The sequence below is a fragment of the Delftia sp. Lp-1 genome, from assembly GCF_020523835.1.
In the GTDB taxonomy this organism is placed as follows: Bacteria; Pseudomonadota; Gammaproteobacteria; order Burkholderiales; family Burkholderiaceae_C; genus Comamonas; species Comamonas acidovorans.
In genome coordinates this window covers 3,460,770-3,572,392 of sequence record NZ_JAJALJ010000001.1, presented here as the reverse complement: position 1 = coordinate 3,572,392, position 111,623 = coordinate 3,460,770, and the positions used below count along the sequence as shown (strand labels likewise).

106 protein-coding genes (2 of these 106 cut by a window edge) are annotated in these 111,623 nt (G+C 68.2%); 64 read left to right on the top strand and 42 right to left on the bottom strand.

Going from position 1 to position 111,623, the window contains the following annotated elements; translation table 11 throughout:
• The 3 genes in view from ptsP to LGR64_RS16075 are tightly spaced (at most 23 nt apart) and all read left to right on the top strand, a layout consistent with a single transcriptional unit that may run on beyond the window.
• A protein-coding gene (gene ptsP, locus LGR64_RS16085; RefSeq protein WP_230356080.1) for a phosphoenolpyruvate--protein phosphotransferase crosses the window boundary here: on the top strand, positions 1-1,287 show its 3' portion. The gene continues 1,257 nt to the left of window position 1, outside the view; the window shows 1,287 of its 2,544 coding nt (coding positions 1,258-2,544); its start codon lies off the left edge, out of view; the stop codon is at positions 1,285-1,287.
• Positions 1,284-2,249, top strand: a complete 966-nt coding sequence (locus LGR64_RS16080; protein ID WP_141833926.1) for a 1-phosphofructokinase family hexose kinase — start codon at positions 1,284-1,286, stop codon at positions 2,247-2,249. Before ptsP ends, LGR64_RS16080 begins: the two co-directional genes overlap by 4 nt.
• A 23-nt stretch (positions 2,250-2,272) precedes the next feature.
• On the top strand, positions 2,273-4,012 hold the full coding sequence (locus LGR64_RS16075; protein ID WP_230356078.1) for a PTS fructose transporter subunit IIC: 1,740 nt from the start codon (positions 2,273-2,275) through the stop codon (positions 4,010-4,012).
• Positions 4,013-4,070: 58 nt separating this feature from the next.
• Here the strand turns inward: LGR64_RS16075 and proX are convergent, their stop codons facing one another.
• From proX to LGR64_RS16055, 4 genes are all read right to left on the bottom strand, one after another.
• Entirely contained in the window at positions 4,071-5,117 is a 1,047-nt protein-coding gene (gene proX, locus LGR64_RS16070) for a glycine betaine/L-proline ABC transporter substrate-binding protein ProX (RefSeq protein WP_088165310.1), read from the bottom strand.
• Between the two features lie 110 nt (positions 5,118-5,227).
• Positions 5,228-6,427 (bottom strand): glycine betaine/L-proline ABC transporter permease ProW, encoded by a 1,200-nt coding sequence (gene proW, locus LGR64_RS16065; protein ID WP_230356076.1) that lies wholly within the window; start codon positions 6,425-6,427, stop codon positions 5,228-5,230.
• Complete coding sequence (gene proV / locus LGR64_RS16060) at positions 6,424-7,746, bottom strand: glycine betaine/L-proline ABC transporter ATP-binding protein ProV (protein ID WP_141834109.1); 1,323 nt, start codon at positions 7,744-7,746, stop codon at positions 6,424-6,426. The genes proW and proV overlap by 4 nt, the downstream gene beginning before the upstream one ends.
• A gap of 743 nt (positions 7,747-8,489) precedes the next feature.
• Positions 8,490-9,098, bottom strand: coding sequence for a TIGR00645 family protein (locus tag LGR64_RS16055; protein ID WP_012204594.1), 609 nt, complete (start codon positions 9,096-9,098; stop codon positions 8,490-8,492).
• A gap of 231 nt (positions 9,099-9,329) precedes the next feature.
• Between LGR64_RS16055 and acs the strand changes: the two genes are divergently transcribed.
• Both acs and LGR64_RS16045 read left to right on the top strand, forming a co-directional pair.
• Positions 9,330-11,330, top strand: a complete 2,001-nt coding sequence (acs, locus tag LGR64_RS16050; protein ID WP_013803247.1) for an acetate--CoA ligase — start codon at positions 9,330-9,332, stop codon at positions 11,328-11,330.
• A 175-nt stretch (positions 11,331-11,505) separates the two neighbouring features.
• Positions 11,506-11,988, top strand: coding sequence for a hypothetical protein (locus tag LGR64_RS16045; RefSeq protein WP_034391779.1), 483 nt, complete (start codon positions 11,506-11,508; stop codon positions 11,986-11,988).
• Positions 11,989-12,091: 103 nt separating this feature from the next.
• Here the strand turns inward: LGR64_RS16045 and LGR64_RS16040 are convergent, their stop codons facing one another.
• Complete coding sequence (locus tag LGR64_RS16040; protein ID WP_034398318.1) at positions 12,092-12,397, bottom strand: c-type cytochrome; 306 nt, start codon at positions 12,395-12,397, stop codon at positions 12,092-12,094.
• Positions 12,398-12,503: 106 nt separating this feature from the next.
• Here LGR64_RS16040 and LGR64_RS16035 point away from each other — a divergent pair, with 106 nt between their 5' ends.
• Complete coding sequence (locus tag LGR64_RS16035) at positions 12,504-12,752, top strand: TIGR04438 family Trp-rich protein (protein WP_013803244.1); 249 nt, start codon at positions 12,504-12,506, stop codon at positions 12,750-12,752.
• A gap of 189 nt (positions 12,753-12,941) precedes the next feature.
• Positions 12,942-14,801 (top strand): dihydroxy-acid dehydratase, encoded by a 1,860-nt coding sequence (ilvD, locus tag LGR64_RS16030; RefSeq protein ID WP_043819478.1) that lies wholly within the window; start codon positions 12,942-12,944, stop codon positions 14,799-14,801.
• 357 nt (positions 14,802-15,158) lie between these two features.
• On the opposite strand, the gene bfr is transcribed toward ilvD, so the two are convergent.
• Entirely contained in the window at positions 15,159-15,635 is a 477-nt protein-coding gene (gene bfr, locus LGR64_RS16025; protein WP_013803242.1) for a bacterioferritin, read from the bottom strand.
• A 263-nt stretch (positions 15,636-15,898) separates the two neighbouring features.
• On the opposite strand from bfr, the gene LGR64_RS16020 reads away from it, so the two are divergent.
• From LGR64_RS16020 to LGR64_RS15980, 9 genes are all read left to right on the top strand, one after another.
• Entirely contained in the window at positions 15,899-16,738 is an 840-nt protein-coding gene (locus LGR64_RS16020; RefSeq protein WP_063326635.1) for a p-hydroxycinnamoyl CoA hydratase/lyase, read from the top strand.
• Between the two features lie 70 nt (positions 16,739-16,808).
• Positions 16,809-18,989 (top strand): acetate--CoA ligase family protein, encoded by a 2,181-nt coding sequence (locus tag LGR64_RS16015; protein ID WP_230356074.1) that lies wholly within the window; start codon positions 16,809-16,811, stop codon positions 18,987-18,989.
• Between the two features lie 106 nt (positions 18,990-19,095).
• On the top strand, positions 19,096-20,466 hold the full coding sequence (locus tag LGR64_RS16010; RefSeq protein ID WP_230356072.1) for a spinster family MFS transporter: 1,371 nt from the start codon (positions 19,096-19,098) through the stop codon (positions 20,464-20,466).
• Positions 20,463-22,253, top strand: coding sequence for an acyl-CoA dehydrogenase (locus LGR64_RS16005; protein WP_230356070.1), 1,791 nt, complete (start codon positions 20,463-20,465; stop codon positions 22,251-22,253). The genes LGR64_RS16010 and LGR64_RS16005 overlap by 4 nt, the downstream gene beginning before the upstream one ends.
• Before the next feature lie 109 nt (positions 22,254-22,362).
• Complete coding sequence (locus LGR64_RS16000; RefSeq protein WP_034391791.1) at positions 22,363-22,827, top strand: MarR family winged helix-turn-helix transcriptional regulator; 465 nt, start codon at positions 22,363-22,365, stop codon at positions 22,825-22,827.
• 61 nt (positions 22,828-22,888) lie between these two features.
• Positions 22,889-23,734 (top strand): prolipoprotein diacylglyceryl transferase, encoded by an 846-nt coding sequence (gene lgt / locus LGR64_RS15995; protein WP_225614206.1) that lies wholly within the window; start codon positions 22,889-22,891, stop codon positions 23,732-23,734.
• A 230-nt stretch (positions 23,735-23,964) separates the two neighbouring features.
• Positions 23,965-25,410, top strand: a complete 1,446-nt coding sequence (locus LGR64_RS15990; protein ID WP_230356068.1) for a malonyl-CoA decarboxylase — start codon at positions 23,965-23,967, stop codon at positions 25,408-25,410.
• A 96-nt stretch (positions 25,411-25,506) separates the two neighbouring features.
• Positions 25,507-26,505, top strand: a complete 999-nt coding sequence (locus LGR64_RS15985; protein WP_016445190.1) for a Bug family tripartite tricarboxylate transporter substrate binding protein — start codon at positions 25,507-25,509, stop codon at positions 26,503-26,505.
• Between the two features lie 116 nt (positions 26,506-26,621).
• Entirely contained in the window at positions 26,622-27,776 is a 1,155-nt protein-coding gene (locus LGR64_RS15980) for an esterase-like activity of phytase family protein (protein ID WP_230356066.1), read from the top strand.
• A gap of 12 nt (positions 27,777-27,788) precedes the next feature.
• Here the strand turns inward: LGR64_RS15980 and LGR64_RS15975 are convergent, their stop codons facing one another.
• Positions 27,789-28,505: a GntR family transcriptional regulator gene (locus LGR64_RS15975; protein WP_013803234.1), complete on the bottom strand. Its 717-nt coding sequence runs from the start codon at positions 28,503-28,505 to the stop codon at positions 27,789-27,791.
• 39 nt (positions 28,506-28,544) lie between these two features.
• Between LGR64_RS15975 and LGR64_RS15970 the strand changes: the two genes are divergently transcribed.
• The 4 genes from LGR64_RS15970 (at position 28,545) to LGR64_RS15955 (ending at position 33,247) form a co-directional block, all read left to right on the top strand.
• Positions 28,545-29,294 carry an enoyl-CoA hydratase/isomerase family protein gene (locus LGR64_RS15970; protein WP_012204616.1) on the top strand — a complete coding sequence of 250 codons (750 nt, stop codon included), beginning with the start codon at positions 28,545-28,547 and terminating at the stop codon, positions 29,292-29,294.
• 182 nt (positions 29,295-29,476) lie between these two features.
• Positions 29,477-30,445, top strand: a complete 969-nt coding sequence (locus LGR64_RS15965) for a Bug family tripartite tricarboxylate transporter substrate binding protein (RefSeq protein WP_230356064.1) — start codon at positions 29,477-29,479, stop codon at positions 30,443-30,445.
• A 17-nt stretch (positions 30,446-30,462) separates the two neighbouring features.
• Positions 30,463-31,650 carry a CaiB/BaiF CoA transferase family protein gene (locus tag LGR64_RS15960; RefSeq protein ID WP_230356062.1) on the top strand — a complete coding sequence of 396 codons (1,188 nt, stop codon included), beginning with the start codon at positions 30,463-30,465 and terminating at the stop codon, positions 31,648-31,650.
• 43 nt (positions 31,651-31,693) lie between these two features.
• Entirely contained in the window at positions 31,694-33,247 is a 1,554-nt protein-coding gene (locus tag LGR64_RS15955) for a malonate--CoA ligase (RefSeq protein ID WP_043819527.1), read from the top strand.
• 108 nt (positions 33,248-33,355) lie between these two features.
• On the opposite strand, the gene LGR64_RS15950 is transcribed toward LGR64_RS15955, so the two are convergent.
• Entirely contained in the window at positions 33,356-33,799 is a 444-nt protein-coding gene (locus LGR64_RS15950) for a universal stress protein (RefSeq protein ID WP_012204620.1), read from the bottom strand.
• Between the two features lie 116 nt (positions 33,800-33,915).
• Between LGR64_RS15950 and LGR64_RS15945 the strand changes: the two genes are divergently transcribed.
• From LGR64_RS15945 to LGR64_RS15905, 9 genes are all read left to right on the top strand, one after another.
• Complete coding sequence (locus LGR64_RS15945; protein WP_230356060.1) at positions 33,916-36,351, top strand: heavy metal translocating P-type ATPase; 2,436 nt, start codon at positions 33,916-33,918, stop codon at positions 36,349-36,351.
• A gap of 163 nt (positions 36,352-36,514) precedes the next feature.
• A complete protein-coding gene (gene ccoS, locus LGR64_RS15940; RefSeq protein WP_013803228.1) occupies positions 36,515-36,652 on the top strand; it encodes a cbb3-type cytochrome oxidase assembly protein CcoS in 138 nt (45 codons plus the stop codon).
• Positions 36,653-36,715: 63 nt separating this feature from the next.
• Positions 36,716-38,152, top strand: coding sequence for a cytochrome-c oxidase, cbb3-type subunit I (ccoN, locus tag LGR64_RS15935; RefSeq protein WP_063326627.1), 1,437 nt, complete (start codon positions 36,716-36,718; stop codon positions 38,150-38,152).
• Between the two features lie 19 nt (positions 38,153-38,171).
• Positions 38,172-38,804, top strand: a complete 633-nt coding sequence (ccoO, locus tag LGR64_RS15930) for a cytochrome-c oxidase, cbb3-type subunit II (protein ID WP_012204624.1) — start codon at positions 38,172-38,174, stop codon at positions 38,802-38,804.
• An 11-nt stretch (positions 38,805-38,815) separates the two neighbouring features.
• Positions 38,816-38,953, top strand: coding sequence for a cbb3-type cytochrome oxidase subunit 3 (locus LGR64_RS15925; RefSeq protein WP_012204625.1), 138 nt, complete (start codon positions 38,816-38,818; stop codon positions 38,951-38,953).
• A 27-nt stretch (positions 38,954-38,980) separates the two neighbouring features.
• A complete protein-coding gene (gene ccoP, locus LGR64_RS15920) occupies positions 38,981-39,898 on the top strand; it encodes a cytochrome-c oxidase, cbb3-type subunit III (protein ID WP_012204626.1) in 918 nt (305 codons plus the stop codon).
• A gap of 77 nt (positions 39,899-39,975) precedes the next feature.
• Positions 39,976-41,430 (top strand): cytochrome c oxidase accessory protein CcoG, encoded by a 1,455-nt coding sequence (gene ccoG, locus LGR64_RS15915; protein ID WP_230356059.1) that lies wholly within the window; start codon positions 39,976-39,978, stop codon positions 41,428-41,430.
• Between the two features lie 57 nt (positions 41,431-41,487).
• Entirely contained in the window at positions 41,488-41,802 is a 315-nt protein-coding gene (locus LGR64_RS15910; RefSeq protein WP_012204628.1) for a FixH family protein, read from the top strand.
• A 179-nt stretch (positions 41,803-41,981) separates the two neighbouring features.
• Positions 41,982-42,269, top strand: a complete 288-nt coding sequence (locus LGR64_RS15905; protein WP_013803226.1) for a hypothetical protein — start codon at positions 41,982-41,984, stop codon at positions 42,267-42,269.
• A gap of 81 nt (positions 42,270-42,350) precedes the next feature.
• Here the strand turns inward: LGR64_RS15905 and fnr are convergent, their stop codons facing one another.
• On the bottom strand, positions 42,351-43,070 hold the full coding sequence (fnr, locus tag LGR64_RS15900; RefSeq protein WP_034391808.1) for a fumarate/nitrate reduction transcriptional regulator Fnr: 720 nt from the start codon (positions 43,068-43,070) through the stop codon (positions 42,351-42,353).
• Between the two features lie 162 nt (positions 43,071-43,232).
• On the opposite strand from fnr, the gene hemN reads away from it, so the two are divergent.
• From hemN to LGR64_RS15880, 4 genes are all read left to right on the top strand, one after another.
• Positions 43,233-44,615 carry an oxygen-independent coproporphyrinogen III oxidase gene (hemN, locus tag LGR64_RS15895; protein ID WP_034391810.1) on the top strand — a complete coding sequence of 461 codons (1,383 nt, stop codon included), beginning with the start codon at positions 43,233-43,235 and terminating at the stop codon, positions 44,613-44,615.
• Between the two features lie 5 nt (positions 44,616-44,620).
• Positions 44,621-45,337 carry a sulfite exporter TauE/SafE family protein gene (locus LGR64_RS15890; protein ID WP_012204632.1) on the top strand — a complete coding sequence of 239 codons (717 nt, stop codon included), beginning with the start codon at positions 44,621-44,623 and terminating at the stop codon, positions 45,335-45,337.
• 69 nt (positions 45,338-45,406) lie between these two features.
• Entirely contained in the window at positions 45,407-46,753 is a 1,347-nt protein-coding gene (locus LGR64_RS15885; protein WP_268868957.1) for an HD-GYP domain-containing protein, read from the top strand.
• A complete protein-coding gene (locus LGR64_RS15880) occupies positions 46,750-49,236 on the top strand; it encodes a bifunctional diguanylate cyclase/phosphodiesterase (protein WP_230356054.1) in 2,487 nt (828 codons plus the stop codon). The genes LGR64_RS15885 and LGR64_RS15880 overlap by 4 nt, the downstream gene beginning before the upstream one ends.
• On the opposite strand, the gene LGR64_RS15875 is transcribed toward LGR64_RS15880, so the two are convergent.
• The 3 genes from LGR64_RS15875 to LGR64_RS15865 form a co-directional block, all read right to left on the bottom strand.
• Positions 49,200-50,018 carry a sulfite exporter TauE/SafE family protein gene (locus LGR64_RS15875; protein ID WP_230356051.1) on the bottom strand — a complete coding sequence of 273 codons (819 nt, stop codon included), beginning with the start codon at positions 50,016-50,018 and terminating at the stop codon, positions 49,200-49,202. The two genes, LGR64_RS15880 and LGR64_RS15875, sit on opposite strands and share 37 nt — an antisense overlap.
• A gap of 391 nt (positions 50,019-50,409) precedes the next feature.
• The gene (locus LGR64_RS15870) at positions 50,410-50,811 is read right to left on the bottom strand and encodes a cell division protein ZapA (protein WP_141833885.1); all 402 of its coding nucleotides are present in this window, start codon (positions 50,809-50,811) and stop codon (positions 50,410-50,412) included.
• 33 nt (positions 50,812-50,844) lie between these two features.
• The gene (locus tag LGR64_RS15865; RefSeq protein WP_012204637.1) at positions 50,845-51,054 is read right to left on the bottom strand and encodes a hypothetical protein; all 210 of its coding nucleotides are present in this window, start codon (positions 51,052-51,054) and stop codon (positions 50,845-50,847) included.
• Positions 51,055-51,370: 316 nt separating this feature from the next.
• Here LGR64_RS15865 and LGR64_RS15860 point away from each other — a divergent pair, with 316 nt between their 5' ends.
• Genes LGR64_RS15860 through LGR64_RS15835 form a run of 6 tightly spaced genes read left to right on the top strand, consistent with a single transcriptional unit; the run spans position 51,371 to position 56,875 of the window.
• Complete coding sequence (locus LGR64_RS15860) at positions 51,371-52,771, top strand: cobyrinate a,c-diamide synthase (protein ID WP_230356049.1); 1,401 nt, start codon at positions 51,371-51,373, stop codon at positions 52,769-52,771.
• The gene (locus tag LGR64_RS15855) at positions 52,768-53,361 is read left to right on the top strand and encodes a bifunctional adenosylcobinamide kinase/adenosylcobinamide-phosphate guanylyltransferase (protein ID WP_141833879.1); all 594 of its coding nucleotides are present in this window, start codon (positions 52,768-52,770) and stop codon (positions 53,359-53,361) included. Before LGR64_RS15860 ends, LGR64_RS15855 begins: the two co-directional genes overlap by 4 nt.
• Complete coding sequence (locus LGR64_RS15850; protein ID WP_230356048.1) at positions 53,358-54,236, top strand: ABC transporter substrate-binding protein; 879 nt, start codon at positions 53,358-53,360, stop codon at positions 54,234-54,236. Before LGR64_RS15855 ends, LGR64_RS15850 begins: the two co-directional genes overlap by 4 nt.
• 41 nt (positions 54,237-54,277) lie before the next feature.
• Positions 54,278-55,261: a FecCD family ABC transporter permease gene (locus tag LGR64_RS15845; RefSeq protein ID WP_230356204.1), complete on the top strand. Its 984-nt coding sequence runs from the start codon at positions 54,278-54,280 to the stop codon at positions 55,259-55,261.
• Positions 55,258-56,061, top strand: a complete 804-nt coding sequence (locus LGR64_RS15840) for an ABC transporter ATP-binding protein (RefSeq protein ID WP_230356046.1) — start codon at positions 55,258-55,260, stop codon at positions 56,059-56,061. The genes LGR64_RS15845 and LGR64_RS15840 overlap by 4 nt, the downstream gene beginning before the upstream one ends.
• Positions 56,062-56,077: 16 nt before the next feature.
• A complete protein-coding gene (locus tag LGR64_RS15835) occupies positions 56,078-56,875 on the top strand; it encodes an aminoglycoside phosphotransferase family protein (protein ID WP_230356045.1) in 798 nt (265 codons plus the stop codon).
• Here the strand turns inward: LGR64_RS15835 and LGR64_RS15830 are convergent.
• Complete coding sequence (locus LGR64_RS15830; protein ID WP_230356043.1) at positions 56,872-57,750, bottom strand: MurR/RpiR family transcriptional regulator; 879 nt, start codon at positions 57,748-57,750, stop codon at positions 56,872-56,874. The two genes, LGR64_RS15835 and LGR64_RS15830, sit on opposite strands and share 4 nt — an antisense overlap.
• Positions 57,751-57,909: 159 nt before the next feature.
• Here LGR64_RS15830 and LGR64_RS15825 point away from each other — a divergent pair, with 159 nt between their 5' ends.
• The 10 genes from LGR64_RS15825 (at position 57,910) to LGR64_RS15780 (ending at position 67,215) form a co-directional block, all read left to right on the top strand.
• On the top strand, positions 57,910-59,253 hold the full coding sequence (locus LGR64_RS15825) for an aspartate aminotransferase family protein (RefSeq protein ID WP_230356041.1): 1,344 nt from the start codon (positions 57,910-57,912) through the stop codon (positions 59,251-59,253).
• Positions 59,254-59,324: 71 nt separating this feature from the next.
• Positions 59,325-60,242 (top strand): amino acid ABC transporter substrate-binding protein, encoded by a 918-nt coding sequence (locus tag LGR64_RS15820; protein WP_230356040.1) that lies wholly within the window; start codon positions 59,325-59,327, stop codon positions 60,240-60,242.
• 17 nt (positions 60,243-60,259) lie between these two features.
• Complete coding sequence (locus tag LGR64_RS15815) at positions 60,260-60,916, top strand: aspartate/glutamate racemase family protein (RefSeq protein ID WP_013803211.1); 657 nt, start codon at positions 60,260-60,262, stop codon at positions 60,914-60,916.
• Between the two features lie 63 nt (positions 60,917-60,979).
• Positions 60,980-61,549 carry a cob(I)yrinic acid a,c-diamide adenosyltransferase gene (cobO, locus tag LGR64_RS15810; RefSeq protein ID WP_013803210.1) on the top strand — a complete coding sequence of 190 codons (570 nt, stop codon included), beginning with the start codon at positions 60,980-60,982 and terminating at the stop codon, positions 61,547-61,549.
• Positions 61,550-61,588: 39 nt separating this feature from the next.
• Complete coding sequence (bluB, locus tag LGR64_RS15805; RefSeq protein ID WP_192368090.1) at positions 61,589-62,296, top strand: 5,6-dimethylbenzimidazole synthase; 708 nt, start codon at positions 61,589-61,591, stop codon at positions 62,294-62,296.
• Complete coding sequence (gene cbiB, locus LGR64_RS15800; protein WP_230356038.1) at positions 62,293-63,387, top strand: adenosylcobinamide-phosphate synthase CbiB; 1,095 nt, start codon at positions 62,293-62,295, stop codon at positions 63,385-63,387. The genes bluB and cbiB overlap by 4 nt, the downstream gene beginning before the upstream one ends.
• Positions 63,384-64,427, top strand: coding sequence for an aminotransferase class I/II-fold pyridoxal phosphate-dependent enzyme (locus tag LGR64_RS15795; RefSeq protein WP_230356036.1), 1,044 nt, complete (start codon positions 63,384-63,386; stop codon positions 64,425-64,427). Before cbiB ends, LGR64_RS15795 begins: the two co-directional genes overlap by 4 nt.
• Complete coding sequence (locus LGR64_RS15790; protein ID WP_230356035.1) at positions 64,414-65,919, top strand: cobyric acid synthase; 1,506 nt, start codon at positions 64,414-64,416, stop codon at positions 65,917-65,919. Before LGR64_RS15795 ends, LGR64_RS15790 begins: the two co-directional genes overlap by 14 nt.
• 143 nt (positions 65,920-66,062) lie before the next feature.
• Positions 66,063-66,491, top strand: coding sequence for a hypothetical protein (locus tag LGR64_RS15785; protein WP_099753015.1), 429 nt, complete (start codon positions 66,063-66,065; stop codon positions 66,489-66,491).
• A 352-nt stretch (positions 66,492-66,843) separates the two neighbouring features.
• Positions 66,844-67,215: an oxidoreductase gene (locus tag LGR64_RS15780; protein WP_012204656.1), complete on the top strand. Its 372-nt coding sequence runs from the start codon at positions 66,844-66,846 to the stop codon at positions 67,213-67,215.
• Between the two features lie 85 nt (positions 67,216-67,300).
• Here the strand turns inward: LGR64_RS15780 and otnI are convergent, their stop codons facing one another.
• The 7 genes from otnI to LGR64_RS15745 form a co-directional block, all read right to left on the bottom strand.
• On the bottom strand, positions 67,301-68,098 hold the full coding sequence (gene otnI / locus LGR64_RS15775; RefSeq protein WP_230356033.1) for a 2-oxo-tetronate isomerase: 798 nt from the start codon (positions 68,096-68,098) through the stop codon (positions 67,301-67,303).
• Between the two features lie 35 nt (positions 68,099-68,133).
• Complete coding sequence (gene otnK / locus LGR64_RS15770) at positions 68,134-69,417, bottom strand: 3-oxo-tetronate kinase (RefSeq protein WP_230356031.1); 1,284 nt, start codon at positions 69,415-69,417, stop codon at positions 68,134-68,136.
• Positions 69,414-70,334, bottom strand: coding sequence for an L-threonate dehydrogenase (gene ltnD / locus LGR64_RS15765; protein ID WP_230356028.1), 921 nt, complete (start codon positions 70,332-70,334; stop codon positions 69,414-69,416). Before ltnD ends, otnK begins: the two co-directional genes overlap by 4 nt.
• Positions 70,331-71,314: a D-erythronate dehydrogenase gene (denD, locus tag LGR64_RS15760; RefSeq protein WP_230356026.1), complete on the bottom strand. Its 984-nt coding sequence runs from the start codon at positions 71,312-71,314 to the stop codon at positions 70,331-70,333. Before denD ends, ltnD begins: the two co-directional genes overlap by 4 nt.
• Before the next feature lie 43 nt (positions 71,315-71,357).
• Positions 71,358-72,689 carry an MFS transporter gene (locus LGR64_RS15755; protein WP_088165280.1) on the bottom strand — a complete coding sequence of 444 codons (1,332 nt, stop codon included), beginning with the start codon at positions 72,687-72,689 and terminating at the stop codon, positions 71,358-71,360.
• Between the two features lie 102 nt (positions 72,690-72,791).
• Positions 72,792-73,430 carry a 3-oxo-tetronate 4-phosphate decarboxylase gene (otnC, locus tag LGR64_RS15750; protein ID WP_230356025.1) on the bottom strand — a complete coding sequence of 213 codons (639 nt, stop codon included), beginning with the start codon at positions 73,428-73,430 and terminating at the stop codon, positions 72,792-72,794.
• Positions 73,431-73,576: 146 nt separating this feature from the next.
• Positions 73,577-74,344: a FadR/GntR family transcriptional regulator gene (locus LGR64_RS15745; protein ID WP_013803197.1), complete on the bottom strand. Its 768-nt coding sequence runs from the start codon at positions 74,342-74,344 to the stop codon at positions 73,577-73,579.
• Positions 74,345-74,463: 119 nt separating this feature from the next.
• On the opposite strand from LGR64_RS15745, the gene cobT reads away from it, so the two are divergent.
• Complete coding sequence (cobT, locus tag LGR64_RS15740) at positions 74,464-75,708, top strand: nicotinate-nucleotide--dimethylbenzimidazole phosphoribosyltransferase (RefSeq protein ID WP_230356024.1); 1,245 nt, start codon at positions 74,464-74,466, stop codon at positions 75,706-75,708.
• A 20-nt stretch (positions 75,709-75,728) separates the two neighbouring features.
• Here cobT and pdxR read toward each other — a convergent pair whose 3' ends face one another.
• The gene (gene pdxR, locus LGR64_RS15735; protein ID WP_230356023.1) at positions 75,729-77,192 is read right to left on the bottom strand and encodes a MocR-like pyridoxine biosynthesis transcription factor PdxR; all 1,464 of its coding nucleotides are present in this window, start codon (positions 77,190-77,192) and stop codon (positions 75,729-75,731) included.
• Between the two features lie 105 nt (positions 77,193-77,297).
• Here pdxR and LGR64_RS15730 point away from each other — a divergent pair, with 105 nt between their 5' ends.
• Complete coding sequence (locus LGR64_RS15730) at positions 77,298-78,044, top strand: GNAT family N-acetyltransferase (RefSeq protein ID WP_199961436.1); 747 nt, start codon at positions 77,298-77,300, stop codon at positions 78,042-78,044.
• Here the strand turns inward: LGR64_RS15730 and LGR64_RS15725 are convergent.
• Positions 78,020-78,925 carry a LysR family transcriptional regulator gene (locus LGR64_RS15725; protein WP_026062687.1) on the bottom strand — a complete coding sequence of 302 codons (906 nt, stop codon included), beginning with the start codon at positions 78,923-78,925 and terminating at the stop codon, positions 78,020-78,022. The genes LGR64_RS15730 and LGR64_RS15725 overlap by 25 nt on opposite strands.
• 143 nt (positions 78,926-79,068) lie before the next feature.
• Between LGR64_RS15725 and LGR64_RS15720 the strand changes: the two genes are divergently transcribed.
• Positions 79,069-80,076, top strand: coding sequence for a tripartite tricarboxylate transporter substrate binding protein (locus LGR64_RS15720; RefSeq protein WP_230356021.1), 1,008 nt, complete (start codon positions 79,069-79,071; stop codon positions 80,074-80,076).
• Positions 80,077-80,085: 9 nt separating this feature from the next.
• Here LGR64_RS15720 and LGR64_RS15715 read toward each other — a convergent pair whose 3' ends face one another.
• The gene (locus LGR64_RS15715; protein ID WP_442873819.1) at positions 80,086-80,973 is read right to left on the bottom strand and encodes a helix-turn-helix transcriptional regulator; all 888 of its coding nucleotides are present in this window, start codon (positions 80,971-80,973) and stop codon (positions 80,086-80,088) included.
• A 105-nt stretch (positions 80,974-81,078) separates the two neighbouring features.
• On the opposite strand from LGR64_RS15715, the gene LGR64_RS15710 reads away from it, so the two are divergent.
• Both LGR64_RS15710 and LGR64_RS15705 read left to right on the top strand, forming a co-directional pair.
• A complete protein-coding gene (locus LGR64_RS15710) occupies positions 81,079-81,567 on the top strand; it encodes a DUF3237 domain-containing protein (RefSeq protein ID WP_016453040.1) in 489 nt (162 codons plus the stop codon).
• Positions 81,568-81,614: 47 nt separating this feature from the next.
• Positions 81,615-82,622: a Bug family tripartite tricarboxylate transporter substrate binding protein gene (locus tag LGR64_RS15705; protein WP_013803189.1), complete on the top strand. Its 1,008-nt coding sequence runs from the start codon at positions 81,615-81,617 to the stop codon at positions 82,620-82,622.
• A gap of 3 nt (positions 82,623-82,625) precedes the next feature.
• Here the strand turns inward: LGR64_RS15705 and nth are convergent, their stop codons facing one another.
• The gene (gene nth, locus LGR64_RS15700) at positions 82,626-83,279 is read right to left on the bottom strand and encodes an endonuclease III (RefSeq protein ID WP_013803188.1); all 654 of its coding nucleotides are present in this window, start codon (positions 83,277-83,279) and stop codon (positions 82,626-82,628) included.
• Between the two features lie 231 nt (positions 83,280-83,510).
• On the opposite strand from nth, the gene LGR64_RS15695 reads away from it, so the two are divergent.
• Positions 83,511-84,584, top strand: a complete 1,074-nt coding sequence (locus LGR64_RS15695) for a PDDEXK nuclease domain-containing protein (protein ID WP_230356019.1) — start codon at positions 83,511-83,513, stop codon at positions 84,582-84,584.
• 65 nt (positions 84,585-84,649) lie between these two features.
• Here the strand turns inward: LGR64_RS15695 and LGR64_RS15690 are convergent, their stop codons facing one another.
• Positions 84,650-85,558 (bottom strand): LysR family transcriptional regulator, encoded by a 909-nt coding sequence (locus LGR64_RS15690; RefSeq protein WP_230356018.1) that lies wholly within the window; start codon positions 85,556-85,558, stop codon positions 84,650-84,652.
• A gap of 115 nt (positions 85,559-85,673) precedes the next feature.
• Between LGR64_RS15690 and LGR64_RS15685 the strand changes: the two genes are divergently transcribed.
• The 4 genes from LGR64_RS15685 (at position 85,674) to LGR64_RS15670 (ending at position 89,797) form a co-directional block, all read left to right on the top strand.
• Complete coding sequence (locus LGR64_RS15685) at positions 85,674-87,161, top strand: amidase (RefSeq protein ID WP_230356016.1); 1,488 nt, start codon at positions 85,674-85,676, stop codon at positions 87,159-87,161.
• 59 nt (positions 87,162-87,220) lie between these two features.
• The gene (locus tag LGR64_RS15680; RefSeq protein WP_065346291.1) at positions 87,221-88,207 is read left to right on the top strand and encodes a Bug family tripartite tricarboxylate transporter substrate binding protein; all 987 of its coding nucleotides are present in this window, start codon (positions 87,221-87,223) and stop codon (positions 88,205-88,207) included.
• Between the two features lie 139 nt (positions 88,208-88,346).
• A complete protein-coding gene (locus LGR64_RS15675) occupies positions 88,347-89,543 on the top strand; it encodes an aminotransferase-like domain-containing protein (protein ID WP_230356014.1) in 1,197 nt (398 codons plus the stop codon).
• Complete coding sequence (locus tag LGR64_RS15670; RefSeq protein WP_013803183.1) at positions 89,540-89,797, top strand: SlyX family protein; 258 nt, start codon at positions 89,540-89,542, stop codon at positions 89,795-89,797. Before LGR64_RS15675 ends, LGR64_RS15670 begins: the two co-directional genes overlap by 4 nt.
• 55 nt (positions 89,798-89,852) lie before the next feature.
• On the opposite strand, the gene LGR64_RS15665 is transcribed toward LGR64_RS15670, so the two are convergent.
• The 3 genes from LGR64_RS15665 to LGR64_RS15655 form a co-directional block, all read right to left on the bottom strand.
• On the bottom strand, positions 89,853-89,987 hold the full coding sequence (locus LGR64_RS15665) for a DUF3149 domain-containing protein (protein ID WP_012204679.1): 135 nt from the start codon (positions 89,985-89,987) through the stop codon (positions 89,853-89,855).
• Between the two features lie 198 nt (positions 89,988-90,185).
• Complete coding sequence (locus LGR64_RS15660; RefSeq protein WP_230356012.1) at positions 90,186-91,613, bottom strand: M20 family metallopeptidase; 1,428 nt, start codon at positions 91,611-91,613, stop codon at positions 90,186-90,188.
• Complete coding sequence (locus tag LGR64_RS15655) at positions 91,610-92,638, bottom strand: tripartite tricarboxylate transporter substrate binding protein BugE (protein ID WP_230356010.1); 1,029 nt, start codon at positions 92,636-92,638, stop codon at positions 91,610-91,612. The genes LGR64_RS15660 and LGR64_RS15655 overlap by 4 nt, the downstream gene beginning before the upstream one ends.
• A 191-nt stretch (positions 92,639-92,829) precedes the next feature.
• On the opposite strand from LGR64_RS15655, the gene LGR64_RS15650 reads away from it, so the two are divergent.
• Together LGR64_RS15650 and LGR64_RS15645 are read left to right on the top strand one after the other, a co-directional pair.
• Positions 92,830-93,819, top strand: a complete 990-nt coding sequence (locus LGR64_RS15650; RefSeq protein WP_012204682.1) for a LysR family transcriptional regulator — start codon at positions 92,830-92,832, stop codon at positions 93,817-93,819.
• A 116-nt stretch (positions 93,820-93,935) separates the two neighbouring features.
• The gene (locus LGR64_RS15645; protein ID WP_051941074.1) at positions 93,936-94,475 is read left to right on the top strand and encodes a DUF2721 domain-containing protein; all 540 of its coding nucleotides are present in this window, start codon (positions 93,936-93,938) and stop codon (positions 94,473-94,475) included.
• A gap of 30 nt (positions 94,476-94,505) precedes the next feature.
• On the opposite strand, the gene LGR64_RS15640 is transcribed toward LGR64_RS15645, so the two are convergent.
• The 7 genes from LGR64_RS15640 to LGR64_RS15605 form a co-directional block, all read right to left on the bottom strand.
• Positions 94,506-94,952, bottom strand: a complete 447-nt coding sequence (locus tag LGR64_RS15640; RefSeq protein WP_328511975.1) for a type IV pilin protein — start codon at positions 94,950-94,952, stop codon at positions 94,506-94,508.
• 2 nt (positions 94,953-94,954) lie between these two features.
• Positions 94,955-98,305: a PilC/PilY family type IV pilus protein gene (locus LGR64_RS28565; RefSeq protein WP_268868956.1), complete on the bottom strand. Its 3,351-nt coding sequence runs from the start codon at positions 98,303-98,305 to the stop codon at positions 94,955-94,957.
• 10 nt (positions 98,306-98,315) lie between these two features.
• Positions 98,316-98,873 (bottom strand): pilus assembly PilX family protein, encoded by a 558-nt coding sequence (locus tag LGR64_RS15625; protein ID WP_062794134.1) that lies wholly within the window; start codon positions 98,871-98,873, stop codon positions 98,316-98,318.
• Positions 98,874-98,875: 2 nt separating this feature from the next.
• Entirely contained in the window at positions 98,876-99,976 is a 1,101-nt protein-coding gene (locus LGR64_RS15620; protein ID WP_230356008.1) for a PilW family protein, read from the bottom strand.
• A complete protein-coding gene (pilV, locus tag LGR64_RS15615) occupies positions 99,973-100,461 on the bottom strand; it encodes a type IV pilus modification protein PilV (protein WP_051940613.1) in 489 nt (162 codons plus the stop codon). Before pilV ends, LGR64_RS15620 begins: the two co-directional genes overlap by 4 nt.
• Positions 100,462-100,480: 19 nt before the next feature.
• Positions 100,481-101,314, bottom strand: coding sequence for a GspH/FimT family pseudopilin (locus LGR64_RS15610; protein ID WP_230356006.1), 834 nt, complete (start codon positions 101,312-101,314; stop codon positions 100,481-100,483).
• 453 nt (positions 101,315-101,767) lie between these two features.
• Positions 101,768-102,673 (bottom strand): HTH-type transcriptional regulator ArgP, encoded by a 906-nt coding sequence (locus LGR64_RS15605; RefSeq protein ID WP_012204684.1) that lies wholly within the window; start codon positions 102,671-102,673, stop codon positions 101,768-101,770.
• Between the two features lie 70 nt (positions 102,674-102,743).
• Here LGR64_RS15605 and LGR64_RS15600 point away from each other — a divergent pair, with 70 nt between their 5' ends.
• The gene (locus tag LGR64_RS15600) at positions 102,744-103,394 is read left to right on the top strand and encodes a LysE/ArgO family amino acid transporter (protein ID WP_230356005.1); all 651 of its coding nucleotides are present in this window, start codon (positions 102,744-102,746) and stop codon (positions 103,392-103,394) included.
• A gap of 9 nt (positions 103,395-103,403) precedes the next feature.
• Here LGR64_RS15600 and LGR64_RS15595 read toward each other — a convergent pair whose 3' ends face one another.
• Positions 103,404-103,715, bottom strand: a complete 312-nt coding sequence (locus LGR64_RS15595) for a hypothetical protein (RefSeq protein WP_034391877.1) — start codon at positions 103,713-103,715, stop codon at positions 103,404-103,406.
• Positions 103,716-103,745: 30 nt separating this feature from the next.
• Positions 103,746-104,243 (bottom strand): Lrp/AsnC family transcriptional regulator, encoded by a 498-nt coding sequence (locus LGR64_RS15590; RefSeq protein WP_013803176.1) that lies wholly within the window; start codon positions 104,241-104,243, stop codon positions 103,746-103,748.
• 108 nt (positions 104,244-104,351) lie between these two features.
• On the opposite strand from LGR64_RS15590, the gene LGR64_RS15585 reads away from it, so the two are divergent.
• Positions 104,352-105,254: an EamA family transporter gene (locus LGR64_RS15585; RefSeq protein WP_230356003.1), complete on the top strand. Its 903-nt coding sequence runs from the start codon at positions 104,352-104,354 to the stop codon at positions 105,252-105,254.
• Between the two features lie 97 nt (positions 105,255-105,351).
• On the opposite strand, the gene LGR64_RS15580 is transcribed toward LGR64_RS15585, so the two are convergent.
• Positions 105,352-106,137, bottom strand: a complete 786-nt coding sequence (locus tag LGR64_RS15580; RefSeq protein WP_034391882.1) for a MetQ/NlpA family ABC transporter substrate-binding protein — start codon at positions 106,135-106,137, stop codon at positions 105,352-105,354.
• A gap of 196 nt (positions 106,138-106,333) precedes the next feature.
• Between LGR64_RS15580 and LGR64_RS15575 the strand changes: the two genes are divergently transcribed.
• On the top strand, positions 106,334-106,552 hold the full coding sequence (locus tag LGR64_RS15575) for a DUF3820 family protein (protein WP_071957097.1): 219 nt from the start codon (positions 106,334-106,336) through the stop codon (positions 106,550-106,552).
• Positions 106,553-106,618: 66 nt separating this feature from the next.
• Here the strand turns inward: LGR64_RS15575 and LGR64_RS15570 are convergent, their stop codons facing one another.
• From LGR64_RS15570 to mfd, 4 genes are all read right to left on the bottom strand, one after another.
• Positions 106,619-107,182 (bottom strand): hypothetical protein, encoded by a 564-nt coding sequence (locus tag LGR64_RS15570; RefSeq protein WP_043819363.1) that lies wholly within the window; start codon positions 107,180-107,182, stop codon positions 106,619-106,621.
• A 306-nt stretch (positions 107,183-107,488) separates the two neighbouring features.
• Entirely contained in the window at positions 107,489-108,202 is a 714-nt protein-coding gene (serB, locus tag LGR64_RS15565; RefSeq protein WP_012204694.1) for a phosphoserine phosphatase SerB, read from the bottom strand.
• 79 nt (positions 108,203-108,281) lie between these two features.
• Entirely contained in the window at positions 108,282-108,947 is a 666-nt protein-coding gene (locus LGR64_RS15560; protein ID WP_230356001.1) for a hypothetical protein, read from the bottom strand.
• Positions 108,948-108,964: 17 nt separating this feature from the next.
• A protein-coding gene (gene mfd / locus LGR64_RS15555; RefSeq protein WP_034391890.1) for a transcription-repair coupling factor crosses the window boundary here: on the bottom strand, positions 108,965-111,623 show its 3' portion. It continues 836 nt past the right edge of the window; only the last 2,659 of its 3,495 coding nucleotides appear in the window; the start codon falls outside the window, past its right edge — the gene reads right to left on this strand; its stop codon occupies positions 108,965-108,967.

Below are 111,623 nucleotides of genomic sequence, written 5' to 3'. Positions count from 1 at the left end.
CAACTGCAGCCCTCGCTGGCAGCGGCGGGACCGGATGGCCTGCCGGAAGGCGGCTGCATCCTGGTCGCGGCCGATCTTTCGCCCTCGGAGACCGCCCAGCTGGACACGGCGCGCGTGGCCGCGTTGGTCACGGCGCAGGGCAGTCCCACCTCGCACACGGCCATACTCGCGCGCACGCTGGGGCTGCCGGCCGCCGTGGCGGCGGGCGGCGGCGTGCTGGGCATGGCCGATGGGGCCCTGGCCATCGTCGATGGCGCCAATGGCCGCATCTACCTTGATCCCTCGGAGCAGGACCTGGCTTCGGCGCGTGCCCACATGGCCGAGCAGCGGGCGCTGCAGGAACGCGTGGCAGCGCAGCGCAGCCTGCCTGCCATCACCACCGATGGCGTGCGCATCGAAGTCTGCGCCAACGTCAACCTGCCCGAGCAGGTGCCGCTGGCCCTGTCCCAGGGCGCCGAGGGCGTGGGTCTGATGCGCACGGAATTCCTGTTCCTGGAGCGCGGCAGCACGCCCGGCGAGGACGAGCAGTACGAAACCTACCGCGCCATGGCGCAGGCGCTGGAGGGTCGGCCGCTGATCGTCCGCGCGCTGGACATCGGCGGCGACAAGCAGGTCGCCCACCTGGAGCTGCCGCGCGAGGACAACCCCTTCCTGGGCGTGCGCGGCGCGCGGCTGCTGCTGCGCCGCCCCGACCTGCTTGAGCCCCAGATGCGCGCCCTGTACCGGGCGGCCCGCGATGGCGCAAGGCTGTCCGTGATGTTTCCCATGGTCACCAGCGTGCAGGAGCTGCTGGCGCTGCGCGCGGCCTGCGAACGGCTGCGTGCCGAACTGGACGCCCCGGTCCTGCCGCTGGGCATCATGATCGAGGTGCCCGCCGCCGCCGTGCAGGCCGACGCACTGGCCCGCCATGCCGATTTCTTCTCCATCGGCACGAACGACCTGACCCAGTACGTGCTGGCCATGGACCGCCAGAACCCGCAACTGGCGGCCGAGGCGGACAGCCTGCATCCGGCCGTGCTGCGGATGGTGCGCGCCACCGTGCAGGGTGCAGCCACCCGCGCGCGCCCCGTGGGCGTCTGTGGCGGACTGGCCGGCGACCCGTTCGGTGCGCTGCTGCTGGCCGGGCTGGGGGTGGGCGAGCTGTCCATGACACCCAACGACATCGCCGGTGTCAAGGCCGGGCTGCGCGCGGCCAGCCTGCGGCAGTTGCAGGCGCTGGCAGACAGGGCACTCGGCTGCGAGGATGCCGCGCAGGTGCGGGCACTGGCCAAGGAGGTGACGGCATGAACGCCCCGCAAGCCATCACCGTGACCCTGAACCCGGCCATAGACCAGCTTGTGACCCTGGAGGCGCTGCTGCCCGGCCAGGTGCAGCGCGCATTGGGCAGCGTGCAGGCGCCGGGCGGCAAGGGCATCAATGTTGCCGCCGCCTTGGCGGGCCTGGGCGTCTCCACGGCCGCGCTGGGCGTGCTGGGCAGCGACAACGCCGGCATGTTCGAGGCCTTGTTCGCCCAGCGCGGCATTGCCGACGCCTGCCTGCGCGTGCCGGGCCAGACGCGCACCAACATCAAGCTGGTGGCCGACGGCGGACGCCAGACCACGGACATCAACCTGCCAGGCCTGGCCTTGGCCGAAGCGCATCTGCACGCCGTCATGTCCGCGCTGGCCCGGTATCTGCGGCCCGGCCTGGCCGTGGTGCTGTCGGGCAGCCTGCCCGCCGGCCTGCCTGCGGACAGCTGGGCCCGGCTCCAGGCCCAGGCCGTGGCCGCCGGTGCCGACGTGCTGCTGGACACCAGCGAGGCCCCCCTGGCCGCCGCCCTGGCGACGGCCCCCCATGCGGCCATGCCCTGGGCCATCAAGCCCAACCGGGAGGAGTTGCAGGCCGCCACAGGCCAGCGCCTGGACGGCCGCGACACGCTGCTGGCCGCCGCGCGCAGCCTGCTGGACAGGGGGCTGGGGCTGGCCGTGGTGTCCATGGGCGAGGAGGGCGCGCTGTTCGCCAGCGCGCAAGGTGCGGTGATTGCGCGGCCGCCGCAGCGCGCGCGCGGCAGCTCCGTGGGCGCGGGCGATGCCATGGTCGCGGGCATGGTGGCCGCGCGGCTGCGCGGACTGGATCTGGCGGACACCGCACGCCTGTCCACGGCCAGCGCGCTGGCCTGGCTGCAGGCAGCGCCCGCGCGCGAAGTCGATGCCAACCGCGTCCAGGCACTGGCTGCCAGCGTGCTGCTGGAGCCATGCCAGTGGCCGTGATCCCCCATTCTTCAGGAGCTTTCATGAACCCTCTTTTTGTGGTGATCGCAGCGGCCGGGCACGACGCCGAAGCGCTGCTGGCCGCCGAAGCCCTGCGCCATGCGGCCGGACAGCGTCCCTTGGCCGTGGAAGTGCGCGCCAGCGGCGGTGTGATCGGGCTGCATGCGCCCGATGCCGCCGCGCAGGCCGGGCAATTGCTGATCGTGGGGGATGCCGGCACCGATGACGATGCAGATACCGACGCCGATGCCTCCCGCTTCGTGCAGGCCGCCGTCGAGCGCTGCAGCCTGCGCGAGGCGCTTGATGATCCGGCCGGCGTGCTTGCACGCTGCGCTGCCGCCAGTCCCGCAGCACAGCGCATGGGCGAGAGCCTGGGCAAGCGGATCGTGGCTGTCACCTCCTGCCCCACTGGCATCGCCCACACCTTCATGGCGGCCGAGGGACTGCAGCGCGGCGCGGCGGCGCTGGGCCACGCCATGCGCGTGGAGACACAAGGCTCGGTGGGTGCGCTCGATGCGCTGACGCCGCAGGAGATTGCCGAGGCTGACCTGGTCATCATCGCCGCCGACCGCGAGGTCGATCTTTCCCGCTTCGCGGGCAAGCCGCTGCTGCGCAGCGGCACCAAGCCGGCCATACGCGACGGCTCGGGGCTGATCGCCAAGGCGCTGGCCGAAGCCACCGTGCATGGTGCCGCCGTAGGCGCTGCTGCAGGCGGCGCCGCGCCCACGCCGGCCCGGACCCAGGGCGGTGCCTATCGCCACCTGATGACCGGCGTGTCCTTCATGCTGCCCTTCGTCACGGCGGGCGGCATTCTGATCGCCATGGCCTTTGCGCTGGGCGGCATCTATGTCCATGACGATGCGCACCAGGGCACGCTGGGATGGACGCTGTTCCAGATCGGCGCCAAGGGCGGCTTTGCGCTGATGGTGCCGGCACTGGCCGGCTATATCGCCTATTCCATTGCCGACCGGCCCGGCATTGCGCCGGGCATGATCGGCGGGATGATCGCGTCCAGCATGGGGGCGGGGTTCATCGGCGGCATCGCGGCCGGCTTCATCGCCGGCTACGGCGTGGCCTTCATGGCGGCGCACATCCGGCTGCCGCAGGCGCTCAAGGGCTTGCTGCCCATGCTGATCCTGCCTGTGCTGGGCAGCCTGTTCACGGGGCTGCTGATGTTCTATCTGGTCGGTGCACCCGTGGCCGAGCTGCTGCAGTGGCTGAGCGCCTGGCTGCGCGGCATGCAGGGTGCCAGTGCCTTGCTGCTGGGCCTGTTGTTGGGCGCGATGATGGCCTTTGACATGGGCGGGCCGGTGAACAAGGCCGCCTATGCGTTTTCCACGGGAATGATCGCGAGCCAGGTCTACACGCCCATGGCTGCAGCCATGATCGCCGGCATGACGCCGCCGCTGGGGCTGGCCCTGGCCACCCGCCTGTTTGCCGACCGCTTCACGCGCGAGGAGCGCGGCAGCGCCGCCTCGGCCGGCGTGCTGGGCCTGGCCTTTGTCACCGAGGGGGCCATTCCCTATGCGGCGCGCGATCCGCTGCGCACGATTCCGGCCCTGGTGCTGGGCTCGGCCGTGGCCGGCGCCGTGTCCATGCTGGCGGGGGTGGAGCTGAAGGTGCCGCATGGCGGCATCTTCGTCGCGCCCATTCCCAACGCCGTGACCCACGTGGCCATGTATGCGGTGGCGCTGGTGGCGGGCGTGGTGGTCACGGCCATCGCCCTGCGCATGTTCAAAAGGCCCGCCGAAGCGGGCCTTTGAAGCGGGCCTTTGAAGCAGGAAGCCGGGGGCACGTCTATAGCGGCTCCCCCCGCAGCGTTCAGCGGGCTGCGGCGCGGGCCTGTTCCAGCCAGCCGTCGAAGGTCTTCTGGTGGGCCTTGATCCAGCCGTCCACATGGCGGTTGATGTCCGAGGGCTTGTTCTGGCCCTGGCTCATCATGTGGTTCTGCGCGCTGATGTCGCCCACGGGCAGCTGCATCAGCTCGAACAGCTTGCCGGCGTCGGGGTGCTTGTCGGTGAAGGCCTTGTTGGCCACGATCTGCTGCTTGTTCACCACGAAGCCGTAGTTCTTGCCGTTGGGCAGCTTGGTATCGAACTTGGCCTGCTCGCCGGGCAGCGAGGAGAACGGCACCTCCAGCCACACCACGTCCTTGCCGGGCTTGAGCACGTTGCTCACCCAGTAGGGCGTCCAGGTGTAGTAGAGGATGGGCTTGCCGGCCTTGTAGCGCGAGATGGTGTCGGCGATCAGCGCCGAGTACGTGCCCTGCTTGTGGGTCACGGTGTCGCGCAGCTTGTAGGCCGTCAGGTGGTGCTCGATCACGGCCTCGCAGCCCCAGCCCGGCGTGCAGCCGGTGAGGTCGGCCTTGCCGTCGCCGTCCGAGTCGAACAGCTTGGCGATCTTGGGGTCCTTCAACTGGCCGATATTGGTGATCTTGTATTCGTCGGCCGTCTTCTTGTCGATCAGATAGCCCTGGGCCGCGTTGTCCGAGTAAACGCCCTTGCGGAACAGCTTGGCATCGCCGCCCGCGTTCTTGTAGTAGTCGGCGTGCAGCGGGTTCCAGTGCGTGGCCAGGAAAGTGGCATCGCCATTGGCAATCGCCACGTGGGCCGTGGGGTACTCGACTTCCTGGAAGGGCTGCACGTCGTAGCCCAGTTTCTCCAGGGCCTTCATGACGATCAGGGTCTGGAAGCTTTCTTCGGCGATGGAGCTCTTGAGCGGCGACACCTTCACGCCCTTGCCGGGCTGGTCGCTGGCGGCCGATGCGCCTGCGCAGGCCAGTGCGATGCCGGCAGCCATCGTGGCGGTGCGCAGCCAGTGGCTGGCAGTGGCAGTTGGCAGTCGATTGTGGTTCAGGGCTTGGTTCATCCTCGGGTTCCTCCGTTGTGTGATGAAAGGGGAGTGGGCGGCCAGCCTGGCTGGCCGCTTTTCGGGAAGGCGGCGCGGCAGTGGGCCCATCCGCGCCGCAGTGAAGGCATTCAGCTGGTGCTGCCGCGATGGACCGGCTTGTTGCCGGCGCCCAGCAGGCGGGCAATGCAGCCGGCGGGGCCGCTGTGCCACCAGCGCGCACCGCCACGGGTCGTCTGCCCCATGGCCTGGGTGATGCGGTCCAGCACGATGGCCAGCAGCACGATGCCCAGTCCGCCCACGGTGGCCAGGCCCATGTCCAGGCGGCCGATGCCGCGCAGCACCATCTGGCCCAGGCCGCCCACGGCGATCATGGAGGCGATCACCACCATGGACAGCGACAGCATCAGCGCCTGGTTCACGCCGGCCATGATGGACGGCATGGCCAGCGGCAGCTGCACCTTCCACAGCAACTGCCAGGGCGATGCGCCATAGGCGCGGCTGGCTTCGATCAGGTCGGGGCGCACCTGGCGTATGCCCAGGTTGGTCAGGCGGATCAGCGGCGGCAGCGCGAAGATGATGGTCACGATCACGCCGGGCACGTTGCCGATGCCGAACAGCATCACCACGGGCACCAGGTAGACGAAGGCCGGCGTGGTCTGCATGGCGTCGAGCAGCGGGCGTGTCCAGCGCTGGGCACGGTCGCTGGAGGCCAGCAAAATCCCCGCGGGCAGGCCGATGACCATGCAGAACACCAGCGAGGTCAGCACCAGGGACAGCGTCACCATGGCCTCGGGCCAGATGCCCAGCATGGCGACCACCACCAGCGAGATGGCGGCGCCAATGGCCATGGCGCGGCCCGCGAACTGCCAGGCCACCAAGGTCAGGATCAGGATCAGCAGCGGCCAGGGCAGGGCCAGCATGGCATCGGTGATGCCCGACAGCGTGCCGTCGATGGGCGTGCGCACGGCCTGGAAGAAGGGGCGGAAATGGTGGACCACCCATTCCAGGCCGCTGTTGATCCAGCCCTGCACGGGCAGGCCGTCGGTGGTCAATTGGTGCCAGAGGCTGGCATGGGCGTCGTCGGGAACGCCCGAGCCGGCCGAGGCGCCCAGCCAGTCACCGCCTGCAGCATCACCGCCGCTGGCGGCGCCCCAGGGATCGGCCGAGGCAGCGGGTGCCGGCGTGGCAGCGGTTGCCCAGGGATCGGCGCTTGCAGAGGCTGCAGACGCTGCGGAATCGGTGGAAGCAGGGGCTGCGCTCGCATCGGCCCAGGGATCGGTGGCGGCAGCGGTGGTGTTCGGGTTCAGGCTGTTGGTTGCATCGCTCATGCGGCATCTCCTTGTCGTTGTTCAATCGGCTCCACGGTCGGCGCGACGGTGGGGGCGTTGGAGGCCGGGAAATGCGGGTTGAGCGTGACCGGCGGCACGATCTCCTGCGGCGGCGGCACGGGCGGCGTGTCGCGGTCCAGGAAGCGCAGCATGGTGGTGCGGCTGACCACGCCCATGAACTGGCCGTCGTCGCTGGTCACCGGCAGCGCGCACGGCGCAGCGGCCACGGGGCCGAACAGCTCGGCCACCGGCGTGCCTGCAGACAGCGGCTCGACGTTGGGCAGGAAGGCGTGGCTCAGGCCCAGCATGCCCGGGCGGCCATGCAGTGCGTCGCGCAGCGATTGCGAGGACACCACGCCCAGGAAGCGCCGGCGCGCGTTGACCACATAGGCGTAGTCGCGGTCGGAGTCTTCCAGCAGGCGCTGTGCCGCGCGGCAGCCGCGGTCGCTGTGCTCGGACACCACGGTCAGCGCCTGGCGCGCGATGTCGCCGGCCTTGAAGACCGAGGCCGCGTCCACGCCGCGCACGAAGCTGCGCACATAGTCGTCGGCCGGGCTGCGCAGGATCTCGTCTGGCGTGCCGACCTGGATCACCTGGCCGTCCTTCATGATGGCGATGCGGTCGCCGATGCGCATGGCCTCGTCCAGGTCATGCGAGATGAAGACGATGGTGCGGCGCTGGATCTGCTGCAGGCGCAGCAGCTCGGACTGCATCTCCGTGCGGATGATGGGGTCCAGAGCCGAGAAGGCCTCGTCCATCAGCAGGATGGACGGATCGGACGCCAGCGCCCGGGCCAGGCCCACGCGCTGCTGCATGCCGCCCGACAGCTCGTCGGGGTAGCTGGCGCCCCAGGCGCCCAGGCCCACCTGCTCCAGCGCGGCCTGGGCCTGTGTCTGGCGCTCGGCCTTGTCGGCACCAGCCAGCTCCAGGCCGAAGGCCGTGTTGTCCAGCACCGTCATGTGCGGCATCAGCGCAAAGGACTGGAACACCATGGAGATGTCCTTGCGGCGCAGGGCGCGCAGGTCGCGCTCGCTCAGGGCGTTGATATCCTGGCCATCGACGACGATGCGCCCGGCCGTGGGCTCGATGAGGCGGTTGAGCATGCGCACCAGGGTGGACTTGCCCGAGCCCGACAGGCCCATGACGACGAAGATCTCGCCGGCCTCGATGGTGAAATTGGCGTCGAACACGCCGATGGACTGGCCCGTGCGCTCCAGGATCTCCTGTTTGCTCAGGCCCTGTTGGACGAGGTCGAGTGCGGTCTTGGGGTCGTCCCCGAACACCTTGAACACATGATCGATGATGATCTGCTTGGCCACTGTGGCGTTCTCCTTTTGGGTGAGATGGAACACAGTCCAGCGTCCTCGACGGGCGAAGACGCTGGCGCGCAAGCCAAAAATGAAGCCCTGATGCCGTTCGCTGCAGAGGACTGCCGTCCCCCGTTGCTGGGATTCAAACAGGTGCGAAAGCACCCGAGGCGGCTCGAATGGCACGCGAAGCGGTGCGCAAGAGCCAGAAGTCGAGAGCAGCCGGCGGCGAGGCGCGCGGTGTCTCAGTCGGGCATCGTGGCTGAAGATCAGCCAGCGCGATGCCCCACAACATCAGGACCGAGTTTCGGCCCGGTTGACGGGGCTGTGCCGGGAGCACAACGATCCGCCGGGGTGTATCGGCAGGCCGTGAAGACGGTGCCGATGACCTGCTTGGCAGGTTGTAAAGAAGCCGAAATTATATAAAACAGGTTTTACTGCGTCAAAACGCATGAGCCGAAGAAGGCCTGTTTTGGCCTGTTTCACGCCCTTGAGGACTGCAATCCAGCCGGGATTTGCTCACTTAATGAGAGCGGGTGAGACAATATTCACAAGGCATATGCTGTCATCGATGAATAAAATCGGTCAAGCGTCAGCTTGAGGAAAGCTTCAGGCCCGATCTGCGGCAAAAAGCGTGCCTGGCGCGCTGGCCGGCCGGGCGCCAGCAGGTGTCCGACCCGTTGCCTGCGCCCGCCCATGAAAAAAGCCCCGCAGCGGCTGGCGCTGCGGGGCTTTGGTGCGGGATGCCGACGGGCTCAGTGGTTGCTGGCCGTGCTGTTGATCAGCTTGTCGGTATAGGCGATGGCCAGGGCGCTGGCCAGGAAGGTGACGTGGATGATGGTCTGCCACATCAGCACCTTGACGTCGTAGCTGCCCGCGTTGATGAAGGTCTTGAGCAGGTGGATGGAGCTGATGCCGATGATGGACAGGGCCAGCTTGACCTTGAGGATGGAGGCGTTCACGTGGCCCAGCCACTCGGGCTGGTCGGGGTGGCTGTCCAGGCCCAGGCGGCTGACGAAGGTCTCGTAGCCGCCCACGATGACCATGATCAGCAGGTTGGAGATCATCACCACGTCGATCAGTGCCAGGACCACCAGCATGATGATGGTTTCGTTGAGCGCGCCGATGGGCGCATCGTGCTTGTAGCCGATGCTGGTGATCAGGGCCTGCAGCGCCTCCTGGTTGCCGAAGGCGGCCTCGATCAGGTGCCACAACTCGAGCAGGAAGTGCCAGACGTAGACGCCCTGGGCGGCGATCAGGCCCAGGTACAGCGGCAGCTGCAGCCAGCGGCTGGCGAAGATCAGGGAAGGCAGGGGACGCAGGGGGGAGCCGGGGGCTCGATTGGAGTTTTGCTGGCGGGCCATGGTGGTCGGTCGCGCTTGTCTGGTGTGGGAGCGTGGATGGGAGGGGACAATGGCCGTGGAAAACGGGCGCGCGATTTTAGCGGCGAAACAGGCCATTGCCAGTGACAGCCGGGAACTGCGGGGAATCCCCAGGTAGACGCGCCCAAGGGGGTTTCAGTCAGTGGCATGTAAGACCGGCCCCCGACAGTCACACCACAATTTTTATTTGGCCAGCCCAGGAGACAAGCAAGCATGAGCACCGCAACAGCATCCCCCATTGAATCGGTCCTGGTGGAGAACCGGGTCTTCCCGCCGCCGGCAGACTTCGCCGCCAAGGCCCGCATCTCCGGCATGGAGCAGTACAAGGCGCTGTGCGCCGAGGCAGAGAACGACTACCAGGGCTTCTGGGCCCGCCTGGCGCGCGAGAACGTGGTCTGGTCCAAGCCCTTCACCCAGGTGCTGGACGACAGCAATCCCCCGTTCTTCCGCTGGTTCGCGGACGGCGAACTCAACGCCAGCGCCAATTGCCTGGACAAGCACATGGGCACGGACGTCGAGCACAAGACGGCCATCATCTTCGAGGCCGATGGCGGCGAGGTCACCAAGGTCAGCTACCGCGAACTGCTGGAGCGCGTCTCGCAGTTCGCCAACGCGCTCAAGGCGCAGGGTGTGCAAAAGGGCGACCGTGTCCTGATCTACATGCCCATGACCATCGAGGGCGTGATCGCCATGCAGGCCTGCGCGCGCATCGGCGCCACGCACAGCGTGGTGTTCGGCGGCTTCTCGGCCAAGGCGGTGCAGGAGCGCATCGTGGACGTGGGCGCCGTGGCCGTGATCACCGCCAACTACCAGATGCGCGGCGGCAAGGAACTGCCGCTCAAGGCCATCGTGGACGATGCGCTGGCGCTGGGCGGCTGCGAGGCCGTGCGCCATGTCTTCGTCTACGAGCGCACGGCCACGGCCTGTGCCATGACGGCAGGCCGCGACAAGACCTTCGGCGAGATCCTGGCGGGCCAGAGCACCGAGTGCGCGCCCGTGGCCGTGGATTCCGAACACCCGCTGTTCATCCTCTACACCAGCGGCTCCACGGGCAAGCCCAAGGGCGTGCAGCACTGCACGGGCGGCTATGTGCTGTGGGCCAAGCAGACCATGGAGTGGACATTCGACCTCAAGCCCAGCGACGTGTTCTGGTGCACGGCCGACATCGGCTGGATCACCGGCCACACCTACGTGGCCTATGGGCCGCTGGCCGCTGGCGCCACGCAGATCGTGTTTGAGGGCGTGCCCACCTTCCCCAACGCGGGCCGCTTCTGGCAGATGATCGAGCGCCACGGCTGCACCATCTTCTACACGGCGCCTACGGCCATTCGCTCGCTGATCAAGGCCGCCGACGGCGATGCCGCCGTGCATCCGAAGAACTCGGACCTGTCCAGCCTGCGCCTGCTGGGCAGCGTGGGCGAGCCCATCAATCCCGAGGCCTGGATGTGGTACCACCGCAATGTGGGCGGCGAGCGCTGCCCCATCGTGGACACCTTCTGGCAGACCGAGAACGGCGGCCACGTGATCGCCCCCATGCCTGGCGCCACGCCGCTGGTGCCGGGTTCGTGCACGCTGCCGCTGCCGGGCATCATGGCCGCCATCGTCGACGAGACCGGCCATGAACTGCCCAACGGCGCAGGCGGCCTGCTGGTGGTCACCAAGCCCTGGCCCAGCATGATCCGCACCATCTGGGGTGACCCCGAGCGCTTCAAGAAGAGCTACTTCCCGGCCGAGCTGGGCGGGCAGACCTACCTGGCCGGCGACGGCGCCGTGCGCAGCGAGGACCGGGGCTACTTCCGCATCACGGGCCGCATCGACGACGTGCTCAATGTCTCGGGCCACCGCATGGGTACGATGGAGATCGAGTCGGCCCTGGTGTCCAAGACCGACCTGGTGGCCGAAGCCGCCGTGGTGGGCCGCCCCGATGACCTGACAGGCGAGGCCATCTGCGCCTTCGTGGTGCTCAAGCGCTCGCGTCCCACGGGCGAGGAGGCCAAGCAGATCGCCAAGGAGCTGCGTGACTGGGTGGCCAAGGAAATCGGCCCCATCGCCAAGCCCAAGGACATCCGCTTTGGCGACAACCTGCCCAAGACGCGCAGCGGCAAGATCATGCGCCGCCTGCTGCGCTCGATTGCCAAGGGCGAGGCCATCACCCAGGACACGAGCACGCTGGAGAACCCGGCCATCCTCGACCAGTTGGCCGAGACGAACTGAGGTCCGACACGACCGCCATGAAGAACCGGAGCCCTGGCTCCGGTTTTTTCTTGGCTGGACTGCGGGCGGCGCCCTGTCTTGCAGTCCTATTTTGTGTGGACCGACAGCTCAGGCATGATGGTTGCAGTACAACCGAAGCTGTTGATTTCACCACTGCCGAGGGAGGCCTTTCACCATGAATCTGAGAACCCTGTCGCTGCTGATCACCGTGGCCCTGATTGCGCTGCTGGCGGCATTCAACTGGAACACGCTGGCCGCGCCGTCCGTCGTGTCGCTGGGCGTAACCGACGTCCAGGCGCCGCTGGGCGTGCTGATGCTGGCCCTGACCTGCCTGCTGGGCGTGTTCTTCGTCGCCTATGTGCTGTGGCTGCAGGGCTCGGTACTGATGGAGGCGCGCCGCCACGCCAAGGAAATGCAGGCCCAGCGGGACCTGGCCGACAAGGCCGAGGCTTCGCGTTTTACCGAGCTGCGCACCGTGCTGGAGGACCTGCATGCGCGTGACAAGGAAGTGCTGATGGCGCGGCTGGACGGGCTGGAGGCCCATCTGGTGCAGCGTGCCCAGGAGTCGGACAACAGCACGGCCGCCTATGTGGGGCAGCTGGAGCAGCAGGTTCGCCTGTACCAGCAGCCCGGCGCAGGCGCTCCGGACTACAGGTAGGCGGCCCGCGCCCGGATTCACGGGAGGACCATGAAAAAAACCGCGCGACTTGCGTTGCGCGGTTTTTTTCGTTGCGGGCCCCGAGGCAGGAGGCCGGCGGAACTTACTTCAGCGACAGCACCCAGGCGGCCAGCTTCTTGGCGTCGGCATCGTTGACCTGGGGGTTGGCGGGCATGGGAACCGGACCCCAGACGCCGCTGCCGCCCTTCATGATCTTGGCAGCCAGCTTGTCCACCGCGTCCTTCTGGCCTGCGTACTTGGAGGCCACATCCTTATAGGACGGGCCCACCAGCTTCTTGTCCACGGCGTGGCAGGCCATGCAGTTCTTGGAGGCGGCAAGAGCCTGGTCGGCCATGGCGGGAGCCACGGTGACGACGGTCAAGGCCAATGCGATCAATGTCTGCTTCATCATGAGTTCCTGGGGGTTGTCGGGAATAATTATGCGAAACATTGTAGTGGGCGCGCATGCCTGATGCGTTACCTCGTGTGAAGCACCGTCTGGTGAAGGAGAAGTTATGTATCTGTTGGGAATCGCGGTCTTGCTCACTCTGCTGAAGTTGGCCGATATCGAGCCTGTGGCCTCCTGGTCCTGGTACGTCATCCTGGGCGCCTATGGCGTGACGGCAGCCTGGTGGGCCTGGGCCGACACCTCTGGCTACACCAAGCGGCGCGCGGCCGACAAGATCGAGCAGCGGCGCTTGAAGCGCATCGAAAAGAATAAGGAAGCCATGGGCACGGGCACGCGCTCGCGTTCGCGCCGCTGAGGGGCCTTGAACGACGGCGCAGGCTTCGCGGCAGGCGATGCCTGGGGTCTGCAAAGGGGCGGCCCATGCCGGCCGAGGCATTCCTGTGCCCCAGCGGTGCGGCGGGCGCTGCGCCATAATCTTCGCCCAGACCCTGGCCTTCCCCACAGGACCAGGGATGGACCGAGACGACAGACAACTGGATTCCCCATGCCCGCATACCGTTCCAAGACTTCCACCGGCGGCCGCAACATGGCCGGTGCGCGCGCCCTGTGGCGTGCCACCGGCATGAAGGATGGCGACTTCGACAAGCCCATCATCGCCATCGCCAACTCCTTCACGCAGTTCGTTCCGGGCCACGTCCACCTCAAGGACCTGGGCCAGCTGGTGGCGCGCGAGATCGAGGCCGCAGGCGGCGTGGCCAAGGAATTCAACACCATCGCCGTGGACGACGGCATCGCCATGGGCCACGACGGCATGCTTTACTCGCTGCCCAGCCGCGACATCATCGCGGACTCGGTGGAGTACATGGTCAACGCCCACTGCGCCGACGCGCTGGTGTGCATCTCCAACTGCGACAAGATCACCCCCGGCATGCTGATGGCCGCCATGCGGCTGAACATTCCGGTGATCTTCGTCTCCGGCGGCCCCATGGAAGCGGGCAAGACCAAGCTGGCCAATCCCAACACGCACAAGCTGGAGTTCAAGAAGCTGGACCTGGTCGATGCCATGGTGATCGCGGCCGACTCCAACTACACCGACGAGCAGGTCGCCCAGGTCGAGCGCTCGGCCTGCCCGACCTGCGGTTCCTGCTCGGGCATGTTCACCGCCAACTCCATGAACTGCCTGACCGAGGCGCTGGGCCTGTCCCTGCCCGGCAACGGCACGGTGCTGGCCACGCATGCCGACCGCGAGGAACTGTTCAAGCGTGCCGGCCGCCGCATCGTCGAGCTGGCCCGTGAGTACTACGAGCAGGAAGACGCCTCCGTGCTGCCGCGCTCCGTGGGCTTCAAGGCCTTCGAGAACGCGATGACGCTGGACATCGCCATGGGCGGCTCCACCAACACCATCCTGCACCTGCTGGCCATTGCCCGTGAAGCCGAGATCGACTTCACCATGGCCGACATCGACCGCCTCTCGCGCTCCGTGCCCCAGCTGTGCAAGGTGGCGCCAAACACGCAGAAATACCACATCGAGGATGTGCACCGCGCCGGCGGCATCTTCGCCATCCTCGGCGAGCTGGCCCGCGCCGGCAAGCTGCACACCGACGTGCCCACCGTGCACGCCAAGACCCTGGGCGAAGGCCTGGCGCAGTGGGACATCACCACCACCCAGGACGAGGCCGTCAGGCACTTCTACCTGGCAGGCCCGGCCGGCATTCCCACCCAGGTGGCCTTCAGCCAGAACACGCGCTGGCCCAGCCTGGACCTGGACCGTGCAGAAGGCTGCATCCGCTCCTACGAGCACGCCTTCTCCAAGGAAGGCGGCCTGGCCGTGCTGACGGGCAACATCGCCCTGGACGGCTGCGTGGTCAAGTCGGCCGGCGTGGACGAAAGCATCCATGTGTTCGAAGGCACGGCCCACGTGACCGAGTCGCAGGACGAGGCCGTGCAGAACATCTTGGACGACAAGGTCAAGGCCGGCGACATCGTCGTCGTGCGCTATGAAGGTCCCAAGGGCGGCCCCGGCATGCAGGAAATGCTCTACCCGACCAGCTACATCAAGTCCAAGGGCCTGGGCAAGGAGTGCGCACTGCTGACCGACGGACGCTTCTCGGGCGGCACCTCGGGCCTGTCCATCGGCCACTGCTCGCCGGAAGCTGCCGCTGGCGGCGCCATCGGCCTGGTGAAGAACGGCGACCGCATCCGCATCGACATTCCCAACCGCAGCATCAACGTGCTGGTCTCCGACGAGGAACTGGCCCGCCGCCGTGCCGAGCAGGATGCCAAGGGCTGGAAGCCCGCCGAGCCGCGCCCGCGCAAGGTGTCGGCCGCGCTCAAGGCCTATGCCAAGCTGGTGATGTCGGCCGACAAGGGCGCCGTGCGCGACCTGTCCCTGCTGGACGACTGACACCGGGCAGCACCGCCGCCAGGCGGTGCGCACCCGATGAAAATGAAAAGGGATGGAAGGCCTTGCGGCTTTCCATCCCTTTTTCTTTTCTCTTCTCTCAGGCCCTTGAGGGCTCTTGTTTCATCGCGGGGCGACCGGCTTGCCGTTTCATCGTGGCTGCCGGTTTGCTTTTCATCGTGGGGCGACTTACCAACTGTTATTTGTGTGCGGTGTGTATAAAACTGGCGAACCCCAAGCCAGAGACACCGAGGAAGGGCCTACGCCGGCCGCGCCGCCCCGCACCGAGGGTGTCGTCCCCCTCCCTTGCGAAGCAAGTAGAGAGGGGGAAGGCGCGAAGCGCCTCAGGGGGAGCTTCATTCAGGCCGGCTCGCCCATCTTGCTTTGCAGGTAGTTGGGCAGACCGATCTTCTCGATCAGGCCCAGTTGCTTCTCCAGCCAGTAGGCGTGGTCTTCTTCCGTGTCGCGCAGCTGGGCCAGCAGCAGGTCACGGCTGTTGAAGTCGCTGTGGCGCTCGCACAGGGCCATGGCCGAGCGCAGGCTGTCACGCACGCGGTATTCGGTGGCCAAGTCCTTGCGCAGCATCTCTTCGACGGTCTCGCCGGGTGTGAACTCATGCGGGCGCATGTCGGGGCGGCCGCCCAGGAACAGGATGCGGCGCAGGATGGCGTCGGCGTGCTGGGTTTCCTCTTCCATCTCATGGCCGATGCGCTCGAACAGGCGCAGCAGGCCCTGGTCTTCGTACTGGCGCGAGTGGATGAAGTACTGGTCGCGCGCGGCAAGCTCGCCGCGCAGCAACTCTATGAGGCATTCGATGACTTCTGGTTGGCCTTGCATGTTCTTCTTCTCCTGACTGTGTGAACGCCGCAAGTATCGCGTGAACCGGCCCTTGGGCCAAAGCGCGCGCTGCAATTCCCCGTGGACGGCGCATTGCATGCATGCGCGACGCAGAAGCATTCGCATCGCGGCAGGCTGGCGGGGGGATGGGGCTAGGGTAAACGCTGTATTGCGGGCTTCAATAATAGTTATTTATCATAACGATTATGGAGCCGAAGCATCGGTGTCCAAAACCCCATTTCCCCTTTGCACAAGGAAGCGCAATGAGCACCGAACGTACCGAAGAACAGACCGTGTCCTGCACCGTCACAGGCCGCGTGGCCTGGGTGAAATTCAACCGCCCCGAAAAGCGCAACGCCATGAGCCCCCAGCTCAATCGCCAGATGATGCGTGTGCTCGACGACCTGGAGTTCCGTGACGACGTGGGCGTGGTCGTGCTTGCAGGCGAAGGCACGGCCTGGACGGCCGGCATGGACCTGAAGGAGTACTTCCGCGAGACCGAGGCCACCGGCCTGGCCGGAACCCGCAAGGCCCAGCGCGAGAGCTATGGCTGGTGGCGCCGCCTGCGCTGGTTCCAGAAGCCGACCATTGCCATGGTCAACGGCTGGTGCTTCGGCGGCGGCTACGGCCCCCTGTTCGCTTGCGACCTGGCCTTTGCCTCGGATGACGCCAAGTTCGGCCTGTCCGAAATCAACTGGGGCATCCTGCCCGGTGGCGGCGCCTCCAAGGTGGCGGTGGAGCTGCTGTCCTTCCGCCGTGCCATGTACCACGCCATGCTGGGCGAGAACATCGACGGCCGCACGGCCGCCGAGTGGGGCCTGGTCAACGAGTCGCTGCCGGCCGATCGCCTGCAGGCCCGCGTCACCGAAGTGGCCGAGGCCCTGCTGCAGAAGAATCCCAGCGCCCTGAAGGCCACCAAGGACGCGATCCGCCGCGTGCGCGACATGAGCTACGACAACGCCGAGGACTACCTGGTGCGCGCCCAGGAAGCCGCCAACAGCTACGACAACGAAGGCCGCAAGGAAGGCATGCGCCAGTTCCTGGACGACAAGACCTACAAGCCCGGCCTGGGCACCTACGACCTCTCGAAGCAAAAGTCCTGAAGACCCGCACATCCTGAGTGGCCGCGCCCTCGCTGCTAGGGCGCCTGCCGCCAACCCATTGGAGACAAGAATGACAACGACAGAGATGGCGGCCGCCCTGCGGCCCGACATCGGCAGGCTGCTGAGGCCGCGTTCCATCGCCATCGTCGGCGCCTCGGCCACGCCGGGTGCGCTGGGCGCATCGGTGCTGGGCAATCTGGAGCGCAACGGCTTTGCCGGCGACATCCACCTGATCAATCCCAAGCGCAGCGAGATCGCCGGGCGGGCCTGCCTGGCCTCGGTCGATCAGCTGCCCGAAGGCGTGGACGTGGCCGTGCTGGCCATCCCCCAGCCCTTTGTGCTGGACACGGTGCGTGCACTGGCGGCGCGCCGCGTGGGCGCGGCGGTGATCTTCTCGGCAGGCTTTGCCGAGGCGGGCGAGCGCGGCATGGCCGAGCAGCGCGAGATCGCGCGCATTGCCGCCGAGGCCGGCATGGTGGTGGAAGGCCCCAACTGCCTGGGCTGCATCAACTACCTGCAGCGCGTGCCGCTGACCTTTGTCGAGGTGAATATCGACGCGCAGCAGGCCGATGCCACGCGGCCCGCCATTGGCGTGGTCTCGCAAAGCGGCGCCATGATGACCGTGCTGTGCACCACGCTGGCCAGTCGCGCGCTGCCGCTGTCGCACGCCATCTCCACGGGCAACGAGGCCGCCAGCCATGCCGAGGACTATGTGGACTTCCTGCTGGAGCAGCCCTCCACGCGCGTGGTCGCCATGATCGTCGAGCAGTTCCGCCAGCCTGCGCGCATCCTGGCCGCCGTGGCCCGCGCGCGCAGCCTGGGCAAGTCGGTGGTGCTGCTGCATCCGGGCAAGAGCAGCGCGGCGCGCGCCTCGGCCGCCACGCACACCGGCGCCATGGCCGGCGACTATGCGCTGATGCGCACCAAGCTGGAACGCGCAGGCGCCGTGTTTGCCGAGACACTGGAGGAGCTGGGCGACATCGCCGAGATCGCCATCCGCTGCCCCGTGCTGCCATCGGCTGGTGCGGCCGCTGCAGCCGGTGCAGCCGCTGCAGCGGGAGTTGCCGTGCTGGGCGAGTCCGGCGCCTTCAAGGCGCTGACGCTGGACTGGGCCGAGGAACTGGGCCTGGCCCTGCCCGCCATCGGCGACGACGACTCGCCCGCGCTGCGTGCGGCACTGCCCGAGTTCGTGGGCGTGAGCAACCCGCTGGACCTCACGGCCCAGGGCCTGGTGGAGCCGGACCTGTATTTCCGCACGCTGGATGCGCTGTTTGGCGATGCGCGCTTTTCCACCGTCCTGGTCGGCCTGATCCAGGGCGACCCGGTGACCTGCGGCATCAAGATGCCGCCCGTGCTGCGCGCCGTGCGCGAGCTGCGGCCGGCCAAGCCCGTCATCGTGGCGGGCCTGGACGAGGGCGCGGCCGTGCCTGCCGAGTTCATCGCCGAGATGCGTGCGCTGGGCGTGCCGTATTTCCCCAGCACCGAGCGTGCCCTGCGCGCCGTGCAGCGCCTGACCGCCTTCAGCCAGCGCAGTTTCGAGCGAACCGATGCCCAGCCCGTCGCCCTGACCCTGCCCGCAGGCCGCACGGTGGTGCCCGAGTACGAATCCAAGGCCGTGCTGGCACAGGCCGGCATACCCTTTGCGCGCGGCCGGCTGGCCACCTCGGCCGAGCAGGCCGTGGCGATTGCGTCGGAGATCGGCTGGCCCGTGGCGCTCAAGGCGCAGTCCGCCGACCTCAGCCACAAGAGCGATGCGGGCGGCGTGATCCTGAACATCGCCGATGCGCAGGCCATGGGCGAGGCCTGGGGGCGGCTGCATGCCAACGTGGCGGCCTATGACAGCGCCATTGCGCTGGACGGCGTGCTGATCGAGGCCATGGGCCAACGTGGCCTGGAGATGATCATCGGCGCGCGCAACGATCCGCAGTGGGGCCCGGTGATCCTGGCCGGCCTGGGCGGCGTGACGGCCGAGATCATGCGCGATGCGCGCCTGCTGGACGCCGACCTGTCCACCGGCGAGGTGCTGCGCGAACTGGACCGCCTGCAGGGCGCGCCGCTGCTGCACGGCTACCGTGGCGCCCCGGCGCTGGACCGCCAGGCGCTGGCCGAACTCATCGTGCGCCTGGGCCAGGTGCTGCGCGGCACGCCGGCCATCCGCGAGATCGACCTCAACCCCGTCATCGTGCTGCCCGAAGGGCAGGGCGTGGTCGCGCTCGATGCGCTGATGCTGGTCGAGCACAGCGCCGGCTGATGCCCGCGCAAGGGCTGGCGCGGTGCGCCGGCCCTTTTCATGCGCAGCCCTGTCTCGCTTTCCCGCTTTCTTTTTTCCGCTTTCCCTTCCTCCACAGGAGGTCTCCATGAGCCTGCCTTACCCGCCGGGCCGCGTGTCCACGCCCGCGCCGGCCGAGTCGAACGGACTCGGCTATGCCTACTACGTCACCATCATCCTGCTGCTGGCCTACACCCTGTCCTTCGTGGACCGGCAGATCCTGGGCCTGCTGGTGCAGCCCATCAAGAAGGATCTGCAGCTGTCGGACTGGGTGTTCAGCATCGTCCACGGCTTTGCCTTCGCCATCTTCTACACCTTCGTCGGCATCTTCCTGGGGCGCCTGGCCGACCGCTGGAACCGCCGCAACCTCATCGTCATCGGCATGGCGATCTGGGTGGTGGCCACGGCGGCCGGTGGCTATGTCACGGGCTTTGTCTCGCTGTTCGTGGCGCGCATGTTCGTGGGCGTGGGCGAGGCGGCGCTGTCGCCGGCGGCCTATTCCATGCTGGCCGACTACTTCCCGCCCGAGCGCCGCGCGCGCGCCATGAGCATCTACACCTCGGGCGTGTACATCGGCTCGGCCACGGCCTTCATCGTGGGCGGCCTGGTCATCCAGGCCACCAGCCAGGCCGGCGAGGTGGTGTTCCCGCTGCTGGGCAGCTTCAAGCCCTGGCAGGCGGCCTTCATCTTCGTGGCCCTGCCCGGCATTCCGCTGGTGGCGCTGATGTACACCGTGCGCGAGCCGGTGCGCCGCGGCCTGCAGGCGGCAGGCGCCTCCGCCAGAACTGCCGCTGCAGCAGGCCCCGCGCCCGATCTGTCCCATGTGTTCCGCAACAAGCGCGCCTTCCTGCCGCTGCTGCTGGCGCCGGGCATCACGGCCATGATCACCTTCGGCGTCACGGCCTGGCTGCCGGCCACCTTCATCCGCCAGTGGGGCTGGACGCCCGGCGAGATCGGCCCCGCCTACGGCGTCATCATCCTGACCTTCGGCATTGGCGGCATGCTGCTCAGCGGCTTCCTGGCCGACTACCTCACGGCGCGCGGCAAGCAGGTGGGCTCGATCGTCATCTCGCTGGTGGCCACCGGCGTGCTCATCGCCAGCGGCCTGGTGCTGGCCTTTGCGCCTTCGCCCACCGTGGCCCTGGTGGCCGTGGCGGTCACCACCTTCTTCCTGGGCATGCCGGTGGCGCTGGCGCCGCCCATCCTGCAGGCGGTCACGCCCAACCAGTTGCGCGGCCAGGTGACTTCCATCTACCTGCTGCTGATCAACCTGATCGGGCTGGGCCTCGGTCCCTTCCTAGTGGCCTTTTTCACCGACTTCGTCTTCCACGACGAAAAGCTCGTGGGCCTGTCGCTGGGCCTGGTGTCCGCCCTGGCCGCGCTGCTGTCCGTGCTGTGCCTGGCCAGTGCCATCGGCCCCTACCGCCGCCTGGTCGCGGCCACGGAGGGCCGGGCATGAGCGCGCAGGCATCACATTGCTCGCATTACCAGCCGCCGCTGCAGGACATCCGCTTCGTCCAGCAGCACTGGCTGGGCGCCGAGGGCGACTGGCACCGCATGCCGGCCCATGAAACCCTGGACCAGGAGACGGCCGATATGGTGGTCGAGGCGGCCGGGCGCTTTTGCGCCGACGTGCTGGCGCCGCTCAACGGCCCGGCCGACCTGCAGGGCTGCCGCCTGCAAGAGGGAAGGGTGCGCACGCCCGACGGCTTTCCCGAGGCCTATGCGGCTTTCGTGGAAGCCGGCTGGCCGGCCCTGGCCTGCGCGCCCGAGGCCGGCGGCCAGGGCCTGCCCCAGCTGCTGGATGCCGCGCTGCACGAAATGCTGGCCTCGGCCAACCATGGCTGGACCATGTACCCGGGCATCCTGCACGGCGCCTATGCCTGCCTGCACGCCCATGGCGACGCGCACCTGCGCGCCACCTATCTGCCGCACATCGTCAGCGGTCGCTGGCTGGCCACCATGTGCCTGACCGAGCCCCAGGCCGGCTCCGACCTGGGCCTGCTGCGCAGCCAGGCCCGGCCCCGGGGCGATGGCAGCTACCGCCTGGACGGCAGCAAGATCTTCATCTCGGGCGGCGACCAGGACATGAGCGAGAACATCGTGCACCTGGTGCTGGCGCGCCTGCCCGATGCGCCGCCGGGCACGCGCGGGCTGTCGCTGTTCCTGGCGCCGCGCGGCATTCCCCAGGACGGCGGCGGGTTCCTGCCCAACGCCATTCACTGCGACGGCATCGAAAAGAAGATGGGCATCAAGGGCAGCGCCACCTGCGCCATGCGCTTCGAGGGCGCCCAGGCCTGGCTGGTGGGCCAGCCCCACCAGGGCCTGGCCGCCATGTTCGTGATGATGAACTCGGCCCGCCTGCACGTGGGCCTGCAGGGCCTGGGCCATGCCGAGATGGCCTGGCAGCTGGCGCGCGCCTATGCAGCCGAGCGCCGCCAGATGCGCGCCCAGCCCCGGCCCGCCGATGCGCAGGGCCCCGCCGATCCCATCGCCCTGCAGCCGGCCGTGCAGCGCATGCTGGCCGACCTGCGTGTGTGGACCGAAGGCATGCGCGCCATTGCAGGCTGGGTGGCGCACCAGCTGGACCTGGCCGAACAGGCGCCGGATGCCGAGGAGCGCGCCCAGGCCCATGCGCTGGCCTCGCTGCTCACGCCCGTGGTCAAGTCCTTCTTCACCGAACGGGGCTTTGCGCTGGCCAGCGAGGCGCTGCAGGTCTTCGGCGGCTACGGCTATGTGCACGAGTACCGCATAGAGCAGACGCTGCGCGATGCGCGCATCGCCATGATCTACGAGGGCACGAACCAGATCCAGGCGCTGGACCTGCTGCAGCGCAAGGTGGCGGCCAGCGGCGGGGCCGCGCTGGCACCGCTGCTGGCGGCACTGCGCGAGGAGGCCGCTGCCTGCGAGGCGGCGGGCATGGAGCCCGGCCTGGCCGGCGCGCTGCGCAGCTGGAGCGATCGCACCGAAGCGCTGACGGGTGCGCTGTGCGCCCGCGCCGCAGGCGACGCCCCGTTGCTGGCGCGCTGCGCCGAGGACTATCTGCGCCTGGTCGGCACGCTGTGCATGGCCTTTGCCTGGGCGCGCGCGGCGCGTGTCAGCCAGCCGCTGGCCGATTCGGCACTGCGCCGCTCCAAGGCGGACAGCGCGGCCTGGTTCTTCGCGCATGGGCTGCTGGATGCGGAGCACTGGCTGCGCCGCACCGAGTCCGCCGCCCGCACGCCGCTGCCGGCCGCCGTGGCCTGAGCGGGCAGCCGGGGCTTTTATGATGGAACGCCGCACCGGCCCTGAAGATCCGCAGGCGCCGGGGCGGCTTTGCCTCGGTGTGCCTTCTTCCTCTTCCAGATCCGTGTCCATGGACAGCTCCTCCGAACCCGCCGTCGATCAGTCGCGCCTGCAGCGTTTCCTGGGCTACCGCCTCACGCGCGCGGAAATCCACATCCACAAGCTGTTCGCGCGGCGCGTGGCCGAACTGGACCTCAAGCCCAGCGAGTTCTCCATCCTGGTGCTGATCCACTCCAATCCCGGCATCTACCTGCGCCAGCTGGGCGAGGCGCTGGACATCTCGCCCTCCAATCTGGTGCCGGTGGTCGAGCGCCTGGTGCAGCGCGGGCTCATCGGGCGCCAGCCCGATCCGCGCGACCGCCGGCTGCAGCAGCTGCACATGACGGCCGAAGGCAGCGCGCTGCAGGCGCGGGCCGAGGGCGTGGTGGTGCAACTGGAAGACGAGCTGGAGCAACTGCTGACCTCCACCGAGCAGCGCCATCTGTTCGCGGCCCTGGACAAGCTCATGGCCATCCAGGAAAGCCAGCCGGGCTGAACCGCCGCGCCGCCAGCTTTCCAACCCCTGGCCGGCGCCGGCCATGCGGCGCTGCGGCACAATGCCGACCATGCTGATGTACCCGCAGATCGATCCCGTGGCCCTGCAGATCGGGCCCCTCGCCGTGCACTGGTACGGCCTGACCTATCTGGCCGCTTTCGGCCTCTTCCTCTGGCTGGGAACGCGCAGGCTGCGCCACCCGCCCTTCGTGCGCATGCAGGGCGACCGCGCCTGGACGCGCAAGGACGTGGAAGACATTCTTTTCCTGGGCGTGCTCGGCGTGGTCGTCGGCGGCCGGCTGGGCTACTGCCTGTTCTACAAGCCGGGCTACTACCTCAGCCACCCGCTGGAGATCTTCTATGTCTGGCAGGGCGGCATGAGCTTTCATGGCGGCCTGGTCGGCGTGATCGCCTCCATGGTCTGGTTCGCGCGCTCGCGGGCCCGCTCCTGGCTGGAGGTGGCCGACTTCGTCGCGCCCTGCGTGCCCACGGGCCTGGCGGCCGGCCGCGTCGGCAACTTCATCAACGGGGAACTGTGGGGCCGCTTCGCCAGCCCCGAGCTGCCCTGGGCCATGGTCTTCCCGCAAAGCGGCTCCATGCTGCCGCGCCACCCCTCGCAGGTCTACCAGTTCCTGCTGGAAGGCCTGCTGCTGTTCGTGCTGCTGTGGCTGTATGCGCGCAAGGAGCACAAGCCGGGCCAGGTGGCGGCGGTCTTCCTCGTCGGCTACGGCGCCTTCCGCTTCATTGCCGAGTACTTCCGCGAGCCCGATGACTTCCTGGGCCTGCTGTCGCTGGGCATGAGCATGGGCCAGTGGCTGTGCGTGCCCATGGTGATCGGCGGCATCGCCATGTGGTTCTGGGCCGCGGGGCGCCCGGCCTATCCAGCCCAGGCGGGCAAGCCGGCCTGAGACCGGCGGTACGCACGGATACGAAGCGGGCCTGGTGCCCGCTTTTTTTTTGTGCAAGGTTGACGGGAGATGGGGCAGGAGCATGCATGGGGATAGCCCGAAGACAAGAACGCGACATCGGCGTACACGGTCTGCCGTGCAGACTCTCATAATGTGAGCAGCAAAAGATTGTCATTGGCCGATTGGCGGCATGACAGTCCCGTGACCGCTTGACATGGAGGAACTTCTGAATGGGTCTGGCTACTGACTGGATTGCCCGCAATGTGTCCCGCTTTCGCAGCACCGATGCGGCTGCGCCTGCAACAAAGTCCGAGGGCGAGGCAGCCAAGGGTCCCGCGCCGCGCGGCACGGTCCAGCGCCTGCAGGCCACCCTGCGGCGCGGCCAGGAAGTGCTGTCCCCGCGCGAGCTGCGCAAGCTCATGGAAGACCTGCAGGCTGCCGCCGATGCCGGCCTGAGCGATGTCGAGGGCGGCCGCCATGCGCAACTGCTCATGGACTGGTACGCCCAGGCCGAGCTGCCCGCGCACAAGGATTTCTGGGCGCTGATCGTCGAGCAGTTCGGCCCCGATACCGAAGCCCTGATGGCCGCGCGCAAGCGCTATGACACGGCGGCCAGCGATGCCGAGCGCGGCCAGGCCGAGATGGACCTTCGCCGCGCGCTGATGTCGCCGCGCACGCGGCTGCTGCAGCGCTTTGCCCAGCCCCAGGGCGGCATGGGCTTTCTGGTGGACCTGCGCGCCGAACTGCTGGCCCTGCCCAAGGCGGAGCAGCAGCGCTTTTCCGCGCTGGACGCCGAGCTGGAGCATCTGTTTGCCAACTGGTTCGACGTGGCCCTGCTGGAGCTGCGCCGCCTGAGCTGGGACTCGCCGGCCTCGCTGATCGAAAAGCTCATCCAGTACGAGGCCGTGCACGACATTCGCAGCTGGGCCGACCTCAAGAACCGCCTTGACAGCGACCGGCGCTGCTACGGGTTCTTCCACCCGCGCATGCCCACCGTGCCGCTGATCTTCGTGGAGGTGGCGCTGGTGGACCGGATGTCCGACAGCATTGCCCCGCTGCTGGACGAGACGGCGGCGGCCTCCGACCTGGGCCGTGCCACCACGGCGATCTTCTACTCCATCAGCAACACCCAGACCGGCCTGCGCGGCGTGAGCTTTGGCGACTCGCTGATCAAGCATGTGGTGGAGACGCTGACGGGCGAGTTCCCCCGGCTGCGCCATTTCGCCACGCTGTCTCCCATTCCGGGCCTGCGCGCCTGGATCGCCAAGCACGGCGATGCCATCCTGGAGAAGATGGACGAGCGCCAGCGCAAGGCCTTCGAGCTCAAGGCCGGCGGTATGGGCGCCGAGCACCTGCTGGCGGCGCTGGATGCGCCGCAGGATCTCAAGCCCGACGCACCGGTGCGCCGCGCACTTCTGTTCTGCGCTGCCCACTATCTTGGGCGCGAGACGGCCAAGGGCCGGCCGCTGGACCCGGTGGCGCGTTTTCACCTGGGCAATGGCGCGCGCGTGGAGCGGCTCAACTGGGCGGCCGACCTGTCGGCCAAGGGACTCAAGCAGTCGCTGGGGCTGATGGTCAACTACCTCTACGACCTCAAGCGCCTGGACAAGCATCGCGGCCTGCTGGCGCAGGGCCGCATACCGGTGTCCTCGGACATCGAAGCCCTGTGCAAATGAAAAGGGGCGCGGCGCAGGCCGTGCCCCTTTTCTTGCACAGGGACTGCTGCGCCTGACAACGAAGACAGCCTCAAAGAGGCGACAAGGAGACAAGTCATGCAAGCTTCCCACCCCACGGGGCGGCGCGCGGTGTTGCGCGCAGCCGGGGCCTCGATGGCCGCGCTGGCCCTGCCCATGGCGGCCCGCGCGGCGGCGGACTGGCCGTCCAAACCCGTGAACCTGGTCGTGCCGTTTCCGGCCGGCGGGGGCACCGATGCCTTTGCCCGCCCGTTCTCGGCCCAGTTCGCCAAAAGCGCGGGCAAGACCCTGGTGATCGACAACCGCGGCGGCGCAGGCGGCACCCTGGGCGCCAGCTACGCGGCCAAGCTGGCGCCGGACGGCTACAACTTCTTCATGGGTGGCACCCACCATGTGATTGCGCCATCCATGTACCCGCGCCTGGACTATGACCTGGAGCGCGACTTCATCCCACTGGCCCTGCTGGCCAGCGTGCCCCAGGTGCTGGTGGTCAACCCGCGCAACGTGCCGCACAAGACCGTGCAGGAGTTGCTGTCCGACCTGCGCAAGCGGCCGGGCAAGCTCAACTACGCCTCGGCGGGCGCGGGCACCTCGCACCACCTGGCCGGCGAGCTGTTCAAGCTGCAGACCAATACCTTCATCACCCACATTCCCTATCGGGGAGCAGGCCCGGCGCTGCAGGACCTGATCGCCGGCAATGTGGACATGATGTTCGACGGCCTGGGCTCGTCGGCCCAGCACATCAAGAGCGGACGCATCCGTGCGCTGATGGTCTCTGGCGACAAGCGCAACCCCGCCTTCCCCGACGTGCCCTGCGCGGCCGAGTCCGGCCTGCCCGACTACACGGTCACGACCTGGTACGGCCTGTGGGCGCCCAAGGGCACGCCGCAGGCCGTGCAGGCCCAGGTCATCGACCAGGTGCAGCGCATAGGCTCGGCCGAAGAGATCAAGTCCATCTGGGCGCGCAACGGCGCCGACTACGGCGGCATGAACCAGCAGCAGTTCGCGGCCATGGTGCATGGCGAGATCGCGCGCTGGGCGCAGGTGGTCAAGGCCTCGGGCGCCAAGCTGGAGTAGCGGACGAGGGGCCGGTCAGGGCAGGGGCAGGGCGGCGGCATGCGCGTGCATGTCACCACCCTGTCACGGGCCTTGGCTACGGTCCATCCCTTCTGAGATCCATCCTGGGAGGGAATATGAACAAGGCAGACAAGGTCCGCTCGCCCGCATCCGTGCTGCTCGCGCTGGTCCTGGCTTTCGGCACGGCCGCGGGCCTGGCAGGCTGCGGCGGCAGCGACGACGGCCCCGAGACCATCGGCTCGCTGCGGCTGATCGGCGACTACAGCATCAGGACCAAGACACTGTTCGACGGCGTGGAGTTCGGCGGCATCTCCGGCCTGGACCGCGCGCCCGATGGCAGCTACTGGGCCATCTCCGATGAGCGCGGCGGCGAGCGTGGCACGCCGCGCTTCTACAACCTGGGCATTCAGTTCGATGACAAGGCCATTCAGGCCGTGACCATCCGCAAGATGGTCACGCTCAAGGGCCGCGACGGCCAGCCGCTGCCCAGCACGCGCCGCACCGTGGACCCCGAAGGCATCCGCGTGGCGCCCAACGGCAACCTCTACGTGTCCAGCGAGGGCAACTTCAGCACCGACCCCGCCAGCCTGTTCCAGCCCTTCGTGCGCGAGATCAAGGTCGACGGCAGCTTCGTGCGCGACTTCGAGACGCCTGCGGCCTTCAACTACGTGGACAACACCACCAGCGGAGGGCGCAACAACAAGCTGTTCGAGGCCCTGGCCGTCACGCCCGACGGCAGCGTGTTCACGGCCAACGAGGATGCGCTGGTGGAAGACGGCCCCCTCACCACGCTGGCGGCGGGCAGCGTCATCCGCGTCCTCAAGCTCGATCCGGCCACGGGCAAGTCGGGCGCGCAGTATGCCTACGCATTGCCGAAGATTCCGCTGGACAAGGCCGCCAGCGGCAGTTTTCCGCCGGACAACGGCCTGCCCGAGCTGCTGGCCGTCTCCAACAACGAGTTCATCGCCATCGAGCGCGCCTTTGCCGATGGCGTGGGCAACACCATCCGCCTGACGCGCGCCACCATCGAGCCGGACACCACCGATGTGCGCAGCTTCAAGAGCCTGGTGGGCGCCAGCTACAAGCCCATGAAGCGCGAGCTGCTGCTGGAAATGCCCGTGACCTACCAAGGCGTCAAGCTCGACAACATCGAAGGCATCTCCTGGGGTCCGCGCCTGGCCAACGGCAACCGTACCCTGGTGCTGGTGGCCGACAACAACTTCGCGGACAACCAGGTCACGCAGTTCCTGGCCTTCGAAGTGCGGCCCTGAGCCCTCTTCGCGCTACCTTGACTTGCGCGGGCGCTCGTAGCCCGCCTGCGCGGGCGCGCCCAGCACCATGTCGGTGAAGGCGCTGCCGCCTGCGCAGATGTGCTGGCGCATGGCCTCGGCGGCCACCTCCGCCTGGCCTGCGCAGATGGCGGCCACCACGGTGGCGTGTTCCTGCTGCGAGCGCGCAAGCCGGCCAGGCTTCTCGAACATGCGGCCCCGGTAGGGCGTGATGCGCAGCCGCAGCAGCCGCGTCTGCTCCACGATGAAGTCGTTGCCGCTGGCCTCGTATATCAGTTCGTGCAGCTGCATGTTGGCCTGCACATAGCCTTCGGCATCCTGCGCCTGGGCGCAGGCGGCGGTGTGCGCCAGCGCCGCCTGCAGCCGCTCGCGCAGCTGCGCATGGATGCGCGTGGCAGCCAGCCGGGCCAGCACACCTTCCAGCTCGGCCAGGCCTTCCATCATCGCCACCAGCTCGCGCGCATCCAGCCGTCGCACATAGATGCCCGAGCGCGGAACGATCTCCACCAGCCCCTTGGCCACCAGCAGCAGCAGCGCCTCGCGCACGGGGGTGCGCGAGGCGCCGAAGCGTTCGCACAGGGCCGGCTCGTCGATGGCGTCGCCGGGCCGCATGGCGCCCGAGCGCAGCTCGTCTTCCAGCGATTGCCGTATACGCTCCTGCAGGCTGGACGTGGCCGGGGTTTTCTCCAATGGCTGCTTGGCTGGAAGCATTTTCTAATTCAAATATATCTGATTGACTGACTGATACATATGACACCCAGACTCGACATCCAGGATCACCTGGCCACCATCACGCTGCAGCGTCCCGAAGCGGCCAACAAGCTGGCCCCGGAAGACCTGGGCGCGCTGGTCGCGCACATGGAGCATATCAACCACCGCGACGATGTGCGCGTGGTGGTGCTGCGCAGCGAAGGCAAGTACTTTTGCAGTGGTTATGATATATCAGAGATCCAGGGCAGCCAGACCGAGGGCAGCAGCTTCGGCGAGATGGTGGACGCCATCGAACAATGCCGCGCCGTGACCGTGGCCGCCATCCACGGCGGCGTCTACGGCGGCGCCACGGACATGGCCCTGGCCTGCGACTTTCGCGTGGGCAGCACGGCGGCCGAGATGTTCATGCCGGCCGCGCGCCTGGGCCTGCATTTCTACGCGGGCGGGCTGGAGCGCTATGTCTCGCGCCTGGGCCTGGACACGGCCAAGCGGCTGTTCCTGACCTGCGAGCGCATCCAGGCCCCGGAGATGAAGGCCTGCGGATTCCTGACCCATCTGGCCGATCCCGCCGCCTTCGCCGCGGCCGTGGAGCAGCTCACCGGCACGCTGGCCGCCATGGCGCCCATCCCCCTGTTCGGCATGAAAAAGCACCTGAACCTGATCGCGCGTGGCCGCCATGACGTGGCCGAGATCACGCGCGAGGTGCAGCGCAGCATCGCCTCCGAAGACCTGCAGGAAGGCGGCCGGGCCTGGCGCGAGAAGCGCAGTCCGGAGTTCAAGGGGCGCTGAACCGCATCCTCCCGCATACACGCAGATTGCCCGTGGTGCTGCCTACCGCCCACAGCCCACGGAACCGGCGCGGCCCAACTCGGGGACACCGAGGAAGGGCCGCTCCCGCACCGAGGGTGTCGTCCCCCTTTGGGGGAAGGCGCGCAGCGACTCAGGGGGTATCAATAAACAGGAGACAAGCCATGTTCAAGCGTTTTGCACTGTCGTTGCTGCTGGCCGGATTGGCCGGTGGCGCGATGGCCCAGTCCTATCCCGCGCGGCCCGTCACGCTGGTCGTGGGATTTCCGCCCGGTGGCGGCGCCGACGCGGTGGCGCGCATCGTGGCCGACAAGGTCGGCAAGATCCTGGGCCAGCCCCTGCTGGTGGACAACCGCCCGGGCGCCGGCACCACGCTGGCCTCCGAGCATGTGGCGCGTGCAGCGCCCGACGGCTACACGCTGCTGCTGGGCAGCGCCAATATCTATGGTTCGGACCAGCTGCTCTACAAGAGCGCGCGCTATGACCGCGCGCGCAATTTCACGGGCATCACGCGCTGGAGTTCGGCCCCCATGCTGCTGGCCGTGCGCAAGGATTTTCCGGGCCAGGGCGTGGGCGATCTGGTGGCGCTGGCGCGCAGCCAGCCCGACAAGCTCAGCTATTCCTCCTCGGGCGCAGGCGTGATCACGCACCTGGCCACGCTGTCGTTCGCGGGCGCCAGCGGCGGCCTGCGCATGCTGCATGTGCCGTTCAAGGGCGGTGCGCCATCGATACAGGCCGTGGCCGCCGGCGATGTGGACCTGACCTTCGGCACGCCGCCCTCGGTGCTGCCGCTGGCCCAGGCGGGCAAGCTGCGCATGCTGGCCGTGAGCACGGCAGAACGTTCGCCGCTCTTCCCCGACCTGCCGGGCATGAAGGAGTCCGGCGTGCCGGGCTTTGACTACACCTTCTGGTTCGGCCTGTTCGCACCGGCGGGCCTGCCCGAGGAGGTGGCCAAGAAGCTGTTCGATGCCAGCACCAAGGCACTGGAAGACCCCGATGTGAAGGCCAGGCTGGCCAAGCAGGGCAATCTGGCCGCGCCCTCGGCATCCCTTGAGGAATTCCGTGCCTGGGCCCTCAAGGAAGGTCAGGAGTCCAAGGCCCTGACCCAGCGTTCCGGCGCCGGATTGCAGTGAATATGAATGATCAAACCATGAATGAACAAGCCACGGGCCTGCCGCTGGAAGGCCTTACCGTCATCGACCTCACGCGCGTGCTGGCCGGCCCCATGTGCACGCAGATGCTGGCCGACCTGGGCGCGCGCGTGATCAAGGTGGAGCAGCCCGGCACGGGCGACGATGCGCGCGGCATCGGGCCGTTTGTGGACGGGGGCTCGGCCTATTTCCTCTCCGTCAACCGCAACAAGGAATCCATTGCGCTGGACCTCAAGCAGCCGCAGGACCGCGAGGTCTTCGAGCACCTGCTGCAAGGCGCCGATGTGCTGGTCGAGAACTTCCGCCCCGGCACCATGGACAAGCTCGGCTATGGCTGGGAGACCCTGCATGCGCGCCATCCCCGGCTGGTGATGACGTCGGTCTCTGGCTTCGGCCAGACAGGTCCCTACAGCGGCTTTCCTGCCTACGACATGGTGGTGCAGGCCATGAGCGGAATGATGAGCGTGACCGGTCACCCGGGCGCCGGGCCCTGCCGCGTGGGCGTGTCCATCGGCGACCTGGGCGCGGGGCTGTATGCCGTCATCGGCACGCAGGCTGCGCTCATGCGCCGCGCCCGCACGGGGCAGGGCGAACGTGTCGATGTCTCCATGCTCGACTGCCAGGTAGCCCTGCTGGAGAACCCCGTGGCGCGGCTCGGTGCGCTGGGCAGCGTGCCGGGGCCCATGGGTACGCGGCATCCGTCCATGGCCCCCTTCGATGTGTTCGCGGCGCAGGACGGCTGGTTCGTCATCGCCGTGGGCAGCGATGCGCTGTTCCGCAAGCTGTGCAGCCTGCTGCAATTGCCCGAACTGGCCGGGGACGCGCGCTTTGCCGGCAATGCCCTGCGCTGCGAGCACCAGGCCGAACTCAAGGCTGCGCTGGAGGCGCGCCTGCGGGACAGTCCCAGGGCGCATTGGCTGCGCCTGCTCACTGATAATGGCATCCCGGCGGGGGAGTACAACAGCGTGGCCGATGTCGTCGAGCACCCCCAGGTGCGCGAGCGCGGCATGCTGGCCCAGGTGCAGGCCCCCGGTGGCCAGACGCTGCGCGTGGCGGGCAACCCCTTGCTGGCCGCGTGCGATCAGCCCCTGGTGCGCAGGCAGCCGCCCGCGCTGGACGCGGACCGCGAGCGCATCCTGCGCGAGCTGTCCGTGGCGCAGCCTTCGCCCAACCATGAACGTGCCTGAGATTTCCCTGCTTCCCGCGGACTCTTCCTTCTTCTTCACAGCCATGACCAACCGCAATCTGTTCGCTGCCTTGCGCGCCGCCTTTCCCCAGGATCTGCAGAAGTGGGCCGTAGAGGCCATAGGCGCGGACGGCGCCAGCCTGTTCTACAGCTGGGCCGACCTGGACCGTGGCAGCGCGCGCATGGCCAACCTGCTGCAGTCGCTGCAACTGCCGCCCGCCAGCCGCATCGCCGTGCAGGTGGAAAAGTCGGTCGAGGCGCTGATGCTCTATCTGGCCACGCTGCGCAGCGGCCATGTCTTCCTGCCGCTGAACACGGCCTACCAGAGCGCCGAGATCGAATACTTCGTGGGCAATGCCGAGCCCGCCGTCGTGGTCTGCGCGCCAGGCAATTTCGGCTGGGTCTCCAAGATCGCCTTCACCTCGGGCGTGGCCCATGTCTACACCCTGGGCGACGACCGCAGCGGCACGCTGCTGGAACGCGCGGCCCACCATGGCGACGAGCATGAGGTGGTGGAGCGCGGCGAGGACGACCTGGCCGCCATCCTCTACACCAGCGGCACCACGGGCCGCAGCAAGGGGGCGATGCTCACGCACGGCAACATGCTGTCCAACGCCGAGACGCTCAAGGACTACTGGGGCTGGCAGGACGGCGACGTGCTCATCCACGCGCTGCCCATCTTCCATGTGCACGGCCTGTTCGTGGCCATCCACGGCGCGCTGATCAATGGCAGCCCCATGATCTGGCTGTCGAAGTTCGAGCCCGGCACGGTGATCTCGCGCATGCGCGACGCCACTGTCTTCATGGGCGTGCCCACGCTCTATGTGCGCATGCTGGCGGACGCGCGGCTCACGCGCGAGGCGGCGGCCCACATGCGGCTGTTCATCTCGGGCTCGGCACCCATGCTGGTGGAGACGCACCGCGACTGGCAGGAGCGCACCGGCCACGTCATCCTGGAGCGCTACGGCATGAGCGAGACCATCATGCTGACCTCCAATCCCTACCGCGCCGACGCGCACAACGGCGGCCAGTCCGAGCGCCGCGCCGGCACCGTGGGCTTTGCGCTGCCCGGCGTGGGTGTGCGCATCGTGGACGACGCAGGCGAGCAGGTGCCCGTGGGCGAGATCGGCAACATCCAGGTGCGTGGCCCCAATGTGTTCAAGGGCTACTGGCGCATGCCCGAGAAGACGGCCGAGGAGTTCACGGCCGATGGCTGGTTCCGCACGGGCGACGTGGGCAAGCTCGACGAGCGGGGCTATGTGAGCATCGTGGGCCGCAGCAAGGACCTGATCATCTCGGGCGGCTACAACGTCTATCCGGCCGAGATCGAAGGCTTCATCAACGAGCTGCCCGGCGTGGCCGAAAGCGCCCTGGTCGGCGTGCCGCACCCGGACTTCGGCGAAGTGGGCGTGGCCGTGGTCGTGCCGCGCCCCGGTGCCGCCCTGGAGCCCCAGGCGGTGGTCGATGCGCTCAAGGGCCAGCTGGCCAATTTCAAGATTCCCAAGCGCTGCTTCGTAGTGCAGGAGCTGCCGCGCAACACCATGGGCAAGGTGCAGAAGAACCTGCTGCGCGACGAACATAAGCAGCTGTTCGCCTGAGTTGGCGCCAGGGTGCGGATTGCGCCCTGGTCTGATTGAAAAAGCAAAAGGCATCGGCGCCGCCGATGCCTTTTTTTGTGTGGCGGCCGCCGAGGCTGCCGCTACCCTTCAACGCAGGACGAGCACGGGGATATGGGTGTGCGTGAGCACATGCTGCGTCTCGCTGCCCAGCAGCAGGCGCTGCAGGCCCTTGCGGCCGTGCGAGGCCATGACGATGAGATCGCAGTCGCGGCGCTTGGCCACGTCGATCACGCTTTCGGCGACCAGGTCGGACTTGACGATCTCGGTGGTCACGTTGACCTTCAGAGCCTGTCCCTTGGCATGGATGGCATCCAGCACGGTCTGCGCGTTGGAAGTCCACTGGCCTTCGATGCGCTCGATCTGCTTGAGGTCCACGGTCTCGCCGCCCTCGAAGTAGCTGCGCGGATAGTGTTGCACCACCTGGACGACGACGACGCTGGCGCCGCACAGCGCGGCAAGGCCCAGCCCGCTGTCCACGGCCTTGTCGGAAAGCTCGGAACCGTCGGTGGCGATCAGGATGCGGTTGTACATGCGTGCTCCTTTCGTGTGTGCTGATGGGTGGGATGAAGTCAGCATAGACCCAACCATGAGTTAACGGTTGATTAATGTCAATACGCTTATCATGCGGCCCGATTACGCTAAGAACCATGCCCCACACCACGATAGCCCCATCCAGCGAGGCGGCAGTGGCGGCGCTTGATTCAGGCCCCTCGCACTCGCAGCAGGCCACCGCCCGGCTGCTGGATGATCCGCAGGAGTGGAGTTCGTTCGGACGGCCCGCAGGCCCCGCAACTCCCGCCGACCCTTCCAAGGAACCTACCGACTTTCCCGCCTGGGATTCGCACGTCGTTCTGGAAGGCATGCACTGTGCCGCATGCGCCCTGACCATCGAGGATGCGCTGCGTGCCGTGCCCGGAGTGGAGAAGGCCGAAGTCAGTGCTGCCACGCGCCGCGCCCGTGTCACCTGGCGCCACGCGCAGGTGCTTCCCTCCGAGTGGATGGAGGCCGTGCGGCGCGCCGGCTACCAGGCGCTTCCCGCACGCGATGCCTTTGCGCGCGAGCGCCGCCAGGCCGAGAGCCGCCGTGCGCTGTGGCGCTGGCTGGTGGCCGGCTTTTGCATGATGCAGGTCATGATGTATGCGTGGCCCGCCTACGTGGCCCGCCCCGGCGACCTGTCGCAGGAGATGGAGGCGCTGCTGCGCTGGGCCTCCTGGGTCATCTCGCTGCCCGTGGTGCTGTTTTGCTGCGGCCCCTTCTTCTCCAGCGCGCTGCGCGACATACGCCAGCGCCGTGTGAGCATGGACCTGCCCGTGGCCCTGGGCATGCTGATCACCTTCGTGATCAGTTCGCTGGGCACCTTCGATCCTTCGGGCCCCTTCGGCGAGGAAGTCTTCTACGACTCGCTGACCATGTTCGTCTTCTTCCTGCTGTCCGGCCGCTGGCTGGAGCTGCGCCTGCGCGACCGCACGGCCGGCGCGCTGGAGGCGGTGATGAACCGCCTGCCCGATGCCGTGCTGCGCGAGAACGCAGCCGGCCATTTCGAGCGCGTGGCCACGCGCCGCCTGCGGGCGGGCGACCGGGTGCGCGTGCTCAGTGGCGAGGCCTTCCCGGCCGACGGCACCATCGTGCGCGGCCGCACCCATGCCGACGAGGCCCTGCTCACCGGCGAGTCCACGCCCGTGCTGCGTGCCGAGGGCGATACCGTCACGGCCGGCAGCTACAACCTGGATGCCGTGGTCGATGTGCGCGTGGATGGCGTGGGCGCCGATACGCGCTTCGCCCAGATCGTGGGCCTGATGGAAAGCGCCTCGCTGCAAAAGCCGCGCCTGGCCCAGCTGGCCGACAAGGTGGCGCGGCCCTTTCTCGTCGTGGTGCTGCTGGCTGCACTGGGCGCCGCCATCTGGTGGTGGCCCACCGATCCCGGCAAGGCCATGATGGTGGCGGTGGCCGTGCTCATCGTGACCTGCCCCTGCGCGCTGTCGCTGGCCACGCCCGTGGCCATGCTCACTGCCGCCGGCACGCTGGCGCGCAGCGGCGTGCTGGTGCGCAACCTGCAGGGCCTGGAGGCGCTGGCCGCCGTGGACACCCTGGTGTTCGACAAGACCGGCACGCTCACGCGCGATGGCCTGGCCCTGTCGTCCTTCGAGCCTGCTGCGGGCGAAGACGCCGACGAAGTGCTGGCACTGGCGGCGCTGCTGGCGCGCCAGTCCATCCACCCGGCCTCGCGCGCCATTGCGCAGGCTGGCGCCGATGCCGCCACCGACTGGAAGCTGGACACCATGCAGGAAATGGCTGGCCTGGGCCTGGACGCCTGGGTGCAGCGCCCCGGCGCGCGCCGCCATCTGCGGCTGGGCTCGGCCCTGCACGCAGGCCTGGCCGGGGAGCAGCCCGTGCAGGGTGTGCTGCTGGCCGAGGAGACCTCGCAGGGCTGGCACACGCTGGCCCGCTTCGTCCTCAGCGAGGACGTGCGGCCCGAGGCCGCCGCCGTGGTGCAGGCGCTGCACCGGCATGGCGTACAGGTGATGCTGCTGTCCGGCGACCGCGAGGACGCGGCCCGCGCCATGGCGGCGCGCGTGGGCATCACCCAGGCCGAAGGCGGCTGCAGCCCGCAGGACAAGCTGGAGCGCCTGCAGCAGGCGCAGGCTGCCGGCCACCACGTGGCCATGGTGGGCGACGGCCTCAACGACGGCCCAGTTTTAGCTGGAGCGCATGTCTCTTTTGCTTTTGGTAGAGCAGTGCCCCTGGCACAATCGCGCGCAGATTTCGTTGTTCTGGGTGACAGCCTGGAACTGGTACTCCAGGCATGCCTGTTGTCGCGCCGCACGCTGCAGGTGGTGCGCCAGAACATGGCCTGGGCAGCCGCTTACAACGCGGTGTCGATTCCGCTGGCCCTGGCGGGCTTCATGCCTGCCTGGGTGGCCGGCCTGGGAATGGCACTGAGTTCGCTGCTGGTGGTGATGAATGCCGCGCGCCTTGCGCGCAGCCTGCCACTGGCTGCAACGAAACACACGGGCACGCCTGCTGCGCCCGCAGCGTCCGTCGCGATAAAGACGGGCTCCACCGCAACGGTGGGGAGGTTCTGATGGAAATACACCCCCTGAGCGGCTGCGCCGCTTCCCCCTCTCTCGCTTCGCGGGAGGGGAACGACACCTTCGCCGCGAGGCGGCTCTTGCTCGGTGTCACTGAGCTGGATCGCGCCCGTTCTGGGGGCAAGGCGTGGCGCGTCAGCGCCACGGGGAACTGACCATGGATATTTTGTATTTGCTGATCCCGCTGTCGGTGGTGCTGGTGCTGGCCATCCTTGCGGCCCTGTGGTGGGCCGTGTATCGCGGGCAGTTCGAGAGTGTGGAGCAAGAGGGTGAGCGCATTCTTCGGGACGATTGACGTGGGTCAACACGCCCGGGAGCGAAGAACGTAACACTTTGATAGCAATCTAAGGGGTGCACGATGGATAGTTCAAATAAAAACGCTGTCTATTACGACGATTCCGTCGTAAGGCAGTTCTCTATCATGGCCGTCGTCTGGGGGGTGGTAGGCATGGCTGTCGGGGTGTTGATCGCCTCGCAGCTGGCCTGGCCGGAACTCAACTTCGGCATTCCATGGCTGAGCTACGGACGCCTGCGTCCGCTGCACACGAACGCCGTGATCTTTGCCTTTGGCGGATCGGCGCTGTTCGCAACCAGCTACTACGTGGTGCAGCGCACCTGCCAGACGCGGCTGTTCATGCCCAAGCTGGCCAGCCTGACGTTCTGGGGCTGGCAGATCGTCATTCTCGCCGCCGCCATCAGCCTGCCGCTGGGCTACACCCAGGGCAAGGAGTACGCCGAACTGGAGTGGCCGATCGACCTGCTGATCGCCGTGACCTGGGTCTCGTATGCCATCGTGTTCTTCGGAACCATCGGCATCCGCAAGGTCCGTCACATCTACGTGGCCAACTGGTTCTTCGGCGCCTTCATCATCGCCGTGGCACTGCTGCACATCGTCAACAGCGCGGCCATTCCCGCCGGCTGGATGAAGAGCTACTCGGCCTACGCCGGCGTGCAGGACGCGATGGTGCAGTGGTGGTACGGCCATAACGCCGTGGGCTTCTTCCTGACCGCAGGCTTCCTGGGCATGATGTATTACTTCATCCCCAAGCAGGCTGGCCGTCCGGTCTACAGCTACCGCCTGTCCATCGTCCACTTCTGGGCGCTGATCTTCACCTACATGTGGGCGGGTCCTCACCACCTGCACTACACCGCGCTGCCCGACTGGACGCAGTCCGTGGGCATGGTGTTCTCGCTGATCCTGCTGGCTCCCAGCTGGGGCGGCATGATCAACGGCGTGATGACGCTGTCGGGCGCATGGCACAAGCTGCGCGACGACCCCATCCTGCGCTTCCTGATCGTGTCGCTGTCGTTCTACGGCATGTCCACGTTCGAAGGTCCGATGATGTCCATCAAGACCGTCAACGCGCTGTCGCACTACACGGACTGGACCGTGGGCCACGTTCACTCGGGCGCCCTCGGCTGGGTGGGCCTGATCACCATGGGCTCGCTGTACTACCTGATCCCGCGCCTGTTCGGCAAGACCAAGATGCACTCGGTGGGCGCCATCGAACTGCACTTCTGGATGGCCACCATCGGCATCGTGCTGTACATCGCCGCGATGTGGATCGCCGGTGTGATGCAGGGCCTGATGTGGCGCGCCGTCAATCCCGATGGCACGCTGACCTACACCTTCGTCGAAAGCGTCAAGGCCAGCTATCCGTTCTACGTGATCCGCGTGGCCGGTGGCCTGCTGTACCTGGGCGGCATGCTGGTCATGCTGTGGAACACCTGGAAGACCGCGATCTCGGGCCGTTCGGTGAAGGTGGCCGTGCCTGCCGTCGTGGCCCACGCCTGAGCGTCTAGGAGCATTACTCATGTCCGATCACAACAATAGCGCTCCCAAGAGCTTTTCCCACGAGAAGGTGGAAACCAACAATTTCCTGCTGATCGTTCTGACCCTGCTGGTGGTCGCCGTCGGCGGCATGGTGGAAATCGTTCCGCTGTTCTTCCAGAAGTCGACCACGGAAGCGGTGGCGGGCCTCAAGCCCTACACGCCGCTGCAGCTGATGGGCCGCGACGTCTATCTGCGCGAGGGCTGCTACAACTGCCACTCGCAGATGATCCGCCCCTTCCGCGCCGAGACCATGCGCTACGGCCACTACTCAGTGGCTGGCGAGTTCGTCTATGACCACCCCTTCCAGTGGGGTTCCAAGCGCACGGGTCCCGACCTGCACCGCGTGGGCGGCAAGTACAGCGACGAATGGCATCGCATCCACCTGAACAACCCGCGCGACGTGGTTCCCGAGTCCAACATGCCTGCCTACACCTGGCTGGAAAAGAACAAGGTGGATGACACCGTGGTCGCCCAGCACATGAGCGCGCTGCGCAAGGTGGGCGTGCCCTACAGCGACGAGGAAATCAGCGGCGCTGCCGAGCAGGTCAAGGGCAAGACGGAAATGGACGCCGTCATCGCCTACCTGCAGGTCCTGGGCCGTTCGGTCAAGTAAAGGAGAGCGACATGGACATCACCACCATGCGCATCGTGGCCACGCTGGCCTCGCTGGCCTGCTTCATCGGCATCTGGTGGTGGGCGTTCGCCCGCCGCAACCAGGCCCGTTTCGACGAGGCCGCCCAGCTGCCGTTCGAGCAAGACTGAGTCCCTCCACCAGAACGAGAACTTCCCATGAGCGATTTCGTAAACAACTTCTGGTCGATCTATGTCACGGCGATCACGCTGGGCGGCATCATCGGCTGCCTGCTGCTGCTGTATCTCACCGCACGCAAGAAGGTGGTCCCATCGGCCGACAACACCACGGGCCACGTCTGGGACGAGGACCTGCGCGAGCTGAACAACCCCATGCCCAAGTGGTGGATGTGGCTGTTCATCATCACCTCGGTGTTCGGCTTCGCCTACCTGGCGGCCTATCCGGGCCTGGGCTCGTTCGCGGGCAAGCTGGGATGGACGCAGCTGGGCGCCTATGAAAACGAGATGGCCAAGGCCCGCGCGGACCTGGAGCCGCTGTACGCCAAGTTCACGAGCATGAGCACCGAAGACATGGCCAAGGATCCCCAGGCCATGGCCATCGGCGAGCGCCTGTTCATGAACAACTGCGCACAGTGCCACGGCTCGGATGCACGCGGCGGCAAGAGCTTCCCCAACCTGACCGATGGCGACTGGCTGCATGGCGGCACGCCCGAGAAGATCAGGGAAACCATCACGGGCGGCCGCATCGGCATCATGCCGCCCATGGCCGCTGCCGTCGGCACGCCCGACGATGTGCGCAACCTCTCGCACTATGTGCTGAGCCTGTCGGGCAGCCCGCACGATTCGCTCAAGGCCTCGCTGGGCAAGTCCAAGTTCACGGCCTGCGCTGCCTGCCACGGCATGGACGGCAAGGGCAACCAGGCCCTGGGCGCGCCCAACCTGACCGATGACATCTGGCTGCACGGCTGGGGCGAGGCCGCCATCACGGCCATGATCAACAACGGCAAGCACAACGAGATGCCTGCCCAGAAGGACAAGCTGACCGAGGCGCAGATCGCGGTGCTTGCTTCCTATGTCTGGGGCATGTCGCACAAAGACGGCGCAGTCCGTCAGTAAGCACAGGGGCGGCGCTGCGGCGCCGCCTTTTTGCGTTTTGAGTTTTCAGATATTTCAAAAAAACAAAGGAACCCACCATGAAGCCCGAGAGCGGGGATGACACCGGGAAGCCTCCCCGCAAAGTCATTCCGATCACGCCGGCCACGCCTGATCCGGGCGAGCTGGTGTCGATGTTCGAGTCGGAAAAGAAGGTCTACCCGCGCTCCATCAGCGGTGTCTTCGCACGCTGGCGATGGGCCCTGGTGTTTCTCACCCAACTGGTTTTCTACGGCCTGCCCTGGCTGGAGTGGGGCCAGCGCCAGATGGTGCTGTTCGACCTCGGAACGCGGCGCTTCTATCTCTTCGGGCTGGTGCTGTACCCGCAGGACTTCATCTACCTGGCGGGCCTGCTGATCATCTCGGCGCTGGCATTGTTCCTGTTCACGGCCGTGGCCGGGCGCCTGTGGTGCGGCTTCTCGTGCCCGCAGACGGTCTACACCGAGATCTTCATGTGGGTGGAGCGCAAGGTCGAAGGCGACCGCAGCGCGCGCATGCGGCTGGACAAGAACGGCTGGACCTTCGAGAAGGCCTGGAAGAAGTCGCTCAAGCAGTTGCTGTGGATCGCCATTGCGCTGTGGACCGGCTTCACCTTCGTGGGCTACTTCGTGCCCATCCGCGAGCTGGGCGGCGAGCTGCTGGCGCTGCAGGGCAGCTGGCAGATGTTCTGGGTGCTGTTCTACGGCTTTGCCACCTATGGCAACGCGGGCTACATGCGCGAGCAGGTCTGCAAGTACATGTGCCCCTATGCGCGCTTTCAGAGCGCCATGTTCGACCGGGACACCATGATCGTCAGCTACGACACGGGCCGGGGCGAGCCGCGTGCGCCGCGCACCAAGAAGGTGGACTACAAGGCCCAGGGCCTGGGCGACTGCATCGACTGCAAGATGTGCGTGCAGGTCTGCCCCGTGGGCATCGACATCCGCAACGGTTTGCAATACGAATGCATTGGCTGCGGCCTGTGCATAGACGCCTGCAATTCCATCATGGACAAGATGGAGTACCCGCGCGGCCTGATCCGCCTGACCACGCAGAACGCCATGGCCGGCCTGTGGCGGCGTGCCCAGGTGCTGCGCCGCATCTTCCGTCCGCGCGTGCTGATCTACTCGGCCGTGCTGATCGGCTTGAGCGTGGCCATGATCGTGAGCCTGGCGCTGCGCCAGTCGGTCAAGGTGGACGTGATCCGCGACCGCGCCTCGCTGTCGCGCATCGTGGCGGGCGGCAAGCTGGAGAATGTCTACCGCCTGCAGATCATGAATGCCACCGAGCAGGCCCAGCGCTACCGCATCAGCACCCATGGCCTGGACGGGCTGGAGCTGGCGTCCGAGCAGGAAGTCGAGGTCGGCCCGGCCGAGACGCGCGGCATTGCGGCGCGCCTGCAGATTCCCTACGGTTCGGCCGAGCCGGGCTCGCACACCGTATTCTTCGATATCGATGCCGTGCATTCGGGCGCGGGACGCGCGTCCGAAAAGGCCGTCTTCCTGGTGCCCCGGTGATGTTCCTGGCAGGCGCGGCACGGTCCGCGCCTGCCGCCTGAAAGAAAGAGGTTTCCCATGTCTTCCAGTCCCGCAGTGTCCGCGCCCGCGCAGGCTCCATCGCACCCCGACGCCGGCAAGCCCTGGTGGAAGTTCGGCCATGTCTGGCTGGTGGTGGCCGGCCCGGCGGCCGTGGTGGTCGCTGCCGTGATCACGGCCATCATCGCCATCAATGGCGCCGATCCCGTGATCGACCCCGACTACTACCGCAACGGCATCACGATCAACGAGCGTGCCGATGGCGTGCGCGAAGTGCCCAAGAGCATGGCGCCCGCCGTCACCGGCCGCAACCATGCGGCCACGCCCGCGCACGATCACCCCACGGACCGCTGATCGCCGTGCACCCCTGCAAGAGGCCGCAGTCGCGGCCTTTTTGCATGGCGGATCGCATCTCCGGCATGCGCGACGGGTGAGGGTTTCCTACAGGCGTGCAGGGCGCTGCGGGGCTTGGCGCCATGCGTTGGCGCGGCGCACAATGAAGGCGACCCCTCGACAGCACAAGGAGATCGCTGATGTTGGCCCAACGCTGGATGTGGATTGCCTGGCCTGCCTTTCTGGCAGCCGCCGTGATGGAGATGCTGGTTTTTGCCTTTGTGGATCCGCTGGAGCTGCATTGGCTCGGCGACCTGGGCTGGTCGCGCCAGGGCATCTACACGCTGGCCTTCTTCGCCTTCTGGGGCGTGACCATGCTCTCCAGCCTGATGACCACCATGCTGGGCCGCTCGGCCCGCGATCTCAATGACGGCGTGGTCTCCGAGCCCGACCCGGACCTGGCCATGCAGGGGCTGGGGCGGGACTGAGCGAGAGCCCGCCGCAATGAACAAGGCCCGCTGTCGCGGGCCTTGTTCATTGGCGGATGAATGCTTGCCGCCCTTGCAGCCTCACTGGCACTGCTGGCTGTTGACGATGCGCTTGAGCGCCTCCGTGTCCAGGATGCGCAGATGGCGCTGGCGCACCTCGATGATGTTGTCGTCCGCGAACTTGGAGAAGGTGCGGCTCACCGTCTCCAGCTTCAGGCCCAGGTAGCTGCCGATTTCCTCGCGCGTCATGCGCAGCACCAGTTCGGACTTGGAAAAGCCCCGCGCATGCAGGCGCTGCACCAGGTTGAGCACGAAGGCGGCCAGGCGCTCTTCGGCGCGCATGCTGCCCAGCAGCAGCATCACGCCGTGCTCGCGCACGATCTCGCGGCTCATGACCTTGTGCACATGGTTTTGCAGGGCCGTGACCTCGCGCGACAGGTCTTCCAGCTTGTCGAAGGGCATGACGCAGACTTCGGCGTCTTCCAGCGCGACGGCATCGCAGGTGTGGTGGTCGTTGACGATGCCGTCCAGGCCGATGATCTCGCCGGCCATCTGAAAGCCTGTGACCTGGTCGCGTCCGTCCTCGGTGGCCACGCAGGTCTTGAAGAAGCCGGTGCGGATGGCGTACAGCGAGGTGAATGTCTCGCCGTTGCGAAACAGCAGGCCTCCGCGCTTGACCTTGCGGCGCGTGGCCACGATGTCGTCGATGCGCTGCATCTGCTCGGCATCCAGGCCCATGGGCATGCACAGTTCGCGCAGGTTGCAGTTGGAGCAGGAGGCTTTGATGGTCTGAAGGTTCATGGAGTGATAAACATCAGCGGCACACAGCGTGCCGGCGGTGACCTCGTGGATTGCGATGAGTTGGATCAAATTGTCGCAGCAGTCCCTCAAACAACTCTTGATATGAGTCAAGGACATGACCGATGTGCTGCGGCACAGTCGAGGTATTAGAGGAAAAAACCCATGACCGCTGTCACCCCAGAGCTGCTGCGTCGCTTTGACGTACCGGGGCCCCGATACACCTCGTTCCCTACCGCCGACCGCTTTGTCGAGGCCTTTGGTGCAGAGGACTATATCCTGGCGCTGCAACAACGCAAATCGAGTACCGCAGCGCGTGCCATGCCTTTGTCGCTGTATGTGCACGTGCCCTTTTGCGAGTCGCTTTGCTACTACTGCGCCTGCAACAAGATCGTGACGCGCCACCACGATCGCGCCGCCGTCTACCTGGACTACCTGGCGCGCGAGATGGCCTTGCATACGGCCCATTGCGGCAAGGGCCAGACCGTCAGCCAACTGCACCTGGGCGGCGGCACGCCCACCTTCTTCTCCGACGACGAGCTGCGCACGCTGATGGGCCTGTTGCGCGAGCATTTCAAGCTGGAGCCGGGTGGCGAGTACTCCATCGAGGTCGATCCGCGCACCGTCAGCGTTGAGCGCCTGGCCGTGCTCAAGGAGCTGGGCTTCAACCGCCTGAGCTTCGGCGTGCAGGACTTCGACGAGCAGGTGCAGATCGCCGTGCACCGCGTGCAGCCGGCCGAGCAGGTGTTCGAGCTGGTGGCGGCCGCGCGGCAGCTGGGCTTTGCCTCCATCAACGTGGACCTGATCTACGGCCTGCCCAAGCAGACGCCCGAATCCTTCGAGCGCACGCTGGCCCAGGTCAACGCGCTGCGGCCCGACCGCATCGCGCTCTATGCCTATGCCCACCTGCCCGAGCGCTTCAAGCCGCAGCGGCGCATTGCGGCCGAGGATCTGCCCCAGGGGGCCGACAAGCTGGCCATGCTGTCGCGTTCCATCGCCGCGTTCATGGACGGTGGCTATGTCTACGTGGGCATGGACCACTTCGCCCTGCCCGAGGACTCGCTGGCCGTGGCCAAGCGCCAGGGCCGGCTGCACCGCAACTTCCAGGGCTACAGCACCCAGCCCGACTGCGACCTGATCGCGCTGGGCGTGTCGGCCATCGGCAAGGTGGGCGCCAGCTACAGCCAGAACGCCAAGACGCTGGAGGAGTACTACGACGCCATCGACGCCAGCCACCTGCCCGTGGTGCGGGGCCTGGCGCTGTCGCGCGACGACCTGGTGCGCCGCGCCGTCATCATGGCCATCATGTGCCAGGGCGCCGTGCTGTTCGAGCCCATGGAGCAGGCCTGGCTGCTGGGCTTTCGCGAGTACTTCGCGCCCGAGATGGCGGCCCTGGAGGACCTGCAGGCCAAGGGTCTGGTGCAGATCAGCGACGAGGGCTTCCAGGTCACGCCCATGGGCTGGTACTTCGTGCGCGGCGTGGCCATGCTGTTTGACCGATATCTGCAGGCGGACAAGAACCGGGCGCGGTTTTCGAGGATCATCTAGGCCCCATGCTGTTGTCGCTGCTCTGGACCGCTTTGATCATGGGGCTCGTCGGCGGGCCCCATTGCCTTGCCATGTGCGCTGCGCCCTGCGGCGTGGTCACGGGCGGGGCGGGGCAGGGCGGCGGCTCGCAGGTGGTGGCCGTGCATGGATTGCAAAGCCGGCTGTGGCTGCGCACGGCGCTGTTCCACGGCGGCCGTCTGGCCGGCTATGCCAGCCTGGGCGCTGCCTCGGCCCTGGCCATGGAGAGCCTGTCCTGGCTCACCAGCCAGACCACGGCGCTGCAGCCGTTCTGGACACTGACCCATGTCGCCGTGATGGCCTGGGGCCTGGCCATGATGGTGCAGGCCCGCCAGCCCGCCTGGCTGGAGTCAGCCGGCCGCGCCGCCTGGCGGCGCGTGCAGCCCTGGGTGTCGGCGCCGGGCGGCACGCTGGCGGCAGGCTATGCCTGGGCGCTCATGCCTTGCGGACTGCTGTATTCGGCCGTGCTGGTCGCCGCGCTCAGCGGCGGCCCGTTGCAGGGCGCGCTGGCCATGGCGGCCTTTGGCGTGGGCAGCGGCCTGTGGCTGGTGGCCGGCCCCTGGCTGTGGCGGCTGGGCCGGCAGCGCCTGAACGGTCTGCGCGCCGAATGGGGCACGCGCCTGGCCGGCCTGATGCTGGTGGGCGTGGCCGTCTGGGCGCTGTGGATGGACCTGATCTACAAGCCCAGCCTCTGGTGCCGTTGAGCAACAGCTGAGGCCAGACTTGGCACCTGGGGTCGCGGATTGGCTGCGAGGCCCTCAGAACTGGAGATAATGCCCGAATCATCGGCTTACATATTGCCGATTCCTTCAGCCTCGGGGCCGTTGCCGCGCGTGAACCATTCCGTCCTCATCGATATCCGAGACCTCCGTCCGGGCATGTTTGTCCAGCTCGATGTTGGGTGGCTGAACCATCCCTTTCCGGTCAGCAGCTTCAAGATCACCTCCAGCGCACAGATCCAGACCCTGAAATCCCTGGGCCTGGAGGTGGTGCGCTGTGTCCCGCACAAAAGCGACACCTGGCCCGCCGAGGTGCGCACCCCGCCGCCGCAGGAGCTGCCGCCCGTCGTGGTGGCCCCCGAGCCTGCACCCACCGAACCTGCGCCAGCACCGCTGCTGCTGTCCGTGCCCGACTGGCGCGGCCGGCTGGAGGACTGCAATGCGCGCTTTCAGAAGGTGGAGCGCGGCTATGTGGCCATAGAGACCACCATCGCCAGCGCGCCCGAGCAGGCGCGCATGCCCACCGAGGCCCTGGTCGATGGCTGCCTGGCCGAACTGGCGGGACCACAGGACGTGGCCATTCACCTGCTGTCCGATGGCGTGGGCAGCAGCCAGAGCGTGCATGCCGTCAACGTGACCGTGCTCAGCCTGCTGCTGGGCCGGGCCCTGGGCCTGCAGGAATCGCTGCTGCGCGACCTGGGCCTGGCGGCGCTGCTGCATGACGCGGGCAAGCCCGTGGCCGGTGTCGAAGGCATGCACGGCCTGGCCCTGGAGCCTTCCGTGCCCGACGCCCTGCGCGAGCGCTACGAGCGCCATGTGGGCGAATCCGTGGCCATTGCCATGCGCATGGGCCTGTCGGCCCAGGTCACCACGGCCATCGCCCAGCACCATGAATGGGCCGACGGCACGGGGTTCCCGCTGAGCCTGGTGGCCGAAGACATGGAGCTCACGGGCCAGATCCTGGCCCTGGTCAACACCTATGACCGCCTGTGCAACCCTGGCGATGCGCAGACGCCGCATACGCCGCACGAGGCCCTGTCCATGCTGTTCAGCCGGCTGCGCGACAAGTTCGCCGCGCCCGTGCTCAATGGCTTCATCCGCATGATGGGTGTGTTCCCTCCGGGCTCGGTGGTGGAGCTGACCGACGGGCGCCATGCCATGGTCATGTCCGTGAATGCATCACGCCCGCTCAAGCCCTCGGTGATGGTGCACGATGCCGGCGTGCCGGCCGCGCAGGCGCCCGTGCTGGCGCTGGAGCTGTTTCCCGAGCTGGGCATACGCCGGGGAGTGGCGCCCGCGCAGCTGCCGCGCGATGCGCTGGACTACCTGTCGCCGCGCCGGCGTGTCTGCTATTACTTTGAACGGGCGGTGGAGTTGGATCCATCGAAGGTGGCGTCTTGAACAAGCAAGCGCTCAACCGCGCCTGGCCCCGTCTGCTCGATGCACTGCAGGAGGCCCTGTGGCTGATCGATGCGCGCACCCTGAAGGTGCTGCGCGCCAACGCCGCCAGCGAATCCGTCACCGGCTATGAGGCCGATGCGGCCCCGGGCCTGCCCGTGCAGGTGCTGGCCGCCACGCCGCAGCAGCAGGCTTTCTGGAGCGATCCCTTCAACTGGCAGGCCGGAGCCCAGTTCATTGCCGAGGTGCGCCGCGCCGATGGCCAACTGGCGCCCGTGGAGATGCGCGTGCGCGCGCTCGACGGCGAGGTGCTGCTGGTCAGCATGCTGGACCGGCGCGAGCAGGCCTTGCACGAGGCCGAGTTCGAGAGCCTGCTGGGCGAGTTGCGCGCCACGCTGGAGTCCGCGGCCGACGCCATCCTGGTCTGCGATCCCGATGGCCGCATCCGCGCCTTCAACCATCGCTTTGCCACGCTCTGGGGCATTCCCGAGGCGCTGCTGGTGCGCCGCAACGACGTGGCCATCCTCGACCACCTGGCCAGCCAGGTGCGCGATGCCGAATCCTATGCGCGCCAGCTGAAGCTGCTGTCGGCCCAGCCCCTGATGGAGGCGGCCGACGTGCTGGACCTGCGCGACGGCCGCATCCTGGAGCGCCGCGCCGTGCCCCAGCTTCGCCGGGGCCTGCCCATGGGGCGGATCTTTTCCTTCCGCGACATCACGGCCGAGGCCCAGACCCAGGCGGGCCTGGAGCTGGCCGCGCGCGTCTTCGAGTCCAGCCTGGACGGCATCTTCATCGCCGACGGCTACATGGATGTGGCCCGCACCAACCCGGCCTGCGAACGCCTGCTGGGCGGCATGCCCGTGCAGGGGCGCACGGTGGAGTCGCTGTTCGAGGCCGCCGAAGGCCAGGCCGACACCCTGGGCGACCTGGCCCGCATCCAGTGGCACCAGGGCGGCTTCTGGGAGGGCGACCTGTGGCTGCGCCAGGCCGGCGGCGCGCGCTGCGCCGTGCGCCTGTCCTGGGTGCCGCTGCGCAACGCGCAGGGCGACGTGGTGCAGAGCATCGGCTTCATGCGCGACCTCACGCAGCAGCGCGTGGCCCAGCAGCGCATTGAACAGCTGGCCTACAGCGACGCGCTCACCGGCCTGCCCAACCGCCTGAACCTCACGGAGCGCGTGGATGCAGCCATCGAGGCCGCGCGCGCAGGCGGCACGGTGTTCAGCATCCTGTTCATCGACCTGGACCGCTTCAAGATCATCAACGACTCGCTGGGCCACCAGTTCGGGGACCGCGTGCTCAAGCTGGTTGCGCAGCGCCTGAGCGACTGCATGCGGCCCGTGGACATCCTGTGCCGCCTGGGTGGCGACGAGTTCGTGCTCTATCTGCAGGGCTGCAACGCCGAGCTGGCCGCTTCGGTGGCCAAGCGCATCCTGCAGGAGATGGAGCGCCCCTTCCTGCTCGACGGCCTGGGTTTCTCCGTGCAGTGCAGCATCGGCGTGGCCCAGTACCCGGCCGATGGCCTCACGCTGGATGAACTGATCCGCCAGGCCGACACCGCCATGTACCGCGTCAAGGAGCGGGGCCGGGGCCATTTCAGCTTCTACCAGCCGCAGATGAGCGCCGGCCTGCTGTCGCGCATGAAGCTGGAGCACGCCATGCGCCAGGCGCTGGAGCATGGCCGCATGGCGGTCTACTTCCAGCCGCAGGTGCACATAGACAGCGACCGCATCGTCGCGGCCGAGGCGCTGCTGCGCTGGACCGATCCCGAATTCGGCGTGGTCTCGCCGGGTGTCTTCATCCCGCTGGCCGAGGAGTCGGGCTACATCGTCACGCTGGGCGCCTGGGTCATGGAGCAGGCCGTGCAGGAGGCTGCACGCTGGCAGCAGCAGGGCATGCCCATCAAGGTCTCGGTCAACGTGTCGGCGCTGGAGTTCCGCCAGTCAGGCTTTGTCGAGCGGGTGACCGAGCTGCTGCGCAGCTACGGCCTCACACCCCAGCTGCTGGAGCTGGAGCTGACGGAAAGCATCTTGCTGCAGGACGCCCAGGACATGGCGCTGCGCGTGTGCCAGATCGCCGATCTGGGTGTGGGCATGGTGATTGACGACTTCGGCACCGGCTACTCCAACCTGGCCTACCTGAAGAAGCTGCCCATCTCCAAGATCAAGATCGACCAGAGCTTCGTGCGCGGCCTGCCCAGCGACGAGGGCGACCAGGCCATTGTGGGCGCCATCATCAGCCTGGGTCTGGCGCTGGGCGTGGAGATCGTGGCCGAGGGCGTGGAAACGCACGAGCAGCTGACGGCCATCCACCGCATGCAGGGCCACTACTTCCAGGGCTTTCTGTGCGCGCCTGGCCTGCCGCGCGAGCAGTTCGGCGAATGCCTGCAGGCCCAGCGCGCCGGCATTGGCGCCATCGCCTACCGGCAGAGAATGGCCCAGGCCGCGAGCACTCAGTTGCCTGCGCTCAAGCCCTTCCAGAGCATGTAGGCCGCCAGGCCGAACAGCAGCGTGGCAAAGATGCGCTTGAGCTGGCCCACGGGCAGCCGGTGCGCGGCCCGTGCCCCCAGCGGTGCCGTCAGCACGCTGCAGCAGGCCAAGGCCAGCAGGGCCGGCAGCCACAGGTAGCCCAGCGAGTATTCGGGGCGCCCCGCGTCGCCCGCGCCGGTGAAGATCAGGCCCGCCGCATTCACCACGGCAATCGGAAACCCCAGCGCCGCGCTGGTGCCCACGGCCATGTGCATGGGCACCGAGCAGCGCATCATGAAGGGCACGCTGATGAAGGCCCCGCCCGCACCCACCAGCCCCGAGATGAAGCCCAGGCCCGTACCCGCGCCGTACAGCCCCAGCGGGCCGGGCAGGGCGCGCGTGGCCGCGGGCTGGCTGTTGCTGCGCAGCATGCGCAGCGCCATGTAGCCGATGAATACGCCAAAGAACAGTGCCAGGTACTTGCCGCGCAGCAGCGCGAAAACGCCCAGGCTGGCGAGCAGGCCGCCCGTGATGATGCCCGGCGCCAGGCTGCGCACGATGTCCCAGCGCACGGCGCCGCGCCCATGGTGGGCGCGCAGGCTGGAGATCGAGGTGAACACAATGGTGGCCATGGCCGTGGCGATCGCCATCTTCACGGACAGGTCAGGGCCGACCCCGCGCTTGTCGAGGAAGTAGGTCAGAAACGGCACGAGCACCATGCCGCCGCCCACCCCCAGCAAGCCGGCCAGGAAGCCGGAGCACAGGCCCAGCAGGGCCAGTTCGAGAAACAGCAGGTCAGGCATGCGGCAGAAGGTCGGTAGTGGATGGGCGGGGAGGGGAGGGCAACAAAAAACCCGGCGCACCATGGAGGTGCGCCGGGTTGGAATCAGGTGTCTGCAAAGACCACCGGGCCGTCATCCTGAACCGGGGTTCAGGGGGGCAAGGGCAGCCAGACGTTGGGTTCATCTAACGCGAGACGATCACGCTCGAATGGCAATGTACCAAGCCCGGGCTCATAGAGCATTGGTCCAAGGAACTATAAAGCCCGGCGGGTTTGCAGACGCCTCCATTCTACGGCGATTGAGCAGGCCCGCAATCAAGTTCTTTGAACGGCATGGGCTTTCCATTGACATGGCCGATGCCATGAAAAACGGCCTCCGAAGAGGCCGTTGGATGGACGGGAAGTGCAGCGGCTCAGAGCAGCCGTGCATCGCCTTCCAGAGCCTGGTCCAGGCGCAGCACCAGTTGCTCGGCAAGGGCCTGCTGGCGCTGGCGCTCGGCCAGTTCCTCGGGGCTGGGCTCGGGCGGCATGGATTGGGCGGCATGCTGCGAAGTGACCTCGTCATGCAGGGACTGCATTTCGGCCTGGGCCGTGGCCATGGCGCTTTCCTGCGCTTCGCGGTCCAGCACGTCGAAGGCCATGTTCAGCGCGGACAGCACGGCCACGCGCTCGCGCGAGCGGACCTTGCCGCTGTCGCGGATCCGGGTCATGGCCGTGTCCACACGGCGCACGGCCTCGAGCAGACGCTCTTCCTGGCCATCGGGGCAGGTCAGCACATAGCTTTGCTGCAGGATTTGCACTTCGATCTGCTTCATGGGCGTTCGGGACGTCGGCGGTTGCGAAGGGGGTCAAGCCCCCTGGTTGGAGGGCAGGCGCTCGATCAGGGCATCGACGCGGGCCCGTGCGGCGTTGAGCCGCGAGCGCAGTGAATCACGCTCCTGGGTCAGGGCCGCCACCTGTTCGGCGAGTAGCGCATTCGTGCGTTGCAGTTCCTCGTGGCGAACCAGCAGGCGCTCCACGCGCTCTGCAATGTGGTCGAGGGAAGTCTGGGAGGTCATAGACGCTGAGATTGTAGGACGTGCGAACGAAGTGAGCGCATTCCGTGGAAGTATCCGAGGAAACCTGATAGCAGGGGGGCTTAGAAGGCTTGACGTCAGCGCCGTGCTCAGGTATTCGAGCGCAGGCGGCAGACTGTCTCACAAAATCGTAGCGCCATGTGTAGGACACGTCTGCTTCGGCGGGGTGTAATGCGTAAGCATTGGTTGCGGGCGCGGTGCGGGTAGGGTGCGGATACGGCGGGGGTGCGCACTACAATGCGCCGCGTTGGCGGAGCGGCCGGTTCAAGGCAGCGTCGCACGGAGCAAACAAATACACATGAATATTGACCTTGGCCGGGGCGGGGCACGCTGCCCGGCGCTGCTGATCACTTCCACGGCCTCGGGCCAGGGCAAGACCACGCTGACGGCTGCGCTGGCGCGGCTGCATGCGCGCCAGGGGCGCCGCGTGCGCGTGTTCAAGTGCGGCCCTGACTTCCTGGACCCGCACTGGCACGAGCTGGCCAGCGGTGCGCCCGTGCACAGCGTCGATCTGTGGATGACGGGCGAGGCCGACATGCGTGCGCGCCTGCACGCCGCCGCCTGCGAGGCCGACCTCATCCTGGTGGAAGGCGTCATGGGCCTGTTCGACGGCACGCCCTGCGCGGCCGATGTGGCCGAGCGGCTGGGCCTGCCGGTGCTGGCCGTGATCGACGCCTCGGGCATGGCCGGCACCTTTGGCGCACTGGCCCATGGCCTGCAGCACTACCGGCCCGGCCTGCGCTGGGCCGGCCTGCTGGCCAACCGCGTGGGCAGCGCCCACCATGCCGACCTGCTGCGTGCCGGCCTGCGCGAGCCTTCGTTGTGGCTGGGCGCGCTGGCGCGGGTGCAGGGCGCAGGCGCCACCTCGCTGCTGCCCGAGCGGCACCTGGGCCTGGTTGCCGCGCATGAGCTGGACGATGCCCTGCAGCGCCTGGACGTGGCCGCCGATGCGCTGCTGGCCACGCCGCTGGGCCAGTTGCCCTGGCAGGCCGAAGCCGGGCAGGGCGCCAGCTGGCAGGACTGGTCCGTGGACTTTGAACCGTGCCCGGAACCTGCCGAAGCCGTGCAGCCCTGGCTGGCGGGCCGCACCGTGGCGGTGGCGCGTGATGCGGCCTTCAGCTTCATCTACCAGGCCAACCTCGACTGCCTGCGTTCCATGGGTGCGCGGATTGCCTTCTTCTCGCCCCTGGCCGCAGAGCGCCTGCCGCAGTGCGATGCGCTGTGGCTGCCCGGCGGCTATCCGGAACTGCACCTGGACGCGCTGGCCGCCCATGCCGCGCTGCGCGGTGACATTGCCGCCCACGTGGCAGCCGGCCGGCCGGTCTGGGCCGAGTGCGGCGGTATGCTGGCGCTGTGCGAACGACTGACCGACACTGCGGGCCGGACCACGGACCTCTGGGGCCTGTTGCCCGGCCATGCACGCCTGCAGCCGCGCCTGGCCGGCCTGGGCATGCAGCAACTGCCCACGCCCTGGGGCCTGTTGCGCGGCCATACCTTCCACTACAGCCGGCTGGACACGTCCATGGCCGAGGCCGGGCGCAGCAGCCGTCCGGGCCAGGCCCCCCAGCCCGACCGGGGCGAGGCGCTGTACCGCCAGGGCAGCGTGCACGCCAGCTATTTCCATGCCTGGTTTGCCTCGCAGCCGCGCGCCGTGGCGGCGCTGCTGGGCGCTGACATTCCCGCAGGCCAGGCGTCATGACCGACCAGATCTCCACCTATTCGCTTGCGCGCAGCCAACTCATTCTGGGCGGCCAGAAAAGCGGCAAGTCGCGCCGTGCCGAATTGCTGGCCCGCGCCTGGCTCGATGGCGCCCTGGACCGCGAGGCCGCGCTGATCGCCACCGGCCAGCCCTGGGACGACGAAATGCGCGAGCGCATCGCCCGCCACCGGCGCGACCGCGCCGAGCGCGTGCCCGGCATGGTCACGCTTGAGGAGCCGCTGGACCTGGCCGCCATGCTTGCGCGGCACAGCACGCCGCAGCGCCTGCTGGTGGTGGACTGCCTGACGCTGTGGCTGACCAACTGGATGATGCCGGCCCAGCCTTCCGAGGAACTGGCGCGCGGATGGGCGGGCCAATGCACGGCCTTTCTTGCCGCCTTGCAAGCTGCGCCCGGCCCGGTGATCCTGGTCGGCAACGAGATCGGCCTGGGCGTGATCCCGCTGGGATCGCAGGTGAGGGCCTTTGTGGATGCGCTGGGTGTGCTCAACCAGCGTGCGGCGCAAAGCTGCGAAACCGTCACGCTGATGTGCGCCGGCCTGCCGCTGGCGCTCAAGGGCCCGCAGCCGTGAGTCCATGGCGTCCCGCCCTGTGGGGCCTGGCGTTGGCACTGGCGCTGTCTGCGGCGCAGGCTGCCATCCGGGTCACGGACGGGCGGGGCGTTCCGGTGGAGCTGCCACAGCCGCCGCAGCGCATCGTCAGCCTGCTGCCCTCGCTGACCGAGACCGTGTGCGAGCTGGGCGGCTGCCAGCGCCTGGTCGGCGTGGACCGCTATTCGAACTGGCCGGCCCATGTGAAGACCCTGCCTGTGGTGGGCGGCGGCATGGACCCCAATATCGAGGCCATCGTCGCGCTCAAGCCCGATCTGGTGCTGGTGTCCATGGCATCGCGCTCGGTGGCGCGGCTGCAGGCATTGGGCCTCAAGGTCGTGGCGCTGGAGCCGCGCACCCATGCCGATGCGCAGGCCGTGCTGCGCACCGTGGGTCAGTTGCTGGACCTGCCGCCCGCGCAGGGCGCCGACCGCGTCTGGTCCGCCATCGAGGCGCGCATGCAGGAGGTGGAGCGCAGCATGGCCCCCGCGCTGCGCGGGCAGACCGTGTATTTCGAGGTCAACCGCGGCCCCTTTGCCGCAGGCGAGTCTTCGTTCATCGGCGAGACCCTGGCGCGCCTGGGCATGCGCAACATCGTGGGAGCGCAGCTGGGGCCGTTCCCGCGCATCAACCCTGAATTCGTGGTGCGCGCCGATCCGGACTTCATCCTGGGCGGCGACCGCAGCCTGGGCACATCGGGCGAGCCCTATCCGGGCTGGGGCCGCCTGCGTGCCATGCAGGCCGGGCGCGTCTGCCGCTTTGTGCCGGCCGAGCTGGACGTGCTGGTGCGCGCCGGCCCGCGCATGGCCGAGGGCGCTGCACTGATGGCGCGTTGCCTGAACGGGGCCGCACAGTGAGGCAGGCCCGCAGGCTCCACCGCGGCCTGGCCGCGCCCTGGATGGCACTGGCCCTGCTGGTCGTGAGTGCCCTGCTCATGCTGCTGGGTGCGGGCGTGGGCAGCACGGGCTGGGAAAGCGTGTGGGCAGCGCGCAGCGATCCGCTGTCCTGGCAGATCGTCACCGAGATCCGGCTGCCCCGCACGGCGGGCGCGTGGCTGGCGGGCGGCCTGCTGGGGCTGGCCGGGGCCATCGCCCAGGGCGTGTTCCGCAATCCGCTGGCCGATCCCTATCTGCTGGGCAGTGCCTCGGGCGCCTCGCTGGGCGTTGCATTGAGCATGGCGGCGCTGGGCGCCTCGCCCTTCGCACTGGCGGGCTTGGCGCGCCTGGGTGTCACGGGCGCGGCCTTTGCGGGCGCGGCCCTGGCCGTGCTGCTGACCCTGGTGCTGGCCCAGGGCGTGCACAACACCATGCGCCTGCTGCTGGCCGGCGTGGTGGTGGGGGTGGTGCTGGGCGCGGCCGCATCGCTGGTGCTGCTGATGAACCCGGACATCATGCAGGCCATGCAGGCCTTCATGCTGGGCAGCACCTCCTTCATCGGCTGGGGCGCCTGCGCGCTGATGCTGGCCGTGCTGCTGGCCACCGCCCTGGGCGCCTGGTGCCTGGGCCGCGTGCTCGACGGCCTGTCCCTGGGCGAGGCCACGGCCCACAGCCTGGGCCTGCCGCTGGCGCCGCTGCGCATGGTGCTCATCTTGCTGCTGGCGCTGGCCACCGGCACGGCCGTGGCGCAGACCGGGCTGATTGCCTTCGTCGGCCTGGCCGCGCCGCATCTGGTGCGCTCCATGGTGCGCTCCATGTACCGCTGGCTGCTGGTGCTCAGCGCGGGCATGGGCGCCGTGCTGCTGCTGGCCGCCGACTTGCTGGCGCGCTGGCTCATCGCCCCGCAGGAGCTGCCCGTGGGCGCGCTCACGGCCTTGCTGGGCGGCAGCTACCTGCTGTGGCTCATGCACCGCCGCCACGCCCTGCGCGGCGGGGAGGGCGCATGACGGCACTGGCCCCCGCCCTGCAAGCGCGCGCCCTGAAGGTTCGCCTGGGCGATCGACAGGTCCTGGGCGGCCTGAACCTGGCCCTGCCCACCGGCCGCTGGACCGCCATCGTCGGCCCCAATGGCGCAGGCAAATCCACGCTGCTGCGCGCCCTGGCAGGCATGGAGTCCGGCGCTGGCGTGCAAGGGGAGGTGGAGCTCCTGGGCCGCCCGCTGCGGCAATGGAGTGCGCGGGAACGGGCCTGCTCGCTCGCCTGGCTGGGCCAGAACCAGCCCGTGGCCGGCGACATGCGGGTCCATGACGTGGTCATGCTGGGCCGCCTGCCGCACCAGGGCTGGCTGGCTGCGCCCGGCGCTGCCGACCATGCCGCCGTGGAGCAGGCCCTGCGCCAGACCCAGGGCTGGGACTGGCGCATGCGCAGCGTGGGCAGTCTCTCGGGCGGGGAGCGCCAGCGCGTGCTGCTGGCGCGCGCCCTGGCCGTGCAGGCCCGCGTGCTGCTGATGGACGAACCCCTGGCCAACCTCGACCCCCCGCACCAGGCCGACTGGCTCGAATGCGTGCAGGCCCTGGTCGCCCAGGGCCGCACCGTGGTCAGCGTGCTGCATGAGATATCGATGGCCTTGCAGGCCCAGGACCTGGTCATTCTCGACAAGGGGCAAGTGGTGCACCAGGGTGCCTGCGCCGACGCGGCCACGCATGCGGCGCTGGAGGCCGTGTTCGAGCACCGGCTGCGCATCCGCGCCGTCGACGGGCAGTGGCTGGCCCTGCCACGGCTGCGGGGGCAAGCTGCGGCTCCCTGATCGCCTGTTGGAAAAAATGTCTCTCCATGCGCCGTATCTGAGCCGCTGGGCTCTGACCATCGATGGCCAGCCCCTGTACACGCCGCGCGGTGTGTTGCTGCCCGTGCGCCAGGGCGGCACGCCCGCCATGCTCAAGATTGCGCTGGAGCCCGAAGAGGTGGCCGGTGCCCGCCTGATGGCCTGGTGGAATGGCGATGGTGCCGCGCCCGTGCTGGCCCATGAAGGGCCGGCCTTGCTGATGCTGCGCGCCACAGGACCCGAATCGCTGGTGGAGATGGCCCGTGGCGCGCGCGATGAGGAGGCCACGCGCATCCTGTGCACCGCTGCCAAGCGCCTGCACCTGCCGCGCGCCAAGGCGTTGCCACCCCTGGTGCCGCTGACGCAGTGGTTCCATGCATTGCTTGCACAAGGCCATGGAACCGCCAGCCTGCTCGGCCTGTGCGCCACCACGGCGCGCGAGCTGCTGGCCGCACCGCGCGACGTGATCGTGCTGCATGGTGACCTTCACCACGGCAATGTGCTGGACTTCGGCCCCCTGGGCTGGCTGGCTATCGATCCCAAGGGCCTGCACGGCGAGCGCGGCTTTGACTACGCCAACATCCTGAGCAATCCCGACCGCGCCAACGCACTGGCGCCGGGGCGCTTTGCGCGCCGCATGGCCACCATTGCCGAAGTCTCGGGCATAGAGCAAAGGCGCCTGTTGCAATGGGTGCTGGCCTGGTCAGGACTGTCTGCGGTCTGGAGCATGGAAGACGGTGACGATCCTGGCGCTGCGATGGCTGTGGCGCAAATGGCGGCTTCGGCCTTGGGCTAGTCGCGACCGGCTTTCCTCGACCGAGGTGCCTCCAGATACGCGCCGCTGGCAAACAATTGCTCCTCGGCCTGGTCGATGCGCTGCACCACGCCCTTGCCGGCGCGGCTGGCCAGCAGTTCCACCAGGGCCTCGGACAGCGCCACGGCCGAGGTGATGGAGGGGAAGAACGACGGGCTGTGCAGCGAAAACAGCAGCGTGGCGTCGGCCAGCAGCGCCAGGGGCGAGGCGGGGCTGTCGGTCAGCGCCACAATGCGGCAGCCCGCATCCCTGCCGGCTTGGGCCACGGCCAGTGCCTCGCGCGAGTAGGGCGCAAAGGCGACTACCAGCAGGGCGTCGCCGCGCTCCATGGCGCGGCACTGCATCTCCAGCGTGCCGCCCTGGCCGTCCAGCAGGTGCACGCTGGCGCGCAGCAGCCGGTACACATAGACAAAGGAAAAGGCCACGGGGTAGCTGGCGCGAAAGCCCGCCACATGCACGCTGCGGGCCTTTTCCAGCAGTGCGCAGGCCTGCTGCAGCGCATCGCCCAGGCGCCGCTCGGTGGCCTCCAGATTGCGGCGGTGCACTTCGAAGGTCTCGCCCACCAGGTCATGGTCGCCAGCGCGGCCCACCAGGGCCTTGGCGCGCTGGCCGTAGGCCTCGTCGCTGCCCAGCCCCATGTCCTGCGCGAAGGCCTGCTTGAGCTGCGGCCAGCCGTCAAAACCCAGCCACTGCGCAAACCGCACCAGCGTGGCGGGCGGGCTGCCGGCGCGCGTGCCCACGCTGCGCATGGAGGCCGTAACCACATCGTTGGGATGCTCCAGCACGAAGCGGGCCACCTGTTGCAGGGCCGGGCTCAACTCGGCAAATCGCTGGCGGATGTCGTCTTGAACGGACATGGGTTTTCAGGAGAAAAGGGGGAAAAGGGCGGTGTTGGCTGCGCCGACTGTAGCCCAGGCGCGGTCTGGCTTGGAACGGCTGTTGTTGAAATCTCTGTTGACGGAACAAATGTTCCGCCAAATAATGTGATGAAACATTTGTTCCTTGAAAGAACTGCCATGAGCCATGTGTTCCATCGCCATCTGCACCACACGCCCCCCGTCGCCGTCGCCGCCAGCGGCCTGGAGATACGCGACGCGCAGGGGCGTAGCTATATCGATGCCTCGGGCGGCGCGGCCGTATCCTCGCTGGGCCACGGGCATCCCGACGTGATCGCCGCCATGCATGATCAGATCGACCGGCTGGCCTATGCCCACACCAGCTTCTTCACCACTGCGGTGGCCGAGGAACTGGGGCAGGAACTGGTGCGCGGCGCGCCCGAAGGCACCAGCCACGCCTACCTGGTCAGCGGCGGCTCCGAGGCCGTGGAGGCCGCGCTCAAGATGGCGCGCCAGTACTTCGTGGAGATCGGCCAGCCCGAGCGCACGCACTTCATCGCACGCCGCCAGAGCTACCACGGCAACACGCTGGGTGCGCTGGCCGTGGGCGGCAATGCCTGGCGGCGCGCGCCGTTCGCGCCCATCCTGGTGCCGGCCACCCATGTCTCGCCCTGCAATGCCTACCGCGACCAGCGCGACGATGAAACTCCAGAGCAATACGGCCAGCGCCTGGCCGACGAATTGGATGCGGCTATCGGCGTCCACGGCCCGCGCAGCGTGATCGCCTTCGTGGCCGAGACCGTGGGCGGCGCCACGGCCGGCGTGCTCACGCCCGTGCCCGGCTACTTCAAGGCCGTGCGCGAGGTGTGCGACCGCCACGGCGTGCTGCTCATCCTGGACGAGGTCATGTGCGGCATGGGCCGCACGGGCACCCTGCATGCCTGCGAGCAGGAAGGCGTGGTGCCCGACCTGATCACCGTGGCCAAGGGCCTGGGCGGTGGCTACCAGCCCGTGGGCGCGGTGCTGGCGCAGGGGCGCATCGTCGATGCCATGTCGCGCGGCAGCGGCTTCTTCCAGCACGGCCATACCTACCTGGGCCACCCGGTGGCCTGCGCGGCGGCGCTGGCCGTGCAGCGCGTGATACGGCGCGACGGCCTGCTGGACAAGGTGCGTACCGATGGCGAAGCCTTCGGGCAGATGCTGGCGCAGGCCCTGGGCAGTCGCCGCCGCGTGGGCGAGCACGTTGGAGACATTCGCGGGCGCGGCTTCTTCTGGGGCGTGGAGCTGGTGGCCGACCGCGCCAGCAAGGCACCCTTCGATGCGGGCCTGAAGCTCAACGCCCGCATCAAGACCGAAGCCATGCAGCGCGGCCTGCTGTGCTACCCCGGCGGCGGCACGGCCGATGGCCGTGCGGGCGACCACGTGCTGCTGGCGCCGCCCTTCATCGCCACGCGGGAACAGCTGCAGACCATTGCCACGCGCCTGGCCGAGTCCATCGAGGCCGCACTCGCCCAGGTTCTCTGATCCGTTCCTGCGCTTGCGCGCATTTCCACGCATTTCCACGCTTTCCCCAACCCCGCCACAGGAGTGTCCCCATGACCCCATCCCGCCCGACCCTGAAGCGCACGGCCCTGGCCGTGACCAGCGCCCTGATCGCCGCGCTGCTGCCGCTGGCCGCCAGCCATGCCCAGGACAGCGGCACGCTCGCCAAGATCCAGCAGGCCGGGGCCATCACGCTGGGCTACCGCGAGTCCTCGTTCGGCTTTTCCTATCTGGATGGCGATCTCAAGCCCGTGGGCTACAGCATGGACATCTGCCGGCGCATCGTGGACGAGGTCAAGGCCCAGCTCAAGCTGCCCGCACTGCAGGTGCGCTATCAAGCCGTGACCTCGGCCAACCGCATCCCGCTGGTGGCCAACGGCACGGTGGACCTGGAGTGCGGCTCCACCACCAACCTGGTGGAGCGGCAAAAGCAGGTGGCCTTCTCGCCGGATATCTTCCGCTACAACGTGCGCATGCTGGTGCGCGTGGACTCGGGGCTGCGCTCCGTCGCCGACCTGCAGGGCAAGACCGTGGCGACGACGGCGGGCACCACGTCCTTTCGCCTGTTGCGCGAGGCGGACCGAGGCCGCAACCTCGACGTCACCAACCTCTCGGGCAAGGACCATTCGGACTCCTTCATGCTGGTGGAGAGCGGCCGTGCCCAGGCCTTTGTGCTGGACGACATCCTGCTCGCCGGCCAGATCGCCAATGCCAAGAACCCGCAGGACTACCTGATCACCGGCGAAAGCCTGCGCACCGAGAACCAGGCGCTGATGCTGCGCAAGGACGATGCCGGCTTCAAGGCGATCGTGGACCGCGTGGTGACGGGCATGATGCAGTCCGGCGAGATGGAAAAGCTCTACAACCGCTGGTTCATGTCGCCCATCCCGCCCAGGAACATCAACATCAACTACCCGCTCAACGCCGAGACGCGCGAGGCCTTCGCCCATCCCTCGTCCAAGGGCATCTGAACTTATTGCACGCATCCATGACCCGCATCGCCCTCATCCACGCCCTCAGCCACTCCGTCGCTCCCATCAACGAAGCCTTTGCGCGCGACTGGCCCGAGGCGGTTCGCATGAACCTTCTGGACGACAGCCTCTCGGCCGACCTGGCGCGCAACGGGCGCGGGCTGGACGCCGCCATGCACGAGCGTTTCCAGCGCCTTGCGCAGTACGCCGTGGACACGGGCGCGCAGGGGATCTTGTTCACCTGCTCGGCCTTCGGCCCCTGCATCGAGGCCGTGGCCGCGCGCCATGCGCCGCTGCCCGTGCTCAAGCCCAACGAGGCCATGATCGAAGAGGCCGTGCAGGGCCAGCAGGGGGCCTTGGGTTTGATCTCCAGCTTCGCGCCCACGCTGCAGTCCATGCCGCCGGAGTTTCCGGCCGGCATCGAACTCGTGCCCGCCCTGGCCGATGGCGCCATGGACGCGCTCAACCGGGGCGACACCGCCACGCATGACCGCCTGGTGGTCGAGCAGGCCAGGGCCCTGGCCGCGCGTGGCTGCACGCGCATTGCGCTGGCCCAGTTCAGCATGGCGCGTGCCCGCGCCGCCTGCGAGGCCGCCACGGGCCTGCCCGTGCTCACCACGGTGGACAGCGCCGTGCGTGCCCTGCAGCGCCGGCTGGGCGTCCGCCTCGGTTAAAGTGGCGCTCCGCTGCAGCGCATGCCCGCCGCAGCGCGTGCAACTTTTGAGGATGACAGACCCATGCAGATCGAACAGGCCCCGACGGAAAAGCCCTATGAAAAGCCCGAAGGCGAACGCCGTGGCCTGGTGCTGGTGAACACCGGCGACGGCAAGGGCAAGAGCACGGCGGCCTTCGGCCTGGCCCTGCGCGCGCATGGCAGGGGCAAGTCCGTCAAGATCTTCCAGTTCATGAAGGTGCCCACCGCGCGCTTTGGCGAGCACCGCATGTTCGAGCAACTGGGCATGCCCATCGAGGGACTGGGCGACGGCTTCAGCTGGAAGAGCCAGGACCATGAGCGGTCGGCCCAGATCGCGCGCGAGGGCTGGGAGCGTGCGCGCACCGCCATCCTCTCGGGTGATCACTTCCTGGTCGTGCTCGACGAAATCACCTATCCGCTGATCTATGGCTGGCTGCCGCTGGAGCCTGTGCTGCAGGCCCTGGCCGACCGCCCGCGCCATGTGCACGTCATGCTCACGGGCCGCCGCTGCCCCGAGGAAATCATTGCCGTGGCCGATACCGTCACGCGCATGGAACTGGTCAAGCACGCCTTCCAGGCCGGCATTCCCGCCCAGCGTGGTATTGAGGACTGATGCCGCCCGCAGGCCCGGCCTGCGGCGGACAATGGCGGCATGAGCAGCGAAACGCAATCCCGGGCGCCAGAGACCATTCCCGCCCAACCCTTTGCCGAGGCCGAGCGGGCAGCCGTCTACCGCGCCATCCATGAGCGGCGCGACATGCGCCACTTCTGCGGCGGCGAGGTCGCGCCCGAGGTGCTGCTGCGCCTGCTGCGCGCCGCCCACCATGCGCCCAGCGTCGGCTTCATGCAGCCCTGGCGCTTCATCCGCGTGCGCGATGCGCAATTGCGCCAGGAGATCCATGCCGTGATCGAGCAGGAACGCCTGCAGACCGCGCGTGCGCTGGGCGAGCGCGAGGAAGATTTCATGCAGCTCAAGGTCCAGGGCGTGCTGGATGCGGCCGAGGTGCTGGTCGTGGCCATGCCGCCAGGGCGCGAGGCCCATGTCTTCGGCCGGCGCACCCTGCCCGAGATGGACGTGGCCTCGGCCGCCTGCGCCATCCAGAACTTGTGGCTGGCCGCGCGCGCCGAGGGGCTGGGGCTGGGCTGGGTCTCGCTGTTCGATCCCGAGGTGCTGGCCGCGCTGCTGCAAATGCCCGTGGGCAGCCGGCCGCTGGCCGTGCTGTGCCTGGGCCCCGTGTCGGCCTACTATGCCGAGCCCATGCTGCAGCAGCAAAAGTGGGCCAGCCGCGCACCGCTGCAGGACATGCTCTACGACGACTTCTGGGGCCAGCGCGCCGCCGCCCCACAACCGCAGGCATGAGCGACAGCCCTTCCTGGCAACTGCTGGGCGCCGCGCTCAGCCCGCTGTGGTGGTGCTGGCAGGCGCTGTCGCAGCCGCAGGCCCAGGTCCAAGCCGAACCCTGGGCGCGCCACGCCCTGGCCGCCGCGCTGGCCGTTCCCGTGGCCCTGCTGATCGACCGGCTCTGGGGCGAGCCGCCCGTGTGGATGCACCCCGTGGTCGCCATGGGCCGGCTGCTGGGTGCGGTTGGGCGAAGAATTGCCCCCCGCGAAGAACATGTGCGCGACTGGCCACGCTTTGCGCTGGGCGCCGTCGCCTGGTGCCTGCTGGCGCTGCTGTTCTTCGCCATCTACGCGTTCATCCAGTGGCTGCTGCCGCCCATGCCCTGGTGGCTGGGCGCCCTGGTGCTGGGCGTGCTGCTCAAGCCGCTTTTGTCCTGGCGCATGCTGCGCGACGAGGTGCTGGCCGTGGAAGCCGCACTGCAGCAGTCCCTGCCCGCAGGCCGCGAGCGCCTGACCTGGCTGGTCAGCCGGGACACGGCGCAGCTCGACGCAGGCCAGGTGCGCGAAAGCGCCATCGAGACCCTGGCCGAGAACCTCAGCGACTCGGTGCTGGCGCCGCTGTTCTGGTTCGCCGTGGCCGGCCTGCCGGGCGCGGCCCTCTACCGCTTTGCCAATACGGCCGATGCCATGTGGGGCTACCCGGGCTGGCGCGGGCAGGGCGATGACCGGCGCCACTGGCAATGGGCCGGCAAATGGACGGCGCGTGCCGATGACCTGCTCAACTGGATACCGGCGCGCCTGACTGCCCTGCTGCTGGCCTTGTCCGGCCTGGCTGCTGGCCGGCGGCCGGGCTGGGGTGCGCTGCGCCAGGACGCGCGCGTCACCCCGTCGCCCAACGGCGGCTGGCCCATGGGCGCCATGGCAAGGCTGCTGGGCGTGCGCCTGGGCAAGCCCGGCGTCTACGTGCTCAACCCCGCAGGCCGCGTGCCGCAGGCGGCCGAGCTGCAGCAGGCCGTGGCGCATGCGGGCCGCGTGGTCGCCATGCTGGTGGCTGCAGGGGTGGCCGCCGCCCTGGTCCTTGGATGGGCGATGGCAGGAAAGTCACCATGAAACCGATCCCAGTCACCCACGGTGGCACGGATGCGCTGGGCGTGCCCGCGCACGATTTCTCCACCAACCGCAATGCCTGCGGACCTTGCCCGCAGGCGCTGGACATGCTGGCCCAGGCCCACGCGGCCCAGTACCCCGACCCGCAGTACACGGCGCTGCGCGCACGGCTGGCGGATTTTCATGGTGTGCCGGCCGAGCGCATTGTCATTGCGGCCAGCGCCAGCGACTTCATCCACCGCATCACCATGCATGCAGCGCGCGAAGGCGCGGCCGTCGCCAGCCTGCCGGCCCACCATTACGGCGACTACGCCCACGCGGCGCAGGTCTGGCGCCTGCCCCTGGCCGCGCGCGACGGCATAACCGAGGCCGGCCCCGGCCTGCACTGGGCCTGCGCACCATCGAGCCCGCTGGGCCAGCCCGAGGAGGTCTGGCCGCTGTGGAGCGAGCCCGCACCGCCCGGCACCTGGCGCGTGATCGACTGCGCCTATGCCCCCCTCAGACTGGAGACGGGCATGGAGCCCGCCGTGCCCTTCCAGGTGCTCGATGCCTGGCAGATGTGGACTCCCAACAAGGCCCTGGGCATGACCGGCGTGCGCGCGGCCTACGCCATTGCGCCCGAAGCCGTGCCGCACGACGAGATCGATGCCTTGCGCGCCCTGTCACCATCCTGGCCCGTGGGCGCCCATGGCGAGGCCATGCTCACGGCCTGGACCGCACCGGCCACCCGGCAATGGCTGGCGCAAAGCCTGCAACGGCTGCGCGATTGGAAGGCGCAGCAGCTCGATCTGGTGCAGCGCCTGGGCTGGCAGGTACTGCCCGGCTCGCAGGCCAATTACTTTGTGGCGCGCTGGCCGCAAGCCCAGCAGGGCGACGCCATGCAGACGCGTCTGGCCCAACTGCGCGCGCAGGGCATCAAGCTGCGCGACTGCGACAGCTTCGGCCTGCCCGGCTGCGTGCGCATGGGCGTGCTGGCGCCCGCATCTCAGAGCGCCTTGCTGGCTGCCTGGCAGCCAATGGAGAAACACCATGCAATCGAATGAACCCGCCGCCGTGAATCTGCCCCTGCCCACGCCCAGCCAGCGCCCTGCGCTGTGCGTGATGGTGCTGGGCACCAGCAGCGGCGCCGGCAAGAGCTGGGTCGCCACCGCGCTGTGCGCCTGGTACCGCGCCCAGGGCTACAAGGTGGCGCCCTTCAAGGCGCAGAACATGAGCAACAACGCGCGGGTGGTCTCCGCGCCGGGTGGTGCCTGGGGCGAGATCGGCACGGCACAGTACTTGCAGGCCCTGGCCGCAGGCTGCGCGCCCGATGTGCGCATGAACCCGCTGCTGCTCAAGCCCGAGGCCGACATGCGCAGCCAAGTCGTACTGCTGGGCCGGGTCAGCGAGGAACTCTCGGCCTTGCCCTGGCGCGGCCGCAGCGCCCGCGTCTGGCCGCAGATCGCCGAGGCGCTGGACAGCCTGCGCGCCGACAACGATGTGGTCGTCATCGAAGGCGCAGGCTCCCCCGCAGAAATCAACCTGCATGCCAGCGACGTCGTCAACATGCGCGTGGCGCGCCACTGCGGCGCGCACTGCCTTCTTGTATCCGACATCGACCGTGGCGGCGCCTTCGCCCACCTCTACGGCACCTGGGCGCTGCTGCCGCCGGAAGAACAGGCGCTGATCCGCGGCTTTGTGCTCAACAAATTCCGGGGCGACGCCAGCCTGTTGGCGCCCGCCCCGCAGATGCTGCAGGAGCGCACCGGCGTGCCCACCGTGGCCACCATCCCCATGCAGTTCCAGCATGGCCTGCCGGAGGAGGATGGCGTCTTTGACGACCGTGGCTCTGGAGGAGGGGCGGGGCGCGCCGTGCACACCTCCATCGCCATCATTGCCTACCCGCGCATCAGCAACCTCGACGAATTCCAGCCCCTGCTGCAGGTGCCGGGCCTGCGCGTGGTCTGGGCGCGCACGCCGGCCCAGCTGGCAGGCGCGGACTGGATCATCCTGCCCGGCTCCAAGGCCACGGCTGCCGATCTGGCCTGGATGCGTTCCCAGGGTCTGGATGCCGCCGTTGCTGCGCACGCTGCGGCAGGCCGGCAGGTGCTGGGCATCTGCGGCGGCCTGCAGATGCTGGGCGAGGCGCTGATCGACCTGCATGGCGTGGACGGCAACGCCGCCGGCCTGGGTCTTCTGCCGCTGACGACCCTGTTCGCGCCCGACAAGACCGTGCTGCCCGCCAGCGTGCAACTGCCGCCGCTGCCGGGTGCGCTGGCGCCATTGGCTGGCGTGCAGGCGCAGGTCTATGAAATCCACCACGGCCAGACCGGGGTGCGCCCCGACATGGTGGCCTCTGGCAGTGCCGTGGCCGAGCCCGTGCCCGGCCTGCTGTGGCACAGCCCCGATGGCCGCATCGCCGGCTGCTACTGGCACGGCCTGTTCGAGAACGCCGAGGTGCTGCGCGCCCTGTGGGGCGCCGAGGTGCCCACGCTGGACAGCGTCTTCGCGCGCATGGCCGAAGGCGTGCAGCGCTGGTTTGCGCACCAGGCTTGACCCAGGTCAGGGGCCGCTTGCAGGGGGCGCGGCAAGCTGTAGGCCATGGCCTGCATGCGCAGCCGCGCTGTACCGATAAATGGGGAGCTGGAAAACACGCATGCTTGGGCCTTGACTTTTTTCACGAGGAATGGAGTGAAGCTATGAAGAACCCATGGATTCGTCCCCTGCAGCTGTGTATTGGCGCCGCCGTGCTTGGCATGGCCGGACTGGCCACTGCCCAGCCCGCCCCTGGCCCCGATGGCATGCCGCCCCCGCCGCCCGCTGCGGAAAAGGCCAAGCCCCACCACCACAAGAAGCACGCGGAGCCCAAGGGGCCCGCCAAGCGCGGCTATGACCGCCGCGACCCTGCCCAGCACGAGGCTGCAGCCGTCCAGGAGCAATCGCGCCGAGGCGGCGTCCAGTCGGGCGACCACTTCCAGCGCAATGCCGTGGCCCGCTGCGATGTCTTCAAGAACGAAGGCGACCGCCGCTCCTGCGTGGAGCGCGTCAAGGACGGCCAGGTCAGCGGCTCCGTCGAAGGCGGCGGCGTACTGCGCGAGTACACGGAACAGGTTCCTGTAAGGCAATAACAGCGCTGGCTGTTGTTCACCTGAGAAAACCCGCCGGGCCACGAAGCCGGCGGGTTTTTTTGTGGGCGAATGCAGGCGGCGGCAGCTGCATTCAGGTCAGAAGCACCACGTTCAGGCCATGCACTCTCTGGAATGCAGGCTCCCGCGTCAGCAGCCTGTGGTGTGGTCTCTGCTGCAGGCAGCCGGTCGGTATCGAATCTCGACCGCAGAGACCTGGCCCGCCGCCACGCCCCTGTCCACCGGATTTGACCTGGGTCATACAAACCCATTCCACCTGCCCCGGACCGGCGCGCACCGGCAAGGCATTTCTATGATGGCGCCGTACTTCCCATATGGAAAAAGGATTCAACCCATGCAAGCCTTCCGGATCGTGGTCATTGGTGCGGGGCAGACCGGCACTCCCTTGCTGCAGCAATTGCTGGACGCGCCCTTCGTGCAGTTGCTTGGGGTGGCCGACCTGGATTTGAACCAGCCCGGCATCGCACTGGCACGCGCGCGCGGCGTGCCGGTCACCACCCGGTTCATGGAACTGGTGGACGCGGCGGTGGACATCATCATCGACGTGACCGGCTCCCTGCAGGTGCGCGAATCGCTGCGCAGCAAGATGGTGGAGACCGGCAACACGCACACGCTGATCATGCATGAGGCGATTGCGCTGCTGATGATGTCGCTGTCGGCCGGCCGGCTGGTGGTCGGCAAGCACAGCGATCTGGAGTATTCCTGAACGCAGGCGGCGGATACGCAGGACAGCTATCCGCCCCATCCTCCCGTGCCTGGCGGATGACGGGCTGCCGCAGCAGACGCTACAGCTACAGCCACTCCTTCATCCATCCCAGCCCCTCGCTGGTAGCGTGCGCCGCCGCGCCGCGCGCGGGGCGGTATTCGCAGCCTATCCAGCCGTCGTAGCCCAGTTGGTCCAGCAGGCGGAACAGGTAGGGGTAGTTGATCTCGCCCACGTCGGGTTCGTGGCGTTCGGGCACGCCTGCGATCTGCACATGCCCCACGCGGCCCGTGGGCAGGTACTGGCGGATCTTCATGGCGAGGTCTCCCTCGACAATCTGGCAGTGGTAGAGGTCCATCTGGACCTGGACATTGGGCTCTGCGATGTCGGCCAGCAGCGCGTGGGCCTGGTCCTGGCGGCTCAGGAAGAAGCCTGGCATGTCCCGGCCGTTGATGGGCTCCAGCAGGATGGCGATGCCGTGGGGCGCGGCCAGCCGTGCGGCATGGCGCACGTTGGCGATGTAGGTGGCGCGCAGGATGTCATCGCTGGCGCCTGCGGGCTTGAGCCCGGCCATGACGTGGATGCGCGGGCAGCCCAGGGCCTGGGCGTAGGCCACGGCGCGTTCCATGCCCTGGGCAAATTCCGCCTCGCGCCCGGGGATGCAGGCCAGGCCGCGCTCGCCCGCGCTCCAGTCGCCGGGCGGGGCGTTGAACAGCACCTGCTGCAGGCCGTGGTCCTGCAGGCGCCGGGCCAGTTGCTCGGGGGCGAAGTCGTAGGGGAACAGGTATTCGACGGCCTGGAAGCCGTCGCGCGCGGCGGCCTCGAAGCGGTCAAGAAAGTCCAGGTCGTTGTAGAGCATGGACAGGTTGGCGGCGAAACGGGGCATGAAGGTTTTCCTGAAAACGGAGGCTGAGTGTGGCATCAGGCGCTTGCCAGCGCGCCGAAGGCCTTGGTGAAGAAGTCCGTGGTGCCGAAGTTGCCGGACTTGAGCGTGAGGTGCAGCCCCTGCGGCGCCAGGGGCGAGGCGGCATGGCACCAGGGCACGCCAGGGTCGATCTGCGGCCCTATGCGCATCTGCTCGATGCCCAGCGCCTGCACGCAGGCGCCCGAGGTTTCTCCGCCCGCCACGACAAGCTGGCGCACGCCCATCTCGACCAGCCCCCGGGCGATGGCGGCGATGGTCTGTTCGACCAGTGCGCCGGCCTGCTCCACGCCCAGGCGGCCCTGCACGGCCTTGACGGCCGAGGATTCGGCCGTGGAGTAGATCAGCACGGGGCCGCTGGCGATGTGCTGGCGGGCCCAGGCCAGGGCCTTGCCGGCTTCGTCCTCGCCAGCGGCGATGCGCAGCGGCTCCAGCGCCAGGGCAGGGCGCCCCGAGGCGATGAAGTGCGCCACCTGCGCATTGGTGGCCACCGAGCAACTGCCCGAGACGACCGCCTGCAGGCCGGTGGCGGTTGGCAGGGCAGCGGCCTGGGCCGTGGGCTGGATGCCGAAGTTCGCGGGCAGGCCGATGGCCACGCCCGAGCCCGCCGTGACCAGGGGCATGCCGGCCAGAGCCGGGCCCAGGCGCAGCAGGTCGTCGTTGGAGACGGCATCGACCACGGCCATGCCCACGCCCTCGGCCTGGAGTGCGGCAATGCGCGCGCGGATGGCGGCCTCGCCCTGCGCGACGGCCACATGGTCGATCAGCCCCACCTTGCGCCGTGTCTGCGCCTGCAGCACGCGCACCAGGTTGGCATCGGTCATGGGCGTGAGCGGGTGGTTGCGCATGCCGCTGTCGCTGAGCAGCACATCGCCCACGAACAGGTGGCCCTTGAAGACGGTGCGCTGGTTGTCGGGAAAGGCAGGCGTTGCGATGGTGAAGCCACAGCCCAGCGCGTCCATCAGCGCATCGGTCACGGGGCCGATATTGCCCTGCGGCGTGCTGTCGAAGGTGGAGCAGTACTTGAAGTAGATCTGCGGCGCGCGGCCATTGGCGCCCTGGGCCTGCAGCCATTCGAGGGCCTGCAGCGATTGCGCAATGGCATCGGCCGGCGCGATGGTGCGCGACTTGAGCGCGACAACGACGGCGTCCACGCCCTCGTCCACCGGGCCGGCAGGCACGCCAATGCTTTGCACCACGCGCATGCCTGCGCGCACCAGGTTGTTCGCCAGGTCGGTGGCGCCCGTGAAGTCGTCGGCTATGCAGCCCAGAAGAAGGGTCATGGGGATTCCGATGGAGCCTGGGGCAGGGTGATGCCCGGAAAGATCTTGATGACGGCACTGTCGTCCTCGCGGCCATGGCCGGCGGTGGATGCCTGCATGAACATCTGGTGGGCCGTGGAGGCCAGGGGCAGCGGGAATTTGCTGTGGCGCGCGGTGTCCAGCACCAGGCCCAGGTCCTTGACGAAGATGTCCACGGCCGACAGCGGGGTGTAGTCGCCGGCCAGCACGTGGGCCATGCGGTTCTCGAACATCCAGCTGTTGCCGGCGCTGTGGGTGATGACCTCGTAGAGCGCGGCGGCATCGACGCCTTCGCGCAGGCCCAGGGCCATGGCCTCGGCCGCTGCGGCAATGTGCACGCCGGCCAGCAGCTGGTTGATGATCTTGACCTTGCTGCCCGCGCCCGCGCTGTGGCCCAGGCGGTAGACCTTGGCGGCCATGGCATCGAGCACGCCTTCGCAGGCGGCATAGGCCTCGGGGCGGGCGGCCGTCATCATGGTCATCTGGCCCGACGCGGCCTTGGCCGCGCCGCCCGAGATGGGCGCGTCGATGTAGTGCACGCCCTGCGCCTGCAGCCTGGCCTCCAGCGCCACCGACCAGTTGGGGTCCACGGTGGAGCACATGACGAAGACGGAGCCGGGCTGCAGCGCGGGGGCGATGCCGCCTTCGCCGAACAGCACGGCCTCGGTTTGCTGAGCGTTGACCACCACGCTGACGACGATGCGGCAGGCGGCGGCCATGTCGGCCAGCGTGGCGCAGGCCGTGCCACCTTCGGCGGCGAAGGCGGCTGCGGCCTCGGGGCGGATGTCGTGGACATGCACGTGGTGGCCGGCGCGGCGCAGGCTTTGCGCCATGCCGGCGCCCATGGCGCCCAGGCCGATCACGCCGACGGCGCGGGGTATGGCGGTGGTGTGGTTCATGGCTGGAGCAGGGGTGTCAGGTCATCGGCGATGTAGGCGCGCACGATGGCCGCAAAGTCCTCGTCGCCGCGCAGGCCCAGCTGGTTGGCGCGCGCGGTATCCCAGCGGCCGGGCCAGCTGCCGACGATGCGCTCGACCTTGTCGTCGGGCTGCCAGCTCACGCGGTTGGCCACTTCGTCGCCAGCCACTTCGCGCAGCGCGCGCACCATGTCGCCTGCGCTGACGGACACGCCGGGCAGGTTGATGGGGCGGCGGTCGGCGACGGCGCTGGCATCGAGTTCGCAGCCTGCGACCAGGGCCTCGACGGCGCGGCGCGGGGACAGCAGCCACAGGCGCGTGGTGGCACCCACGGGGCAGTTGGCCGCTTCGCCGTTGAGGGGCTCGCGGATGATGCCGCTGGCAAACGACGAGGCCGCCGCATTGGGCCGGCCCGGGCGCACGCTGATCGTGGGCAGGCGCAGCACGCGGCCGTCGACAAAGCCGCGCCGCGTGTAGTCGGCCAGCAGCAGCTCGGCAATGGCTTTTTGCGTGCCGTAGGAGGACTGCGGGTTCAGGGCCGTGCCGTCCAGCACGGTGTCGGGCAGGTCACCCCCGTAGACGGCCACCGAGCTGGTGAAGACCACGCGCGGCATGTGGCCCACTGCGCGGCAGGTCTCCAGCAGGGCGCGCGAGGCATCGAGGTTGATGCGCATGCCCAGGTCGAAGTCGGCCTCGGCCTGGCCGCTGACCACAGCGGCCAGATGGAAGATTACGGCCGTGTCCTGGTCTATGGCGCCGCGCAGCACCTGCGGGTCGGCAATGTCGCCCACCAGGGAGCGCACGCGCGTGTCGTCAATGGCGTGGGTGGCCACCACGTCGAGCAGGTCGATCTGGTGGATGGGCCAGCGGGTGCCGGCCAGCGTCAGCGAGCCTTGTTCGAGCAGCTTGCGGGCCAGGCGCTGGCCCAGGAATCCGGCGCCGCCGGTGATCAGTACTTTCATGTGTCTTGGGGCTTGGAGCTTGAAGGATGGGAAGAAAGGCCGGTCAGCGGTTGACCATCTTTGCGGGGGTGAGCCAGACCGCGATGGCGCCCACCACGAGCACCCCCGCCAGCACGAACATGCCGGCCTGCGTGGACTGGGTCAGGTCCTTGAGGTAGCCGATCATGTAAGGGCTGGCGAAGCCCGCGAGGTTGCCGACCGAGTTGACGATGGCAATGCCCGCCGCCGCCGCCGTGCCCGACAGGAAGGCCGTGGGCAGCGACCAGAACAGCGGCGCGCAGGTCAGCACGCCGGCTGCGGCCAGCGACAGGAAGATCAGGGAAAGAACGGTGTTGTCGGCGAAGAAGGCCGTCATCGCAAAGCCCACGGCGCCCATCAGCGCGGGCACGATCAGGTGCCAGCGGCGCTCGCGGCGCTTGTCGGCGCTGTGGCCCATGAGGTTCATCACCACGATGGCGCACAGGAAGGGAATGGCACTGAGCAGGCCGATGTTCAGCGCGCCCGTGACGCCCGTGGACTTGATCAGCGTGGGCATCCAGAAGGTCAGCCCGTACTGGCCTGCGACAAAGGCGAAGTAGATCAGGCACATCCACCAGACGCGGCGGTCGGCGAAAACGGCCTTGAGCGAATGCTTCTGGGCGCCTGAGTGCTGCTGGTCCAGCTCGATCTCGCGCGCCAGCAGCTGCTTTTCGGAAGCCGTCAGCCACTTGGCGCTGGAGATGCCGTTGTCCAGATAGAAGATGGTCACCACGCCGATCACCAGGGCGGGAATCGCCTCGATCAGGAACATCCACTGCCAGCCGTGCAGGCCATGGTCGCCGTGGAAGGCCTGCATGATCCAGCCCGACAGCGGGTTGCCGAAAATGCCGGCCACGGGGATGGCCGACATGAACAGCGCCACGATCTTGGCGCGCCGGTGGGCCGGGTACCAGTAGGTCAGGTACAGGATCACGCCGGGGTAGAAGCCCGCCTCGGCCAGGCCCAGCAGAAAGCGCAGGATGTAGAAGCCCGTGGGCGTTTCCACATACATGAACATGGCCGACAGAATGCCCCAGGTGATCATGATGCGGGCGATCCAGACGCGCGCGCCCAGGCGGTGCATGAGCAGGTTGCTGGGCACCTCGAAGAGGAAGTAGCCGATGAAGAACACGCCTGCGCCCAGGCCGAACACGGTCTCGCTGAAGCCCAGGTCCTGGGACATCTGCAGCTTGGCAAAGCCCACGTTCACGCGATCGAGGTAGGCGATCACATAGCACAGCATCAGGAACGGCACGAGGCGCCAGAACACCTTGGCGTAGGCGCGTGCCGTCTCCAGCGAGTCGGGCTGGCGCGGGGCGGCCCCGGCCTGGCCGGATGCGATATCCGTTGTCGTCATTTCAAGTCTCCCTTGGGTTCGCCGCTTGATGCGCCGCCTGGCGGCTGCGCGGCTGTGAATGGGCTGGGTGGTGGAATGCGGCCGTGGGCGCCGCGGTGCAAATCAGTAGCGCGCCCCGAAGGTGGTGCGCAGCTCGTCGATGGCGGCCGCGTCCAGGGGCTGCGGCCGGGGATGGGTCATGAGCCAGAGCCTTGCGGTCTCCTCCAGCTCTTCCAGCACATGGCTGGCCTGCTCCACCGAGCGTTCCCAGACCACGGGGCCCAGGCGCTCGAACAAGGCGCCGCGCACCTGGCCGGCCAGCGCGGCCACCTCGGCGGCGGCCTGCGGATCGCCGGGCCGGCGGTAGCGGATCAGCGGGATGCGGCCCACCTTCATGACCTGGTAGGGGGTGATGGGCGGCAGCACCTCGTCCTCGCGCCAGACGCCGGACAGCGTCAGCGCCACCAGATGCGTGGAATGCGTGTGGATGACGGCACGCGCCTCGCCGTCATTGGCGTAGATGCCTCGATGCAGGACCAAGGTCTTGGAGGGCTGGGCGCCGCTGACCCACTGCCCGCTGGCATCGACCTTGGACAGCTCGGCCGGGTCGAGCCGGCCCAGGCAGGCGTCGGTGGGGGTGATCAGCCAGCCGTCATGCAGGCGCGCGCTGATGTTGCCGGCCGCGCCGACGGTGTAGCCGCGCTGGTAGAGGCTGGCGCCGGTGGCGCAGATCTGCTCGCGGATGCGGGATTCGTCGCTCATGGGTGAACGCCCAGGCAAAGGCCAGGTGTGTGGGGTGCAAAAAGAGGTATGACTGATATTGTCATCAGGTCATCATACAAATTTTGCGCAAAAACCCAAACAAGGTGAAAACCCTTGGCCATGCGCCAAGGGACGGTTTCGGAGGTTCAGGGCTTGGCGGCCAGGATGTCGCGGGCCAGGCGTTCGCCGTCCTGCTCCCAGAAGCTGGCGTCGGCGCGGTGAATGCGGTCTATGGCGTTGCCCATGTGCGTGGCGGCGGCCTTGCGCGCGGCCTTGGGGTCGCCAGCCTCAATGGCCAGCACGATGCTGTGGTGCTCGCGTTCCACGGCCTTGCCGAAGTCCTCGCGCCGCGCCTCGTTGGCGCGCGTGATGCGCATGGCGCCGCGCAGGAACTGCGACAGGTAGTCCAGCGTGCTGATCAGGAACGGGTTGCCCGAAGCCTGGGCAATGGCGCGGTGAAACGCCATGTCCTCCTCCACGCCATCACGGCCCAGCCGCACGGCCTCGGCCAGGGCACTCTCCGCATCGTGGATGCGCTGCATGTCCTCTTCGCTGCGCCGCCGCGCCGCGAGTTCGGCCACCTCGGCCTCCAGTGCGCGGCGCACCTCGGTGATCTGGATCAGCGCATTCCTGCCAGCCGCCGGCAGGCCTTCGAAGTCCAGTGGCTCTATGCCTGCCGCCTTCACGAACACGCCGCTGCCCTGGCGCGATTCCACCAGGTTGCGCGACTTGAGCTGGGACACCGCCTCGCGCACCACGGTGCGGCTGACCTCGAGCTGCTGCACGAGCTCGGCCTCGGTCGGCAGCTTCTGCCCCGGCTGCAGATTGCCGGCGCGGATGCGCGCCTCCAGCTGCCGGGCAACCTGGTCCGCAAGCTTGAGACCGGGCTGGATGGCCGAGAAGGAAACCGTCATGGAGGGGGTGGGGGGCTGGGGAGACACGTGTGGCAGCGATTGTCTCAGAACGGTGCGGCCTGTACGGCCTGCTGCGGCAATCGACGCCCAGACCGTCCATGGCGGCAGGAAAGAGACCGATGGTTCTGCCGGAGTTGCGCGGCGCGCCATACTTGCGCCTTTGCAATCCGCCCGCCACGCCCGCCCCGGGCCAAGGCCGCTTCGCCATGTCAACGCCCACCCCGCATTCCGCTGCACCCACAGAACACTCGCACGATGGCGCCAATGCTGCCACTACCGCTATAGCCGCTATTCCCGCCATCGCCTCGCTGGCCGATGCCGCCTTCACCCAGCGCGTGCAGCACGCCATAGACCACAAGACCAAGCCGCTGGGCGCACTGGGGCGGCTGGAGCAGCTGGCGCTGCGCATTGCCTGCATCCTGGGCCAGGACAGGCCGGTGCTGCAGCAGCCGCAGATGCTGGTGTTCGCGGCCGACCATGGGCTGGCTGCGCGCGGCGTGTCGGCCTATCCGGTGGATGTGACCTGGCAGATGGTCGAGAACTTCATGGCCGGCGGCGCCGCCGTCAGCGTGCTGGCACGCCAGCATGGGCTGGCGCTGAACGTGGTGGACTGCGGCGTGGCACGCGACTTTCCCGCGCGCGAGCAGGACCCCGACGACAAGCTTCCCCAGCCCGGCCAGCCGCGCCTGTGGCGCCGCAAGCTGGGCTACGGCACGCGCGACTGCAGCCAGGGCCCGGCCATGACGGCCACCGAATGCGCCATGGCCCTGCGCAACGGCATGGCTCTGGTGCGCCAGCTGCCGGGCAATGCGCTGCTGCTGGGCGAGATGGGCATTGGCAATACCTCCAGCGCATCCTTGCTGCTGGCGCGGCTGTGCGGCGAGCCGCTGGCCGAGGTCACGGGAGCGGGCACCGGCCTGGATGCAGCCGGGCTGGCCCGCAAGATCGGGGTGCTGCAGGAGGTGCTGCAACTGCACGCCCAGGCCACGCAACCGCTGGACGCGCTGGCGGCCATGGGCGGCTTCGAGGTTGCCACCATGGTGGGCGCCGTGCTGCAGGCCGCTGCCGAGCGCCGTGTCATCGTGGTCGATGGCTTCATCACCACGGCCGCCGTGCTGGTGGCCAGCCGCCTGCAGCCGGCCGTGCTGGAGCGCTGCGTGTTCTCGCACCGCTCGGGCGAGCCCGGCCATGTGCGCATGCTGGCCCACCTGGGTGCCGAGCCGCTGCTGGACTGGCAGCTGCGTCTGGGCGAAGGCTCGGGAGCGGCCCTGGCTTGGCCGCTGCTGGTGTCGGCCTGCGCCATGCTGGGCGAGATGGCCAGCTTTGCGCAGGCAGGGGTGAGCACGCGTTCGGAGGAGGCATAGCCGCTGGAGCCGCGCCGCGGCTAGCGCGGTAACGCAGCTGCCGCCAGCTTGCCCAGCCGCCTGACCAGTGCGCCGAATCGCGCGGCATCGGTGTTGCCATAGCCGATCACCAGGCCGTTGTCCTGCGGCAGCGGCTCCATGGCGAAGGACGAGAGGGCGCCCGGGTTCATGCCGGCGCGCCGCGCCTGCTCCACGATGGCACGGTCGGACAGGTCCGGCGGCAGCCGCACCGTCAGGTGCAGGCCGCCGTGGCCGCCCAGCACCTCATGCTCCACGCCCAGTTGCGTGGCCAGCGCCTCGCGCAGGGCTGCCTGGCGCTCGCGGTACAGGCGCCGCATGCGGCCCAGGTGGCGCGAGAACTGGCCGCTTTCCATGAAGTCCGCCATGGCCAGCTGCTCCAGTCGATGGCCGCCGCGCAGCATCTCCTGCACCGCCGTTGCGGCGCTGGCCGCCAGGGCCTGCGGCAGCACCACAAAGCCCAGGCGCAGTGCCGGGAACATGGTCTTGCTGAAGGTGCCCACATAGAGCACCGGCGCGTCCGGCACCTGGCCCTGCATGGCTGCGATGGGCGTGCCCTGGTGGCGGAATTCGCTGTCGTAGTCGTCCTCGATGATCCAGGCCCCCGCGCGGCGCGCGCGCTCCAGCAGGTCCAGCCGGCGCGCCACCGACAGCACGGCGCCCGTGGGATATTGGTGCGACGGCGTGATCTGGATCAGCCGTGGAGGATGGCTGTCCCACAGGCCGGGGGCAATGGCTGCGCCATCCGCATCCACGCGCAGTGTGCTGACGCACAGGTCTCCCCCCGCAAAGGCCGACTTGGCGCCCCGGTAGCCGGGCTCCTCCAGCCAGGCATGGTCGCCCGGGTTGGTGAGCAGTTGCACGCACAGGTCCAGCGCACCCTGGGCGCCTTCGGTGACGATGATGCGCGAGGCATCGCAGCGCACGCCGCGCGAGATGCGCAGGTGCTGCGCAATGGCCTGGCGCAGTGCGGGCTCGCCCGCAGGATCGCCATAGTCCAGCGTGGCGTTGGCGGGAAGGCGCAATGCGCGGTCCTGCGAACGGCGCCAGGCGGGCAGGGGGAATCTGTCCAGCGCGGGCGTGCCCGGCGTCAGGGGCAGGCTGCGGTCGATGGCATGGCGCGTGGGCGCGATGCGGTCCAGGCGCCGTGCCGTGCGGGGTGCGCAGGGGGGCGCGGCGGCCGCCTCGGCGGCTGCCGTGGAATGGGTGGATACAGCCGCCACGCGCGTGCCCTGCCGGTCGGCGACCACATAGCCTTCGGCCGCCAGTTGCTCGTAGGCGATGAGCACGGTGTTGCGCGAGACTCCCAGATCCTCCGACAGGGCGCGCGAGGCCGGCAGGCGGTCACCGGCCGGCAGGCGGCCCGCCAGGATGGCCTGCTTCAGGCGCTGGATCAGTTGGCGCTGGCGGGGAGCCGCTCCAGGGCCGGATTGCAAGGGACTGGTCAGCAGGTCGGAGGCGTGCATGCAATGGGTGGCGTGGCACCATGAAATAAGGGGAATATGGCGCTTTCAATGATGCCACGCCAGCGCTATCGTGGCCCTGCCAAATGACCTGACCAGGAATCTCCCATGCCCCCCGCACTCAATGCCCACTCCCAACCCGTAGGCCACGACCTTCCCAACTGGACCCCGCGCCAGCGCCCGCCCCGCACGCCCATGCAAGGCCGCTACTGCCGGCTGGAGCCGCTGTCCGCCGCGCGCCATGCAGCCGATCTGTTCGATGCCTTCAGCCAGGCGCCGGACGCCAGCGACTGGACCTACATGTCGGTGGGCCCGTTCGCGGATGCCGAGGCCTATTTGCGCTTTGCCGAGGCCGCCCAGGCCAGCGATGACCCGCTGCACCATGCCGTCATCGACCTGGCCACGGGCCGTGCCATCGGCTCGCTGGCGCTGATGCGCGTGGACACGGCCAGCGGCGTGATGGAAGTGGGCTTTGTCTGCTACTCGCGCCAGCTCAAGCGCACGCGTGCGGCCACCGAGGCGCAGTTCCTGCTGATGCAGCGCGCCTTCGACGAGCTGGGTTACCGCCGCTACGAGTGGAAGTGCGACAGCCTGAATGCGCCGTCGCGTGCCGCAGCGGCGCGCCTGGGCTTCCGGTTCGAGGGGGTGTTCCGCCAGGCCGTGGTCTACAAGGGCCGCAGCCGCGACACGGCCTGGTTCTCCATCATCGACAGCGAATGGCCGGCGCTGCGCGCGGCCTACCAGCGCTGGCTGGAGCCGGGCAACTTCGATGCGGGCGGCGGGCAGGTCCTTTCGCTGTCCAGCCTGATGGAGCAGGGTGCGCCGCAGGCTCAGGAGACGGCAGGCGCGGCGTAGTAGGCCTGCAGCACCTCGATCAGGGCCTGCGCATGGCGCGGCAGCCGGCCCTGGTCGCGCACGAGGATGCGGCGCTCGCGCACGCTCCATGCGTCGGTCAGATCGATCAGCGCCAGCCCCATGCTTTCGCGGTTGCGCCGCGCGGCGCTCTCGGGAACGATGCCTATGCCCACGCCGGCGCCGATCATGCGGCACATGGCGTCGAAGCTGGACAGCTGTATGCGCAGCTTCATGGGCTTGCCCAGGCGCTCGGTCACACCTGCCAGAAATGTCTGCAGTGTGCTGCCCTGCTGCATGCCGATGGCGTCCTCGTCCAGCGTCTCGGCAAACGCAATGCGCTTGCGCCGCGCAAAGCGGTGGCCGCGCGGCGTGGCCAGCACCAGCCGGTCGGTGCTGAAGTGGATGGTCTGCAGGCCCAGCGTATCCACCTGGCCGGCCACGATGCCCAGGTCGGCCCGGCCGTCCAGCACACCGCGCGCGATCTCGGCGTTGGGCCGCTCCTGCAGGTCCACGTTCACGCGCGGGTGGTCGGCAAGAAAGGCGGGCAGGATCTCGGGAAGAAAGTCGGTCACGGCCGTGGTGTTGGCAAACACCCGCACATGGCCGCGCAGGCCGGCGCCGTACTCCTGCAGGTCGTGGCGCAGCTGCTCGGACTGCAGCAGCATGCCGCGCGCGTGGTGCAGGAAGGCTTCGCCGGCCGGCGTGGGGCGCACGCCGCGCGCCTCGCGGTACAGCAGGGGCATGCCCGCCTGCTCCTCCAGCGCCTTGATGCGCAGGCTGGCTGCGGCCAGGGACAGGTGCTGCCTTTGCGAGGCGCGCGTGAGGCTGCCCAGTTCGGCGGCATGCACGAACAGGCGCAGGTCCGTCAGGTCGAAGTGCATGAGGGGCATGAAGGGCGAAGAGGGCATGGGCTGGATCAAGGCTTTGTCAATTCCGAAGGCCGGGTCAGGAAATGCGCGATTGTGCGCTGGCCCGGCACGGGCAACCATGCGGGCTTGCGACAAGACCAAATGGAGACATGACCATGCCGGATTCTTCCTTTCCCCTGCCGTCGAGCCTTTTGCGCCGCCGAAGCCTGGTGGCCGCCGCGCTTGCCTTGCCCGTGCTGGGCCGTGCCCAGGCCTGGCCCGCGCGGCCCATCGTGATGATCGTCCCGCAGGCGCCCGGCGGCACCAATGACATCGTGGGCCGGCTGGTGAGCCAGAAGCTGGCCGAGGTGCTGGGCGCCAGCGTGGTGGTCGAGAACCGGCCCGGCGCGGGCGGCAACATCGGCACCCAGGCCGTGGCCAAGGCGCCGCGCGACGGCCATACGCTGCTGATGACCATCAGCAGCAGCCAGGCCATCAACCCCGCGCTGTACCGCAAGCCGGGCTTTGATCCGGTGAAGGACTTCCGGCCCATCGGCCTGATCGGCTCCGTGCCCAATGTGCTGCTGGCCCATCCCGGCTTTGCGGCCAAATCCGTGCCCGAGCTGATCGCCATGGCCCGGGGCCGGCCCGACGAGTTCCGCTATGCCTCGGCCGGCAACGGCACGCTCAACCATCTGCTGGGCGAGATGCTCAACAGCATGGCGGGCATCCAGCTGCAGCATGTGCCCTACAAGGGCGTGGCGCCCGCGCTCAACGATGTGCTGGGCGGGCAGGTGCCGCTGCTGTTCGGCAGCCTGCCATCAACGCTGCCCCATATCCAGGCCGGCCGGCTGCGTGCGCTGGCCGTGAGCGGCGCGACGCGATCGCCGCTGCTGCCCGATGTGCCCACCATTGGCGAGACCGTGCCCGGCTACAACGGCACGCTGTGGGTGGGTCTGTTTGCGCCTGAAGGCGTGCCCGCGCCGGTGCTGGCGCAGTTGCAGGACGGCATGGCGCGTGCGCTGGCGGCCGGCGATCTGCGGGGCAAGCTCGAAGCCTCGGGCGTGGAGCTGGCCGGGCCGGCGGACAGGCCCGTGCCACCCGCCCAGATGGCGGCCCTGCTGCGCGAGGACATCGCCAAGTGGGCGCGCATCGTCAAGGCATCCGGCGCATCGCTGGATTGACGCAAGGCCTCAGCCCTGCGGCTCCATGGCCAGCGCGAACAGCTCGCTGCGAAAGTGGATGCCCAGCCGCGCGAAGGCGCGGTTGCGGTAGGTCTTGACGGTGGGCAGGCTCAGGCACAGGTCGCAGGCAATGCCCTCATGCGTCATGCCCTGCAGCAGCCGGGCGCAGACATCGAGTTCGCGCGGCGTCAGGTCGGGCTGTGCCTGCAGCAGGCGCATGCGCAGGGCCGGCAGTGTCTGCCGCTGCCGGGGCTGGCTGGGTGGGGTGGCCGGGGCCGAGGCCAAGGCCGTTACCACGGCGGGCTGCGCCTGCGTCAGCGCGATGTGCTTGTGCGCCAGGGCCAGCAGCACGGGCGCCATGCTCCCGAAGCGGTCGATCTGCGCATCGCCCAGTGCCCTTTGGTGCTGGTGGCGATAGAAATTGACGGCAAACACACCGCCGTCGTCCTGATGCTCGACGATGGACACGCGCTCGGCCATGCCGTGCGCGTCGTAGACCAGGGCGCGGTGCTCGCCTTCCACCTCCTGGGCCGTGATGTGGCACAGCGCCGTGCTGCGTGCCGGGCCGGCGTCGCCGTGGTTCCAGGTGCTGTCGCGCAGATAAGGACCCGAGAGATAGGCCCACCAGCAGTCGCGCGTGGTGTCGCGCGCCTCGCTGCTGGCCGACAGGAACAGCTGCGGCCGGCTGCGCGGGCCCGTGCGATAGACCGACCAGGAGGCGGCGGGCAGCAGCGGGTTCATGGCCTCCAGCACCTGCCGGGCGAAGCCGGGCTCGCCCAGGCTGGCGACCATGTGGCCGATGGCGTGGCTGGGCGCGTGGCCGGACGCATGGCAGGACGCATGGGCGCCCAGGGCGCTGGCGTCAGGGGTGTCGGAGGGGGCGGTCCAGTGTCTCAAGGGAAGGCAGGGGAGGGCAGGGCGTTGTCATCTTCCGGGATGACGGCCGGCCCGGGCAATGGTGCTTATGCTAGGTCCGATTCCATCCACCGGAGCCCCAGAACCATGCCAGATGACGTGCCGCAGCTTGCGGCCTTGCCCGATCCGCGCTTTCGATTCTTCGCCGACCTGAGTGTGCAGGTAGGCCCGCCGCAGGAGGTCGGTGCCACGGCGCACGGCGGGCGCCGACTGATCCCCATCCTGGGCGGTACGGCCCGGGGCGACGGCTGGAGCGCGCGCGTGCTGCCCGGAGGCGCGGACTTCCAGCGCATCGTGCACGGCGGGCTGGCCGAGCTCGATGCGCGCTATGTACTGGAGACCGATGCCGGCGACCTGATCTATGTCTGCAACCAGGCGCTGCGCAGCGGCGACCCGGCGCACATGGCAAAGCTGGCGCGCGGCGAGCCCGTGGACCCCGCGCACATCTATTTCCGCTGCGCGCCCCGCATGGAGACGGCCAGCCGTGCGCTGGCCTGGATCAACGAGCGCCTGTTCTTCGGCACCGGCGCGCGCCATCCCGATCGCGTGCAGATGCGCTTTCACGAACTGCTCTGAGCCGCGCCTTTCCTCTCTCGATACCCACAATGCAGGAGACAAGACACATGAAAAACCAGGCATCGAAGTCGCGCCGCACCGCCGTGGCCTGCGCACTTGCCGCCGTGCTGGCCACCGGGCTGGCTCCCTGGACCGTGGTCGGCGCCCAGCCGGCCTTTCCGAGCAAGCCTGTGCGCCTGCTCGTCGGCTTTCCTGCGGGAACCGGGCCGGACATCGTGGCGCGCCTGCTCGCGCAGAAACTCTCCGAGCAATGGGGCAACCTGGGCGTGGTCGTGGACAACAAGCCGGGCGCTGGCGGCCTCATCGCCGCCAGCGAGGCGGCACGCGCCGTGCCTGACGGCTACACGCTGATGCTGGGCGAGACCGGCCAGCTCAGCATTGCGCCCAACACCTACCAGCGCCTGCCCTACGACCCGCAAAAGGACTTTGTGCCCGTCAGCCAGGTCGTCACCTCCGACTTCGTGCTGCTGGTCAATCCGCAGAAAGTGCCGGCCCGCAATGTGCCCGATTTCGTGGCCTGGGCGCGCCAGCGCAAGGAGCTGTTCATCGCCACCTTCGGCGCCGGCACGCCCGGCCATTTCGGCGCCTTCATGTTCGGCAATGCCGTGCAGCTCAAGCCCGAGCCCGTGCACTACAAGAACACCAACGATGCCCTGGGCGGCCTGTTCAGCGGCGACGTGCAGGCCGTCTTCGCCACGGCGGCCCTGGCCGCGCCCCAGGTCAAGGCCGGCAAGCTCACGGCCCTGGGCAGCACGGGCGCCACGCGCACCCAGTCCATGCCCGAGCTGCCCACCATCCGGGAGCAGGGCTATCCGTCGCTGGAGTTCAATTCCTGGTTCGGCGTGGTCGCGCCCGCCAAGACACCGCCCGAGATCGTGGCCAGGCTGCAGGCCGACATCGTGCGCGCCCTGCAGCAGCCCGACAGCCGCAGCCGGCTGGAAGAAGCCGGTTTCCGCGTGACGGGCACCACGGGCGACGAGCTCGCCCGCATCATGCGCGCCGACACGGTCACCTGGGGCAAGGCCGTGGCGGCCACGGGCTTCAAGGCCGATTGAAGCTCAGCGCTTGCCCGCAGCCGGCGCAGGCGTCTTGGGCGAGTAGTCGCAGTACGACGCCACCACGCATTCCCAGCAGCGTGGCTTGCGGGCCTGGCAGACGTAGCGGCCCAGCAGGATGAGCCAGTGGTGCGAGTCCACGGCATAGGCCGGGGGCACGCGCTTCATGAGTTGCATCTCCACGGCCAGCGGCGTCTTGCCCGGTGCCAGGCCCGTGCGGTTGCCCACGCGGAAGATGTGCGTGTCCACGGCCATGGTGGGCTCGCCAAAGGCCACGTTGAGCACCACGTTGGCCGTCTTGCGGCCCACGCCGGGCAGGGCTTCCAGTTCCTCACGCGTGCGCGGCACCTGGCCGCCGTGGCGCTCGACCAGGATCTGGCAGGTCTGCATCAGGTGTTTGGCCTTGCTGCGGTACAGGCCGATGGTCTTGATGTATCCCTCCAGCCCTTCAAGTCCCAGGTCCAGGATGGCCTGGGGCGTATTGGCCACGGGAAACAGCTTGCGCGTGGCCTTGTTCACGCCCACGTCCGTGGCCTGGGCCGAGAGCAGCACGGCAGACAGCAGCTCGAAGACGTTGGTGTATTCCAGCTCGGTCTGGGGCGAGGGATTGGCGGCCTTGAGCGTGGCGAAGAAGGGTTCGATGCTGGTGGTTTTCATTGTGGGGGCGCGTATCCATCGATGTGGCGTGCATTGTCATGCAAGCGCGGGTATTTGAAAGTGCGTAACAGGGTCTAGGAATGTTCTGATTTTTCATGTCTGCCAGGGTCAGATCGTCTGGTTATGCAGATGTGGCGTTGACTGGCCAAGGCCGCATCGCAATAGTCGGCCGGATCGATTCCACCGACACCAGACATCCAGACATCACGCCACCAGGAGGGGGGCGACCACATGGCCACTCGCAAGATATCCGCTTCTCCCGCGCTCGCATCGTCACAGGCCCTGCTGGGCAATGTGCGGGACCTGATCGAGGCCGCGCGGCTTCGCGTGGCAGCCAACGTCAACAGTGAACTCACCCTGCTGTACTGGCACATCGGCCAGCACATCCATGGCCATGAATCTGAGGTGCGGCAGGCAGGCTGCAGCGATGAGGTCCTGCCGGTGCTGGCCGGGCATCTGGTCCAGGACTATGGCAGCAGCTTCTCGGAGAAGAACCTGTGGCGCATGAGGCAGTTCTCCACTGCGTTTCCCGACCAGCCCCTGGTCATCTCGCCGACCCGGAAATTGAGCTGGGCGCATTTCATTGTGCTGATTGCGATCAAGGACCCAGTGCAGCGCGAGTACTACGCCAGCATGGCGAGCCTCGAGCGCTGGAGCGCACGCACGCTGCGCAGCCGTATCGACTCCCAGCTCTATGAACGCCTGGCGCTGCCCTGCGATGCCGAGGCGCTGATCGCGCAGGAGCCGGTCACGCCGCGCAGCACCGAGCGCATGTCGCCGGCGCTGTTCATGCGCGATCCCTACATCTTCGACTTTCTGGGGCTGCACGATGCCTGGCAGGAGGGCGACCTGCAGGCCGCCATCATCCGCGAGATGGAGGCCTTCCTGCTGCGGTCGGGCACGGGCTTCACCCTGGTGGCGCGGCAAATGCACATGCATATGGATGAGCAGGACTTCCACCTCGATCTGCTGTTCTACAACCGCAAGCTGCGGCGGCTGGTGGCGGTGGAGCTGAAGGTGGGCGAATTCACGGCCGAGGACAAGGAGCAGATGGAGCAATACCTGCGCTGGCTGGACCGGCATGAGCATGAGCAGGGCGAGAACACGCCGATGGGCATGGTGCTGTGCACGGGCAACAGCTCCGAGCAGATCGAGCTGCTGGAGCTGGGACTGCGCGGCGTGCAGATGGCCGAGTACCTGCCCGGCCTGCCTGAGCGCCAGACGCTGGCACAGCGGCTGCGGCAGGCCACGCGCCGGGCGCAGTGGCATTGGGCGCAGCGCCAGCTGGAAGGCGGGCCGGCCTGAGCGCCTGCCGCTGCGCTTGAGACCCGTTCCCCTTCTTCTTCCTTCGTTCCCTTCTCCTCTTCCTCCTACCCAGGCGGCAGCAGTTCCCGCAGGTGCTCCACAAAGGCCCGCACGCCCTTGGACAGGGTGCGTCCGGACAGCGTCTGCAGCTCGATGGCGCGCGCATTCATGCCGCGCTCGCGGATGGGCGCCGCATGCAGCTCGCCTCGTCGCACGCGCTCGCGCATGGTGACCTCACCGCCCAGCGACAGGCCGCCGCCGTGCAGCACGAAGTGCACCAGGGTCTCGAACTGGCCGCTGACCAGGGCGGGCTCGAACACCAGGCGGCGGTGGCTGCAGGCGATGTCGAACAGCTGGCGCGCGGTGTTGGCGTCCTCGGGCAGGGCAATCGCATGGGGATGCATCTGGGCCAGGGTGATGCTGGCATGCCGGGCCAGCGCATGGTCGGGCCGCATGATGGCGACCACGGGCGAGACCTGGCGGTGCCAGACCTCGATGTCACGTGCCGCCGCGCGGCTGTAGGTCAGGCCCACATCGGCCTTGCCGCCCAGCACGGCCTGGGTCACGGCGGCAGGGGCTTCCACGCGCAGGTGGAACTGCATGCCCGGGTACTGTTCGCGGAAAAGCGCCATGGCGCGTGGCAGGAATTCGATGGCAAAGCCGCCCGAGCTGCACACGCGCACCACGCCCCGGCGCAGGCCCTGCAGGGCCTCGATGTCGGAGACCACACGGTCGGCCTCCAGCGCACCGCGGCGCGCGTGGGCGGCCAGCAGTTCGCCTGCCGGGCTGGGCGCCATGCCGCGCGGGCGGCGCTCGAACAGCGGCACGCCCAGCATCTCTTCCAGTCCGGCGACCTGGCGGCTCACGGCCGAGGGCGAGACATTGAGCCGCGTGGCGGCTTCGCTGACCGAGCCGCTGCGCACCACTTCGAGAAAGTAGCGCAGGGCCGTGTCCTGTAGGCGGTTGGAAAGCATGGTGGCCTGCTCGTGGTTTGCAAAAAACGCAACGATAAGCCAAGAAAAAGGCGATTGTCGAAATAATTTCGCCTGCTTATGCTGACTTCGTTCTGTCACAAAAACGAGGAAATCCATGGAGTCAAACGCAAGCACCGCAACGCAGCAGCCGGATCTGGCCACCGGGGGTGGCAGCGTCGTGGAGATGTCGGCCGTCGCGCTGTCCAAGGCCATCCAGGGCCGCGATCTGTCCTGCGTGGAGGTGCTGGATGCCTATTGCGCACAGATCGACCGCCTCAACCCTGTGGTCAACGCGCTGGTATCTCCGCTGGACCGCGACTGGCTGCGCGGCCGCTCCCGCGAGCTGGACACGCTGCTGGCGCGCGGCCAGAGCCTGGGGCCGCTGCACGGTTTTCCCCAGGCACCCAAGGACATCATGCCGGCGGCCGGCATGGTGACGACCAAGGGATCGCCCATCTTCGCGGGCCAGGTCTCGCAGACCGATTGCGTGGTGTTCGAGCGCATGCGCGCAGGCGGTGCGCTGTTTGTGGCGCGCAGCAATTCGCCCGAGTTCGGCCTGGGCGGCCATACCTACAACCCGGTCTACGGGACCACGCGCAATGCCTTCGATCCTTCGCGCTCCGCTGGCGGCAGCAGCGGCGGGGCCGGCGTGGCCGTGGCGCTGCGCATGCTGCCCGTGGCCGATGGCTCGGACATGATGGGCTCGCTGCGCACGCCGGCCGCCTTCAACCATGTCTATGGATTGCGCACCTCGGTGGGCTGCGTGCCGCATGGCCCTTCGGAAGAGGTGTTCTTCCAGCAGTTCAGCGTGGCCGGCCCCATGGCGCGGGACATTCCCGACCTGGCCCTGCTGCTGTCCGTGCAGGCAGGCTTTGATGCACGCCTGCCGCTGACCCGCCGCAGCGAGCCGCCCAAGGACTGGACCGCCCAGCTACAGCGCGACTGCAAGGGCCTGCGCATCGGCTGGCTGGGGGACCTGGGCGGGCACCTGCCCACCGAGCCCGGCCTGCTGGAGACCTGCCGCGCGGCGCTGCAGCATTTCAAGACCATCGGCTGCACGGTGGAAGAGGCCGTGCCGGCCTTCGACTTCGAACGCCTGTGGCGCGCCTGGATCGACCTGCGCAGCTTCAGCGTGGCCGGTGCCAACGCCGCCCTGTACCGCGACCCGGTCACGCATGCCCTGCTCAAGCCCGAGGCCCTCTGGGAAATCGAGCGCGGCCTGGCGCTGCCGGCCATGGCGGTCTATGACGCGGCGCGTGTGCGCTCGGCCTGGTACGAAGCCCTGCGCCGCCTGTTCGACAGCTACGACTTTCTGGTGCTGCCCTGCGCCCAGGTCTTCCCGTTCGATGCGGCGCTGGACTGGCCGCATGCCGTGGGCGGCCGCGAGATGGACACCTACCACCGCTGGATGCAGACCGTGGTGCCCGCCACCATGGCCGGCTTGCCGGCCCTGGCCGCGCCCGCAGGCTTCGGGCCGCAGGGGCTGCCTGCCGGGCTGCAGATCATCGGCCCGGCGCAGGCCGATCTGGCCGTGCTGCAGATCGGCCATGCCTATGACCAGGCCGGCGGCTTCTCGCGCGTGCGCAGCCCGCTGCTCGACTGAAACCGCCGCATCGATTTTTCCCAGGTTCCCGTTCCCTCGTCCCCCAGGAGATCCGCGCCATGGCCTTGTCCCGTTCCCGTTTTCTGTCGTGTCTGATGGCCGGTGCCACGGCACTTGCGCTGCCCGCAGCCAAAGCCCAGCCCCAGTCCTACCCGGATCGTCCGATCAAGCTGGTCGTGCCGTTTGCGCCGGGCGGCGCCACCGACATCCTGGGCCGGCTGCTGGCCACTTCGCTGGGTGAACGGCTGGGCCAGCCCGTGGTCGTGGAAAACCGCCCCGGTGCAGGCACGGTGGTGGCTGGCGCACTGGTGGCCAAGGCGCCGCCCGACGGCTACACGCTGCTGCTGGGCGCCAGCACCACGCTGACGCTCAACCCCGCCATCCGCAACCCGCTGCCCTATGACCCGCTGCGCAGCTTCACGCCGCTGGGGCTGGTGGCCGACATGGGCCTGGTGCTGGTGGCCCATAACGAAACGCCTGCACGCACGCTGCCCGAACTCGTGGCCCTGGCCAAGGCCGACCCCGACAAGCTGTCCTACGGTTCCTTCGGCACGGGATCCTCGGTGCACTTCGGCGGCGAAATGCTCAAGACCGCCACGGGCATGCGCATGGTGCATGTGCCCTTCAATGGCAGCTCGCCCAGCCTCACCGCGCTGATGGGCGGCCAGGTGCAGGTGGCCGTGGACACGGTGGTGGCCACCACGCCGCTGATCAAGGCCGGCAAGATCCGTCCCATCGCAGCCCTGGGCCCCCAGCGCCTGGCCCTGCTGCCCCAGGTGCCCACCGTGGCCGAAAGCGGCTACCCGGGCTTTGCCATGGACACCTGGTTTGCCTTCCTCGCCCCGGCGGGCCTGCCCGCACCCATCCAGAAGAAGCTGGAGAAGGCGCTGGCCGACGCCATGGCCGAGCCGGCCATGAAGAAGAAGCTGGTGGACATCGGCCTGTCGCCCGCATGGGGTCCGGCCAGCGCGCTGCAGGAGCGCATAGAGCGCGAACTGCCGCAAATGCGCGCCGTGGCCGCCAGAGCCGACATCAAGGTGGATTGAACGCAGCTGCTTTCCGGGAGAGAGGGGGGCAGGGCGCGAATCGACTCAGGGGGCTTCTAATCGTGCAGGAAAGCTGCGGCAGGATTGGCGACAATGCAGGCTTCGCCTTTTCATTGCACCGACAAAGAGACTCCTGCCCATGCAATTCGCCGACCGTCTGAACAACGTAGAAACCTCCGCCATCCGCGAGCTGTTCAAGCTGCTGGGCAAGCCCGGCATCATCAGCTTTGCGGGTGGTTTCCCGGACAGCGCCATGTTCGACGTGGCCGGCATCAGCGCCGCCTCCCAGGCCGCGCTGCAGCAGGAGCCGGGCGCCGCGCTGCAGTACGGTGCGACCGAGGGCTACCAGCCGCTGCGCGAGCAGATCGCCGCCTTCATGGCCGGCAAGGGCGTGCGCGAGCTGGCCCCCGAGCAACTGGTGGTGACCACGGGCAGCCAGCAGGCGCTGGACCTGCTGGGCAAGACCATGATCAACCCCGGCGACAAGGTCATCGTCGAAGGCCCGACCTTCCTGGCCACCATCCAGTGCTTCCGCCTGTACGGCGCCGAAGTCATCAGCGCGCCCATCGATGCCGAAGGCGCCCAGGTCGATGCGCTGGAAAAGCTCATTGCCGAGCACCGCCCCAAGCTGGTCTACCTGATCCCCACCTTCGGCAACCCCAGCGGCGCCATGCTGAGCCTGGAACGCCGCAAGAAGGTGCTGGAGCTGGCCGTCAAGTACCAGACCCTGGTCGTGGAAGACGATCCCTACGGCGACCTGTATTTTGGCGAAGCGCCTCCGCCCAGCCTGCTGGCGCTGTCCAGCGAGGTGCCCGGCAGCCGCGACTGGCTGGCGCACTGCGGCTCGCTGAGCAAGGTGCTCAGCCCCGGCCTGCGCATTGGCTGGCTGGTGGCCCCGGCCGAGCTGCTGGGCCGCGCCGTGATGTGCAAGCAGTTCAGCGATGCCCACACCAGCACCTTTGCCCAGGCCACGGCCGCGCAGTACCTGAAGTCCGGCGCCATGCCCGCCACCCTGGCCCATGTGCGCGAGGTCTACGCGCGCCGCGCCAAGGCCATGGGCGATGCGCTGCGCGAGCACCTCGGCGATGCCGTGGAATTCCTGCAGCCCCAGGGCGGCCTGTTCCTGTGGGTACGCCTGACCGGCAAGGGCGGCGCGCTGGCCGATGCCGGTGAGCTGGCCAAGCGGGCCATTGCCCAGGGCGTGGCGTTTGTGCCGGGTGCGCCGTTCTTTGCGCAAAACCCCGATGCCACCAGCTTCCGCCTCTCGTTTGCCACGGCTGACGAGGACAAGATCCGCGAAGGCATCGCCCGCCTGGCCCAGGCGCTCAAGGCATGAGCGTGGCTGACGACGCAGAACATGGCGGCGGGCACGCAGACGCCGATGCCCTGCAGGCGCGCGTGATGGAGCTGGAGATCAAGGCCAGCTACACCGAAGACCTGCTGGAGCAGCTGAACCTGACCATCTACCGCCAGCAGCAGCAGATCGACCGGCTGCTTGACGAGCTGCGCGACCTGCGCCGCCGGGTGCCCGAAGGCGGACCCGCCGGCGGCGCGACCAATCTGCGCGACGAGCTGCCCCCGCACTATTGAGTGCGCAGGGCTGCTGCGTGCGAATGCCCAGGCCAGCCCCTGCCTGGGCATTTCTTCATTCAAGCGGCTTGTTGGCCACGTGCTTCATCTTGCCCAGGAACAGGCGCAGGAAAAAGCCCGCCATGATCAGCATGAAGACGATGGCGCCCAGGCTCATCAGGCCGTAGTCGGTGGAAAAAAGATCAATCATCAGCTTCACAAGTCCTCCTGTGGTTTGTTGGTATCGGTGGGGTCCCGATCCAACTATCGCCGTGGCTTGGCGCGGAGGGCTTGTGATGGGTCAACGCGGCGGCGGGGTGGGTTTGCGGCAGCGCAAAGGGGCAAGCCCGGGCAAGCCCGGGAACTGGGCATGGGGTAGTAGTCCATCATCCAGGGCGAGCTAGGCCCATCACCCCCGCATGAACGGCAAGGGCACCTCCGCAGGAATCGGGCACGCATAGGGTCTGCCGCCCCGGCGCTCAAGCAGCTCCGTCTTGGCCTGGGCAATGCGTTCGGGCTGCTCCAGCAAGGCGATGGCCGTGGCCGCCAGCACCTGGGCGGCGCGCACCATGCCTGCGTGGGCCAGGCCGGACTGGCCTTGCGAGACCATTTGCCAGGAGTGCAGCGGCGTGCCGAAGGCGTAGCAGGCCACCCAGGCCTGGACGGTGGGCGTGATCCAGCTCACATCGGCCACGTCGGTGGAGCCGAACAGGGTGTCCTCCACGGCAGGATCGTAGGGCGCCAGGCCTTCGAACACCGCCGGCACCTTGCCGCGCAGCACGCTGGCCAGCGGGCGGCTGACCTGGTCCACGTCGTTGCTGTCCAGCGTGGCCTGGAAGTCTCCGGCCAGGCGATGCAGGCCGGGGTCCACGTGCAGCGGGCCCAGGGCCTGCATCTGCGCATACATCACCTGGTTCAGCGTGCGGTTCTGCAGCAGGTTGGAGCAGGCCTTGTCAAAGACGATCTCCAGCCGGCAGTCCGTCATCAGCGCGGCGCCGCGTGCCACGTTCTGCACGCGCTCATACAGCGCTGCTGCCTCGTGGTTGCGCGCGGCCCGCACCAGGTAGAGCACCTCGGCGCGCGCCTGGACCACGTTGGGCGACAGGCCGCCCGAGTCGGTGATGGCGTAGTGCACCCGCGCATCGGTGGGCATGTGCTCGCGCAGGTAGTTCACGCCCACGTTCATCAGCTCCACGGCGTCGAGCGCGCTGCGGCCCAGGTGCGGGGAATGCGCGGCATGCGCGGCCTTGCCGTGGAAGATGAATTTCGCCTGGATGTTGGCCAGCGTGCTCTGGCTGAACACGCCGGTGAAGCTTGCCGGGTGCCAGGTCAGCGCCGCGTCCACATCGTCGAAGACCCCGGCGCGCGCCATGAAGGTCTTGCCCGATCCGCCTTCCTCGGCCGGGCAGCCGTAGTAGCGCACGCGTGCCTTGGCACCGCTGCGGCGCAGGTGCTCCTGCAGCGCAACGGCCGCGAAATGCGCCGAGGTGCCCAGCAGATGGTGGCCGCAGCCGTGGCCTGCCAGGCCCGGGCTGTCGGTGGAAGGCGTGCAGACCAGGGCGCCGCTTTGCTGGTTCAGGCCCGACAGCGCGTCGTACTCGCCCAGGAAGGCCAGCACCGGGCCCTCGTCGCCCCATTCGGCCAGGAAGGCCGTGGGAATGCCGGCCACGCCGCGCGTGATGCGAAACCCGGCCTGCTCCAGCGCATCGATGTGCAGCCGGGCAGAAGCGGTTTCTGCATAGCGCAGTTCGGCCAGAGACCAGATGCTGTCGGCCAGGGCCGCCATGCGCGGGGACTGCTGCTGGAAGAAGTCCTGGAGATGCTCGACTGCGCTCATTCCGGCTTCACTCCTGCCTTGTCCAGCAGCGCCTTGTTGCGCTGCAGTTCGCTGGCGATCTGGGCGGGGAAGCGGGCCTGGTCCATCTCGGTGACCGAGGCGCCCAGCAGCTTCAGGTGCTTTTGCACCTCGGGCAGGCGCACGGCCTTCACCGACGCATCCTGCAACTGCCGGACGATGGCCGGTGGCGTGCCGGCCGGCACGACCAGCCCGAACCAGCTGATGCCCAGTTCGTTGAGCTGCGCGTAGCCCAGCTCCTTGAAGGTGGGCACATCGGGCAGGTCGGGCGAGCGGCTGTCGCCCGACAGCGCCACGGGGATGAGCTTGCCGCCCTTGATCTGGGGCATGGCCGAAGGCAGCTGGTCGGTCATCACCTGCACCATGCCGGCCAGCGCATCGTTGAGCGCCGGCCCGTTGCCGCGGTAGGGCACGATCTGCACCTGGGTCTTCATGGTCTCGTTGAAGGACGCCACCATCAGATGGCCCAGCGTGCCCAGGCCCGGCACGCCCGCGCTGTAGGCGCCGGGCTGGGCGCGCAGCTTGGCCAGAAAGCCCGGGAAATCCTTGACGCCCATCTTGGGGTGGACCATGTAGACCGACGGCATGGTTACCAGATTGGCCACCGGCAAAAGCCTGCCTTCCAGCTTGGCGGCGCGCGTGTACAGCGAGGGATTGATGGTGGCCGTGCTCACCGTGGCCATGCCGATGGTGTAGCCGTCAGGCGCGGCTTGGGCCATGCTTTCGGTGCCGATCAGGCCGCCAGCGCCGGCCTTGTTGTCCACCACCACGGGCTGGCCCAGCGTGCTGCGCAGGCCCTCTGCGATCACGCGCGCAACGATGTCGGTGGAGCCGCCTGCTGCAAAGGGCACGATGAGCTTGACCGGCTTGTTCGGATAGGCGTCGGCCGCATGGGCCGTGGAGGCCGTGTGGGCCAGGGTGAGGCCGCACAACACGGCGGCAAGACCGGACGTGCCCAGCGAGAGCAGGGTGCGCCGCGGCAGTTGAAAGAGGGGTTTGGCTTGCATGGCATGGGTTCCATCTACGGGGGAAGGAGCCGCAGGCCTGGGCCGCGCCGGCTCCCGATGCAGGCGACTATAGAAATACTGCCGCCCGCGTGGGCCACGGTATTTGTGCCAAGCTATAAGCCGTTCCGATAGCTTGCCCTGCGCCGCCTGTGGCGCGCCAGGGCCTGCCTGGGGAAAACACTGAGACTCCCATGAGCAATGACTTCGATGACCGCGACGGCCTGGACGATGCGGCCACGCCCCAGGGGCGGCTGCTGTATTCGCGCCTGACCAAGCATGTGCGCCTGCGCCAGCTGCAGCTGCTGGTGGCGCTGCAGCAATGCGGCTCGGTGGTGCAGGCCGCCGCCACGCTGCACATGAGCCAGTCGGCCGCCACCCAGGCGCTGGCCGAGATGGAGCGCGTGCTGGACATCCGCCTGTTCGAGCGGCATGCGCGCGGCATACGCCCCACGCTGGCCGGCCAGACCCTGGTGGACACGGTGCGCGGCGTGCTGGCCGCACTGGAGGAGGTGGCGGAATCGCTGGCCGCCATTCGCCGGGGCGCGGCGGCCGCGCTGCGCCTGGGCGCCATTCCGGCGGCAGCCCTGGCCATTCTTTCGCCCCTGCTGGCGCGTTTTTATGCCGAGCACCCCGAGGTGCATGTCGATGTGCACGAAGACGCCAGCACCCGGCTGCTGTCCCAGCTGCTGGGCGGCGGGCTGGATGCGGTGTTCTGCCGCGAGCCGGCGCTGCTGCCCGGCCCCTTCGCCTTCGAGCCGCTGCTGGCCGACACGGCCGTGGTGGTGGCCGCACGCTCGCATGCACTGGCCGGGCGCCGTGACGTGCCGCTGCAGGCCTTGACCGGCGCGCGCTGGGTGCTGCCCACGGCCAACATCGCCGTGCGCGGGATTTTCGAGGCCGAGGTGCTCCAGGCGCTGCCCGATGCGCCCTGGTTTCCCGTCTCCACCGTTTCCCTGCCGATACTGGAGGGCCTGTTGAGCCAGCCCGGCGCCGTGGCCCTGGTGCCCCTGAGCATTGCGCCGGGCCTGCAGACCCATGCGCGCGTATGCCGGCTCGATGTGCGGCTGACGGGCAGGTTGGCGCCCCTGGGCGTGGTCTGCCGGCGCGACCAGGCGCCCGCCCTGCTGACCGAGATGCTGTCGCTGTGCCGGCAGATGCTGCCAGCGCCACCGGCCCGCTGAATGCCAAAAGCTGGCGACATGGTCTCTTGCCGCCCCCGCTTGCGGCCACAATACTGTCCGCGCGAAAACACGGCAGCATGGCCGCACCAGACAACAGAAAGCACGCAGAGGACCGCATGATCAATTGGTCGCTAGACGCCGATACCGTCACCCACAGCATCCAGCTGGCGCTGGCGCCGGTGTTCTTCCTGACGGCCGTGGCCGGCATGATCGGCGCCGTGGCCGGGCGGCTGGCCCGCATCATCGACCGCGCGCGCAAGCTGGAAGAACTGCTGCGCAACCCGCAGGAAGAGGACTTCATCGCGCGCAGCCTCACGGAACTGCACTTTCTGCGCAAGCGCGGCCGGCTGGCCAATGTCTGCATAGGGCTGCTGACCGTCTGCGGCTTTTGCATCGGCCTGACCATTGCCCTGCTGTTCCTGGGCGAGGCCTACGGCATCAACGGCCATGGCTATGCGGTGCTGGGCTTTCTGTTCGGCGTGCTGATGTTTCTCTCGGCCCTGGCCTGCTTTCTCTGGGAAACCATCATGGCCACCAGCCTGCTGGACTTCCACACCCTGACCCGCGTGCGTGCGGCCGTGCGCACCATACAGCGGCCCGAGCCTGCCGGGCCCGGGGCGCCGGCCCCGAGCCCTGGGCCGGGCAGCGAACCCTGAGCGCGGCTGCCGGGCCACGCTGCGCGGCTGCTACCAGCAATCGCGCGCAGGCAGGGTGCCCTTGCGGACCCCGCCCACGCCCAGGTGGTCGTAGGTGAAGGTATGGCATTTGTCGCTGAGCTGGCTTCGCAGCGGCGAGGCAATGAGGGTGTAGCTCGATGCGGTGGGGTCAGGGCTCAGCGACAGTGTGTAGAAACCGTCGGGAGATCGGCTGGCATAGACGCCGGTGCCCCCCAGCGTCGCACCCTCGTAGGTCAGGTTGGCGGAAAAGTACTTCTCCATGGCGCCTGCGGCCTCCAGCAAGGCGCGCCTGCCATCGGTGCGGCGGGACTTGCGCAGGTATTCGGCATAGCTGGGATAGGCGATGGCCGACAGGATGCCGATCACGGCCACCACCACCATCAGCTCGATCAGGGTGAAGCCGCGTGCCGCCCGGCGGCGGCCGGGCGTCGGCAACGGGTTGTTCTGCATGCCCATGGTCAGTCCAGGCCCAGTGGATGGATGTCGGCCGGGGTGTCCTCGCGCCAGGAAATGCGCCTGTTGCTCAGCGGCCCCTTGCTTTCGGCCAGCGACTGCAGGCCTGCGGTGCTGTTCATGACCTTGGTTTCCTGCTTGCCGTTGTTCAGGATGGCGGGCTGCGAGCTGATGCCCTCCAGCCGCGCGCCCCCGGTGGCGCGGTCGTTGTCGCCGTAGCGGTCGCTGCCGTCCACCGTACCGTCGCCGTTGATGTCGAACAGGCCGTCGGCATACTTCTCCGCGCCCTGGCCGTCCAGCGAGAGTTCCATCAGCCAGCTATGGCCGCCTGCCGTACACATCTGCGTGCTGGGCACGGCCGTGGTGAAGATGATGCGGTCGCGGCGCAGCATGGGATGGGTGATCAAGCGCTCGCCCGCGTCGGCCAGGGGCATGATCCAGTTCCTGTTGCCGGGGCGGCCGTCGGAGATCAGCCGCAGGGACATCTGCGTGGTGCGGCCATCGCCGTTGGCGGCGCCGGCGTCGACACTGGTGACCTTCAGCACGCTGTGGCTTGCGGAGGAGCCCCCGGCGCCCTCGTCCAGCAGGCTGAAGAAGTACTGGGATGCGGAGGCCGGGGCCGCAGCGTCATGGTCGCCGACCTCGAAGCTCTTGCCCGTGCCGTACAGCAGCTGCACGTGCGATTGCAGCGTGCCGTGGCTGATCTTGGCCTCGGGCCGCGTGGTGATGGGCTGCCCGTGGAAGCTGCCGCCCCAGGGGGTGGTCATCGGTGCAGGAGTGCCGTTGACCGACGGAACGATCCCGTCCCCGTCCTCGCTCGCGGCCATGAGGTCGAAGCGCCACATGTTGCCCTGCAGGTCTCCCGCATAGACGCGGTCCACCAGCCCGTCGTCATCCAGGTCCACGGCAGCCGGCGTGCTCAGGCCATTGGGCCACCTGCGCGTGCTGTCTTGCACGCCTCGGCGAGTGTCCCATTTCCTGTGCAGCGCGCCGGTCTCCAGGTTGATGGCGTACAGCACGGCATTGCCGCTGGTGCTGGCCGCGCCGTCCGCCTCCACATTGTTGTAGCCGTTGCCGAACAGGGCCATCCAGCCTGCCCGTGTCCTGGCGATGGAAGGCTGCGCGAAGCTGAAGCCCATGTCCATATCGAAACCGGCCGGTCGGTTGCTGCCCGGTGCGCGCCGGTCGCGGTCGCCGAACTCCCACAGCACGACGTCCTTGGCGGCGGCTTCGGTGATCGCATCGGGATCGGTGATGTCCAGCGCGTACACGCCCTGGCCCCCTGCGCCCAGACCCCCCACGAGGATGGTGCGCCACCGGCCGCCGATGAAGGCATCGGCCACCATGGGCGAGCCGTCCACGTAGAAGCGGTGGCGGTAGTTCGGATCGGACAGCTGGCGCAGGTGGGCGATCACGGTCGAGGGGACATAGGCAAAGAGCTCCTGCCCCGTGTCCGCGTCGAAAGCATGCAGCATGCCGTCGTTGGCTCCCACGTAGACCATCTTGCGGCGATCGGCCCGTGCCTTGCGGAATTCGCGGTAGGAGGCCTCGGTGTAGGGCATCTCGGGCGCGCCCACATACACCGGGGCCGAGTTGACGATGTCGCCCAGCAGGCTGGTGCGCCTGCGCAGGGGTCCACGGGGCGCTTCCTGCGCCTGGCTGCCCCGCAGGTAGGCCAGCACGTCGGGCGCTCCGATCTGCCTTTGCTGCTCGGGGTTCAATTCATCCCAGGCAAAGGCCACGCCTTGGCGCGTGTCGGGCCGGTAGCTGAGGATGCGGCGTGTCGCAGGAATGCGTGCCTCCCACTGCGCCTGTTCGGCCACCGTAGTGCCAGTGATGCTGTGCGCTGACAGCGTGCCGCTCCAGTCGCGGGGATCGAAGCGGGCCTGGTAGATCCTGGTGCTGCTGGACACGTTGGTGGAGTTGGCCGCCACGGCGGCCACGCTGGAGGAGCGGGCGGCGATGTCGGCGAAGATCGCCTGCAGGGCGGTATCGAGGGTCGCGGGGTCGTTGGCCGCGAAGGCGCGCTCCGTGCCCCCGGCGGCGGCCACCTCGTTCAATTGCTCGGGATTGGTGCCGAAGGGCAGGGCGAATCCGATGACGAAGGTCTCCACGTTGGCCTCTTGCCTGAGGCGCCGCGCGGCCTCTGCCGTCTGGCGCAGGCCGGCCGCCATGTCCTGGATGATGGTGCCGTCGGGCCGGGTCGAGGGCAGGCCGTCGGTGAGCAGCACCAAAAAGTTGCGGCCGCAGGACTGGGGCAGCGGATAGCAGGCGGGCACATAGCCCTCTGCCGCATCGCGCCAACTGCCCCCCTCGCCCTGGAAGTAGTCGAGCGCCGTCAGCAGCGTGCCCTCCAGCGGCGTACTGCCCGCGTTCTGCAGGGGCAGGGCGGGATTGGTCGGCCCGTTGACCACAAACTGCGAGGTGGCCAGCTTGCGATCCAGCGCGGCCCTGTGGGCGCCGTCCAGCGGCCGGATGGGCTGGTGCAGGAAGCCGCGGCCTGGAAAGCGGCGGGAACCGTCATTGTTGCGCCACCCGTTGCTGAACCAGGCCGAGCCTATGGGCGTGAGGAACATCTGCCTGCCGAAGTCGAAGATGCCCTGGGCGAAGTCGGAGTCGGTGGCCTCGAAAGGTCCCTCGAACCAGAAGTCGCCATAGCCCGCAATGTCGGTGTCGTTGGCACCGGTGACATTGTCGGTACCTATCTTGCTGCGGAAGCAGGCATAGCGGTCCCAGGTGCCATCGGGTGTCTCGGTTGTGCGGAAGCCGTCGGGATTGGCGGGCGTGGCCGCGGCGTTGGCTGTGGCGGAAAAGCAGTGGGCGGCCGTGTTGCCGAGGCCGTACATCGGCAAGGCCACGTTGAAGTGGATGAAGCGCCCAGGGTCGTTGGGGTTGGGGAGGCGGAAGCGCTTGTTGTCGGGGCTGGCGCGCGAGCCTTCCCAGTCCCGGTTCCAGTGCCTGGGGTTGTAGCTGACGTCGTACAGCGAGTTGCCCAGGCTGGTGATGTCAACGCGGTCGTTCTGCTGGTAGGCCATCAGGCCCAAGTTCATGCGCCCCTGGTGGCGTTCAATGATGGTGCGGGCCGCGGTGCGGGCGATTTCGGACTTGCTGTTCGCACTGTCGCTGCCCACGGCCCAGCCGTTGGGTGCCTCGTCCATGCTGTTGGAGTTGTCCATGATGAGCAGCACGTTGGGCGTGGCGTTCTGCGTGGCCATCAGGGGCACCTGTGAGATGTTCAGAGGCACGGGGCGCGCCGGCTGCTGCGCGCGGGGGCCGACCATGCAGGCGAGCAGCAGCATCGCCACTGCCGCCGGCAAGAGGGGGGTGCTGGGCTTTTGCAGAGGGAGTTTGCGCATGGTCTTTCCTTCAATTGATGTACATGCTTTGCAGCACCACCCGCGAGGCCGGACTGCCATCGGCGCGCCGGGCCGCTCCCATGCCGATGGCCGTCACGCGAAAGACGGGAGGGCGGCCCTGGTCGGCGCCATAGCCCTGCACGACCACGCTTTGAGCAGGGGTCTCCAGCCGCTCGATGAGGTAGCGCGGTGTCGGTGCTCCCTGGGGGCCGGGGGCGGTCTGCCCGGTGTGCGTGCCCAGCGCCACGCCCAGCGTGTCCTGGGCAATGAGCGCCTCGGACCACGAGCTGCCGTCTTCCCTGGGCAGGCACAGGCCCGCTGTGCAGGCATCGTCAAAGGCCTCCAGGGCCGGGTTGCGGGTGGTGATGTCCTGCTCTCCGTCGCGCAGCGCGGCCTCGGCGGCCTGGAAGGCGATGTGCCAGTCGTTGCGGTTGCCCGTGGACCGGCCCTGCAGCAGGCCCATGTTCATGGCGGCCAGCGACAGCATCACCAGGGCCATCATGATGATCATGGTGGTGATGAGCGCCAGGCCGCCCTGTGTCCGTGTTTGTGTCCGTGTCCTTGCCATGCTCATTCCACCCGGTTTCGCAGCGTGAAGACCGCGCTGAATTCACGGTACAGCCGCCGATCGGCTGCGGTGGTGCGCTGGGGAGCGCCGTTGCTGTCGCGATAGAAGGTGTAGCTCTGGGGTGCGTGCAGCAGCGCACCCATGCCAGGCGCGGAGGCCATGAGAAGGCGCACTTCCACGGCGCGCACGGCAGGAGGCGGTGGCGGCGGAGTCGGGCCCGGCGTCGTCGCTCTGCCGGCCAGGCCGGAGCCGGTGTTGTTCCATACGCTGTTGCCGGGAGCCTTTTGCTGCACGGCGGCCGAGGGCTGGCCGTGTATGGCCTCGATCTTGAGATCCACGGCCCCTTCGGCCAGCATGCGGCAGCTCAGGTTATTGGCTTTGCCTTGCTCGGGCTTGGGATCGATCAGGCTGCTGGAGCAGTGGATGAGGCCGGTGGCGCTGCCGTCCTTGAGCCGCCCGATGAAGAACAGGTCATTGACTGCGGGCAGCACGCGTGCATCGCGCTTGAGGGGCGTCAGGCCGCAGGCGCCCCGGTCCGGGGAGAAGCCGGAAATTCCCGATCCGGGCGGGGGCTTGATGCAGGTATCCAGGAGCGCCCGGCGGGAAATGTAGGTCTGCGAGCAATCGGTCGCGACGACCACATCGTTGTCGCTCAGTTGCTGGCTGCTCTTGTGCGTGCCCGTACCCGCGGTCCTGAGCACGTCCGACCGGGCGCTGGCCTGGGCAGGGACATCTTCCGCGAAACTGGTCCAACCATCCTGTGCCTGTCCGCGCCGGATGCCTATGGGGTCCAGCAGATTCCAGTGGCGCCCGAGCCTCAGGGGCTCGGCGATGAAGGGGGGAACCTTGCTCAAGGCCGTGCTGCAGCCCGTGAAGCCCGCATTGCGCACCGCCTGGCCCATCACGCCAAAGCTCAGGCGTGCATCGCTTTGCATGCGCGCCAGTGCATTTTCATGGCGCAGCAGGCCTCTTGCGTTCACATACAGTCCCGCCAAGGCGGCCAGGAGAAACAGGGCGATGACCACCGCCACCATGAGTTCCACCAGGGTCAGGCCCTGTTGCGGGCCTTGCTGCGGGCCACGGGATGCCAGCCGATCTCTCATGGGATGACCTCGATGCTGTGTTCTTCGGGGTTTCCATCCCCGCTGCGGGGATGGCTCCAGGTCACGGTGATGAGGGTCTTGCCTTCGGCAGTCTTGACGCTGCCCTGGCCCTGGGCCAGGGCGTTGCCCAGGTCCCTTTGCCACAGGCACAGCCGGTACTGGGCATGGGCCTTGTCGTCGCCGCCTTCGCCAGGGTCGCTGCAGGATCTGGGCGCGGTGCCGCCACCGCCGTCGAAGTCGCCTGCCAGTGCGCCCCGGCGGTTGGCGCGCAGGCGTTCCACCATCTCGGCGGCCTTTTGCACGGCCGCCGTGCGCTGGTAGGAGGCATTGAGGTCGCCCAGGTTCTGATAGAGCCCCTTGAGGGTGCCCAGCAGGCCGGCGGAAATGACCACCAGGGTGACCATGACCTCCACCAGCGTGAAGCCTGCCTGCGATGCCGCAGCTGCGGCGGGGGTGGGAGCGGGGTGTGGATCCTTCCTGTCCATGCGAAGTCCTCGCTTGTGTTCAGAGGCTGGCGGCGCAGCCTATGGCTGGCGGCTTGCTGCTGCCAGAGGCGCGGGGCAGCGGGTCGCGCGGCGCCAGGTCCTGCAGGCCACCGGCATACATGGCGATATGGCGGGCGGGCAGGTGCCGGGCGCGACTCGGGCAGGCCGTGAAGGTCACGTCGGGGTTGCAGGGGTAGGCCACGCGGTGGACCTGCTCGGCGCCCGGTGCGCCCTGGCGGGCCGTGGGCCAGCAGATCTGCCCGTCCGGAAGCGCGTGTACGGCGTGGCCCGCCGATTTCATGCCCTGGCCGCCCGTCGGATACCAGGCGAAGAGATCCACGCTGCGCACGCTGGGAAACACCCTGAGGACCTGATCGTCCTCGTCGATCACGCGGGGGGTGCTGCCGTCGCTGAAGGCGATCAGCTCGCCGGACCAATCCTGGAGCCCCTGATAGGGGCCACTGCCGATGGCGGTGTCGCTGCAGGCCTTGCGGCCCGCGCTGGCAGGGCAGATGGTGATGCGCTGGTTGCGTCGTCCCGCCTCGTGCTGGGCCATGCGCAGGGCCGCGGACAGGCGCATCAGTGCGGACTCCTGCTGGCTGGCCTGCACCATGTCGTTCATGTTGGGGGCGGCAATGGCCAGCAGGATGACCATCACGGCCAGGGTCACCATGATCTCCACCAGGGTGAAGCCCTGGTGGCGCCCTGCGGGCGGCGCAGGCATGCCGCCGGCTTCGCGGCGCCGCTGGCATGCCGCATGCGCAATGAATGGAATGCGCAAATGAAAAGCGAAGGAGTACTCCTGCATTGCCTGTCCCGTGTATTCGTTCCTGTGTATTCCTGTGGTGTTCATAGGCGAATCCTGAATATCCGGCAATGGAGGCATTGCCGGAGATGCCGATTTCCTGGATATGGCAAGTATTTCGAGGCGCGTCTATTGCCAGCGTGATTTTCAAAAAGAGTGGCGGCTTTATGAAATTGCCTTGAGACCCGCGAATTCTCTAGGCTCACTGCAAATGATGTCAAGGCTTTTCAGAAAATCTGAGTCCTTCTTTTTGCCCCCGGGACGCTTGTATCTGCCTTATAGGAATGCTCCTATTTGATTTCTAGGACTGTTCCTGTTTGTATTTTCCGGGCGTGCGCGGGATTATCTGATGACGCCGGTATTTCAGCGGCTTCAATGAATGGAAGACCTGTTTTTTCCGGTATTGCGATGATCCCGGGCCGGCAAAAACGCATTGGCCGGGGATGTGGATTCGACGGAGTGGGCGAGGCGGGGAAAGAGGGGGGGGCGTCGATGGCCCCCTCACTCCATCGGGTCAAGACAGGCGGCTGCCGCCTGGATCACGCAGTCCGTCAGCCGCTGCAGGCTGGCCTGTGCATTGCGCGCATGGGCCCAGTACATGGGAATGTCCAGGTCGTTGCCGGGCAGTAGCTCCACCAGGCTGCCTTCGGCCAGTTGCGCGCCGATCATCAGCGGCGGGTGCATGCCCCAGCCCATGCCCAGCTCGCAGGCCCGCGTATAGCCCTGGTTGGAGGGAAGAAAGTGGCGCGGCGTGTTGCGCCGCCCCTCTGCGCCCAGGCGTTGCAGCCATTGGTCCTGCAGGCTGTCCTTGCGGCCGTAGCTCATCATGGGCGTGCGCGCCATGGCCTCGGGCGTGATGCCGTCCTTCAGGTAGCGGCGGATGAAGTCGGGGCTGGCCGCCGCCACGTAGCGCATGCGGCCCAGCGGCCAGGTATTGCAGCCGGGAATGGCCGAGGAAGTGGCCGTGACGGCAGCCAGCACCTCGCCCTCGCGGATGCGCTTGGCCGTGTGGTCCTGGTCGTCGATGCTGATGTCCAGCAGCTCGTTGCCGTCGCGCGTGAAGGCGGACATGGCATCCATGAACCAGGTGGACAGCGAGTCGGCATTGACGGCCAGCTTGAGCGTGGGCAGGGCGGTCTGGCCCTCGGGGACCAGCTCCGGGTTCTTGCGGCGCAGATCGTTTTCGAGCAGGGCCACCTGCTCCAGGTGCAGGCACAGCCTGCGGCCCGCATCGGTGCCCGAGCAGGGCTGGCCGCGCAGTACCAGCACCTGGCCCACACGCTCCTCCAGCAGCTTGATGCGCTGGGAAACGGCCGAGGGCGTGACATGCAGCTTGCGCGCCGCGCGCTCGAAGCTGCCTTCGCGCACCACGGCCGCCAGGGCTTCGAGTCCGGCGTAGTCGAGCATTTAGATATTCTTCATTTGGTTGAGTAAATGTAATTTTACTTAACCATTTGCCGACCAGACAATCCCGGCCATGTGGACTGCAAATGTTTCTTCTTCCTGGCTGGCGGGCTTCACGGTCTGCCTGTCTCTCATCGTCTCCATCGGCGCCCAGAACCTCTATGTGCTGCGCCAGGCCGTGCACGGTCAGCATGTGCGCGCCTGCGTGGCCTGGTGTGTGGTGAGCGACGTGGTGCTCATCGGCCTGGGCGTGGCGGGCATGGCCCGGCTGCTGGGCGACAACCCCGACCTGGCCCGCTACCTGACGCTGGGCGGCGCCCTGTTCCTGCTGGCCTATGGGCTGATCGCGCTGTGGCGCATGGCCATGGCGCCCGATGCGCAACTGGCGGCATCGGGCGGGCAACTGGCCCCGCGTGGCCTGCTGGGCGTGGTCTCCACGCTGGCCGTGATCACCCTGTTCAACCCCCATGTCTATCTGGACACGGTGCTGCTCATGGGCTCCATCGGCGCGCGCCAGGAAGGCGTGCTCAAGTGGGTCTATGTGGTAGGCGCCGCATCGGCCAGCCTGTCGTGGTTCGTGGCGCTGGCCTTTGCGGGCCGCCGCATGAAGCGCCTGTTCGAGAAGCCGCAGGCCTGGCGCGTTCTCGATGGCGTCACGGGCGTGATGATGCTGGCGCTGGCCTGGTGGGTGGCTGGCAGCGCGTTGGCACCGGCAGTTGGCTGACGGCGCAGATCAGTCTGCGGCCGGGGCTTCCTCGCCGGGCGCCCAGGTGCCCACGGCCTCGATGAGGTTCCAGCTGTTGCATTCGATGCAGTAGTGGCCCGTGGCGCCGGTTTTCTGGCTGGTCGCCTCGATGACGACCTTGTGGCCATGGCGCTGGGCCTCGGACAAGGGCTGGATCTTGTCGTAGTTGTATTGCTCGGCCAGGTCGCCCCGGAAGGAAATGGTGATGCGGTCGCGCTTGGGATAGTAGTCACGCTCGTACTTGTCGAGGGTGCGTGTGGCGACGAGGCGGGCCATGCTGTCCGGTGAAGGTGCGCTCAAAGCAGTCTCCTGGTGTATGTCTAGGTTGTGTCAACTTGTTTCATTGTCGGGCTTGTGTTCTGCCATCGGCAACTGCAGCCCGGTCTTGATGCGTTCCAGAGCGATCGAGGTGGTGTAGCGCCGGATGTTGTCGTCTCCGGAGAACAGCCGCGCCGCCAGCGCCTGGTACTCCTGCATATCGGCAGCCGTGACGATCAATGAATAGTCGGCTTCCCCGGTCACGTAGTAACACTGCTGCACGGCGGGCTCGCGCGCCACGCGCGCGCGAAAGGCCAGGGACAGGTCCGGGCGCTCGTTGGCCAGCTGCACGTTGATGAGCACGGTGAGCGGACGCCCCGTGCGCACGGGATCGACCACGGCCACGTTGGCCGTGATCACGCCCAGCTCCTGCAGGCGCCGTATGCGCCGCTGCACGGCCGGTGCCGAAAGGTGGACCTGCTCGGCAATGAGGCGCTGCGGCGTGAGGTTGTCGCGCTGGAGCACGTCGAGGATGGCGCGGTCAAAAGTATCGAGTGCGATGGCGGGCATGGGGAAGGGGCGGAAAACGGATGCGGGGCGGTCGGAAAGAGCGAATGTTGCGCGAAGAGGCCCCAAAACGAGCCTTTTGCATCGCTGGCCTGCAATATCGTACGTGCCATGACAACAAACACCACATGGAACCGCGCCTGGCCCCTGCTGGCCGTGCTGGGCTCGGTCACGGCACTGGGCGTGGGCACTTCACTGGCCAAGCAGCTTTTTCCGGTGCTGGGCGCCCAGGGCACTTCGGCATTGCGCGTGGGCTTTGCCGCGCTGATCCTGGTGGCCATCTGGCGGCCCTGGCGCTGGACGCTGGCCCGCCCCCAGGCGTGGGCGCTGCTGCGTTTCGGCGTGGCGCTGGGCGCCATGAACCTGCTGTTCTACATGGCGCTGCGCACCATTCCCTTTGGATTGGCCGTGGCCATCGAATTCTCCGGTCCGCTGGCCGTGGCCATCTACCACTCGCGCCGGCCGGTGGACTTTGTCTGGCTGGCGCTGGCCGTGGCGGGGCTGGCCCTGATTTTGCCGATAGGGGGCGCTGGCGCGGGCGGATTGGTGCTGGAGCCCGTGGGCATTGCCTGCGCCGTGGGCGCTGCCATCTGCTGGGCGCTGTACATCCTGCTGGGGCAGCGCCTGGGCAGCATTCCCAGCGGCCAGGCCGTGTCGCTGGGCCTGGTGTTCGCCGCCATGGTGGTGGTGCCTTTCGGCGTGGCCGAAGCGGGGGCCAAGCTGCTGCAGCCGTCCATCCTGGCCTTCGGTCTGGTGGTGGCGGCCATCTCCAGCGCCTTGCCCTATACGCTGGAGATGATGGCCCTGCGCCGCCTGCCACCGGCCACCTTCGGCATCGCCCTGGCCACGGAGCCTGCGATTGCCGCCCTCATGGGCATGCTGCTGCTGCATGAGCACCTGTTGGGGACCCAGTGGCTGGCCATCGCCTGCATCATGGGCGCGGCCATGGGCAGCGCCATCACGCGGCCCGCTGCGGCGGCCAAGGCGCCGGCCGAGGTGACGCCTGCAGGTTGAGTGGCGATACCAGGGAGGGGAAATGAAAAAAGCGCTGCCGAGGCAGCGCTTTTTTTGCGGAGACAGGATGCAGCCGACCGGCTGCATTCCCTGCGCCTCAGAACGCAGGAACGACAGCGCCCTTGTACTTCTCGAGGATGAACTTCTTCACGTCGGGCGTGTGCAGCGCGTTCATCAGCTTGGCGATGTTGGGATCGTTGGCACGGTCCTGGCGCGAGACCACGATGTTGGTGTAGGGCGAATCGGAGCCTTCGATGAACAGCGCATCCTTGGTGGGATTGAGCTTGGCCTCGATGGCGTAGTTGGTGTTGATCAGGGCCAGGTCCACGTCAGCCAGCGCGCGTGGCAGCAGCGGGGCTTCGAGTTCCTTGAACTTGAGCTTCTTGGGGTTCTTGGCCACGTCCAGCGGCGTGGGGGTCAGGCTCTTGGGGTCCTTGAGCTCGATCAGGCCCTGCTTGGCCAGCAGGATCAGGGCGCGGCCGCCGTTGGAGGGGTCGTTGGGGATGGCGATGGTGGCGCCGTCCTTCAGATCCTTCACGTTCTTGATCTTCTGCGAGTAACCGCCGAAGGGCTCCACGTGGACCTTGCCATTGGGCACGGCCACCAGCGAGGTCTTGCGGTCCTTGTTGTAGCTGTCCAGGTAGGGCTGGTGCTGGAAGAAGTTCACGTCCAGCTGCTTGTCCTCGACGGCCGCATTGGGCTGCACGTAGTCGCTGAATTCCTTGATCTGCAGGTCGATGCCCTGGGCCTTCAGGGCCGGCTTCACATGGTTGAGGATTTCTGCATGGGGCACGGCGGTGGCGCCGACCTTGAGCACGTCGGCGGCCTGGGCCGTCAGGGCCAGCGTGGCAATCGCGATTGCGGAGAGGGCTTTCTTCAACATGACCGGAGGACTTTCTTCAACGGGTTGCAAAAACGCCGCAGGCCCGGTGGAGTGGTTCTGTATCGGGCGGTACGGCAGGCAGGCGCATAGTCTAGTGCGGCGCCAGCAGCCGCAATGAACAATTTTGCTATTTGGTTATAAGGCTGTGGCTTTTTATGCGGATTCTTGCGATGCTGCAGCGCGTACCATCGCCGCCATGGACTCCGAAATGCTGCAAAAGCTGGTGCAGGTGCAAATGCCCTATGGCAAGTACAAGGGCCGGCTGATCGCCGACCTGCCCGGCAACTATCTGAACTGGTTCGCACGCGAAGGCTTCCCCAAGGGAGAGCTGGGCCAGTTGCTGGCGCTGATGCAGGAGCTGGACCACAACGGCCTGTCGCACCTGCTGCAGCCGCTGCGCGCCGGGCCGCGTTGAAGCAACTACCCTAAAAAGCAAAAGGCCGCGACGGGCGCGGCCTTTCCGGGGGAAAACGCAGGCGGTTTACTTGGCGGCAGCGCGGGCGGCTTCGGCCTTGGCCTTGGCTTCGTCGGCCTTGCGCTGCAGCTCGGCTGCCTCGGTTTCAGCTGCCTTGGCCTTGGCTTCGGCTTCCTTGGCGGCCGCATCCTTTTCAGGGGTCATGGCGCCGGCCAGCGCATTGCCGGCCATGGAGCCGGCCACGGCGCCCACGGCAGCGGCGCCCAGCGTGCCCATCATGCCGGAGCCGCGTGCTGCGGGAGCGGCAGCCGCGCCAGGTGCAGCAGCAGCGGGGGCGGCCCCAGCCGCAGGTGCCGCAGCGGGGGCTGCCCCAGCGGTCGGGGCTGCAGGCGCGGCCGGTGCGGCGGGGGTGGACGGAGTCGCCGCCTTGCTGGCGGTGGGTGCCGCAGGCGCTGCGGGCTGAGCGGGGGCCTTGCCGATCGACGCCGGGCGCACGGACTTGCCGCCGCTGCCCATGCGCTTGGCCTGGGCCAGCGTGGGCACGGTCAGCGATGCAATGGCCAGGGCGATCACGGAGGCAGTGGCGCGGAACGAAGTCTTCACGGAGTTTTTTCCAATCATGGTGGTCATGTACACGGTCGGCGCAGGCGGGCCCGCGCCGGTCGGCGCGCCACAGGCTGCCCGTATGCAGGCAGGCCTGCGGCCTTGTGTGTCACATGGGGATGGGGGAGGAGATTCCAAGCACCGGCGCGCGGATGCGCCGGCGTGCAGCCTGCTGTTGTAGGTGGGCCACCCGGCGCTGGGGCGGTGGCCTATGGGGCTGCGTGAAGCATTGTAGAAAAGACTGGGGCTTGCCGGAAAAGCAAGCCCACAGAACATTCTCAGCTATTGATTGCGGAGCGGCGCAGCGGCCTGCGCGCGCCCTGCCGCCCGTTTTCAGCGCAGGACTTCCAGCAGGCGGTCCAGGCCGCCTTCGGTGATGGAGACCTTGGCTTCGTTGCGTACGCGCGGCTTGGCGTGGTAGGCCACGGACAGGCCTGCGACCTGCATCATGGGAATGTCGTTGCTGCCGTCGCCCACGGCGATGCACTGGTCGGGGCGAATGCCCAGCAGCGAGGCGACTTCCAGCAGGGTGCGGCGCTTTTCGGCGCCGTCGCAGATGTCGCCCCAGGGCTGCTCGATCAGGCCGCCGGTCAGCGCGCCGTCACGCATCTCCAGCACGTTGGCTCGCACGAAGTCGATGCCCAGCATGCCGCGCACATGTTCGGCAAAGTAGGTGAAGCCGCCCGAGACCAGCAGCACCTTCAGGCCCGCAGCCTGGGCTGCGCGCACCAGGGTTTCGGCGCCCGGGGAGAGCTTCAGGCGCTCGGCCAGCACGCGGGCCATGTCGGCCTCGGTCACGCCGACGAGCTTGCCCACGCGCTGGCGCAGGCTGTCCTTGAAGTCGGTGATCTCGCCGCGCATGGTGGCTTCGGTGATGGCCGAGACCTCGGCCTTCTTGCCGGTGGCATCGGCGATTTCGTCGATGCACTCGATGGTGATCAGCGTCGAGTCCATGTCGAACGCGATGAGCTTGTAGTCGGCCAGCTTCAGTGGCGGCTGGATGCCGCGGATCAGCAGTCCGGGCGCGAATTCGGTGACATCGGTCATGGGTGGGGCAGCAAAAAGGGGACGGGCCGCCGGGCTGGCGGGAAACAGGCGCAAATCATATCCAGTGGCGGGCCTGCCGTCAGGCTGCGGGCGGCTGGCGCAGGTAGATGGCGTCCGACCAGGTGGCCAGCCATTGGGGGCGAAACACCACGAAGATGGCGGTGACCATGCCGGTGACCACGGCATCGCCCCAGGCCATGAGCCAGCGCGCGATGCGAGACAGATCCTCGTTGACGCCGGGCAGGGCGTGGCCCGCCGCCTGGGCCAGCAGCGCGGCGATGAAGACGCACAGCACCGTGCCCGCAAAGCCGCGCGCGAGGATGTAGACAAAGATCTGATGCGGCAGCCAGCGCCGTAGCGCCGCGCCCCAGAGCATGGCCAGCGTGGCGGGCACGATGCCCTGCCAGACCGCGATGCCCAGCGCGTCGCCCCAGCCCAGGGCCGGCGACAGCAGGGCGGCCAGCCCGCCCACGATGAGCAGCAGCGGCACGGACAGCGGCCAGCCCAGCATGAGCACCACCAGCGGCGCCGAGGACCACTGCAGTTGCAGCGGCATGCGGTGCAGCGTGGGCAGGGCCCAGATCCAGGGCAGCAGCACGAGCACGCCCAGCAGCGGCGTGACCAGGGGCGAGGCCATGCGGTCCTGCGGGCCGCCCGGACCCGGGCGGCCGGCCAGCATGCGCCAGGGGCGCAGCCACAGCGCGGTGGCCAGGGCCAGCAGGGCGATGCTCGCTTCGAGGAACATGGCTGGAACGACGCGTTCTATGCGGGCTGGGCCGCCTTCGCTTCCACCAGCGGCTGGCCCAGGCTGCGCAGCACGTCGCGCACCATCTGGGCGCGGTCCTTGGGGTTGTCCAGGGCACGCTCGATGCGCAGCTTCTCGTTGCCGGCCAGCTTGATGTGCTTGTTCTTCTGGATGAGGTGGATGATGGCCATCGGGTCCACGGGTGGTTGGGGCTTGAAGGTGATGTTGATGACGCCGGGCGCCGCATCCACCTTGACCACGCCGTAGGGCTGGGACAGCACGCGCAGGCGGTGCACGTCGATCAGCGTCTGCGCCTGGGGCGGCAGCTTGCCGAAGCGGTCCACGATTTCTTCGAGCAGGGTGTCGATCTGGTCGCTGGTGCGGGCCGTGGCCAGTTTCTTGTAGAAGGACAGGCGCAGGTGCACGTCGCCGCAGTAGTCGTTGGGCAGCAGGGCCGGCGCGTGCAGATTGATGTCGGTGGAGGCCGACAGCGGGCTGAGCAGGTCGGGTTCCTTGCCGGCCTTGAGGCTGCGCACGGCCTCGGACAGCATCTCGTTGTAGAGCTGGAAGCCCACCTCCATCATGTTGCCGCTCTGGTTCTCGCCCAGCACCTCGCCGGCGCCGCGGATCTCCAGGTCGTGCATGGCCAGGTAGAAGCCCGAGCCCAGTTCCTCCATCTGCTGGATGGCCTCCAGCCGCTGCTGGGCCTGCTTGGTCAGGCTGTCCAGGTCGGGCACCATCAGGTAGGCATAGGCCTGGTGGTGGCTGCGGCCCACGCGGCCGCGCAGCTGGTGCAGCTGGGCCAGGCCGAACTTGTCGGCGCGGCTGATGAGGATGGTGTTGGAGCTGGGCACGTCGATGCCCGTCTCGATGATGGTCGAGCACAGCAATATGTTGTAGCGCTGGGCCACGAAGTCGCGCATCACGCGTTCGAGCTCGCGCTCGGGCATCTGGCCGTGGGCCACGGCAATGCGTGCCTCGGGCAGGATTTCCTCGAGCTTTTGCTTGCGGTTCTCGATGGTCTCGACCTCGTTGTGCAGGAAGTAGCACTGGCCGCCGCGCTTGAGCTCGCGCAGCACGGCCTCGCGGATCACGCCCGTGCCCTCGTTGCGCACAAAGGTCTTGATGGCCAGGCGCCGCTGGGGCGCGGTGGCGATGACGGACAGGTCGCGCAGGCCTTCCAGCGCCATGCCCATGGTGCGCGGGATGGGCGTGGCCGTCAGCGTGAGCACGTCCACCTCGGCGCGCATGGCCTTCATGGCTTCCTTGTGGCGCACGCCGAAGCGGTGCTCCTCGTCAATGATCAGCAGACCCAGGTTCTTGAACTGCGTGGACTCCGACAGCAGCTTGTGCGTGCCCACGACGATGTCCACCGAGCCGTCGGCAATGCCCTTGACGGCCGCCGTGATCTCCTTGCCCGAGCGAAAGCGCGAGACTTCGGCCACCTTGATCGGCCACTTGGAGAAGCGGTCCACCAGGGTCTGGTAATGCTGCTCGGCCAGCAGCGTGGTGGGCGCGAGAAAGGCCACCTGCTTGCCGCCCGTGATGGCCACGAAGGCCGCGCGCAGCGCCACCTCGGTCTTGCCGAAGCCCACGTCGCCGCAGACCAGGCGGTCCATGGGCTGGGGGCTGATCATGTCCTGGATCACGGCGTGGATGGCAGCGCGCTGGTCCGCCGTTTCCTCGAAGCCGAAGTCGTTGGCGAACTGCTCGTAGTCCTGGGGCGAGTAGCGGAAGGCATGGCCCTGGCGTGCGGCGCGGCGCGCATAGATGTTCAGCAGCTCGGCTGCCGAGTCGCGCACCTGCTCGGCCGCCTTGCGCTTGGCCTTTTCCCACTGCGTGCCGCCGAGCTTGTGCAGCGGCGCGTCCTCGGGCGAGACGCCCGTGTAGCGGCTGATCAGCTGCAACTGGCTGACAGGCACGTAGAGCACGGCGTTGCCCGCGTACTCCAGGTGCAGGAACTCCTGCACGGCCGGCGTGCCGTCAGGGTTCTTCTGGCCCATGTCCATGTTGACCAGGCCCTGGTAGCGGCCGATGCCGTGGTCCGAATGCACCACGGGGTCGCCCACCTTGAGTTCGGACAGGTCCTTGATCAGCGCCTCCACATCGCTGACCTGCTCCTGGCGGCGGCGCCTGCGGCCCGTGGGGCTGGTGGCGAACAGCTCCGTCTCGGTGACGAAGTCCAGGCCTTCCTCCACCCAGGCAAAGCCGTTCATCAGCCCGGCCGTGGCAATGCCCACCTTCTCGCCCGCATCGCCCTGGAACTCGGCCAGCGAGTCGAAGACCGGCGGGTTCACGCCCGAGGCGCGGAAGAAGTCCAGCAGGCTTTCGCGCCGGCCATCGGACTCGGCCAGCAGCAGGATGCGGTGGGCGCTGCTGGCAATGTGCCTTTGCAGGCGCGCCAGCGGGTCTTCCGCGCCGCGCACCACGGACAGGTCCTCCAGCTTCTGGAAGATGGCGCTGTCGGCCACGTCCTCGGTGCCTGGGCGCAGCGCGAGCTGGGCGTGCTCCTTGGCGCGCGTGTAGAACTGGTCGGCGGACAGGAACAGCACCTCGGGCGGCAGGGCCGGGCGCTCGGGGTCGCCCTGCACCAGGCGGAAGCGCTCCTTGGTGTCCTGCCAAAAGCGCTGGAAGGCCGGCTCCAGGTCGCCATGCATCACCACGGTGGCATCGGCG

Coding starts and splice junctions, on each gene's coding strand:
- LGR64_RS16080 (WP_141833926.1), top strand. CDS start 1,284: ATGAACGCCCCGCAAGCCATCACCGTGACCCTGAACCCGGCCATAGAC.
- LGR64_RS16075 (WP_230356078.1), top strand. CDS start 2,273: ATGAACCCTCTTTTTGTGGTGATCGCAGCGGCCGGGCACGACGCCGAA.
- proX (WP_088165310.1), bottom strand. CDS start 5,117: ATGAACCAAGCCCTGAACCACAATCGACTGCCAACTGCCACTGCCAGC.
- proW (WP_230356076.1), bottom strand. CDS start 6,427: ATGAGCGATGCAACCAACAGCCTGAACCCGAACACCACCGCTGCCGCC.
- LGR64_RS16055 (WP_012204594.1), bottom strand. CDS start 9,098: ATGGCCCGCCAGCAAAACTCCAATCGAGCCCCCGGCTCCCCCCTGCGT.
- acs (WP_013803247.1), top strand. CDS start 9,330: ATGAGCACCGCAACAGCATCCCCCATTGAATCGGTCCTGGTGGAGAAC.
- LGR64_RS16045 (WP_034391779.1), top strand. CDS start 11,506: ATGAATCTGAGAACCCTGTCGCTGCTGATCACCGTGGCCCTGATTGCG.
- LGR64_RS16040 (WP_034398318.1), bottom strand. CDS start 12,397: ATGAAGCAGACATTGATCGCATTGGCCTTGACCGTCGTCACCGTGGCT.
- LGR64_RS16035 (WP_013803244.1), top strand. CDS start 12,504: ATGTATCTGTTGGGAATCGCGGTCTTGCTCACTCTGCTGAAGTTGGCC.
- ilvD (WP_043819478.1), top strand. CDS start 12,942: ATGCCCGCATACCGTTCCAAGACTTCCACCGGCGGCCGCAACATGGCC.
- bfr (WP_013803242.1), bottom strand. CDS start 15,635: ATGCAAGGCCAACCAGAAGTCATCGAATGCCTCATAGAGTTGCTGCGC.
- LGR64_RS16020 (WP_063326635.1), top strand. CDS start 15,899: ATGAGCACCGAACGTACCGAAGAACAGACCGTGTCCTGCACCGTCACA.
- LGR64_RS16015 (WP_230356074.1), top strand. CDS start 16,809: ATGACAACGACAGAGATGGCGGCCGCCCTGCGGCCCGACATCGGCAGG.
- LGR64_RS16010 (WP_230356072.1), top strand. CDS start 19,096: ATGAGCCTGCCTTACCCGCCGGGCCGCGTGTCCACGCCCGCGCCGGCC.
- LGR64_RS16005 (WP_230356070.1), top strand. CDS start 20,463: ATGAGCGCGCAGGCATCACATTGCTCGCATTACCAGCCGCCGCTGCAG.
- LGR64_RS16000 (WP_034391791.1), top strand. CDS start 22,363: ATGGACAGCTCCTCCGAACCCGCCGTCGATCAGTCGCGCCTGCAGCGT.
- lgt (WP_225614206.1), top strand. CDS start 22,889: ATGCCGACCATGCTGATGTACCCGCAGATCGATCCCGTGGCCCTGCAG.
- LGR64_RS15990 (WP_230356068.1), top strand. CDS start 23,965: ATGGGTCTGGCTACTGACTGGATTGCCCGCAATGTGTCCCGCTTTCGC.
- LGR64_RS15985 (WP_016445190.1), top strand. CDS start 25,507: ATGCAAGCTTCCCACCCCACGGGGCGGCGCGCGGTGTTGCGCGCAGCC.
- LGR64_RS15980 (WP_230356066.1), top strand. CDS start 26,622: ATGAACAAGGCAGACAAGGTCCGCTCGCCCGCATCCGTGCTGCTCGCG.
- LGR64_RS15975 (WP_013803234.1), bottom strand. CDS start 28,505: ATGCTTCCAGCCAAGCAGCCATTGGAGAAAACCCCGGCCACGTCCAGC.
- LGR64_RS15970 (WP_012204616.1), top strand. CDS start 28,545: ATGACACCCAGACTCGACATCCAGGATCACCTGGCCACCATCACGCTG.
- LGR64_RS15965 (WP_230356064.1), top strand. CDS start 29,477: ATGTTCAAGCGTTTTGCACTGTCGTTGCTGCTGGCCGGATTGGCCGGT.
- LGR64_RS15960 (WP_230356062.1), top strand. CDS start 30,463: ATGAATGAACAAGCCACGGGCCTGCCGCTGGAAGGCCTTACCGTCATC.
- LGR64_RS15955 (WP_043819527.1), top strand. CDS start 31,694: ATGACCAACCGCAATCTGTTCGCTGCCTTGCGCGCCGCCTTTCCCCAG.
- LGR64_RS15950 (WP_012204620.1), bottom strand. CDS start 33,799: ATGTACAACCGCATCCTGATCGCCACCGACGGTTCCGAGCTTTCCGAC.
- LGR64_RS15945 (WP_230356060.1), top strand. CDS start 33,916: ATGCCCCACACCACGATAGCCCCATCCAGCGAGGCGGCAGTGGCGGCG.
- ccoS (WP_013803228.1), top strand. CDS start 36,515: ATGGATATTTTGTATTTGCTGATCCCGCTGTCGGTGGTGCTGGTGCTG.
- ccoN (WP_063326627.1), top strand. CDS start 36,716: ATGGATAGTTCAAATAAAAACGCTGTCTATTACGACGATTCCGTCGTA.
- ccoO (WP_012204624.1), top strand. CDS start 38,172: ATGTCCGATCACAACAATAGCGCTCCCAAGAGCTTTTCCCACGAGAAG.
- LGR64_RS15925 (WP_012204625.1), top strand. CDS start 38,816: ATGGACATCACCACCATGCGCATCGTGGCCACGCTGGCCTCGCTGGCC.
- ccoP (WP_012204626.1), top strand. CDS start 38,981: ATGAGCGATTTCGTAAACAACTTCTGGTCGATCTATGTCACGGCGATC.
- ccoG (WP_230356059.1), top strand. CDS start 39,976: ATGAAGCCCGAGAGCGGGGATGACACCGGGAAGCCTCCCCGCAAAGTC.
- LGR64_RS15910 (WP_012204628.1), top strand. CDS start 41,488: ATGTCTTCCAGTCCCGCAGTGTCCGCGCCCGCGCAGGCTCCATCGCAC.
- LGR64_RS15905 (WP_013803226.1), top strand. CDS start 41,982: ATGTTGGCCCAACGCTGGATGTGGATTGCCTGGCCTGCCTTTCTGGCA.
- fnr (WP_034391808.1), bottom strand. CDS start 43,070: ATGAACCTTCAGACCATCAAAGCCTCCTGCTCCAACTGCAACCTGCGC.
- hemN (WP_034391810.1), top strand. CDS start 43,233: ATGACCGCTGTCACCCCAGAGCTGCTGCGTCGCTTTGACGTACCGGGG.
- LGR64_RS15890 (WP_012204632.1), top strand. CDS start 44,621: ATGCTGTTGTCGCTGCTCTGGACCGCTTTGATCATGGGGCTCGTCGGC.
- LGR64_RS15885 (WP_268868957.1), top strand. CDS start 45,407: ATGCCCGAATCATCGGCTTACATATTGCCGATTCCTTCAGCCTCGGGG.
- LGR64_RS15875 (WP_230356051.1), bottom strand. CDS start 50,018: ATGCCTGACCTGCTGTTTCTCGAACTGGCCCTGCTGGGCCTGTGCTCC.
- LGR64_RS15870 (WP_141833885.1), bottom strand. CDS start 50,811: ATGAAGCAGATCGAAGTGCAAATCCTGCAGCAAAGCTATGTGCTGACC.
- LGR64_RS15865 (WP_012204637.1), bottom strand. CDS start 51,054: ATGACCTCCCAGACTTCCCTCGACCACATTGCAGAGCGCGTGGAGCGC.
- LGR64_RS15860 (WP_230356049.1), top strand. CDS start 51,371: ATGAATATTGACCTTGGCCGGGGCGGGGCACGCTGCCCGGCGCTGCTG.
- LGR64_RS15855 (WP_141833879.1), top strand. CDS start 52,768: ATGACCGACCAGATCTCCACCTATTCGCTTGCGCGCAGCCAACTCATT.
- LGR64_RS15845 (WP_230356204.1), top strand. CDS start 54,278: ATGGCACTGGCCCTGCTGGTCGTGAGTGCCCTGCTCATGCTGCTGGGT.
- LGR64_RS15840 (WP_230356046.1), top strand. CDS start 55,258: ATGACGGCACTGGCCCCCGCCCTGCAAGCGCGCGCCCTGAAGGTTCGC.
- LGR64_RS15835 (WP_230356045.1), top strand. CDS start 56,078: ATGTCTCTCCATGCGCCGTATCTGAGCCGCTGGGCTCTGACCATCGAT.
- LGR64_RS15830 (WP_230356043.1), bottom strand. CDS start 57,750: ATGTCCGTTCAAGACGACATCCGCCAGCGATTTGCCGAGTTGAGCCCG.
- LGR64_RS15825 (WP_230356041.1), top strand. CDS start 57,910: ATGAGCCATGTGTTCCATCGCCATCTGCACCACACGCCCCCCGTCGCC.
- LGR64_RS15820 (WP_230356040.1), top strand. CDS start 59,325: ATGACCCCATCCCGCCCGACCCTGAAGCGCACGGCCCTGGCCGTGACC.
- LGR64_RS15815 (WP_013803211.1), top strand. CDS start 60,260: ATGACCCGCATCGCCCTCATCCACGCCCTCAGCCACTCCGTCGCTCCC.
- cobO (WP_013803210.1), top strand. CDS start 60,980: ATGCAGATCGAACAGGCCCCGACGGAAAAGCCCTATGAAAAGCCCGAA.
- bluB (WP_192368090.1), top strand. CDS start 61,589: ATGAGCAGCGAAACGCAATCCCGGGCGCCAGAGACCATTCCCGCCCAA.
- cbiB (WP_230356038.1), top strand. CDS start 62,293: ATGAGCGACAGCCCTTCCTGGCAACTGCTGGGCGCCGCGCTCAGCCCG.
- LGR64_RS15795 (WP_230356036.1), top strand. CDS start 63,384: ATGAAACCGATCCCAGTCACCCACGGTGGCACGGATGCGCTGGGCGTG.
- LGR64_RS15790 (WP_230356035.1), top strand. CDS start 64,414: ATGCAATCGAATGAACCCGCCGCCGTGAATCTGCCCCTGCCCACGCCC.
- LGR64_RS15785 (WP_099753015.1), top strand. CDS start 66,063: ATGAAGAACCCATGGATTCGTCCCCTGCAGCTGTGTATTGGCGCCGCC.
- LGR64_RS15780 (WP_012204656.1), top strand. CDS start 66,844: ATGCAAGCCTTCCGGATCGTGGTCATTGGTGCGGGGCAGACCGGCACT.
- otnI (WP_230356033.1), bottom strand. CDS start 68,098: ATGCCCCGTTTCGCCGCCAACCTGTCCATGCTCTACAACGACCTGGAC.
- otnK (WP_230356031.1), bottom strand. CDS start 69,417: ATGACCCTTCTTCTGGGCTGCATAGCCGACGACTTCACGGGCGCCACC.
- ltnD (WP_230356028.1), bottom strand. CDS start 70,334: ATGAACCACACCACCGCCATACCCCGCGCCGTCGGCGTGATCGGCCTG.
- denD (WP_230356026.1), bottom strand. CDS start 71,314: ATGAAAGTACTGATCACCGGCGGCGCCGGATTCCTGGGCCAGCGCCTG.
- LGR64_RS15755 (WP_088165280.1), bottom strand. CDS start 72,689: ATGACGACAACGGATATCGCATCCGGCCAGGCCGGGGCCGCCCCGCGC.
- otnC (WP_230356025.1), bottom strand. CDS start 73,430: ATGAGCGACGAATCCCGCATCCGCGAGCAGATCTGCGCCACCGGCGCC.
- LGR64_RS15745 (WP_013803197.1), bottom strand. CDS start 74,344: ATGACGGTTTCCTTCTCGGCCATCCAGCCCGGTCTCAAGCTTGCGGAC.
- cobT (WP_230356024.1), top strand. CDS start 74,464: ATGGTTCTGCCGGAGTTGCGCGGCGCGCCATACTTGCGCCTTTGCAAT.
- pdxR (WP_230356023.1), bottom strand. CDS start 77,192: ATGCACGCCTCCGACCTGCTGACCAGTCCCTTGCAATCCGGCCCTGGA.
- LGR64_RS15730 (WP_199961436.1), top strand. CDS start 77,298: ATGCCCCCCGCACTCAATGCCCACTCCCAACCCGTAGGCCACGACCTT.
- LGR64_RS15725 (WP_026062687.1), bottom strand. CDS start 78,925: ATGCACTTCGACCTGACGGACCTGCGCCTGTTCGTGCATGCCGCCGAA.
- LGR64_RS15720 (WP_230356021.1), top strand. CDS start 79,069: ATGCCGGATTCTTCCTTTCCCCTGCCGTCGAGCCTTTTGCGCCGCCGA.
- LGR64_RS15710 (WP_016453040.1), top strand. CDS start 81,079: ATGCCAGATGACGTGCCGCAGCTTGCGGCCTTGCCCGATCCGCGCTTT.
- LGR64_RS15705 (WP_013803189.1), top strand. CDS start 81,615: ATGAAAAACCAGGCATCGAAGTCGCGCCGCACCGCCGTGGCCTGCGCA.
- nth (WP_013803188.1), bottom strand. CDS start 83,279: ATGAAAACCACCAGCATCGAACCCTTCTTCGCCACGCTCAAGGCCGCC.
- LGR64_RS15695 (WP_230356019.1), top strand. CDS start 83,511: ATGGCCACTCGCAAGATATCCGCTTCTCCCGCGCTCGCATCGTCACAG.
- LGR64_RS15690 (WP_230356018.1), bottom strand. CDS start 85,558: ATGCTTTCCAACCGCCTACAGGACACGGCCCTGCGCTACTTTCTCGAA.
- LGR64_RS15685 (WP_230356016.1), top strand. CDS start 85,674: ATGGAGTCAAACGCAAGCACCGCAACGCAGCAGCCGGATCTGGCCACC.
- LGR64_RS15680 (WP_065346291.1), top strand. CDS start 87,221: ATGGCCTTGTCCCGTTCCCGTTTTCTGTCGTGTCTGATGGCCGGTGCC.
- LGR64_RS15675 (WP_230356014.1), top strand. CDS start 88,347: ATGCAATTCGCCGACCGTCTGAACAACGTAGAAACCTCCGCCATCCGC.
- LGR64_RS15670 (WP_013803183.1), top strand. CDS start 89,540: ATGAGCGTGGCTGACGACGCAGAACATGGCGGCGGGCACGCAGACGCC.
- LGR64_RS15665 (WP_012204679.1), bottom strand. CDS start 89,987: ATGATTGATCTTTTTTCCACCGACTACGGCCTGATGAGCCTGGGCGCC.
- LGR64_RS15660 (WP_230356012.1), bottom strand. CDS start 91,613: ATGAGCGCAGTCGAGCATCTCCAGGACTTCTTCCAGCAGCAGTCCCCG.
- LGR64_RS15655 (WP_230356010.1), bottom strand. CDS start 92,638: ATGCAAGCCAAACCCCTCTTTCAACTGCCGCGGCGCACCCTGCTCTCG.
- LGR64_RS15650 (WP_012204682.1), top strand. CDS start 92,830: ATGAGCAATGACTTCGATGACCGCGACGGCCTGGACGATGCGGCCACG.
- LGR64_RS15645 (WP_051941074.1), top strand. CDS start 93,936: ATGATCAATTGGTCGCTAGACGCCGATACCGTCACCCACAGCATCCAG.
- LGR64_RS15640 (WP_328511975.1), bottom strand. CDS start 94,952: ATGGGCATGCAGAACAACCCGTTGCCGACGCCCGGCCGCCGCCGGGCG.
- LGR64_RS28565 (WP_268868956.1), bottom strand. CDS start 98,305: ATGCGCAAACTCCCTCTGCAAAAGCCCAGCACCCCCCTCTTGCCGGCG.
- LGR64_RS15625 (WP_062794134.1), bottom strand. CDS start 98,873: ATGGCAAGGACACGGACACAAACACGGACACAGGGCGGCCTGGCGCTC.
- LGR64_RS15620 (WP_230356008.1), bottom strand. CDS start 99,976: ATGAGAGATCGGCTGGCATCCCGTGGCCCGCAGCAAGGCCCGCAACAG.
- pilV (WP_051940613.1), bottom strand. CDS start 100,461: ATGGACAGGAAGGATCCACACCCCGCTCCCACCCCCGCCGCAGCTGCG.
- LGR64_RS15610 (WP_230356006.1), bottom strand. CDS start 101,314: ATGAACACCACAGGAATACACAGGAACGAATACACGGGACAGGCAATG.
- LGR64_RS15605 (WP_012204684.1), bottom strand. CDS start 102,673: ATGCTCGACTACGCCGGACTCGAAGCCCTGGCGGCCGTGGTGCGCGAA.
- LGR64_RS15600 (WP_230356005.1), top strand. CDS start 102,744: ATGTGGACTGCAAATGTTTCTTCTTCCTGGCTGGCGGGCTTCACGGTC.
- LGR64_RS15590 (WP_013803176.1), bottom strand. CDS start 104,243: ATGCCCGCCATCGCACTCGATACTTTTGACCGCGCCATCCTCGACGTG.
- LGR64_RS15585 (WP_230356003.1), top strand. CDS start 104,352: ATGACAACAAACACCACATGGAACCGCGCCTGGCCCCTGCTGGCCGTG.
- LGR64_RS15580 (WP_034391882.1), bottom strand. CDS start 106,137: ATGTTGAAGAAAGCCCTCTCCGCAATCGCGATTGCCACGCTGGCCCTG.
- LGR64_RS15575 (WP_071957097.1), top strand. CDS start 106,334: ATGGACTCCGAAATGCTGCAAAAGCTGGTGCAGGTGCAAATGCCCTAT.
- LGR64_RS15570 (WP_043819363.1), bottom strand. CDS start 107,182: ATGACCACCATGATTGGAAAAAACTCCGTGAAGACTTCGTTCCGCGCC.
- serB (WP_012204694.1), bottom strand. CDS start 108,202: ATGACCGATGTCACCGAATTCGCGCCCGGACTGCTGATCCGCGGCATC.
- LGR64_RS15560 (WP_230356001.1), bottom strand. CDS start 108,947: ATGTTCCTCGAAGCGAGCATCGCCCTGCTGGCCCTGGCCACCGCGCTG.